Raw genomic sequence first — 114,725 nt, forward strand, 5'->3', positions numbered from 1 at the left:
CCTTCCTTTTATCGAGTGGCTCAAAGCGTGCCAGTAGCGACCTGAGCCGGGAACGCCGCGCGCCAGGCGTCAAACCCCCCATCAATACTGTATGCCGCGCTAAATCCCTGCCCCAGCAGGAACTGCGCCGCACCTTTGCTGCTGTTGCCGTGATAGCACATCACCAGCACCGGCAGGTCATGACTGGCCTGAGCGATAAAGTCTGCAAGGTTGTCATTAGACAGATGCTGCGCGCCTGCGGCATGGCCCAGGGCAAAGCTCTGCGGGTCGCGGATGTCCACCAGCTGCGCACCTTGTGCCAGATGCTCCTGAGCCTGTAGGACGTTAATACATTCGAAGGTTTCCATGGTGGTGTCTCTCATCGCTTCGTCACAATTGGCGCTTAGTTTACCCTGAGTTGCCAGCGCCATAACCTGACAAAGGGTGTGGCTTAGTGTTTTTTTTCGTGCCGGAATGTTAGCTATATCACGCAAAAATGTTTTTATTGGGTTAACCACTGGCATCAATGTTGGTTTCCGATTATTATTATGCTCGAAAACGAACATTTGAGAACTATTCCGAACATCGGAGGAGATGACGTGGAAACCAAAGACCTGATCGTTATCGGCGGCGGCATCAACGGTGCCGGCATTGCAGTGGACGCTGCAGGACGCGGACTGTCAGTGTTAATGCTGGAGGCGCGGGATTTGGCCTGTGCAACCTCCTCTGCCAGTTCTAAACTGATCCACGGCGGCCTGCGCTACCTGGAACACTACGAGTTTCGCCTGGTGGGCGAAGCGCTGGCGGAGCGTGAAGTGCTGCTGAAAATGGCACCGCACATTGCTTTCCCCATGCGTTTCCGTCTGCCGCACCGCCCGCATTTACGCCCGGCGTGGATGATCCGCATGGGCCTGTTTATGTACGACCATCTCGGCAAACGCACCAGCCTGCCGAGCAGTAAGGGCCTGCGTTTTGGCGCAGAATCGGCCCTCAAGCCTGAGATCACGCGCGGATTCGAATATTCAGATTGCTGGGTGGACGATGCGCGCATGGTAGTGCTCAACGCCCAGGAAGTGGTGAAACAGGGCGGCGAAGTGCGTACCCGCACCCGTGTCACCCGCGCCTGGCGCGAAGGCGGTTTGTGGATGGTGGAAGCCGAAGATATCGATACCGGCAAAACCTACACCTGGCGCGCCAAAGGCCTGGTCAATGCTGCCGGTCCGTGGGTAAAACAGTTCTTCGACGACGGCCTGAAGCTGAAATCACCGTACGGCATCCGCCTGATCAAAGGCAGCCACATCGTGGTGCCGCGCGTACATCGTGAAAAGCAGGCGTATATTCTGCAGAACGAAGATCATCGCATCGTGTTTGTTATTCCGTGGATGGATGAGTTTTCCATCATCGGCACCACCGACGTCGAATACAAAGGCGATCCGAAAGAGGTGAAAATCGATGATAACGAAATCAGCTACCTGCTGAAGGTGTACAACGCGCACTTCAAAAAACAGCTGACCAGCGAAGATATCGTCTGGACCTATTCCGGCGTACGCCCGCTGTGTGATGACGAGTCCGATTCACCGCAGGCCATCACGCGTGATTACACGCTGGATGTGCATGACGATAACGGCCAGGCGCCGCTGCTGTCGGTATTCGGCGGTAAGCTGACGACCTATCGCAAGCTGGCGGAACACGCGCTGGAGAAACTGGCGAAATACTATCCGAACGCAGGTCCGGCCTGGACCAAAACCGCGGTGCTGCCGGGCGGCAATATCGCCGGTTCGCGTGAAGATTATGCTGCCAGCCTGCGCCGTCGCTATCCGTTTATCAGCGAAGGTATGGCCCGCCATTTTGCCCGCACCTATGGCAGCAACACTGAAGTGCTGCTGGAAGGCGCGCAGAGCCTTGAAGATCTGGGTGAAAACTTCGGTCACGAGTTCTACGAAGCCGAGCTGCGTTACCTGGTGAAACACGAGTGGGTGTGCGAGCTGGACGATGCTATCTGGCGTCGTACCAAACAGGGTATGTGGCTGAACGATGCCGAGAAGGCCCGTATCAGCGAGTGGCTGGCAACCCACCGCCAGAAACCGACGCTGTCGCTGGCATCGTAAGGCGTTAAACCAGAGAAAAGGCCGTTAACCTGAATAAGGTAACGGCCTTTTTTATTTCACACGCGCCGCGACAAATTCATCGCGCCTGCCTGGCGTTACAGCCCGGTATTCTCACGAATATATTTACGGGCTTTCACCGCATACTCGAACGGGTTAGCCAGCGCCGGATCCTGTTCCGCTTCCACCACCATCCAGCCTTTGTAGCCGAAATCGTCGAGGATTTTGAACACCGGTTTGAAATCAATCACGCCGTCGCCCGGAACGGTGAAGGTGCCTTTCTTCACGCCGTCGAGGAACGACAGCGAGTTCGCACGCACCTCCGCCACCACGCTGTCGCGCACATCTTTCAGGTGTACGTGGAAAATACGCGGCAGGTATTTGGTCAGCACGTCCAGCATCGCCTGCTGTGAGCCTTCGGAATAGTAGATGTGGCCGGTGTCGTACAGCAGGCCGACATTCTCATTGGTTGATTCCATAAAGCGGTCGATCTCCGCCGGCGTCTGGATAGCGGTACCCATATGATGATGCAGGGAGACGCGCATACCTTTCTTCGCCGCGATTTCCGCCAGCTCGTTGTAACCTTCCACCGTCAGACGCCACTCTTCATCGCTGAAAATCGGCTTCTGCTCCAGCACCGGCAGCGTGGTGCCCTGGATGCTTTTGCTCTGCTCGGAACAGCCAATCACGCGCGCGCCCATGGCGTGCAGGAAGTTCATATGATTGGTGAATTCGTCGATGGTTTTCGCTTTGTCGCCGTTGGCGAAGAAGGTGCTGAACCAGGCGTTGCAGATCTGAATGCCGCGAATATCCAGCATCGGCTTCAGTACGGCCGGATCGCGCGGGTATTTGCTGCCCACTTCACTGCCGCTAAAGCCTGCCAGCGCCATTTCGCTCACGGTCTGCTGGAAGGTGTTTTCGCTGCCGAGTTCCGGCATGTCATCGTTGGTCCAGCCGATTGGCGCAATCGCCAGTTTTACATTGTCTTTGTTCATTGTCAGGTCCCTGATTTCAGTGCGGCAGGGCAATCTGCCGCCGTGGATTAATGCCGAACGTAGCGCACGCTCTCGGTTATTTGTTGTAGAAAGTCGGACGTGGCGGCATTTCCACCTGCTCGATGGCACCGCTGTTCTGCGCTTTCAGGCAGGCATCCGCCGCCACGGAGGCCGCAAAGCCATCCCACGCGGAAGGCCCGGTCAGCTGGCCCGCTTTCACATCATTGATAAACGCCTGCAACTCAACGTCGTACGCGTCGATAAAGCGATCTTTCCAGTCGGTGAGGATGGCGTTGCCAAGGCGGGCGTTTTTACGCATCTGAATCGCTGACGGTTCCGGCAGCTTCGCGATACCCTCTTCCCCCACCACTTCGCACTGGATGTCGTAGCCGTAGGCGCAGTTAACAAAGATTTCCACGTCGATGCGGATGCCTTTCCGGGTTTCGAACAGCACGATTTGCGGATCTTTCAGCTTCGCATGGGTTTTCGAGGTCACACGCGGGAACACAACCTGCACGGTTTTGTAGTCGTCTTCGGTCAGCCAGCGCAGCACATCCAGCTCGTGAATCAGGGTGTTGGTGATCGCCATATCGGTGGTGTAGTTTTCCCCGACGCTCTGGTTGCGGTGCGCGCAGTGCAGCATCAGCGGCTCGCCGATCTCACCGTCGGTGATCACTTTTTTCAGTGCGCGGTAACCGGCATCGTACGGGCGCATAAAACCGACCTGCACCAGACGCTTGCCCTGTTTGATCTCGGCGTCGACGATGCGACGGCAGCCTTCGGCGCTCAGCGCCAGCGGCTTCTCACAGAACACCGGCTTACCGGCGGCAATGGCAGCCAGGGTGAACTCTTCGTGTGTCGGGTCCCACGAGGTCACGAGTACGGCGTCAACCTCTGGCGAGTTGATAACCTGATGACCATCCTGATACACCTCGGCCGCAATATTCAGACGTTGCAGCGCAGCACGCGCCCCTTCAACGTTGATATCTGAGACCGCCACCACCTTCGCGCCCTGCAACACATTGTTGCAGCGACGAATATGTTCCTGACCAATTGCACCGGTACCAATAACACCGAGTTTGAGCGTCATAATTACACCTGTAGAGTCGGATAGGGGTAAAACAAGGCCGGAGAAATCCGGCCTGAAGGTTAGTACTTACGCGCTTGTTTGATGTGCGCGTTAAGGTCGTCGGCGATCTGCTGGGTGCGCTCGGAGGTAGAGGCCTGCGCCACACCTACGTGCCACCAGCTGAAGTATTTGTGCACCATCGTTTTTGGCAGCACTTTAATGTCGATCAGAGTGGAAACGGTCTGCTTCTGCGCGTCGATGAGCGCCGCTTTCAACTGCTCCAGCGTGGTGACGCGATAGGTTTTACAACCGTAGCCGCCCGCAATCGCCGCAAAATCCACCGGCACAAAGCCACCATCCAGCTTGCCACCTTCCGGGTTACGGAAGCGGAACTCGGTGGTGAAGCTGTCCATCCCGTGTTCCATTTGCAGGTTGTTGATACAGCCGTTGGTCATGTTATCCAGCAGGACGACGTTGATTTTCGCCCCTTCCTGAATCGAGGTAACCAGCTCGGAGTGCAGCATCATAAAGGAACCGTCACCCACCATCGCGTAAACTTCGCGCTGCGGTTGCGCCAGCTTCACACCCAGCGCCGCATTCACTTCATAACCCATGCAGGAGTATCCGTACTCAACGTGGTACGAGTTGTAATCTTTGGTGCGCCACACGCGTTGCAGGTCGCCCGGCAGGCTGCCCGCTGCCGCCACAATCACCGCATCCTTTGGGAGCTGCTCGTTTAAGGTGCCCAGCACGCTGCTCTGTGTCAGCACCGACTGCGTCAGGCGCTCGAACTCAGCAAACAGCGCTTCACGGTCGATGTGGTCAGCGATTTCCGGGATGAAATCGTCGGTGTTATAGGTCGCCGCATATACGCGCTGCGTCTCTTTCAGCAGCTTGCTCTGCGCCTGATCGATCTGGCCGCCCCAGTGGTTTTCAAAGCCCTGCAACCCATTTTCCAGCGCGGTCAAACCTTCGCGCGCATCCGCCAGCAGCTGCACCGCGTCCAGCTTGTAGCTGTCGAAGTTGTTGACGTTGATGTTGAGATAGCTGACATCCGGGTTCTGGAAAATCCATTTCGAGGCGGTGGTAAAGTCGGTGTAACGCGTGCCCACGCCAATCACCAGATCGGCCTCTTTCGCCAGCAGGTTCGCTGCCAGGCAGCCGGTTTCACCAACGCCGCCAACGTTCAGCGGATGATCCGAGACGATAGTGCCTTTACCGGCCTGCGTTTCCGCAAACGGGATGTTGAAACGTTCAGCGAATTTACGCAGCGCCTCACCCGCTTCGGAATATTTCACGCCGCCACCGCAGACAATCAGCGGTTTATGTTTGCGTGCAATCAGGGCCAGCGCATCTTCCAGCTGGGCCGTGGTCGGCAGACGACGATCCAGACGATGAACGCGTTTCTGGAAGAAATATTCCGGGAAGTCCCAGGCTTCCGCCTGCACATCCTGCGGCAGCGAAATGGTCACCGCACCGGTTTCCGCCGGGTCGGTCAGCACGCGCAGGGCGTTAATGCAGGCGGTCATCAGCTGTTCCGGACGGCTGACGCGGTCCCAGTATTTACTGACGGCGCGGAATGCATCGTTGGTGCTGATGCTGAGATCGTGGCTCTGCTCGATCTGTTGCAGCACCGGGTCCGGCTGGCGCGTGGCGAACACATCGCCCGGCAGCAGCAATAAAGGAATACGGTTGGCCGTCGCCGTGGCGGCGGCGGTGATCATATTGGCCGCGCCCGGTCCTACCGAGGAGGTACAGGCAATAATCTGACGGCGCAGTGACTGCTTGGCGAAGCCAATGGCCGCATGTGCCATGCCCTGCTCGTTACGACCCTGATGCACCACCAGATCGCCGCTGTCCTGCTCCAGCGCCTGTCCCAGCCCCAGCACGTTGCCGTGACCGAAAATGGCGAAAATACCTTTTACAAATTTGCTTTCAACGCCATCCACGTCCAGATACTGGTTATCGAGAAACTTCACCAGCGCCTGTGCCGTAGTCAATCTGATTGTGCCCATATGCTCATCCTTTACATGCTGGTACCTGTGGACCAGGTACAACGCGGTTAACGTTACGCGCCGGAAATGGCGACCGCGGATAAGTGAAACGTGAGGCGATTATAAACAAATATTTTTTCCATAAAATACGATTACAGAAGAAACATTTCATTTTGCGATGGAGATCAAATTCAGCGATGAAACGGACTAAGACGCAGGCCATCGGTGGGGCAAAGTGGAACAGCAGGTAAGTATCCAGGGGGTATAACGAAATTTCATTTCACTTCAGCAGCTTCCTTTATTTCTCAGGGATTTCCTGAGATCTGGCTCACAAGCCAGAGCATCCGCGAAACCCGGCGTTTCCTCCCCCATCAGATGCGGCATTCTCCAGAGTTTTACCTGGTTCACAAAATCGTGACGGATATTTCATTTCATATTGTATTTGGAATTTTTATTCCCCATACTCCGAACATAGCCAATCAGGCACCTTGAGAACCCGGAAGCATAGCGCCCGCAGTGTCTGCTTATCACAGAAGGAAACCATAGGTATGAGTACACAACAGAAGCGGCTTGATGTGATCTGTATTGGACGCATCGCCGTCGACCTCTACGGTCAGCAAATTGGATCACGACTGGAAGACATGAGTACCTTCGCCAAATATCTGGGCGGATCTTCCGGCAACGTGGCGTATGGCACGGCCATTCAGGGCCTGAAATCCGCCATGCTGGCGCGCGTAGGGGACGAACATAATGGTCGCTTTCTGCGTGAAGAGTTGCAGTGCGTCGGTTGCAGCACTGAAGGGCTGATTACCGATAAAGACCGTCTGACCGGCCTGGTGATCCTCGGTATTAAAGATGAAGAGACCTTCCCGCTGATTTTCTACCGCGACAACTGCGCCGATATGGGGCTGGTGCCGGAAGATATTAATGAAGACTTTATTACCTCTTCACGTGCCGTGGCGGTAACCGGTACGCATCTGTCGCACCCGGATACCCGTGCTGCGGTGCTGAAAGCGCTGGATATCGCCAAACGCAACGGCCTGCGCACCGCGTTGGATATCGATTATCGTCCGGTGCTGTGGGGCCTGACCTCACTCGGCGACGGTGAAACGCGTTTCATTGAGTCGACTCAGGTAACAAAACAGCTACAGGAAGTGGTTCACTATTTCGATCTTATCGTCGGAACAGAAGAAGAGTTTCATATTGCCGGTGGCAGCACTGACACCCTGACAGCGCTGAAAAATGTGCGTCAGGCCAGCCAGGCCACGCTGGTTTGTAAACGCGGCCCGCTGGGCTGCGTGGTGTTTGAAGGCGATATCCCGGATAGCTGGGAGCAGACCAAACTGCAAAGCGGCGTGCGCGTTGAAGTGCTCAACGTGCTGGGCGCAGGCGATGCCTTTATGTCTGGCCTGCTGCGCGGCTGGCTCAACGACGAAGGCTGGGAACAGGCTTGTCGCTATGCCAACGCCTGCGGCGCGCTGGTGGTGTCACGCCACGGTTGCGCACCGGCGATGCCGACCAAAGAGGAACTGGATGACTTCCTCAGCCGTGATAAAGCGGTGAAACGCCCGGATCGCGACACTCGCCTTAACCATCTGCATCGCGTCACCACGCGCAAACAGCAGTGGCCGGAACTGAACGTGTTCGCCTTTGACCACCGTAAGCAGCTCGCCGATATGGCGCGTGAAGCCGGAGTGGATGAGAGCCGCATTCCACAGCTCAAATTGCTGCTGCTGAAAGCGGCGGAAGAAGCCGCACAGCAGGCGGGTCTCGACGGTAAGAGCGGCATCCTGGCCGACACCACCTATGGCCAGAAAGCGCTCAACGCCATCACCGGTAAAGGCTGGTGGATTGGTCGCCCTATCGAGCTGCCGAGTTCACGCCCGCTGCGTCTGGAGCATGGCAACATCGGCTCTCAGCTGATCGACTGGCCGCAGGAGCATGTGGTGAAATGCCTGGTGTTCTACCATCCGCACGACAGCGCAGAATTGCGGAAAGAGCAGGACGATCTGATTCTGGACGTGTGGAAAGGGTGTAATAAGAGCGGGCACGAGCTGCTGCTGGAAGTGATTCTGCCGGAGAGCAATCCGGACCGCAATGAAGCCTACTACATTGAAATGCTGAGTCATTTCTACAGCCTCGGCATCCAGCCAGACTGGTGGAAACTGCCACCGCTGTCGGCGGAGAGCTGGCAGGCGATCAGCGCCCTGATCGAACAGCAGGACCCGCACTGCCGCGGCATTCTGCTGCTGGGCCTCGACGCGCCGGAAGAGAAACTGAAAGCCGGTTTCGCCGCCGCCGCTCAGGCTCCGTGGGTGAAAGGGTTTGCCGTGGGTCGCACCATCTTTGGCCAGCCTTCACGCCAGTGGTTGCAGGGCGAGCTGGATGACCAGGCGCTGATTGAAACGGTGAAAGGCAATTATCTGCGCCTGATTGAGTACTGGCGCGCAGCACGCGGTTGAGTTCTGCCGTGCGCCCATCAATGCGTCATCTGGGTTGGTGCGTTTGTTAACACGGTGCGCATAAATGCGCACCCTACAGGTGTAGGGTCGCCATTCATGGCGACCGAATGAAAAGACGCACCCGTAAGGTCGCCATGAATGGCGACCTTTTCATATTCTGCACCACCCTACCGCTCCCCTGCTTTTTGTGAGGCATTTCATAAACCGATGAAATAACCTTCACGATGCTGTCAAACAAATGAAATTTTCCATCCGTCTGGTACTATAGCGCTCATTATCCAGCCATAATTTTTTAACGGGCAGAAGTAATGACCAATAACCCCACCCAATTGACCTTGTTACAGGACGACATTCGTCGTCGTTATGAGACGCTGAGCAAACGCCTGAAACAGGTGGCGCGTTATATCCTTGATAACAGCAACAGCATTGCTTTTGATACCGTCGCTTCTATCGCCCAACAGGCCGATGTGCCGCCCTCCACGCTGATCCGTTTTGCCAACGCTTTTGGTTTCAGCGGTTTTAACGAAATGAAACAGGTTTTCCGTCAACACCTGATGGAAGAGACGGTGAACTACACCGAACGCGCACGTTTATTCCGCCAGACGGCAACAGACGACAGCGCCACCTCGCCGGAAAGCCCGGTTGAGATCCTTAACGTCTTCACCATGGTCAACAGCCAGGCGCTGCAACAGCTGGCGATGCAGGTCAATCCAGACCAGCTCAATAAAGCGGTGAAGCTGCTGAATGAAGCAGAAAACATCTACATCATCGGCCTGCGTCGTTCATTCAGCGTCGCCTCATATCTGGTGTATGCGCTGCGCCATCTGGAGCGTCGCGCCTTCCTGATCGATGGCCTCGGCGGCATGTTCACCGAGCAGCTCAGCATGGTGAACCCGAAAGATGTGGTGATTGCCATCAGCTACTCGCCGTATGCGCGTGAAGCGGTGGAGCTGGTTGAACTGGGAGCCAAACGTGGCGCGCACCAGATCGCCATCACCGACAGCCAGGTCAGCCCGCTGGCCGCATTCAGCGATGTCTGCTTTGTGGTGCGTGAAGCGCAGGTGGATGGCTTCCGCTCCCAGGTCGCCTCACTGTGCCTGGCGCAAACCCTCGCCGTTTCACTGGCGCTGAACAACGTCGAAAAAGCCTGACCCTCCCGCTGGCAGCGAGACGCTTGCCAGCCTTAATCGCGATGGTTAGTGTGTGAGGATCGCTGCCGCTGTGGCAGCACATTCTCCCCGCACCGAGGCAGGATTGATGCAGATCGAACCCTTACCGCCGCTCAACACGCTGATTGCCTTCGAGTGTGTAGCGCGCTATGGCAACATTTCCCGCGCCGCTGAAGAACTCAACCTGACGCAAAGTGCCACCAGCCGCCAGATTTTGCAGCTGGAGGAGATGCTGGGCTGCAAACTGTTTACCCGTACCCAGCGCCGCGTATTGCTGACGCCGCGCGGTGAAGCCTATGCCACCCAGGTACGTCAGCAGCTCTCCGCCCTGTCGCACGCCACGGCGGAGGTGATGGGCTGGAATGGCCTGCCGCAGGTGACTATCGCCTGCACCAGCGCCATGGGTTCCCTGTGGCTGGCCCCGCGCCTGTCGGCGCTGCATCGTGAATTGCCCGATCTGCAAATCCGCATGAAGATCTCCGACAGCTTCGGCGATCTGCGTTCGTCGGAATTCGATCTGGCGATCTTCTATCTGCGCGAAGCGCCGCCCGGTTTTCAGGCCAGCCCGCTGTTTGACGAAATCTGTTATCCGATGTGCGCCCCCGCTTTTATGCCGCGCCTTGAACCGGACGCCCCGGCCGAGTCGCTGCTGCAACATATGCTGCTGATTCAGGACGATCCACAGCGTGAATGGACTGGCTGGAGCGACTGGTTTGCCTCGCAGGGGGTGCTGGGTTTTGTCCCGCGTCAGACCTGGCGGGCGAATAATTATCCGTTTCTGGTGCAGGCGGCGTTGCGCGGCGACGGGATATTACTCGGCTGGGAGGGCCTGGTGCAGGATCATCTCAATCGTGGCGAACTGGTGGCTGCCCATGCGGGCAAACTGGCGGCCAATGGCAAATGCTTTTTGCTGACCCCGGAAGATCGCTACATCAAGCCGATTGTGCGCCATGTTATTAGCTGGCTACAGCACAACCATCAGACAGAAATTTTACCGAGATAAGAAAAAGGTGACGCAGCAGATTATTTGCCGCGCCACCCTTTAGTCGGAACATAAGCTATTTAATAGCTTGTCATAGGTTTTTCTTATATTTAAACACACGAAAAAAATAAAACCGGTGCGATGAAATCCCATTCTTTATTGCTGGGTATCCAAAGGTGGAAGTTTATTTTTTAATGTGCCACGACGACGATGTGAAGCATGCATACCAACCAGCGTAAAAATTAACCACATCGTTTGGGAAATCACCATCGCCAAATTAAAATCGTGGCTAAGTGAATAGAGTCCGCAAACGCCTCCCGCGATGTTTAGACAAGCATAAACATCTGAATCTATGACTAATTTACGCAGCTGAACCAGCGCGTACGCCAGTAAATAACAAAAAACACCGATTAGCCCAACTATCGTATGCAGTTCCACATGCCTTTTCCCTGGTGTTGCTCAGTGATCAGGAAATTATCTTTTTTGTGGGTGTTCTGCTGCGCGTTTTTCGCATAGTCTGATACGAAAATCTCATACATCAGGTTTTATTGGTTTTGATATAAATCAGGAATAACTGCGCTCAGGCTCAGGTGATAAGTAAAACAGGGTGAATAACAACGGAGAAAAATAAATGAAAGACGAGCATTCAGACATGACGAAATACCTTCAGGGCGCAAATTTGAGCCGCCGTTCATTTATCAATACTGCCGCGCTGATTGGTGCGGGTACGGCTTTATCGCTCTCGCCTTTCTCCGGCTTTGCAGCCGAAGCGACACCGAAAAAAGGTGGCGTACTGAAACTCGGCATGTCTGGCGGCAACACCAGCGATTCACTCGATCCCACGCTGTTTAGCGACTGGGTGCCGCTGAACCAGGCCTATATGCTGATGAACGGCCTGATCGAGATTGATGAGAACAACAAAGCCACGCCAGAGCTGCTGGAGAGCTGGACCGCCCAGCCAGGCGCGCAGGAGTGGACCTTTAAAGTGCGCCAGGGCGTCACCTTCCATAACGGTAAGACGCTGACGGTGGAAGATATTCTCTACTCCATCAACCTGCATCGTGGCGACCAGTCACGCAGCGCCATCAAAACCCAGCTGGCGAGCATCACTGAGCTGAAGAAAAGCGGCGATAACGAAATCACGCTCAAGCTGGACAGCGGCAACGCCGACCTGCCATACCTGCTGGCGGATTACCACCTGGTGGTCGTCCCGGATGGCTTTACCGACTGGAAACACCCGATTGGCACCGGCGGATTTATCTTCGACCAGTATCAGCCGGGCGTGCGTTCTTACTTCAAACGTAACCCCAACTACTGGAAACCGGACCGCGCTTTTGTGGATGCCGTCGAAGTGCTGGTGATCAACGATGCCACCGCACGCACCAACGCGCTGATCTCCGGCCAGGTGCACGCGATCAACCGTGTGGATTTCAAAACCGTCGACTTCCTGAAACGCAGCCCGGCGCTGAATATCGTGCGTTCGTCCGGCGGTCAGCACTTCACTTTCCTGATGGATTGCCGCGTCGCGCCCTTCAATAACAACGACGTCCGCATGGCGATCAAGTACGGTATCGATCGTGAAAAACTGCTCGCCACCGTGCTGCGTGGCTACGGCACGCTCGGCAATGACCATCCGATCCCGAAAACCGACCGCTTCTTCAACAAAGCCCTGCCGCAGCGTGCTTACGATGCTGATAAGGCCAAATTTTATCTGAAGAAAGCCGGACTCAGCACCCTGCCGGTTGAACTCTCCTCCTCGGATGCCGCCTTTGCCGGTGCGCTCGACGCTGCCGCGCTGTTCCAGGGCCAGGCCGCCGCGGCCGGGATTCAGGTCAGCATCAAACGTCAGCCCGCTGACAGCTACTGGGACGATGTGTGGATGAAAGCACCGTTCAGCATGGGCTACTGGGGTGGACGTCCGACTGCCGACCAGATGTTCTCCACCGCGTGGCAATCCACCGCCAAATGGAATGACACCCACTGGAAGAACGAGAAGTTCGACAGCCTGTTACTTCAGGCCCGTTCGCTGCTGGACGAGCAAAAACGCGCGGAGATCTATGGCGAATTGCAGCAGATTGCCAGCGATGATGGTGGCGCGATGATCCCGCTGTTTGGTGACTATCTTGATGCCACCAGCAAAAAACTGGGCGGCGTGAAACCTCATCCGATGTTCAACTTTATGGGTGGTCGCCTGGCGGAACGCGTCTGGCTGGAGTCGTAATGAAAAAGCAGATTCTTCATCGCCTGCTGCTGGGCCTGCTCACGCTGTGGCTGGTTTCGCTGCTGATTTTTGTCGGGACCGAATTGCTGCCTGGCGATGTCGCCAGCGCGATCCTCGGACAAAACGGCACGCCGGAAACCATCGCGGCGCTGCGCAGCCAGCTCGGGCTGGATCAGCCCGCCATCTGGCGCTACCTGCACTGGCTGGGTGGCGTGTTGCATGGCGATCTCGGCAACTCGCTGGCGAACAACCAGCCAATCAGCGCCGAGCTGTTGCCGCGGCTGGCCAACACGCTGTTCCTCGCCGGTTATGCCGCCATCATCGCCATTCCGCTGGCGGTGCTGCTCGGCATCGCCTCGGCGGTGTGGCGTGGTTCGTGGTTTGATCGCTTAGCCAACTCGCTGACGCTGCTGAGCATCTCGGTGCCGGAGTTCTTCGTCGGTTACGTGCTGGTGATCTTCTTCGCTATCCGTCTGGCATGGTTTCCCAGCCTGGCGCTGGTCGATCCTGATGCCGGTTTCTTCGCACGCTTATATGCCTGCACCCTGCCGATGCTGACGCTGGTGCTGGTGGTGCTGGCCCATATGCTTCGGATGACGCGTGCCTCGGTGGGCGCGGTGATGTCGAGCAGCTATATCGAAACCGCGCTGCTGAAAGGGTTGTCGCGCTGGCGTATCGTGCTGGGCCATGCGCTGCCGAATGCGCTGGCGCCGATCATCAACGTTATCGCCTTCAACCTGGCCTATCTGGTGGTTGGGGTGATTCTGGTCGAGGTGGTGTTTGTCTATCCCGGCATCGGGCAACTGATGGTGGATGCGGTCACCAAACGCGATCTGCCGGTGGTACAGGCCTGTGGGCTGCTGTTTGGCGGCACCTATATTCTGCTCAACACCGCCGCCGATCTGCTGGCGATCTGGTGTAACCCACGACTGCGCCATGCGAGGTAAGCCATGAAACGAGTAAAAATTCGCACGGTGCCGATCTCGGCCATGCTCGGCCTGGCGATCATTGCCATCAACCTGATCGCCGCGCTTTTCGCCCCGTGGCTGGCGCCGCACAGCGAAACCGCGCAGGTCGGCGATATCTGGATGCTGCCGTCTGGCGCGCTGCCGCTCGGCACCGATAGCCTGGGCCGCGATATGCTGTCGCGCATTCTGTTTGGCGCGCGTACCACCATCGCCATCGCGCTGGCCATCACCGCCATCTCCTTTGTGGTCGGCATTCTCACCGGTTTCACCGCAGCGATTTATGGCCGCTGGGTGGACGTGGTGCTGACGCGCATCGTCGATACCCTGATGTCGATTCCGGTGCTGATTCTGGCGCTGATTGTGCTGTCGGTGCTTGGCACCTCAATTCCGGTGCTGGTCGGCACCATCGCCCTGCTGGATGCCACCCGCGTGTTCCGTCTGGCGCGTCTGGTGGCGCAGGGGATTGTCTGTCAGGAGTATGTCGAAGCGGCGCGGCTGCGCGGCGAAGGGCTGGGCTGGATCGTGCGTAAGGAGATCCTGCCCAACGCCATTCCGCCGCTGCTGGCCGAGTTCGGTATGCGCTTCTGCTTCACCTTCCTGTTTATCGCTGGCCTGAGCTTCCTTGGGCTGGGTATCCAGCCACCCTGGGCCGACTGGGGCAGCATGGTGCGCGACAACGCGCAGGCGATTAACTTCGGCCAGCTGGCCCCGCTCTACCCGGCCGCCGCCATCGCCCTGCTGACCATTGGCGTCAACCTGGTGGTTGACTGGCTGCTGGTGCGTAACAATCTCTCGCTGGGGGAAGAAGGATGATCAAACCCATTCTTGACATGCGCGGCCTGCGCATTGAAACCGACCAGGGCATTCCGCTGGTGCAGAACATTTCGCTGAGCCTGAAGCCCGGCGAAGTGCTGGGACTGATTGGCGAATCCGGTGCCGGTAAATCCACCATCGGCCTGGCCGCCCTTGGCTACGCCCGCCCTGGCTGCCGCATCGCCGGGGGCGAAGTGCGTATCGCCGGGCAGGATATCGTGCCGCTCTCCAGTAAAGAGAAGCGCGAAATCCGTGGTAAACGCGTCGCCTATGTGGCGCAGAGCGCCGCCGCTGCCTTTAACCCGGCGCTGACCATCGGCAAACAGGTGTGCGAAGGCCCGATTCGTCATGGCCTGATGAATGCCGCAGAAGCCCAGGCGTGGGCAGTGACCCTGTTCCGCGCGCTGGACCTGCCTGAGCCGGATACCATCGGCCAGCGCTATCCGCATCAGCTCTCCGGCGGTCAGTTGCAGCGTGCGATGGCGGCGATGGCGATGTCCTGCAAACCGGATCTGCTGGTGATGGACGAACCGACCACCGCGCTGGATGTCACCACCCAGATTGAAGTGCTGGTGATGCTGCGCAAGCTGGTACGTGAGTTCAACACCGCCGCGCTCTATATCACCCACGATCTGGCAGTGGTGGCGCAAATTGCCGACCGCATTATGGTGCTGCGTCAGGGCAAAGAAGTGGAGTGCGGCAGCACCACGGATATCCTGCAAAACCCGCTGGAAGCCTACACCCAGCGGCTGGTATCGGAACGCGCTCATGCGCTGACGCCGGTGCACGCCGATAACCTGGCGCAGGGACAGCTGCTGACCATGCAAAATCTCGCCACCGGCTACAACGGCAAAACCGTGGTGCACGGCGTGTCGCTGAGCATCGCCAAAGGCGAGACGCTGGCGATTATCGGTGAGTCGGGCAGCGGCAAAAGTACCCTGGCGCGCGCCCTGTGCGGTTTGCTGGGCGATACCGCCGGTAACGTTACCTTTGCCGGTCAGACGCTGGCGAACCGCTATCAGCAGCGCGACAAAGAGACGCTGCGTCGCATTCAGATGATCTACCAACTGCCGGATGTGGCACTGAATCCGCGCCAGACCATTCTGGAAGCGATTGGCCGCCCCATCGCCTTCTATTTCGGGCTGGATAAACGCCAGGTACGCAGCCGGGTGGAAGAACTGCTGCGCCTCACCGAGCTGCCGCTCAACCTGATCGATCGCTATCCCGGCGCGCTGTCTGGCGGACAGAAGCAGCGTGTCTGCATCGCCCGTGCGCTGGCCGCCGAGCCAGAGCTGATTATTTGCGATGAAGCCACCTCGGCGCTCGATCCGCTGGTGGCGGAAGAGGTGCTCAATCTGCTGCGCCGTTTGCAGGAGCAGCTGGGTCTGTCGTACCTGTTTATCACCCACGACCTCAGCACGGTGAAACGCATCGCGCAGCAGGTGGCGGTGATGTATCAGGGCAACGTGGTGGCGCAGGGGCCAACCGAACAGGTGTTCAGCGCCCCGATGCACAGCTATACCGAGAAACTGCTGACTTCAGTGCCGGAGATGCGCACCTCCTGGCTGGATGAAGTGCTGGGTCAGCGTCAGTCAAATGCAATGGCAGGAGCCTCATGAAAACCCTCGTAACGCAATTTCCCCACAGCGTCAGCGTGACGGAGCATCTGTGGATCACCCTGAAAGACGGCACCCGACTGGCGGCACGCATGTGGCTGCCGCTCTCTGCCAGCCAGCAGCCGGCGCCCGCCATTCTCGAATATATTCCCTATCGCAAACGCGACGGGACACGTACGCGCGATGAGCCGATGCACGGCTATTTCGCCGGTCAGGGTTATGCGGTGCTGCGCGTGGATATGCGTGGCAGCGGCGAATCCGACGGCCTGCTGGCGGATGAATATCTGTTGCAGGAACAGGAAGATGCGCTGGAAGTGATCGACTGGATCAGCCAGCAGGCATGGTGCAACGGTGCCGTTGGCATGATGGGCAAATCCTGGGGCGGTTTTAACTGCCTGCAACTGGCGGCGCGTCGTCCACCGGCGCTGAAAGCCATCATCACCGTCTGCTCCACCGACGATCGCTACAACGATGATATTCACTACAAAGGCGGCTGCCTGCTGAATGACAACCTGTGGTGGGGCGGCATTATGCTGGCCTACCAGAGCCGTCCGCAGGACCCGCAGCTGGTGGGAGATGGCTGGTATCAGGACTGGCTGCACCGGCTGGAAAATATGCCCTTCTTCCCGGCGCTGTGGATGGAGCATCCGCTGAAGGATGCCTACTGGAAACACGGCTCGGTCGGTGAGAACTGGTCAGATATTCAATGTCCGGTCATGGCGGTGGGCGGCTGGGCCGACTCCTACAGCAACGCGGTATTTCGTCTGATGGATAACCTCGAGGTGCCACGCAAAGCGATTATCGGCCCCTGGGCGCATATCTATCCGCAGGACGGCACGCCGGAACCGGCTATCGGCTTCCTGCAAGAGGCGGTCAGCTGGTGGGATCGCTGGCTGAAGCAGCAGGATAATGACGTGCTGGAGGGACCGCGCGTGCAGGCGTGGCTGAACGACAGCCAGCGCCCGGATTCGCAGCGTCCAAAAGCCTTTGGCGAATGGATGGCCATCGACGGTGATACCGACGAGGCAACCACGCCGCAACGCTGGCATTTGCAGCCTGGCGTGCTGGCGACCAGCCCGCTGGCTGAAGCGAGCTGGCAGGCGATCTGTACGCAGCAAAACCACGGCCTGTTCGCTGGCGAGTGGATGGGTGCGGGCGTGCTGGGCGAAAGCCCAAGCGATCAGCGTATGGATGACGGGCTGGCGGAGAGCTTTGACAGCCTCCCGCTGAGCGAAAGTCTGAGCATTTACGGCTTCCCGCAGTTCAGCGTCAGACTCAGCAGCGACAAACCGGCGGCGATGCTGTACGTACGCCTGTCCGATGTCGCGCCGGATGGGGCATCAACCCGCGTCACCCACGGCTGGGTGAACCTGAGCCATTTGCAGGGGCAGGACAAAAACGTGCCGCTGACGCCGGGCGAAACGGTCGATGTCAACGTGCAGCTGGACGGCATTGCCTGGCGTTTTGCCGCCGGACATCGTCTGCGCATCTCGCTGGCAACCACCTTCTGGCCGATGATTTGGCCGATGGCGGAAGTGGCGACGCTGAACGTCAACCTCGCCAGCGCCACCCTCGATCTGCCGGTCTGCCGTCAGGTGGAACCGATTGCCGGACCGAACCCGCAGCCGGAAACGGCGGCCAATACGCCGCTGACGCTGCTGTCGCCGGGCCGGGTTGAACGCGAGCTGCGTTACGACGTGGTGCACGACAGCTGGGAAAGTGTCACCCACGGCGTCGGCGGAGTGTTTGGCGAAGGGGTGTATCGTTTCGACGATATCGATACCACCGTCGACCACAGCCTGCGCCGTCAGCTGACCGTGCATAACCAGGACCCGCTCTCGGCCCATTACCTGCTGACGCAAAGCATGAAGATTGGTCGCGAAGGCTGGTGGACGGAAACGGATATCGTGCTGGAGATGCGCAGCGATCTGACGCATTTCATTATTCGCGGCGAGATGAAGGTGCAGCACAACGGCGAAGCGGTGTTCGAACGGCAGTGGGATCGTCGTATCGCGCGGTGATAGTGCGGGGAAAGTGCGGTGTTCAGCCAGGTCGGCATAAATGCCGACCCTACACCGTAGGGTGCGCATTTATGCGCACCGTATTAACAGCCGCACAAGGGTTATCGCATTTATGCGCACCGTGTTAACGGCCGCACAAGGGTTATCGCATTTATGCGCACCGTATTGATTGATAGCCGCACCGCCAGACAAAAAGGGCGTTACTCCTCACGGAATAACGCCCTTTTTTATGCCGCAGGCGGACTTATTTGCTGCGCGGATACTTATCGCTGTTCACCCAGGCGTGATCTTTCTCCCAGGTAAATTTCCACAGACGTACCGGCCCGGCCATCACGTTCAGATAATAGTTGTCATAGCCCGCCAGCGTCGCCACCGGATGGTAGCCGCGCGGAACGGTGACCACGTCGCGGTTATACGGCGCCATGCACTCGTCGAGCGAACGGTCGTCGGTATACACGCGCTGCATGGCGAAACCTGGCTCCGGATCGAAACGGTGATAATAGGTCTCTTCCAGATAGGTCTCGTCGTTGCTCTCTTTCTGATCGTGCTTGTGGCTTGGGTAAGAACTGGTCGCGCCCTCGTCGGTGTAGACTTCCACCACCAGCAGGCTATCGGCCGGTTTGTTGTCCGGCAGAATGTTATGGACCAGACGCTGGTTGCGTCCCTTACCACGATGCTCAACGCCGACATCTTCCGGCGCAATCAGACGCGCCGGCAGGTTGCCCTGGCTGGGGGCGTTACACACCGCCAGCTCCAGATCGCTATCGGCGTAGACTTCCACCTCATCGTTATGCGGTACATACACCGAATACGGCGGAATACGCTCGAACGGCGACAGACGCTTGCCCAGATTCGGGAACTCGGCATGGCGGGTTTTCACCGAAGCAAAACCGGCAACCAATACCAGACACAGCTCTTTGTCTCCGCTACTCAGCTTCAGGGTTTGTCCTTTCTTCAGCAGATAAGCATCAAAGCCCACGTATCCCCAACCGGCGCTTTCCGGCGTCACATGCTGGATACGGCCGTTGCCATCTGGCTGCTGCGCTTTCGAAAGTAGTGACATCCCAATCCTCCTCTGTTCGCGAAATTAACCCAGGGTCGGCATACTGAATTCAGATACCGTCTGCTGACCGCTCGGCCAGCGCACAGTGGCGGTTTTCATCCGGGTGTAGAAGCGCACGCCGTCCGGACCGTGCACGTTCAGCGCACCAAATACGGAACGTTTCCAGCCGCCGAAGCTATGGAACGCCATCGGTACCGGCACCGGTACGTTGACGCCCACCATGCCCGCTTCAACATTCTGGACGAATTCACGCGCGGTGTGGCCGTTGCTGGTAAAGATGGCGCTGCCGTTGCCGAATTCGTGGCTGTTCACCAGTTGCAGCGCGCTGTCGAAATCGGAAGCGCGCATAATGCTCAGCACCGGTCCGAAGATCTCTTCACGCCAGATGGTCATATCTGAAGTCACGTTGTCGAACAGCGTGCCGCCCACGTAGTAACCTTCGGCATGGCCAGGCACCTGATAGTTACGACCATCAACCACCAGTTTCGCGCCTTCCTGCTCACCTTTGTCGATGTAGCCCAGCACTTTTTTCTGGTGCGCGGCAGATACCACCGGCCCCATTTCATTCTCTTCAGCACCCTTCTGGATGCCAGGACCCACGCGCAGCGCGTTGATCAGCGGGGTCAGACGTGCAATCAGTTTGTCAGCGGTGTCGTTACCGACCGCGACGACCACAGGCAGCGCCATGCAGCGCTCACCGGCAGAACCGAACGCACCGCCCATAATGGCGTTAACGGTGGCATCCAGATCGGCATCCGGCATCACGATAGCGTGGTTTTTCGCCGCACCAAACGCCTGAACACGTTTGCCATGCGCGCTGGCGGTTTTGTAGATATGCTCAGCCACGCCGGAAGAACCCACGAAGCTCACCGCAGAAACGCGCGGATCTTTATACAGCTGCTCAGCGTCTTCGTTAGACGAGTGAACTACGTTGAACACGCCATCCGGCAGACCGGCTTCTTTCAGCAGTTCAGCCATACGCACCGAGGCTGACGGGTCCAGCGCTGGCGGCTTCAGGATAAAGGTGTTGCCGCAGGCCAGCGCAATCGGGAACATCCACAACGGCACCATCGCCGGGAAGTTGAACGGGGTGATACCCGCCACCACGCCAACCGGCTGCATCAGCGAGTAGCTGTCAACGCCGGTACCGACGCTCGGTGAGTTTTCACCCTTCAGCAGATGCGGAATACCGCAGGCAAACTCAATCACTTCAATACCGCGTGTCAGCTCGCCCAGCGCATCTGACCACACTTTGCCGTGCTCAGACACAATCAGTGCCGCCAGCTCGTCACGGTGCTGTTCCATCAGCGCTTTGAAGTTGAACATCACGCGGGCACGACGCAGCGGCGAGGTTTTCGACCATTCCGGGAAGGCAGCGTGAGCGACTTCAATCGCTTTTTCGACTTCAGCCGCAGTGCTCTGCGTCAGCTCACGGACTACTTTGCCCGTCGCCGGGTCGTAGACCGGAATGGTTTCATTGCTGGCGCTGTGGGTGATCTGGCCGCCGATAAAGTTTCCTACGATGTTCATGTCGTTGCCTCTTTGATGTGTAAGTTCCCTGCAGGTGGTGGGGTTTATCACCGCAACGCGACCTGACCAGGCAATACTAAAAGCGTGCTATGAAGCTATTACAATGAAATAAATTTTTCAAATAAATCTTTTTAGAAAATTTCCTTTTAGCGGGCTGGATCGCATTTTTTCGCTCCACCCGCCAGACCAGAGAAAAACCAACGCCTGACCTTGATGGCGGGCGATGGTCACGGCCGCGCTTCACTCTGACTCCGCCAGAAAAAACCCCACACCAGGGATGAGAATCCTGTTACGCGAAACGAAATATGAAATTTTTGCGAAGCAGATCCAATATCTGATATTTCATAATTCACTAACAATGAAATAAATGTTCTCTTTAGCCCCATCTACCCGAACATGCTTACAGGAGCCGCCGCATGGCCATCGATCCAACCCGTTTCTGTATTAATCGTAAAATCGCGCCCGCGCTCTCGCTGGAAGCGTTCTTCCAGCTGGTGCAGCGCCTGGGGTTAAGCAAAGTCGAGCTGCGTAATGACATGGCCGGCGGCAAAGTCACCGATGGTCTGAGCGCTGCCGAGCTGCGTGCGCTGACGGACAAATATCACATCGAAATCGAAACCATTAACGCGCTCTACCCGTTCAACCGCGCTGACGATGCCCTGCTGGCGAAAGCCGAAACCCTGTTGCAGGAAGCGCAGCAGATTGGCGCGAAGGCGCTGGTGATGTGTCCGTTAAATGAAGGCATCGCCATCACCCCGGAACAGACGCTGGCCGCGCTGCAAACCCTCGCCCCGCGCTTTGCCCATTACGGCATCCAGGGGCTGGTGGAGCCGCTCGGCTTCCCGGTCAGCTCGCTGCGTTCGGCGGTGCAGACTCAGCAGCTGATCCGCGATGCGCAGGTCCCGTTCAAACTGCTGCTCGATACCTTCCATCATCACCTGTACGAGAATGCCGAACAGGAGTTTCCGCAGGAGATTGATGTGAATCAGATTGGTCTGGTGCACCTGTCTGGCGTGGAAGATACCCGCCCGACCGCGCAGCTCACCGATGAAGAACGCATCATGCTGAGCGACAAAGATGTGCTGAACAGCGTTGTGCAGGTGAAACGTCTGGAGATGCTCGGCTACAAAGGCATCTACGCGTTTGAACCCTTCTCTTCCGAACTGGAGAAATGGGGCGCGAAAGAGATCGAACATGCCATCCGCACCAGCATTGAATTGTTGCAAGCCTGACAGAATCCTGGGGGCTTCTGTCCGTCGCCCCCATCTGCCGTACCCTTATCTGTGTCAATGACACAACTTTGTTGTAATTGGCCTCGGTCGGAGGCCCTTTTTTTAATTCTCTTTGATCTCTATCGGCGGGCTGTCCGGCTGTCGCCTGTTCATCCGCAGCGTCCCCACCAGCGCCAGACACACCAGCAGCGCGGTGAGAAAATAGACCAGCGGCACCCCGGCGAAACTCATGATAAAACCGGCAATCGGCCCGGTGATCCCCAGCGACAAATCCATAAACGCGGTATAGGTGGCGAGCGCGCTGCCCTGATTCTGCTGCGGCACCATTTTCACCGCCACCACGCCAATCGCCGGGAACACCAGCGAGAAACCGGCGCCGGTCAGAAACGCGCCGAGCTTCGCCATCCAGGGATCGAAGGAAGCCGCCACCAGAAACAGGCCTGCGGCCTCCACCGCAAAACAGAGGCTGGCGACGCGCAAACCACCGAGACGGTTAATGGCGTTGGGAAACAGCAGACGCGTACCGACAAAGGCGGCACTGAATAGCGTCAGCGCGAAGGCCGCGCCATCCCAGCCTTTATCCTGATAGAACAGGGTGATAAAGGTGGCGATCACGCCAAATCCTGCCGACCCCAGCGCCAGAATCAGGCCGAAGCCGTAAATCTTGCCCAGCACATGACGGAACGGGATAGGTTTGGCTTTGCTGCCTTTCACCGGCGCACGCGGCAGCGCCAGCGCAATCGCCAGCACACAGATGGCGATAATGATAGCGGAGAGCAGCAGCAGCCCTCCGCTGCGGAAAATCACCACGCCGAGCGGCGCGCCAATCGCCATCGCGCCATAGGTGACGATACCGTTCCACGAGATCACCCGACCAATGTGCAGCGAGCCGACGCGTGCCACGCCCCACAGCGAGGTGCCGGTGCCGGAAAAACTTTGCCCGATGCCGAGGATCACACGGCCCAGGCACAGCAGCGCCAGGCTAAGCACCGACCAGCTCTCGGTCAGCGCCGAGAGCAGAATACATAGCCCGCTGAGAAAGCAGCCGCTCAGCCCGATCACCACCACTTTTTTCGGCCCCCACAGGTCGGCATAGCGTCCGGCATGGGGGCGGCTTAGCAGGGTGGCGAGATATTGCAGGCTGATCACCAGCCCGGCCCAGAAGGCGCTGTAGCCGAGTCCATCATGGACATACCCCGGCAGCACCGCCAGCGGCAGGCCGATGGTGAGATAGCTGGCAAAGTTGAACATCACGATGGAGAGGATCAATAGGTTAAGGCGGAAAGGCGTTAAAGCAGGTTCCGTGGCAGGCTGGTCAGGCATGAGTAATTGCGCTCGTGTTTGACGAATTTTTTATAACAGAAGCGTCATCATACGCTTTTTCGTCCGCCACGCATCATAACGTCTGATGATATTTGGTCATCATTTCGTCATATGGTCGCCGTAGACTCGCCGCCAGTGAAATCCCAAAGAGGATAACAATCTGATGACGCTCCTGATAAACCATCGGGTGCGCGTGGCGTGTCTCCACTCCCGGACGGGAGGTGGCCGATGACGCGTGTCGCGCAGCCTATCGAACTGAAAAATCTCAGCTGGTCGGTCAATAACCTGACCATTCTGCACGATCTCTCCCTGACCATTCCGGCCGGACAAACGCTGGCGCTGCTCGGCCCGTCCGGCTGTGGCAAAAGCACGCTGCTGAAACTGCTGGCGGGCCTGCTGCAACCCACCACCGGTGAAATCTGGATCGGCGAGCAGTGCGTGGCCTCGGCGCGCCACTGCGCCGCGCCGGAAGCCCGCAACCTCGGCATGGTGTTCCAGGATTACGCGCTGTGGCCGCATATGAGCGTGCTGCACAACGTCGCCTTTCCGCTGCGGATGCGCGGCATAAAGAAAGCGGCGGCGCATTCCCAGGCGGAGGCGGCGCTGGAGCAGGTAGGTCTGGCGGGGTTTGGCGATCGCAAACCGGCCATGCTGTCAGGCGGCCAGCAGCAGCGGGTGGCGTTAGCGCGCGCGCTGGTGGCGAAACCGGCGATTCTGCTGTTTGACGAACCTCTCTCCAACCTCGATCGCGAGCTGCGCGAGACCCTCGCGCACACCATGGCGCAGCTGCTGCGCGCCGCGGGCATCACCGCCGTTTACGTAACACATGACCGCGAGGAAGCCACCACGCTGGCCGACCGCATTATTCATCTGGCGCAGGGCCAGATTGTTTCAGTGACTGACCTCTCAGGGGAAACCAATGCCATCTCTCAAGTTAGTTAAAACAGGAGCCATCAGCGCGATGATTTTGACCTCCGCCATGATGATGAATGATGCCGAAGCACTGACGGTGTACACCGCCGGTCCTGGCTCACTGGCGAAAAGCCTCGCCGCCGGGTTTGAAAAGCAGACCGGCGTAAAAGTGAATATCTTCCAGGCCACCACCGGCAAAGTGATGGCGCGCCTGGAAGCCGAACAGGCCAATCCGCAGGCTGACGTGCTGATTTCCGCCTCCTGGGATACCGCCGAAGATCTGCAACAGCGCGGCTGGCTGCTGCCGTATCAAAGCGCCAACGCCGCCAGCGTACCGGCGGCGTTCAAAACCGATGCCTATGTCGCGCAGGGCATTTCCGCGCTCGGCATCGTGTGGAACACCAACAGCAACACGCCGGAACCGAAAACCTGGCAGGATCTCACCGGCCCGGCGTTTAAAGACAAAGTGACCACCCCCGATCCGGCGCTCTCTGGCGCCTCACTCGATCTGTTGATTGGGTTGCAGAACGGCGAAGGCGAAAAAGCCTGGCAGCTGTTTGATCAGCTGAAAGCCAACGGCATGGTGATCAGCGGTCCGAACGCCCAGGCGGTGACGCCGGTTTTGCAGGGGGCGAAAGCGGCGGTGTTTGGTGCGGTGGATTACGTGACCTACAACAACATCGCCCAGGGTGAAGCGGTGAAGGTGATTTTCCCGGAAAACGGCACCGTGGTCGCGCCGCGTCCGATGATGATCCTGAAAAGCAGCCAGCATACGGCTGATGCCAAAGCCTTTATTGATTACGTGCTGTCGGATGAGGGTCAGCAGCAGGTGGCGAAAGCCTGGCTGATGCCAGCCCGTACCGATATTAAAGCCCAGCGTCCGTTAATCACCGAGATCAAACTGTTGCCGATGAATCAGGATGGCAGCAGCGATCGCGCCGCGGTCCTGAAGCGATTTGCCACGCTGTTCGGGCAGTAAACCATGTCGCGCGCCCTGTTTAATGGATTGATCCTGCTGGCTTTGGTGGTGCTGGTGGCGCTGCCGCTGCTGTTTATCCTGTTGCAGGCGCTGTTTCCGCATCTGAGCGAAGGGGAATGGCACGGCGCCTTTAGTGCGTTACCGGCGCTGCTGGAGGACCCGCAGCTGGTGCCGATGTGGCTGGGCACGCTGAAAATTGGTGTCGGAGTGGCGATCGGCAGCCTGGTGATTGGCCTGCCGCTCGGCGCGCTGCGCGGGTTGTTTCGCCTGCCCGCTGCGGCGCTGTGGGATCTGCTGTTTCTCATCCCGTTCCTGACGCCACCTTATATCGTGGCGCTGGCGTGGACGCTGGCGTTGCAGCGCAATGGCTATGTCGAACAGCTGACCGGCCTCAATCTCGACAGCCTGCTGTTCAGCAGCAGCGGCATGATGCTGGTGATGACGCTGAATATTTTTCCGGTGGTCTATTTCGCGGTGTCGCGTTCGCTGATGGCGAGCGGCCAGCGTCTGGCCTGGGTGGCGCGGGTGCATGGCGCATCGGCGTGGCGCGCGTTTTGCCAGATCACCCTGCCGCTGACCTTACCGGCGCTGGCTGGTGGCGTGTTGCTGGCCTTTACGCTGGCGATTGAAGAGTACGGCGTTCCGGCGGCGCTGGGCGCGCGTGCCGGGTTAACGCTGATGACCGTCGGCATTGAGCAGAAACTGGCGGACTGGCCGATTGATCTGCCCGGCGCCGCTTCGCTGTCGCTGATGTTAAGCCTGGTGGCGCTGCTGGCGTGGTTTTGCCAGCGCAGGCTGACCGGCAGCAGCGATGTCACGGCGGTGAGCGGCAAACCGGTGGCGCAGGATGCCGCCCGCGCCGGTGTCTGGCAGCTGCCCATGATGCTGCTGTTTGTGGCTATCGCGCTGCTGGCGGTGGCGCTGCCATTGGCAGCGATGACGCTGAGCGGCCTGCTGAATACGCTGTCCGGCGGCATTCATGCCCACAACCTGACGCTGCGCCACTTCGCCGCGCTGTTTAGTCAGCAAGGCGATGCGCTGGCGGCCTTCTCCACCAGCATCGGTCTGGCGCTGGGGGCCGCGTTGCTCACCGGACTGCTCGGCTTTCTGATTGCCTGGCGCGTTGCCGAAGGCAAAACGCGCCTGCTGGCGCTGATGGATGGTCTGGCATTGCTGCCTGCGGCCATGCCTGGCGTGGTGATTGGCGTGGGGTTGATTTTGCTGTGGAACCGCGGCTTCTGGCCGGTTTCACCCTACAACACGCTGGCCATTTTACTGCTTTCATACAGCTGCCTGCTGCTGCCGTGGCCGGTGCGCTATGTCAGCAGCGCCCTGCGTCAGCTCGGTCCGACGCTGGAACCGGCGGCGCGGGTACATGGTGCTTCGCGCTTACAGGCGTTGCGACTGATTGTGCTGCCGCTGGTGGCGCCGAGCCTGCTGGCGGCAATGATGATGGTGTTTGCGGTCGCCTCGCGCGAACTGGTGACGTCGCTGATCCTCGCCCCGGCGGGTACGCAGACCGTGGCGATTTTTATCTGGCGGCAGTTTGAGCAGGGATCGGTCGGCCAGGGGATGGCGATGGCGACATTGACGCTGTTTGCCAGCCTCGGCCTGATGCTGGCGGCGCTGGCGCTGCTGCGCCGCCAGCCAGCTTAACTGTCTGGTTTTGCTTATGAAACAGTAGGTTATTTTTTCTTCAGCTACACTCTCCTGAGCCATTGATGATTCGGGAGAGGGAATGAACGACCTGCAACAGGAAAAAATTGGCCAGAATATTCTGGTGAAACTGGCGATGCTGGTGATTATTCTTGCCGGCATCCGTGCCGCCTCAGAAATTCTGGTGCCTTTCTTACTCGCCAGTTTTCTGGCCGTGGTACTCAACCCGCTGGTAACGATGCTGATGCGGCGGGGAATACGGCGCGGGATGGCGATCACGCTGGTCATAACCGTGATTTTCTGCGTACTCCTGCTGCTGGTGGCGGTACTCGCCAGCTCCGCCAGTGAACTCAGCCAGACCTATCCACAGATGCAAGCCCTGCTGGAGCAGAAGCTTAACGTGTTGCAGCATTTCGGCGCGCGCTTTCACCTCAACATCTCCACCACCGCGCTGGCCGAACGTTTCGATCCCAATGTGATGATGAATATGGCCACCACGGCGCTGGCGCAGTTCTCCGGAGCGATGACCAATATCGTGCTGCTGATCCTGACGGTGGTGTTTATGTTGCTTGAGGTCCACCATCTGCCCTACAAGATGCGCAACGCCATGGTGAATCCAAAGATTCGTATCGCGGGCCTGCACCGCGCGCTGAAAGGCGTCACCCACTACCTGGCGCTGAAAACCCTGGTCAGTTTGCTGACCGGTGTCGCCGTCTGGCTGGCGCTGCTGCTGCTCGACGTTAAGTTCGCGCTGTTCTGGGGCGTGGTGGCGTTTATCCTCAACTTCATCCCCAATATCGGGCCGATTATTGCCGGTATCCCGCCGTTTATTCAGGCGCTGGTGCTAAACGATATCTATATTGCAGCCATGGTGGCGGCGCTGTTTATCGCCATCCATATGCTGTTCGGCAACGTGCTTGAACCCAAACTGATGGGACGCCGACTGGGGATGTCGACGCTGGTGGTGTTCTTGTCATTAATTTTCTGGGGCTGGCTGCTGGGGCCGGTGGGGATGTTGTTGTCAGTGCCGTTGACCAGCGTGACCAAAATCCTGATGGAGACGACGCCAGGCGGCAGCCGCCTGGCAATAATGCTGGGAAATGGACGTCCGGGATCGCGTCCGCGCTGAAGCGACAAAAAACGCCACTCAACATTAACGCGCGGGTATTAATCCCGCGTTTTTTTTGTGACAATTATTGCGCGGGAAGGCCAGCCTGCGAGCGCTGTCAGCCAAAAAGTGCCAAAACAAGCAAATGGTTGTCAATAAATGCAAAGCCAGGTCGATAATTGATTCAGGTCAGAATTCTGGTCAATCAAAACGCTAACATGCACAGCCTGGGGAAAGTGGTATGCTGCTGAAGCCGCAGTATAGCCCCCTTCCCTGCGGCTTAAACCTACCGAGGGACGCCTGGTGCCACTGCAGAACCGAAAGCGAGATTTTGGCTGGCTGTTGATTGTTTGCGCCGGGCTTTTGCCTTTGGTGCTTGGCATCCTGTGCACGGCGATTGAAGCGCGACATACCGTGCGTCAGCAGCAAGTCACCGCCGCCAGCGCGTTACTTACCCAGGCAGAAAAAATGAGTGATATCGCCTGGGATATGATCACCGATCTGCGCCGCTTCCACTATCAACCCTGCACCGCCATTGAAGACCAGCTGCAACGCGTCGGCACGCTGAACGCCTATTTTCGCTCGGTTGGCAAACTGGATGGCGAGAACGTCACCTGCTCCTCGGCATTTGGCCTGAATCCTGGCACCCTGACCGAATTGATGCAGCGTAAACCGCCCATCACCGGCAGAGCCTGGTGGAGCATCTCGATCAAAGGGACCGCCGGGGTGCCGGATCGCCCGGCAGTGATTTTTGTCCGTCAGCTGCCTGACAGCCAGGGATTCTGGGCCGTGATTGATGGCCAGTATCTGATGGACTTTATGCATGCGATTGGCGAGTCGCGCGGCTATCGCATGACCATGCGTTTTAGCGACGGCGCGCCAATCAGCAGCGGTTCGAATGAGCCGCTACGGGAAACCTGGCTGAAAAGCGATCCCTATTCGGCGCAGTCCAGCCGCTATCCCATCAGCGTTGACGTGGTTGTGCCGCCCAGCGAATTGCTGAAAGCCTGGCATCAGGCGCTGTTTATTTTCCTGCCGATGTCAGCGATTTTTTCCATTCTGCTGATGATTCTGACCGCCAACTGGCTGCGCCGCCGCATTTCGTGGCGTGATGAAATCCGCCGGGCGATGCGCAATCGTCAATTCTCGGTCCATTATCAGCCGGTCTACAGCACCGAGTATCAGCGTTGTACCGGCGCGGAAGCGCTGCTGCGCTGGCAGCTGCCGAACGGCGACAGGGTCCGTCCCGACATATTTATCAGCGCGGCGGAAGAAGAAGGGATCATTGTGCCGCTGACGCGTCATCTGCTGGAGCTGATGGCGGAAGATATTCAGGGCTGGGATGTGGAACCGGGCTTCCATATTGGTTTCAATCTGGCAGCGGACCATCTGCAACACCCGGAATTCGTCGATGATATTCAGCTGTTCGCCGCGCGGATTAAAAATAAAAACCTACAGATTACGCTGGAACTGACCGAGCGCAGTTTGATCCACGACGGCGAAGATGTGGCGCGCAAGCTGCGGCTGTTGCAGGCGCAGGGCATGAAAGTGGCGATTGACGATTTCGGCACCGGCCACTGCTCGCTCAGTTATCTGCTCACTTTCCCGCTCGATTATCTGAAAATCGATCGCGGCTTTATCAACGCCATCGAACGGCTGGATGGCGAAACGCCGGTGCTGGATGCGATTATCAATCTCAGCCATAAATTGCAGCTGGAGGTGCTGGGGGAAGGTGTTGAAACCTCGTTACAATTCCAGTACCTGCAACAGCGTGGCGTGGTATTTATTCAGGGCTATTATTACGCCTACCCAATGGATAATGATCGGCTGCGTGCGTGGCTCAACGAGCAGGGGCGGCAGCCGTTACTCGCTGAGGAAACGCATGAGCCTGAACTGCACCATTCTTGATGATTACCAGAACGTTGCCCTGTCGCTTGCCGACTGGGCAACCCTCGAACCGCTGGTCCACACCACCGCAATCACCACCCATATCGCAGAGACGGAAACGCTGGTCAGCCAGATTCAGCACGCCGATATTCTGGTGGTGATGCGCGAACGCACCCCGCTGAGCGCTGAGCTGATTGGCCGTCTGCCCAACCTGAAACTGATCGTCACCTCCGGTATGCGCAATGCCTCGATAGATCTCGATGCCTGTCGCGAACGCTATATCGCGGTCTGCGGCACCGCCAGCAGCAGCGCGCCGCCGCTGGAGCTGAGCTGGGGATTGCTGCTCGGGCTGGCGCGCCATATGGTGGTAGAAAATCAGGCGCTGCGCAGCAACGGGCCGTGGCAGCAAACGCTGGGCATCGGCTTACAGGGCAAAACCCTGGGTCTGCTTGGATTGGGAAAAATCGGCGGGGAAATGGCAAAAGTGGCGCAGGCGTTTGGGATGCGGGTCTGTGCCTGGAGCCAGAACCTGACCGATGAACGCGCGGCAGCCTGTGGTGTGGAGAAGCAAGCGTCGCTGTATGACCTGTTGCAGGCGAGCGATGTGGTGTCGATTCATCTGGTGCTGAGCGATCGTACCCGCCATCTGCTCGACGCGGCGGCACTGGCGCGGATGAAACCGGGTGCGCTGCTGATTAACACCTCGCGCGCGGGCCTGGTCGATCAGGCGGCGATGATCGCGGCATTACAATCCGGGCAGCTGGCCGGTGCCGGTCTCGATGTGTTCGAACAGGAACCGCTGCCCGCCGATCATCCGTTACGGCAGCTGCCCAATGTGCTCGCTACCCCGCATCTGGGTTACGTGGCCGACAGCAACTACCGCACTTACTTCACTCAGGCGGTGGAAGATATTGCCGGCTGGGTAAAGGGCGCGCCGCTGCGTTCGTTACTCTGAACGCCGTTTTTTTGCGATGCGCAGCGCCACTTCGAGGCTGTCGTCAGCCAGCGCCGGTGGCGTGTTGTGCTGCGCATTCAGGCGCTGGTTAATCCGCTCCAGCGTCGGCGTCAGCTGCCCCACCAGCCGCTGGTACTCTTCAATTTGCGCCGCCGGATGTTTTTGCGTCACCGCGCTGTAATTCAGACGCTGGAGCTGACGCAGGCTCTCCATGCCCTGCTGGGTTAACCATCCCGCCTGGAACCAGCCGCTGGCGCATTGCAGCAGTTCATCGGGATGCTGCGCCAGTTGCTCAAGTAACGCATCCGCCCGCTCATTACAGTGAATCCACGCCACTTTTTCGGCAGGAAATGCCGCAGCCCGCTGCGCAGCGGGCGCACTATTGATAAGTTTTCTTTCTACACTGTCGATCATCGACAACCACGGATTATCAAACGACCGGGCGTTGTTCCTTGACATGAATACTCCACCAGAGCCAGGCGGCTGAGTATTACTGAATGTTTTATTGCTGGCAAGTGAAGGATATTAATAACGACAATGGTAAATATTTTTTATATTTAACCTTTTTTACATCGCAGCCTGAGATGGGCCGTTTTCCCTGCCAGAAATTTTTTTCTGCTGCATCGTTTTGCCGCCTCCCTTCAACAGTTTTAGCCAGAAAGTAGTCAGTTACTGGCGTAAACATGACAAATATCACTCAAAATCGGTATACTCTGTCGCGGGATGCAATAATTGCAAACGTAATTATTGCTGTGGCAAGGCCGGAGGAACTCTCGCTTTACGGCTATGCTTTAATTTTCTCAACGCCGCGGCCTGATGGTGTCAACTCGGTCCGCGCCGTTGAGGACTTTCTGATTCCAATACAGGGTAAATTCATGAAAATGCGTAGGAAGCGTGTAAAACCGATTGGGCTGGATGATGTCACTATTATCGACGATGCCCGTTTACGTAAGGCCATTACCGCGGCGTCTCTGGGTAACGCGATGGAGTGGTTCGATTTTGGTGTGTATGGCTTTGTCGCTTATGCACTGGGTAAAGTGTTTTTCCCGGATGCCACGCCCGGTATCCAGATGATCGCCGCGCTGGCGACCTTCTCCGTTCCCTTCCTGATCCGTCCGCTCGGTGGCCTGTTCTTCGGTATGCTGGGCGATAAATACGGTCGCCAGAAAATTCTCTCCATCACCATCGTCATCATGTCGCTCAGTACCTTCTGTATCGGCCTGATCCCCTCGTATGCCTCCATCGGCATCTGGGCGCCGGTGTTGCTGCTGTTGGCCAAAATGGCGCAGGGCTTCTCGGTGGGCGGTGAATATACCGGCGCGTCGATCTTCGTCGCGGAATACTCGCCTGACCGTAAGCGCGGCTTTATGGGCAGCTGGCTGGATTTCGGTTCTATCGCTGGCTTCGTGCTGGGTGCCGGTCTGGTGGTGCTCATCTCCACGATCATCGGGGAAGAACACTTCCTTGCGTGGGGCTGGCGTCTGCCGTTCTTCCTGGCGCTGCCGTTAGGCATTATTGGTCTGTATCTGCGCCATGCGCTGGAAGAGACTCCGGCGTTCCAGCAGCACGTTGAAAAGCTGGAACAGGGGGATCGCGAAGGTCTGCGTGACGGCCCGAAAGTGTCGTTCAAAGAGATCGCCAGTAAACACTGGAAAAGTCTGCTGGCCTGTATCGGTCTGGTGATTGCCACCAACGTGACCTACTACATGCTGCTGACCTATATGCCGAGCTACCTGTCTCACAACCTGCACTACTCGGAAGATCACGGCGTGCTGATTATCATCGCCATTATGATCGGTATGCTGTTTGTGCAGCCGGTGATGGGGATGCTGAGTGACCGCTTTGGCCGCCGCCCGTTTGTGATTATCGGCAGCATCGCGCTGCTGATCTGCGCCATCCCGGCGTTTACGCTGATCAACAGCGGCGTAATTGGGCTGATTTTTGCCGGTCTGCTGCTGCTGGCGGTGATTCTGAACGCCTTCACCGGCGTGATGGCTTCCTCGCTGCCAGCGATGTTCCCGACTCACATCCGCTACAGCGCGCTGGCCAGCGCCTTCAACATCTCGGTGCTGATTGCGGGTCTGACGCCGACCCTGGCCGCCTGGCTGGTGGAAGCCACCAATAACCTCTACATGCCCGCTTACTACCTGATGGTGATTGCGGTGATTGGTCTGGTTACCGGCCTGTACATGAAAGAGACGGCGAATAAACCGCTGAGCGGCGCTACCCCGGCGGCATCGGATATCGAAGAAGCGCGTGAAATCCTGCAAGAACATCACGACAACATCGAGCAGAAAATCGAAGATATCGACGCCGAGATTGCCAAACTGGAAGCGAAGCGTAAAAACCTGGTGCAGCAGCACCCGGATATCAACGAGTAATCCCCTCAACTCCCGCTTCGGCGGGAGTTTTCATTTCTCCCCTTCCGCACACAAACCTTCTTCGCCCGGCGCGAAAAGGAGTAAACTATCGCCACTTTTTTAACCTGCAAGTAAGAGTGAGCATGTCTGATTTCTCCCTTATCCAGCGTCCAAGAAGGCTGCGTAAAAGCGCCGCGATGCGTGAAATGTTCCAGGAAACCGGCCTGAGCCTCAGCGATCTGGCGTTGCCGATCTTTGTTGAAGAAGGCGTGGACGATTACAAACCGATCAACGCCATGCCGGGCGTGATGCGTATTCCGGAAAAGCGTCTGGCGTATGAAATCGAACGTATTGCCAAAGCGGGTATCCGTTCGGTGATGACCTTTGGTATTTCGCACCACACCGATGCCACCGGCAGCGATGCGTGGAACGAGAACGGCCTGGTGGCGCGTATGTCGCGCATCTGCAAAGAGACCGTGCCGGAGATGATCGTGATGTCCGACACCTGTTTCTGTGAATACACCAGCCACGGCCATTGCGGCGTGCTGTGCGATCACGGTGTCGATAATGATGCGACCCTGATTAACCTCGGCAAGCAGGCAGTGGTGGCTGCGCAGGCCGGTGCAGATTTTATTGCGCCATCGGCGGCGATGGATGGTCAGGTGAAGGCAATTCGTCAGGCGCTCGATGCTGCGGGCTTCACCGATACCGCGATCATGTCTTACTCCACCAAATTCGCCTCGTCGTTCTACGGCCCGTTCCGTGAAGCTGCCGGTACCGCGCTGAAAGGCGACCGCAAAACTTATCAGATGAATCCGATGAACCGTCGTGAAGCGATCCGTGAGTCGCTGATTGATGAAGCGGAAGGCGCTGATTCGCTGATGGTGAAACCGGCAGGTGCCTACCTCGATATCCTGCGTGATATCCGCGAGCGCACGACGCTGCCGCTGGCGGCGTATCAGGTGAGCGGTGAGTACGCGATGATTAAATTTGCCGCGCAGGCCGGTGCCATTGATGAGCGCAATGTGGTGCTGGAAAGCCTCGGCGCCATCAAACGCGCCGGTGCTGATTTGATTTTCAGTTATTTTGCCCTTGATCTCGCCGAGCAAAAAGTGCTCTGATCCTCGTTACGCTTATCAGCCGCGCCCGTCACGGCTGATAACTGCTTAACTGCCACCCTTGTGGCCCCAACACCAGTAGCAGCACCTGCACATACAAAAAGAGTAACGCGATGAAAGCACCAGCACTGCCCGCGGACGAGTCATATCGTCTGGCCCAGTTACGTGCGCTAAATATTCTGCATACCCCGGCAGAAGAGCGTTTTGATCGTCTGACCCGCCTTGCCCGCCGTTTGTTTGGCGTGCCAGTGGCGATTGTGAGCCTGCTGGAAGAAGATCATCAGTGGTTCAAATCGACGGTGGGTCACTCAGCCGAAACCGCACCGCGTAATACCTCCTTCTGCGGCCATGCCATTCTGCAGGATGATGTGATGGTGGTGGAGAATGCACTGGAAGATGAACGTTTCCACGACAATCCCTTAGTGACCTGCGAGGACCCCATCCGCTTTTATGCGGGCTGTCCGTTACGCACGCCAGCCGGGGCCAAAGTGGGCACCCTGTGCATCGTTGACCACACCGCCCGCGATTTCAATCTGGACGATCGTCACACGCTGCGCGATTTAGCGGCGATGGCTGAAGCCGAACTGGTGGCGTTCCAGATCGCCACTTCCGACGAGCTGACGCAAATCACCAACCGACGGGGTTTTATGACCCTCGGACAGCTGGCGCTGAATGAATGCCTGGTGAGGCAATTACCCGCCAGCCTGACCTTTCTCGACCTGGATCGTTTCAAAGAGATTAACGACACCCTCGGCCATCGGGAAGGCGATCGCGCATTGATGGATTTTGCCGATGCGATGAAGGTGAGCTTTCGCCAGGCCGATCTGTTTGCCCGACTCGGCGGTGATGAGTTTGTGGTGCTGTTCAATGGATTACAGCAGGCCGATGCCGATGGCATCCTGAACCGCTTCGAACAGCGGCTGCAAAAGCAGACGCAGGACCTTAATCGTCGTTACGCGCTGCATTTCTCCTGCGGCATCGTCGAATTTGACCCGCAGCAACCGCAATCGCTGGAGCAACTGCTGGAAGGCAGCGACGAGCGCATGTATGCAGCGAAGAAGTTGCGTAAGCAGGCGCGATAAATCGCGCCGCTGCGGAAGATGCGAAATGTGTCGCGGCGCGCTTTAGCGCGCGGTGTTGATCTTACCGCGCCAGTTCGTCAATTAACGTCTGATTAAACTTCTGCGGCTCCTCCATCTGCGGGGCGTGCCCCATGCCGGGGAACTCAATCAGCCGCGCGCCCGGAATCATCTTCGCCACCTGTTTACCCAGCACATTGTAATGACCAAGCTGCGCCTTCACCGCTGGCGGCGCGATATCGCTGCCAATGGCGGTGGTGTCGGAAGTGCCGATCATCAGCGTGGTCGGTACTTTCAGGTCTTTAAATTCGTAGTACACGGGCTGGGTGAAAATCATGTCGTAGATGAGCGCCGAGTTCCAGGCCACCTTGTTATGACCCGGCCCGCTGTTCAGCCCGGCCAGCATAGCGACCCATTTGTCATATTCCGGTTTCCACTGGCCGACATAATAGGTTTGCTGCTCATACTTCTTAATCCCCGCCGCATTCAGCTTCAGCTCACGCTGATACCACTGATCCACCGAACGCCAGGGCGCACCTTTCGCTTTCCAGTCTTCCAGGCCGATGGGGTTCACCAGCACCAGTTTTTGCGTCTGCTGCGGATACATCAGCGCATAACGCGTGGCCAGCATCCCGCCGGTTGAATGGCCGACAATCACCGCCTGATTGATGCCCAGCTGTTGCAGCAGCTGATGCGTGTTCTGCGCCAGCTGCTGGAAACTGTATTGGTAATTCGCCGGTTTGCTGGAACTACAGAAGCCGATTTGATCCGGTGCCACCACCCGATAACCCTGCTGGCTTAGCGCCTTGATGGTGTCTTCCCAGGTCGCCCCGCAAAAGTTTTTGCCGTGCAGCAGTACCACGGTCTGGCCGTTGGCATGTTGCGTCGGTTTGATATCCATATAGCCCATGCTGAGCGGCTGCTGCTGGGATGAGAAGTTAAAATGTTGCAGCGGATAGGGATACTGGAACCCCTCCAGCTGTTCGCCATAGACAGTGGTCGCTGAGGCCGACGCGCTGCTCATCAGAGCCGCGGCAGAGAGCACCAGCGCCAGTGAAAACTTCACGGGTAAACGTAACGCCATCAGGAGATCTCCTGGTCAGGGAAAAGGATCGAGTTTGGCATGTTACGCGTATCGGCGTATTGATGGGTCGTGCCATCAATAAACATCGCTGATAAATTAGCGAGCAAACGAAGTGCCTGTGGCGAATATCCCGAAGTTATTTTATTTACGTTAACTATTTCGGGTCTGTTTTCGACATTACAACAACAAATAAATAACAAATTACAGCCTATTCTCACGAATGCTCAGAATGTTCTTATAGCAGAAAGATTAAACCGGATATCATTATAAAACTTTACGTTACAGAAGCCCATCGAAGGATAAATTAAATTACACTGTACGCATTGAAATGGAGGGGCTTATGAAAGAGAGAAAGTACAATGAAAGTGTGATTGATTCAGTGACCGATTGGATTGTTGAAAATCTGGACCAGCGTCTGAGCATTGATGATATCGCTCAAAAATCCGGGTATTCAAAATGGTATTTACAGAAACTTTTTGCCCGATGCCATAATGAAACCCTGGCACGTTATATTCGTAAAAAGAAACTGGCCGCCTGTATTGTCGAGTTAAAAAATAGTGATGCGACGATTATCAGCCTGGCGGTAAAATATCATTTTGAAAGCCAGCAATCGTTCACCCGCTCTTTCAAACAGATGATGGGTTGTACGCCGCTTTATTGCCGCAAGCTGCAATTTACCGGTGAAAGAAAACAGAAACTGGCTACCACTGACGATCCCTGCGTACTGTGCCGTCAGGAGTGCCTTGCCACCCGCGTTTGCGAGAACGACGTACGGCCGCCGCCAGCCCATGCTGGCCGATTCCCGGCACGCATTGACTGTGTCATGCAATAACGAAAAAAGCGCGATTATCGCGCTTTTTTTTATGACCTGAAAAAGCCCCTTTCGGGGCTTTATTATTACTTGTAAACCTGGGCTACGGCGTCGAAATTATTGCCATGCTCACGCGCAGCTTCAACCACATAATATTTACCGCCTTTGGCATCTGCCATTTCCGATAGGCGCTCATGCAGCTCTGTCGGAGAACCGATCTCACCACCGGTTTCAGACACGCTAATATTACCCAGCGACTCAAGTTTGAAATGTTTTGCTTCCTGAGCAGAGATATTACTGGCGGCCAGTACCGGAACGCTGGCACCCAACAACAACGCAGACAGAATTAATTTTTTCATTCGCTCATCCTCATTAAGGGTCATCGTATTTTTTCCTGCAACCATTGTCTATTTTACCGTCATCAGACATTGATCTTTTTGAGCGTTAATCAGCAAAACTTAATACTTAGTTTTTACTTCATACTTTGCCGGGAAAGTTTTTTGCGATGGAAAGGAAGACGTGCAGGCGGTAATGAAAGCCACCGGCAACGAACTCACGTTGCCGGTGCAATGAGAAATTAATTATGCAGTTCCTCGCCCGGCAACAGTTTTGCCGACATCAGACGCAGGCAGGCGTTGCGATCCTGGTGCGCCTGCTGCTGCTGTTCCGGTGTCAGCTCCTGCCACACCGTTTGCAGATGCTCGCCCAGGCCACGCTGGAAGTGAATTTTCTGCAACGCGTAATCCGAATTGCTGCCTTCAATGATCTGCTGCATATCCTGCGGCGAGTTGCCACGCCCATCGTGTGTCAGGGTACAGAACATGGCGATGTAATAACCTTTGTCCTCATCGCTGTAGTGCGGCGTGAGCCACCAGACTAAGACGCTGATGATGATCAGCAACGGCAGGAGAAATTTGAGTTTTAACATGGGGCTGGTTACCAGATGGAAGAAAAACGCCGCGATCTTAACAGATGCGCGGCGTTTAGGATCAGCGCAGGATGCCACTCAGCCCGTGATACCCCATATAAATCGCCACCAGCGCGATCAGCGTGCCGGAAAACCACGGCGCGCGCCGGGCCAGCCTGTCCAGTCCCTGCCAGCGCTGGGTCGCCTTCTGCACGCTCAGCGCCGCAGCAACCCCCACGCCAACCAGCGTCAGCGCCAGCCCGATACTGAAGCACACCACCAGCACCGCCCCGAGGCTAAAGGCTTTCACCTGAATACACAGCAGCAGCACGGTGATGGCAGCCGGACAGGGGATCAGGCCGCCGGTTAAGCCGAACAGGATGATCTGTCCGTTGGTCACGTCACGGCTGGCAAACCGTTTTTTGATATCGCTGGCGTGCGCGCGTTCATGCGCATCCTGGAAACCCCCGTCGTTCTCGCCCGGCGCGCGCTGCACTTCGCCCTGCTGCCACGCCACATCGTAGTCATGTGAGTGACCGCGATGACCCAGTGACAGACGCGCATTGAAGGTATGCGGCTGCGGCACCGCCAGCGTGGATTGCAGCACGCCATCCTGCGCGGCGAAGGTGAAAATTTGCGAGAACCCCATTCCGCGCCGCGTCGCCACACTCACTTCATTAGCCTGCCAGGCGGCGCCGTCGAGGGTGCGCAGCTGCCAGCGCCCCTGATGCAACGCCAGCTCGATATGTCCATGACCGGTATCGATCACCTGCGCATCCGTCCGTGCGAAATGCTGATGCTGCTTCCGCTGCCGCTCGCTTTGCCAGGTACGCCAGATCATCCACAGCGCCGTAACCAGAATGATGATGGCGGAAATCAGCTGAAACCACGGCTCGGCGGTAGCGGCGGTAAGTTTCTGGCTGAGATACATCCCACTCAGCGCCACCAGCCAGACAACCAGCGTATGCGACAGCGTGGCAGCCAGACCCAGCATCACCGCCTGCTTCACCGTACCGCGAATTGCCACGATAAATGCCGCCATCATGGTTTTCGAGTGGCCCGGCTCCAGCCCATGGAGCGCGCCGAGCAGAATTGCGCTGGGAATGAACAGCCAGGCGCTGGAGGTGCTCTGGCTCAGCAATGCGGCAAAATCGGTCATCATTCTTCTCATTGAAATAAAAAACGGCAGCGCAGATGCAATTGCTGTGGAACGCAAATATACTATACCCCAGTATAGTAATGATCAATGGACGAAACGCGATGTCTCATACGCATACCGATCAAAAGAAACTGCTGGCGCGCGTGCGCCGCATCAAAGGCCAGACCGAGTCGCTGGAGAAAGCGCTGGTCTCAGGGGAAGAGTGCGTGAAGGTGTTGCAGCAGGTGGCGGCAGTGCGCGGAGCGATTAACGGGCTGATGAGCGAGTTACTGGAAGGCCATATTCGTGAACATCTGATGAACCCACAAGCCAGCGAGCAGGAACGTAACACGGATATGGAGCAGATTATTTCAGTTATCCGTAGTTATATGAAATAGCGGCCAGGGTCGGCATTAATGCCGGCCCAGGCATACACCGCTATACCCGCGTCTGAACATCGAAACGATCGAACCGATATGGCGTGGGATCGATCAGCGGCGCATGGTCGGAAACCAGATCGGCGGCCAGCTGCCCGGCCGCGGGCGACGTGCCGAAACCGTGACCGGAAAAACCGGTCGCCAGCGTCAGCCCCGGCAGCGATCCGACCCGACCGATCACCGGGTTGGAATCCGGCGTCACATCAATCACCCCGGCCCACGCCTGCGCCATTTCGGCTTGCTCAAACACCGGCCAGGCCGCACGCAGGTTGCGCATGGCATCCTGATTCAGCGCCGGATTGGCGGCGGGATCGAGGGTGCGGATGCGCTCGAACGGCGTGCGGCGGTCGCCACGCCAGCGTCGGGCCAGCGCCAGATCGTTGATAAAATATTTGCCGAGCGAGATACGCAGGTTGTCGCGCGCATGGCGCAGCTGCGGCAGAAAGCGCGTGCCAATCAGCAGATGATCGAGCGTCAGCGGCGCATCCAGCTTGCCTCGCTGGGTGATGATAAAACCGCCGTCCCGGTGTTTGCGGAACGAGAAGTCCGGCGCGCCCACGGCGATGTCAGTCGGGCCATCCAGCGGTTTGGTGCGCATTACCGAGCAAATCAGCGGCAGCGTCGGCAGCGCAATACCGAGATTGCCGAGAAAGCGTCGGGACCAGGCCCCGGCCGCCAGCAACACCTGATCGCAGCGGATTTCACCGCGTTCGGTGATCACGCCACTCACCCTGCCGTCACAGGTTTCCAGCGTCCGTACCGCGCACTGCTCCACAATGATCGCGCCTTTGGCGATTGCGGCTCTGGCAATGGCGCTGGCAGCCAGCGTGGGTTCCGCCCGGCCATCGGAGGCGGTGAAAATGCCGCCCGCCCAGTTGCCCTGCCCGCCCGGTACGCGCGCGGCGATCTCCGCTTTACTCAACAGCTTTGCATCCAGATCCAGCGGGGCAACCGCCTTCATCCAGCTCTCGTGCAGCGCCATTTGCGCCGCGTTACGGGCGATAAACATAATGCCCGCCTGCCGATACCCCACGTCGCTGCCAACGCGCGCCGCCATCCCCGCCCACAGGCGGTCGGCCGCCTGCGCCAGGGGAATGTCCTCGGCAGCGCGGCTGGTTTTGCGGATCCAGCCCAGATTGCGCGACGACTGCTCGCCCGCGATGCGGCCTTTTTCCAGCACCACCACCGGGATGTTGCGCTCCGCCAGCGTCAGCGCCGCGGTTAAACCGACAATGCCGCCGCCAATAATCACCACCGTGGTTTTATCAGGAAACCCGGTGGCGGTGTTTACAGGGGTAATTTCCGGTGCCATAACCCGCCTCCTGCTGCGCTTTACAGCGCAACGGTGATTTCCTGAACATCAGCCTGACCCGCCCCACGATACGCCGTGACTTCCAGCTCCACCTTGTAGACGGTGGAACCGAGCGGCGGGCAGGTTACGGTGGTGGCCGGGTTGATGCCGCGAAACTTGTCGCCGATGATCGCCATAACCGTCGCCACATCGTCCGGCTCCTGAATAAACACCCGCGAAAACACCACATCTTTCAGCGAAGCATCGATGGCGGCCAGCGCCGCTTCGATATTGGCGAACACCTGCAAGGTCTGTTCCGTCACATCGGCCGGAATCTCTTTGGTGTGCGGATTGCGCCCGGCGGTGTTGGAGACATAAATCCAGTTATCCAGCGCGACAATGCGTGAATAGCTGCCCATCTCTTCAAATTTCGAGCCGGTTTTGACTTTAATAATGTTGGTCATGAGGATTCCTTAATTAGCTGAGTACCGGGGTTTCCCACAGGTTTAATTTCACGCCGATGCCTTTTTCGATGGCATTGCGGTACAGCACCGTGCCCCAGGCAACATCTTCCACCGGCATCCCGCCCACCGACATGATGATGATCTCCTCATCATTGAGGCGGCCGGGAGCATCACCGGCGACGATTTTGCCAATGTCTTCCAGCTGCTCTGCCTGCAACGCGCCTTCGGCGAGCATGTCCATAAAACGCACGCCAATCACCGGAATGGTTTGGTGCGCAGGCTTCGGCACCTCTTCAAACCACGCGTGATAAAGGCCGGTGTTATCCAGCACTTTGCGCACGTCGCCCTGTTCCATCCCGGCGTCGATGTTGCAGGCCGCAGGCATGGCGAGGAAGGCGCCCGCTTTGACCCATTCACGTTTCACCAGCGGATAACTGTCCGGGTCACCCACTTCGCCGGAGCTGCAATAGGTGACGATATCTGCATCGCGCACCACCGCTTCCAGCGTGTCGACAATGTCGATGCGTTTGATTTGCGGGTACGTTTCCTGCACCCAGGTAATGAAGTTATCCAGGCTGCGCTGGCCGCGCGCTTTCACTTTGATGGTGTCGATCAGCGGGCAGACGGCGATAAACGCCGCCACGGCGGTTTTGCCCATCACGCCTGGCCCCAGCAGACCAATCACGCGGGAATCCTTACGGGCCAGATGGCGTGCGCCGACGCCAGGTACCGCGCCGGTGCGATAGGCCGACAGCAGGTTGGCCGACATATGCGCCAGCGGCGCGCCGGTATCGGCATCGTTAAGGGTGAACATCAGAATCGAGCGCGGCAGCCCTTTGTCGCGGTTAGCAATGTTCGAGCCGTACCACTTCACCCCGGCGGTGCCGAAGCGGCCGCCAAGGTAGGCGGGCATCGCCATTAAGCGGCGGTCGGCGGTCGGTTTCGGCATGGTGGGAAACGGCGAGTTTTCCGGGAAAGTCACCATCGCGCCGTGCGAATCGTTATTGGCTCCAGCCATGCGGTAGTCGCCCTGGTACAGCAGGCCGAACATCTCCTCCATGGTATTTACGCAGGCCAGCATGTCGGTGACGCCTGCGCGGATCATGTCCTGCTCCGACAGGTAGATAAAATCAATCCGGGTTGAATCAGTCATGGTTCATTACCTTCTCAGTCATGGTGCGTATTCCCGCCGATGTCCGGCGTGCAGGTGGATGCATGTAGAAATACGTGACTGCGATGGGGCTGTATTGAATATTTGCGACATGGGCGTGGCACAGGGTTTGCATGATTCGCTTATCCAGTTCAGCCGTAGCGGAGCGCGCGATGTCCGAAATTCCTGTTTATCGTCATGGCGGCAGCTTTCACCCGGAGCAGCCGTGGTTCGTGCTGAACGCGGCGCAGCATTACTCGGTGATCGCCTCAGAAAATCCGGCGATTTCACACTTTTACAGCTTCGACGTCGCGCAATCGGCGGGTATGACGCTGGCGGTGCCGGATGGCTGCGTCGATATCGTCTTTGATTGCGATCCGCTCAACCCAAAAGGACGCGTATGCGGTACCACGCTGGAAGCGCGCGGCGCGGATATGTTGCATAACCATCATTACTTCGGCGTGCGTTTCGCGCCGGGCGTCATTCCCGATTTTCTTGATGTGATGGCAGAGGAGATCCCCGACCATGAATTCAGCTTTCTTGATGTGGTACCTGATGCCCGACTGGCGTTTGAGCAAATTGTGCAAAGCACCAGCTTTTCACAGCAAATTTCGCTATTTAACGCCCACTTCACGCCACGGCTGGTGCGCAAAGCCTCATCGGTAACCGCCCTGATTATTCGCGCGATGGTGCAGCAGAAAGGCAATATCCGCGTCGATCAGCTGGAAGCGCTGACCGGCTACACCTGCCGCACCATTCAGCGTCAGTTTCGCCAGGACACCGGCCTGTCACCCAAGGCCTTTAGCCGCATTCTGCGCTGCCAGTCGGCGCTGAGTAGCATCCATGTGCAGGGCGCCATCTCTTTTAGCGATCTGGCGTTTGATCTCGGTTTTAGCGACCAGTCCCACTTTCTGCGCGAGTTTAAGAAGTTCGTCAGCACCACGCCCTGCGACTATCAGCGCCGCATTGCGCATGATGCGCTGTTCCATCGCCTGCGTTATCACTGAGCACCAAAACGGTGCAGCTCTGCACCCTGGTGCTGTCCGATTTTTTCTATCCGGCATCGCCGCCACTGAGAAATGATGCAGTGAAGTTACCTGCCTCAGGCAACGCAGATTGCCTGAGAAATTTCACTCTCTCCATAAAGGCGCTGGCGATGAACAACGATTCCGGTTTACGCAAAAATACGTTGGGCTTGTTTTCTCTGGTCTTTTTTGTGGTCGCCGCGGCATCGCCCTTAACCGGCGTGGTTGGCGGCCTGCCGGTGGCGATTATCTCCGGCAACGGCGGCGGCATTCCTGTGTTCTATATCCTGTCATGCATCATTTTGATGTTGTTTGCGGTGGGCTTTATCGCCATGAGCCGCCACGTCAATAATGCTGGCGCGTTTTACACCTATATCTCCACCGGGCTGGGCGAAAACTGGGGGGCATCCGCCTCGGTGCTGGCGCTGATGGCTTACTTCTCCATCCAGATTGCGATTGTCGCCATGCTCGGCTTTTTCTCCCAGCTGTTCTTTGAAGAGCATCTCGCCGTGCATATTCCCTGGTGGGCGCTCAGCATGTTGTTCGCGGTGATTGCCTGGGTGCTCGGCATTAAACGGGTGGAGGTGGGCGGCAAACTGCTGGGCGTACTGATGCTGGCTGAGGTCGGTATCGTGCTGCTGACCGATGTCATGCTGCTGGTGAAAAAGAGCGGCCCCTATACCTTCCAGTCGTTTGAACCGGCGGTGTTTATGCAGGGCAACCTCGGTATCGCCTTCATCTTTACCATCGCTGCGTTTATCGGCTTTGAATCCACGGCGATTTACGCTGAGGAGTGCCGTGACCCGCAGAAGACCGTGCCGCGCGCCACTATTTGCGCCCTGCTGCTGATTACCGCGTTTTTCTGCTTCACCAGCTGGTCATTGGTGCAGGCGTACGGCTTCGATGAGATTGTCGCCATCGCCAGCAAAGATCCGGGGAATTTTGTCTTCAACATTACCCGCCAGTATGTCGGCCAGTGGGCGGTGGATACCATGTCGGTGCTGCTGATCACCAGCCTGTTTGCCGCGACCCTGGCCTTCCACAACAACATCTCGCGCTACATCTTTAGCATCAGCCGTGATGGTTTGATCTGGAAAGAGTTGTGCAAAACCCATCCCACCAACGGCACGCCGCATAACGCCAGCCATGTGCACAGCGTAATCCTGCTGATGCTGCTGGCTGGCATGGGCAGCGCCGGGCTGGACCCGATGGTGCATATCTTTGCCATCGGCTCGGCGGTCGCCACCTTGTGTATCCTGATTCTGCAACTGGGGGTGTCCGCCGCAGTGGTGATGTTCTTCCGCCGCGTTGCCACCGACGATAGCCGCTTACAGGTGTTCTGGGCGCCGCTGCTGTCGATAGTCTGCATGTCCATCACCATCATTCTGGTGGTGAATAACCTGCAATCGCTGAGCGGCAGCGACTCCAGCGTGGTGAAGATGATTCCGTGGGTTATCGCCGCGTGCGCGCTGGGGGGTTATGGCATGTCGCTGAAGCGTGGGATGAAAATGGCAGCAGGGAAGTGACAAAGTCGCCGGGGATATTCCCCCCGTGATGTTCGGGGGGAAGCGCCGCAACGGTGAGATCAGCTATGCACAACCGGATTGCATATATATACCTTCACTTTTTCCTTCGCTAACGCATGTGAAAAATGCTCAGGCGGCAGGGCATCGGTAATCAGGGCATCAACACGCGGCCAGGCCGCGTAATTATAGGGAAACGCCAGTTCGAATTTAGAATGGTCAGCGACAACAACGGTTTTATTCGCTTGCTGGATCATCGCGTTATATACCGTTCCGCAATCAATTAGCGCCTCGCTGGGACCGGTAGTGGAGAGTCCACTGGCACCTAAAATAGCGTAATCAGCCGTAAACTGGCGCAGAAAAAGTAACGTCTGCGCCCCGGTCATCGCCCCTTCGGAAGCAAGGTATTCTCCGGGGGCGACAATCACCCGGATGGTCGGATTTAGCGATAACACTGTCGCGACACCAAAGGAATGGGTTACCACCGTAATATCGCGCAGGTCACTGGCGATACGTCGGGCGATATGCACGGTTGTCGCGCCTGAACCGATCATAAACAGCTTGCCATCCTGGATATGTTTCACCGTTTCACGCGCAATATGTTCGCGTTCTTCGGTGAAAAGCTGATGGCGCTCGGTTACGGTCGGCTCGGTATTCATGGCCCGTACCGCACCGCCATAAGTGCGGTTCAGCAACCCTTTTTCAGTCAGTTCATCGAGGTCGCGCCGGATAGTTTCTGTTGAAACCTGATGCGAGCGCGCCATGTCAGCGATGCGCAACGTTGGCAGCGCTTCCAGCTCTTGCAAAATTTTTTGCTGACGTAACTCTTTTCTTTTCGACATAACTGGCTGATCAACTCTTTATGAGACGTTCTGCTGAATGGGTCCGGTGGCCGGACCGGGAGTATATCACCAGACAACCGGATGCGGGTTTTCTTACCCACGCAAGCGGCGCAGCACCCTCATCAACTTGTCTAAGAAAAAATCGGCATCATCGGCACTAAAACATAATGGCGAACGAATTTTCAGGCAGTCGCCATAAGCCCCCGCCGCCCCAATTAAGACCCCTTCCTGCCTCAGTTCGTTAATGACACTGCGTGTCAGCTGGGTGGCGGGTTGTCCATTTTCCAGATCGGTAAATTCAACGGCATTAAATAATCCGGCACCACGGATGTCAGCCACCGCAGCAAACTCAGTGGCAATATTCCGTAATCCCTGCCGCAGATACTCACCGTTAATTCGGGCGTTATCTAATAGCGCCTCGTCTTTAATCACCTGTAAGACACTCATCCCCACGGCCGCCGCCACAGGATTGCCGCCAAAGGTATTGAAGTACTCCGCATCCTGGCTGAACCTTGCCAGTATGGCCGGGCGTGTGATGACCGCAGACATCGGATAACCGTTCCCCATCGGTTTGCCCAGGGTGACAATGTCCGGCTCAATACCGTGACGCTGGAAGCACCAGTAATCTGACCCCGTTCGGCCGAATCCCGGCTGCACCTCATCAGCGATAAACAGCCCTCCCTGCCGTTGAACAACCCCGACAGCGCCCGCAAGAAAACCAGTGGGATCGGCGTAGACGCCATCACTGGAAAATATGGTGTCCACCATCAGGGCAGCACAGCCAAAACCGGCTTCATCCAGTGACGAAACGGCCAGCCGGACGTCCTGGGTGAATTTGTCCGCTAACGTCTGCCCTGGCAGCAGGGAACGGACATCGGGTGCCGGTATCGTCCTGACATAAGGCGGAAGCCTCTGCTGCTTATGCCCGGAGGGTGAAACCTCCATCACCGCCGTCGTGTTGCCGTGGTAGGCATTCTCAGTGACGATAATCCCCTGTTTTCCGCTCACCATCCGCGCCATTCGCAAAGCAATGTCATTGCTTTCACTGCCTGTGCAGGTGAAGACCACGTTTGAGAGATAAGCAGGAAATGTCGCCAGTAAGGCTTCCGAATAATTCTCCAGTACCGAAAACAGATATCGCGTATTGGTATTTAAAGCCCCAGCCTGTTGCGCCATCGCCTCGACGACGCGCGGATGGCAGTGGCCGACGCTGGGAACGTTGTTGTACATATCGAGATAACGATTGCCATTCACATCGGTCATCCAGCAGCCGCGTGCGCTGACCATTTCAATCGGCTGCTGATAAAACAGCACCGAGGAGACGCCCTGGGTGTGCTGACGGCGCGCGATATGGGCCAGCAGCGGCTCATCCGTCTGCTGGCTGGCGTCAAACTCGAAACGGTTAAGGCCAAGAATCGGTTTTTTAGCGGTCATAGCAGGCGTCCTGTAAGTTCTCAACGTTAACCAGCTGGTTATTCAGGTATTTCTGCGCCAGCATCAGCGTCTTCTCGCCCCAGCCAGCCTTCAGTTGTTGTGCGGTGGGGGTTTCAGCATGACTGGCAATCCAGGCCGTCAGTTGCAGACGACGCAGCATCACCAGCACCGGCAGCATTTCTTCGTCGCCCGAGGAGAAATCACGCACCGTCCGGTAGCCTGCGACCCAGGCGCGACAGTAATCACTCAGGCGCGGGTCATCCTCGATAAAGCTCACTGCGGTGGCAAAATCCCAGCCAAACCAACAGATCCCGCAGTCATCAAAATCGATAACGGTCAGCTTATCGCCCTCAATCAACAGGTTGGCTAACCGCATGTCACAATGGACCAGGCCGTAGCGATCTGCGGCAGTGCCATAGGCTGCGAGCTTGTTGCTGATGTCCTCTTCAACCTGCGTCAGCAAGGCCATTTCACTGACCGTGAAAGGGTGTTGCGCACGCCAGCTGCCCCAAAAGCTCTGCGGGCCAATGATGGTATCGAAGCACCAGGTTTTACGGGTGAAACTCACGGGTCGACGCCATTCCTGACTATGTCGATGCAGATGGCCCGCCGTTTCTCCAAGCCGCTGATACCAGTGACGCAAATCCACCGCATTACCCGGCTCACAGCCTGCGACAAATTCAAACGCGACCACCCAGGTTGACGACTCCCCGTCTCGCAGCTCAGCAATATGTTCACCATTCAGCATGGGTACAGAGGCCGCAACGTTGATATCCCCCTGCTCTTTCACGGCATGGAGCCAGGCCAGCTCGGCGCTGATCTCCTGCGGCGTGCTGTAACCAGGTCGGTGCACACGCAGGATCAGCTGGCGTGCTGTAACCGCATCCTGCGCCATAAATGTGGCGTTCTCTGAGAACGTTAACAGCGTCAGCGCGGCGGTGTCCGTCATCCCCCATTGCGGAAGCAGCGGCATAAGACCCGCCTGAAGACGTTCCAGATAAGCATTGTTATAAACCATGACTTTCCCCATTTTGATGCAAGTACAACATTTTTATGTTGTGGTTTGTTTTTTTTCAAGCTCCTTTTGACGAAAACCGTAAATCGCCCATCAGGGAAGCCTGCGCAGAGGAAACCACAGCAAAAAAATTCACAACAAAACTAAATTAATCATACAGATAACTCACTTTCATAAACCGGATATGTTTTTACCTTCCCGGTCATGCACTTAAAAAGAGCATGATGCCGAGAGGCGGCTGACAGGCAGAAGATAAAATGCGGATAAATAAATTCAATACGATGAATTTATTATAAAAAAACACAGGCGAATCGCACCGGTTTGGTGCCCCATCGGTGAGCAATCAGAAAGCCACTGACTTTCCACATTTAAATGTTGAGTATGCAACATTTTTATGGCTATTCTTGAGTAACAGACCGGCCATGAATATGAATTCAGACAGGGGAGCTTATGTGCGATGAAGTGAATATTTTATTGCTGAATGCTTATGACCTTTCAGCAATGATTAAAAATAAACAAATTTCCTGCCGCAGGGTGATGGAGATTTATCTGGACCATATCGACAACACGAATCCCCTGGTCAACGCTATCGTCAGCCTGCGTGACAGAAATTCATTATTAAAAGAAGCAGATGAAAAAGATCAGCAATTGCTGAATGGCGAATATCAGGGCTGGTTACATGGATTTCCTTTTGCCATTAAAGATCTGGCGCTAACGAAAGGCATCACCACCACGCTCGGTTCTGCGGCTTTTGCCGATCATATTCCGGCAAAAGACTCGCTGATCGTCGAGAGAATCAAATCTCAGGGCGCCATTATTATTGGCAAAACTAACACGCCAGAATTCGGGCTGGGGTCGCAAACCTATAACAGCGTATTTGGCACCACCGCCAACGCCTGGAACCATACCCTGACGGCCGGTGGCAGCAGTGGCGGAACCGCATCTGCCCTCGCCATGTACATGCTGCCTGTTGCTGATGGCAGCGATATGATGGGGTCGTTGCGTAATCCCGCCGCATTTAACAATATTTATGGCTTTCGCCCCTCTCAGGGACGTGTCCCGCTGAGCGAAACCAGCGAACTTTTTTTCAATCAAATGGCGTGCGAAGGCCCCATGGGCCGCTGCGTGCAGGATGTCGCTCTGCTGCTCTCCACGCTGGCGGGCAGAGATAATCGCGCCCCGCTGTCAATGAATGGCGATGGGTCGGAATTTACTGCCGCACTGGAATCAGACTGCCGTGGCCTGAAAGTGGGCTGGCTCGGCGACCTTAATGGTCATTTACCGCTTGAAGCGGGCATCCTGCCGCTGTGCAGCCGCGCCCTGAGCGTCCTCTCTTCACTCGGATGCCATGTCACCAATGCCACGCTGGAGGCGGATTTGTCCGCCGTCTGGCAAGCCTGGTGCCATTTAAGACAAGCCTCGGTTGCCCATGCTTTATCTCCTCTTTATTCAGATAGCGAAAAGAGAAAATGGCTAAAGCCGGAAGCGATCTGGGAAATTGAAAACGGTCTGGCGCTTAGCGCCACGCAATTACTGCACGCCTCGTCGGTCAGAACCGGCTTTTACCGCGCCATGCTGGCTCTGTTCGACGAGTTTGACTACCTGGTTTTACCTGCAACCCAGGTGTTCCCCTTCGATAAATCCCTCCACTGGCCCAGCCAGATCGCGGGAAAAACCATGGATACCTACCATCGCTGGATGGAAGTCACTATCTACGGCAGCTTAACAGGCTGCCCGGTCGCCAGCGTGCCTGCTGGATTTAATGAAGCGGGGCTGCCTGCTGGCGTTCAGATAATTGGAAAACCTCAGTGCGATATGGATGTTCTCCGGCTTGCTTATGCATATGAAGGTGCATGGCAAGGAAAATTAAGCAAATTGCCGCCCACCATTCAATTCAGCGCGTGTGTCGGTTAATTCATTCAGATTATTAAGCAGGGGTTCAACATGGCTAATCGTAAAAAGATTATCGCCGGGACAATTGGCAACGTCCTGGAATGGTATGACTTCCTTATTTATGGTTTCTTTGCTGCCGTTATTGCACGCGAATTTTTTCCTTCCGCCAATGAATACAGCTCATTGATGATTTCCCTCGCCACCTTTGGCGTTGGCTTCTTTACCCGTCCAATTGGCGGGATCTTAATCGGTATGTTTGCAGACAAATATGGCCGTAAACAGGCGCTGCAATTAATTATCTGGATTATGTTCGCCGCAGTATTTATTTTCGTGGTAACGCCTTCTTATCAGCAGATAGGTATCGCCGCGCCGGTGCTTTTGATCATTGCCCGTTTGTTGCAGGGGTTTGCGACGGGCGGCGAATATGCCAGCTCTACCTCGTATCTGGTTGAAGGTTCAGACGAAAGCAAACGCACCTATTATGGCTCCTGGCAATTATTCGGACAGTGTTTTGCCGTTATTTTGGCGTCACTGATCTCCGGATTAATTTTCAAACTCCCTGAAGGCAGCGTTGATAGTTGGGGATGGCGCGTCGCGTTTGCAGTGGGACTGGTGATCTGCCCGGTGGGTATCTGGATCCGTAATAACCTGGTTGAATCGGAAGAATTTACCACGGTAAAAAAAGCAGAAACCAAACTTCCGGCTGCTCGCCGCTTTGACGTGAAGAATATCCTGAAAGGCTTCGGATTGGTGGTCAGCGGTACCGTCAGTTTTTACGTGCTGCTCATCAATATGCCTGGTTTTGCCAGTAAACAACTCGCAATGCCGATCGGCACCGTACTCAATATTCAGATTGCCGTGGTGGTGATGATGGCGGTTCTGATTCCGTTACTGGGCATGTTGGGCGACAAAATTGGCAGAAAACGCCTGTTTATTGCCTCAACCCTGGCGTATTTTGTGCTGGTTATGCCGCTGTTTAAATGGCTGGTGAGTAGCGCAGATCCCAGTAATCTGTTCGTGATGCAGCTGATTCTGGGGATTTGTCTGGCGGGTCAGTTCGCCACCATGCCTACCATGCTGACGCTGCTGTTTCCGGTGGAAAGCCGGGTTACCTCGCTCTCCATCAGCTACAACCTGGCAACCATGACTTTTGGTGGATTCTCGCCCTTTATCGTCACCTGGCTGTCGCACACATGGGGCGTTGTTGCGCCGGGATATTACATGTTCGCCGTGTCAGCAATCAGTCTGACGGCTGCCGTCTTTTTCCCAAGAGATCAAAAGAGTGTGAAAATGTCGGTATCGGGTCAGTTAGCCGATTAATATGCAGGCGGGTGATGGATATCGGGCTGGATCAGATATCCATCACTTTGCCTTTCGGCTGATGCAGGATCTTTTTAATCGCCGCCAGCAGTTCGGCGGGTTTGAGCAGTAGCGAGCTGATACGCACATTAATCACCCGACAGCCGTCAAAGCGGGCGAAATCGTCGATGGTAATATCGGAGGCGAGGATCGCCAGGTCAGCCAGCGCGAGATCTTTTTCGGTAATTTTATTTTTAATACCCAGTACCCCCTGGGTTTCGATTTTAATCGCCAGATGATGATCTTTGGCAATTCTTTCCAGCTGTTCGGCCGCCATATAGGTATGGGCAACTCCCGTGGCGCATGCAGTAACGGCTACGATAGTGATCTTATGTTCGGTTTTTACCTGTGACATAGCGCCTCCGTGAGAACCTGTTAAACCGGGTTAATTTCCTTATTTCTTCTTCTGTACTCAAGCGGAGTACAATCATTTATCTCCCTGAATACCTTGCAGAAATAGTTGGTGTCCGTAAAACCGCAACGCTCTGAAACTTCGTTAATTTTCAGCAAGGTACTGGTCAGCAGCGTACGGGAACGCGATATGCGGGTGGCTTTTAAATATTCGTTAAACTTCACTTCCGCATCTTTTGAAAACAGGCGAGATAAATATCCGGGGGAGATATTAAAAACGCTGGCAACGCTTTCCCGACTGATGTCCTTATGAAAGTTATGGCTAATATAAAGTTTAATTTCGTCAATCAACGTCACCTGACTTTTCTTCTCCCGTGAAACATCCGAGAGTTGATAAGCAATATCGCTGAGCAGAGCGTAGATAATATGGGAAAAGGTCTCGCCGGTTTTATCCTGCGCCCACGCCAGCGACTCCGCCAGTTCCAGCAGCGTATCGCGCACCGTGCTGCTGGTATTTTGCAGGGTAAATTTATCCACTTCTTTAAACTGGTTGCCGTCCCAGTTGATGATGCTAAACCCGATATCCTGCTTCCAGAACACAATCGATAGCGAAATAACCGGGGCGGACCACTGCGGGAAATTCCAGCCGTTGGCCGGAATGTAGGTAATGGTGCCTACCGGACGATCGAATTTCACGATACGTTCGTCGCCCTTCGGGATCAGCATACTAAACACACCTTTGACCGTCAGCTCGATGCGCGGCACATGCAGATGATACGCCATCGCCGGCGGCTGGGCGTTGCCGTTCGCCACCAGAACGGAATCAGCGCTGCTGCACAGGTTATTGAATTCGCTGAGTATCGACTGTATGAATGCACTCATTATTGGCCCGCATACGCATCAAAGAGGGACAGGATCGTAGCAACGTTATCCAGGCTAAACAATGCGTTACTCACCCCTTTCCGCGCCTTCCTGCTAAAGATGCTGGCTGAGCAGCGCTTCAAGGTTGTTCTGGTCTGCCGCGAACAGACGAATCCCCTCCGCCAGTTTCTCTACCGCCATCGCATCCTGATTGTGCGACCAGTAGAACCCGGCTTCACTCAGCGCTGCCGGTCGGGCCTGAACCGGGCCGTCGTAACGCAGCGCCGCCGGGATCGCGCCCTCGCTGTTTTTGAGCTTATCCAGCAGCTGCGGAGAAACCGTCAGGCGGTCGCAGCCGTTCAGTGCCAGCACCTGTTGCGTGGTACGGAAACTCGCGCCCATCACCACCGTCTGGTAATCGTGCATCTTATAAAACTGGTAAATCTTGCGTACCGACTCCACGCCAGGATCGTTGCTGGCGTCGTAAACGACGTCAGGATTTTTCTGGCGATACCAGTCATAAATGCGTCCGACAAACGGCGAAATCAGAAACACGCCCGCATCCGCGCAGGCGCGCGCCTGGGCAAAGGAGAACAGCAGCGTCAGGTTGCATTTAATCCCCTCGCGCTCCAGCACTTCCGCCGCGCGAATGCCCTGCCAGGTCGCAGCCAGTTTAATCAGCACCCGCTGTTTATCGACGCCCTTTTCCTGATAGAGCGCGATAATTTCCCGTGCTTTGGCAATGCTGGCCTCGCTATCAAATGACAGCCGCGCATCCACCTCGGTGGAAATACGCCCCGGAATCTGTTGCAGAATCAGCGCCCCGATGCTGACAGCCAGATAATCGGCGATCCCGCTCAGCAGTGTCTCCTGGTTACCCTGACGCGATTGCACCGCCGTGACGGCCTCCGCCACCAATGGTTGATATTGCGGCAATTGCGCCGCTTTATAAATCAGTGATGGATTGGTCGTCGCATCTTCAGGTTGATAAGCAATAATACTGTCGATATCGCCGCTATCGGCGACAATAGTGGTAGCCTGCTTTAATTGTTCAAGCTGGTTCATAAGATTACCTGTTAACTATCGGAACAGAATTAAAATAACAAGAAGGGGCCCGCTTCTGGTTATGGATTAATTTACACCAAGATTTTCCGCGATTTTCTGCATAATTTTATCTGCATGTCGGACCGCCGCATTGGCGCCTACACGCACGATTCTTTTACTGGAAAATCGGCTTTCATTTTTAATGGTGACATCATTGGTCAGAATAACCATATCGGCGTTATTAATATCGACCGCAGAGAGTTCATTTTCAACACCCGTCGCGCCCTGCGTTTCGACTTTAATTTCCCAACCTTTCTTTTTCGCGGCAATTAATAACGATTCCGCAGCCATATAAGTATGTGCCACGCCTGTCGGGCAGGCGGTTACTGCGACCAGAATAGTCATGATATTTAACCTTATGGCAAGATTATTTTGCGGCGGCAACGCGTGAAGTCAGTCCTGGCATATTAAAGCACTCGGCTTCATTCTGAATGCCGTCTTTAATTTTATTCACCACGTAACGCTCAGGTTCTACGCCGAATGATTTAAGATTGGCGAACATCTTTTGCATCTCTTTAACCACATCCGGTTTTTCGTAATTATAATGCCCGCTGAGTTCGAGAATTTCTTTTAGCAGCGCGGGGTCGCTAAAGATTTGCTCCTCAGATTTATTTTTGTGTTCATCCGTCATCCATTTTTCCCATTTATGGCTGATGACACATTCGCGGGTCAGAACATTTTTCAAATCGGAGGCTGATTTAATAAAGCCCTTCGCCGCCAGATCCTGCTCCACTTCACTCAGCTTCAGGTAAGCACGGGTTTCCCAGGTGCCGTAAGCCGGTGCCACGTTCATCGCGGTAATCCCCAGCCCCGGATGTTTCAGCAGAATCTCGTCCGGCAGGTAGTCGCCGTTGTGCTCCTTCAGACCAACGCCGTAGCGGGTGCTGATGGCGGACAGCTCGGCAGACTGGCTGTCATTAAAGTGGCCGACGTTACGGGTCAGGCGCGTCAGCGTACCGGTCTGACCAACGATAAACAGCGGCTGCGGCAGCCCCTCGTTACGCAGACGTTGACTCAGCTCGACGATAAAACCTTCATAGGCGCTGACATCCGTCAGGCCGCCGTTGGTCTCTTCCGTACCCACTTCGTAGAAGAACTCTTTCAGGTTGTGCTGCTTACGATAATCTTCGCAGAAGCGGATCAGTTCGACGGTGCGGCTCAGCACCAGTTCGATATCGATCACTTTACCCACCACGTACGGGTCTTTCGTCGGATCGATATGCAGCAGGTCAAAGCCGGCATCCATATCCACGGTATAGGAGCGACGCGCCAGCGCCATCGCTTCGGCTTCCGGGATATGATCTTTACGCTCTTTATCGCGCTGCCACGGGCCGCCGTGGTCACGGCAGAGGAAATAGTCGCCGTCGAAGCCCACTTTTTCCGCCATCGCTTTCAGGTCTGCCGCGAAGCGGAACTGATCCCAGTTATTCACATAACCCGCGCCAAATTCATCGGCATCCACCTGGTTGCGGCTGGCGATAAACATCAGCGGCAGATCTTTCTCTTTCCCCAGTTCAAAACAGGCCTGGATCAGCGCGGGCGACATGGGTCCGATACCCAGCATGGTTGATTTGCCGCCTTTGACGATGTAATCGACATATTGTTTCAGTGTGTTTTTCATACTAACTCCTGCGTTTTCAGTCAAAAGAGATGTCGAGGTCATCGCTGTCATGTTTCATCGAAGCCTTCGATTTCATTACCGTTTTCAGAACTTTTACTGCGACTGCGGTGGTGAGGGCGCCAGCGATAATGGCGATCACATAACCCACCGGATTACCGATAATCGGCAGTACAATCAGCCCGCCCCAGGGCGCCGCGTTGGTTGCGCCAAACCACAGGGAGACGATTGCAGCGACCGCGCCGCCGATCATGTTGGCCGGGATAACGCGCATCGGATCTGACGCGGCGAAAGGAATGGCGCCTTCGCTGATACCGATGCAGCCCATGATGAAAGCAGGTTTACCGGCCGCACGTTCTTCGTCATTGAAAATGCCTTTGAACAGGAAGGTAGCCAGCGCCATCCCCAGCGGTGGGGTACAGACCGGCGCCGCGACGGCAGCCATCAGCTGTGGGTTGGTGGTGATCAGCGCCACCGCGAAGAAGAAGGCGGTTTTGTTCATCGGGCCGCCCATATCAAAGGTGATCATGCAGCCCAGAATGGTGCCGAGCACGAGGAAGGATGCGCCCTGCATACCGGCCAGCCAGACGCTCAGCTCTTTCATCACCCATGCCACCGGATCGCCGATCACGTAGTAAATCGCCATCCCGGTAATAAAGGTGCCGACCAGCGGGATAATAAAGATGGGGAGAATCAGGCGCAGAAAATCGGGGATTTTCAGCTTAGCAATCAGTTGCAGCAGAGCATACACCACCAGACCGGCGATAATCCCGGCCAGCATCCCGCCGAGGAAACCCGCGCCCATCTGATTGGCGAGCAGACCACCGATGGCGCCCGGCGCGATACCGGGTTTTTCCACCATGGAATAGGCGATAAAACCGGCGAGGATCGGGATAAACAGCGTTAATCCGGCGATGCCGATCTGCGACATCGCTTTAAGAATACCGTGGTCTGGCAGCGCGGCTTTGCCGCTGAACATCACGGCGAGGGCCAGTAATACACCGCCCGCCACGACAAAAGGAATCATATAAGACACGCCCGTCATAAAGTGTCTTTTGGTATTTTTTAATAGTTTAAACATACGAACCTCAGCTTAAATGGAGGTGGCTGATATATTTATATTCAGACTTCTAGTGTTCTGACTATAAGGTTGTAGAGTGCATCGGAGGTGAATGCTTTCTTTATTTCATTTCTGAATTCCTCATTCATGAGTTTTCTGGCCAGCGTGGAGAAATACTTCATATGTTGGTTATCACCGGCTGATTTACTGATGGTTAACATAAATACCGTATCCACCTGTTGTTCGCCCCAGATGACCGGCGCAGCTAATTTCGCCACGCTGATGGTGGAGTAATTAATATGCTCGGATCGGGTATGGGGAATGGCGAAACCAAAACCAACCGCCGTGGGAAAGGAGTCTTCCCGCGCCCACAGGTCATCACATAATTTCTCACGACTATCGGTACGCTGCTGCAACCAGAGATTATCGGCGAGTTGTTTAATCACTTCGTTGCGATCGCTGGCCGCCAGATCGCACAACATAAATTCGCGACCTAAGATGGGTTTTGTGGCTATTTCTTTTACATCAGGATATTCAAGCTGCGCTTTTACCTGCGCCGGAGATTTAGCCGCCAGAATGGTATTCACCAGCCTCTGACATTTCGTGCGATCTAATTCCCGCAGGGCGTGTTTTACCAGCGGAACCGCGGCGTTACTCATACTTAATTCATCAAATCCCATGCCGACAAATAGCGGCAGGAAGTCTTTGCTGGCACCCAGCTCGCCGCAGATGCCAATCCATTTTCCGCTGCGATGGACTTCGTCAGCGGCGAATTTCATCGCGCGTAAAAAGGCCGGGGAATAATTGTCGTAGACGCTTTCCACCTGCGGATTACCACGGTCGGCGGCGAAGAAATATTGCGTCAGGTCGTTGCTGCCGACGCTGAAGAAATCGGCGTGTTCGGCAATTTCCGCCACGGCGAACAGCACCGACGGCACCTCCAGCATCACGCCCATCTCGATCCCGTGCCGGTACGGCTGCTGCTGCGCAGTCATCTCCTGCTGCACCTGCTGCACGATCTCCCGGCACCAGATCACCTCGTCAACACTGGCGATCATCGGAATCATAATGCGCGCGTCGCCCGCGGCAGAGGCGGTGAGAATGGCGCGCAGCTGCATTTTGAACAGCTCGAGATAGCGCGGATAGGTCCGCACGGCACGGTAGCCAAGGAACGGATTTTCCTCTTCGCCAATGCTGAGGTACTCCACCGGTTTATCACCGCCGATATCAAAGGTGCGGAAAATCACCGGCTTGCCGTCAGCGAGTCTGACAACCTCGGTATAAAGCGTGGCAAGCTCCGCCAGCGTTGGCGGCGTGGCGCGATCCATAAACGACATTTCGGTGCGAAACAGCCCCACCCCTTCTGCGCCGTTACGAAACGCCGCTTCGGCCTCCGCCAGGCTGGCGATATTTGCCGCGATGGCGATGGTCTGCCCGTCTGCCGTGGCCGCCGCGAGGCTGACATCGGCCAGCATCGTCTGCTGCATGGTCTGGCGCAGCTGGATTTCATTGCGGTAATAACGCAACGTGCTGGCATTCGGAGCGGGGATGATGATGCCGAGATCGCCGTCAATCACCATCTCCTCGCCGGATGGCAGCGCCAGCGCGGAAAAATCAATGTCGGTCAGCGTCGGAATGCCAAGCGAACGGGCAAGGATGGCGGTGTGCGAGGTTTTACCGGTCGCGCTCAGCACCAGACCGGCTAAATAATCCTTGTTGATGCCGAGAAATTTACTCGGCGTCAGGCTGCTGGCGAAGACAATCGCCGGTTCACGCAATTCCAGCGTGCTGCGCGGCAACACATCTTCGCCGTAAATATGGGTCAGCAGTTGAACGGTAATATCGAGCACATCGAGGGTGCGCTCTTTAATATATTTGCTGGAGGACTGGTTGAGGATGTCACAGAAATCCATCGCCGCCTGCACAATCGCGGTCCACGCGGTTTTATGCGCGCCAATGTATTCGGCGATATTTTCCTGGAAAGCGATATCGGTGATGATCGACAGATGCGCCTGGGTAATATCGTGCTCGACACCGGTGGTCAGTGCCAGTGCGCCTTCTTTTTCCCGTTTCAGGCTTTCCAGCCCATCAAGCAGTTGCGCTTTTTCCTGCGCCGCCGTGGTGACGCTGGCTGGACCGCGCGTCAATAGCTCGTCAAAACTCAGGCTTTGCACCACCACCGGACGGGCAATGGCGACCCCGCCGCTGATGCGTGTACCCGCCAGGCACTGCGGGCGGGTTTCGCGCAGGGAACGCGGCAAATAGCCCGTTGCCGTTGCGCTTGCTTCGGCCTGGATCGGCGTTTCAAAGCTGGGTAATTTGGCCAGTAAATCCGTTAGTTGCAATGAAGCGTCAAATTCATCATCACCGCTCAGCGTGATATGACATTCATCGTTCCACAGCGTATCGGTGGCGACAATCGACAACGCGCTTTTGGCATTGCCCTGTAAACCGGTCCTGGTGTTCTTCCACGTCACTTCCGACTGAAAAGTATTGCACAAGCGTTCAATATGCCCGGCGGGCCGTGCATGAATGCCTTCCTTCAGCTCACATTGATAAGTTATCAGTTCAGACATAGCCACTCCCGAAAGCCGAATCGTCTTTCTCATCCTATCCGGTGAGTCTGCTGAACAGCTCACCTTGCATGGTTAAATCCTTGCTGTTTCGGCGGGGAGTTAATATAGAAAAATTGTTACTTATGCTCGATAAAAAGAACCTGCCTTTATTTTTGTGACTTCTGTCATATTTTAACTTTCGGACAAAACAATATATATCTCATTGTTTTTTATCAATTAAATAAAGATATCTTTCACATTTCGCTAATGAGATCGAAATCACAATATTTATAATTAAAAAAACAACATCACAAAATAACTATATAAGCGACTTTATTACCATTTATCGCTATGCCCTGCCTGGGCTTAAAATGGCGCATTCTCTTTTCGCCATCACCCAGGGAACAAAATATGCAATGCCAGGGGTTATTATTCGACTTAGATGGGACATTGGTTAATTCGCTGAATTTCGTTGAAAAGTCATGGAAAAGATGGTCAGAAAGCCAGGGACTGGATAGCGAAGCCGTGCGGCGTTTTTTACATGGCAAACCGGCGATGGCGACGCTGCGTCACTTTCTGCCCGGCGCAACTGCGGAGGCGATTGTGCATGAATTTACCATGCTGGAAGAGTATGAAGCGCGCAACGTGGCGGATATTACGCCGGTTGCCGGTGCGGTGGCGCTGCTGCGTCAGCTGACGCGTCTGGCTGTTCCCTGGGGCATCGTCACATCCGGGTCGCTGAAGGTGGCGACCGCGCGTATCCGCCAGGCCGGTTTCCCCTCGCCGCCGATGCTGATCACCAGCGAAGATATTCAGCATGGCAAACCTCACCCGCAACCGTTTCTGCTCGGCGCGCAGCGGCTGTCCATCCCGCCCCAGGCGTGCATTGCCTTTGAAGATTCCCGCGCCGGGCTGGCGTCCGCTCAGGCTGCGGGTTGTTCGGTGGTGGAGATACTGACCAGCAAGTCAGAACCCCATCAGACCGCAGTTATGGCGACACTGACCGATTATCAACCGCTTTCCATCCGCGCCCTGGGCGGGGGTGATTTCCTTTTGCAGTTTTCACTGACGGAGTAACAACATGTTATCCAGAAAAACGCTGGCGAATGCCATTCGGTTCCTGAGTATTGATGCGGTGCAGCAGGCAAAATCCGGGCATCCAGGCGCGCCGATGGGGATGGCGGATATCGCGGAAGTGTTGTGGCGTGACAATCTGAACCACAATCCAGCCAATCCTGGCTGGGCGAACCGCGACCGTTTTGTTCTCTCCAACGGGCATGGTTCGATGCTGCTTTACAGCCTGCTGCACCTCTCCGGCTACGATTTACCGATGGCGGAATTACAGCGTTTTCGCCAGTTACATGCAAAAACCCCCGGCCATCCGGAAGTGGGTTATACGCCCGGCGTAGAGACCACCACCGGCCCGCTTGGGCAAGGCATTGCCAATGCCGTGGGGATGGCGATCGCGGAAAAAACCCTGGCGGCGCAGTTCAATCGCCCCGGCCACCCGATTGTCGATCATCATACTTACGTGTTTATGGGCGATGGCTGCATGATGGAGGGTATTTCGCATGAAGTTTGCTCTCTGGCAGGCACCCTAAAGCTCGGCAAGCTGATTGCGTTCTACGACGATAACGGTATTTCCATCGACGGTAACGTGGAAGGCTGGTTTACCGACGATACGGCTAAACGCTTTGAGGCCTATGGCTGGCAGGTGGTACGTAATGTTGATGGTCACGATGCCCACGCCATCCAGCAAGCCATTGATATGGCGCGTGCGGCCGGCGATCGCCCCTCGCTGCTGATGTGCAAAACGGTGATAGGTTTCGGTTCGCCCAACAAAGCGGGCAGCCACGACGTGCATGGCGCGCCGCTCGGCGAGGCAGAAGTGACGGCAACCCGCGAGGCGCTGGCGTGGCCTCATCCCCCCTTTGTGATCCCAGCCGGGATTTACGCCGCCTGGGATGCGCGTGAGGCCGGTCAGACAAAAGAGGCGGCATGGCAGGAAACCTTTGCCGCCTACGCCCGGCAGTTCCCGCAGGACGCCTGCGAATTTACCCGTCGTATGCAGGGCGAACTGCCGGACGATTTCACCGCCCAGGCGCAGGCGTTCGTTGAGCAATTGCAGGCCAATCCGGCCAATATCGCCAGCCGCAAGGCATCGCAGAATACCCTCGAAGCCTTCGGTCACTGGCTACCGGAATTTCTCGGCGGATCGGCAGATCTTGCGCCGAGTAACCTGACGTTATGGTCCGGTTCGCAGGCGATTAACGACGATGCGGCGGGCAACTACATCCACTATGGCGTGCGTGAATTTGGTATGACCGCCATCGCCAATGGCATTGCACTGCATGGCGGCTTCCTGCCCTACACCTCCACCTTCCTGATGTTTGTCGAGTATGCCCGCAACGCGGTGCGGATGGCGGCGCTGATGAAGCAACGTCAGGTGATGATTTATACCCATGATTCGATTGGCCTTGGCGAAGATGGTCCGACGCACCAGCCGGTGGAGCAGCTGGCGTCACTGCGCGTTACGCCGAATCTCAGTACCTGGCGGCCGTGCGATCAGGTGGAGTCTGCGGTGGCGTGGAAATATGGCGTGGAGCGCCACGACGGCCCGACGGCGCTGATTTTCTCGCGGCAAAATCTCGCCCAGCAGCCGCGTAACGCGCAGCAGGTGCAGGATATTGCGCGCGGCGGCTACGTTCTGCATAACTGCGCCGGGACACCACAGATCATCCTTATCGCCACCGGTTCTGAAGTGGCGCTGGCGGTCGCGGCCTGGCAACAGCTGTCGGCCGAGGGGGTGCAGGCGCGCGTGGTGTCGATGCCTTCCACCGACGTATTCGACCAACAGGACGCGGCATACCGTGAAGCGGTGTTGCCAAAAGCGGTGAAAGCCCGCCTGGCGATTGAAGCCGGGATCGTTGATTACTGGTTCAAATACGTCGGGCTGGATGGCGCGGTACTGGGGATGACCACCTTCGGCGAATCGGCCCCCGCGGAGCAGTTGTACGACACCTTCGGGATCACCACGGAAAACCTTCTGCGTCAGGCGCGGGGGCTGCTGCAATGACGAAAAAACCGTTTTATCCGGTTGATTTACATATGCATACCGTCGCCAGCACCCACGCCTACAGTACGGTGCACGACTACCTCGCCGCAGCGGTAAACCAGGGATTGAAGCTGATCGCCATTACCGATCACGGCCCGGAGATGGTTGATGCGCCGCACGCGTTTCATTTCTCCAATCTGCGTATTTTGCCGCGCCTGGTCTCAGGCGTCGGCATCCTGCGCGGTATCGAGGCCAATATCAAAGCCAATGGCGATACCGATTGCAGCGACAAAATGCGCGCCGCGCTGGATTTGATCATCGCCGGATTCCATAAACAGGTGTTCGCACCTGCCGCGAAAAGCGCCAACACCGATGCGATGATCGCCGCTATGGCGAGTGGCAAGGTGCATATCATCAGCCATCCCGGCAACCCGGAATATCCGGTCGATATCCCGGCGATCGCCGCCGCCGCTGCGCGCTATAACGTCGCTCTTGAGGTGAATAACGCCTCGTTCGTCCATTCCCGTCACGGCAGCGGACCAAACTGTCGGGCGATTGTTGCTGCGGTGCGTGAACATGGCGGCTGGATTTCTCTCGGCAGCGATTCCCATAGCGCGTTTACCCTCGGTGATTTCACGCAGTGCCAGAAAATACTCGATGACGTGGCATTTCCTGACGAGCGTGTACTGAATGTCTCGCCGCGCCGCGTACTGGATTTTCTTGCTGCGCGTGGAATGCCGCCGATTGAGGCGTTCGCTGATCTCTGACTCAGGTCCGCCTCCCCGGCGGACTTTCTCGCATCTCCGTCGCTCCTTCCCGCCAGGCTGCATTCACACCGCCGACAGTTTCGGAATCATCTCAATCAAAGCGTTAAGACTGTTAATTTATTGACATGAAGTCGTGATAAATTTTACTAATGTGTCAGGGTGTTTTATCACCAAACCGAAGCGCTATTTAGTACCAGTCAACGGAGAAGCAAGTGACGTCATTGGAAGGAAATAATGCGTAACCTGATTCAGAAGTGACACTTTTATGACAGAAATCCCTTTAAATTCATTGGCGCGACAATTCGCTGCGTCATTGTTGCGTAACAGACCGGGATAAAAATTCCACTCATCTCTCACGAAAAAACAATTGGGAATCAGGTAATGGCTATTGATATTTATTTGAAAGTTGATGGAACGACGGGTGAATCAAAGGACAGCAATCACACCGGATGGACCGATGTGCTCTCCTTTAACTGGGGCGCCTCGCAGCCCGGAAATATGTCAGTCGGCGGCGGCGGCGGTGCCGGGAAAGTCGCTTACCGTGATCTGAGCGTCAAGGCGCTGATTGATAAATCGACCCCCGCGATTCTGAAATATTGCTCCAGCGGCAAGCATGTCGACAAAGTGGAGCTGTCAATTTGTAAGGCGGGCGGCAGCCAGGTGGAATATTCAACGATCACCCTGGAGGATGTGCTGGTCACGCAAACGGATTTTAACGGCGTCGGCCAGAGCGACACCATCGTGGTGGATTACGCCTTCCAGGCCTCCAAAGTCTCCATGAGTTACTGGGAACAGAGCGAAAGCGGTACCAAAGGCGCGGAAAGCAAATCGGCCTGGGATATTAAACAAAATAAAGAAAGCTAAGCAGGCTCTGCGACCGGATAACCGAATAAGGCGATGGTGAAACAGCGATGGCGATAGATATTTTTTTAAAGATTGATGGCATCAATGGTGAGTCGGAAAATGCGAATCACAAAAACTGGATTGATGTCTATTCATTTAACTGGGGAGCCAGGCAGCCCGGCAATATGGCCGTGGGCGGCGGCGGCGGCGCCGGAAAAGTGAATTACCGCGATCTGACCGTGCAGGCGCTGATTGATAAGGCAACGCCGGCCATATTGAAATATTGCTCCAACGGCAAACACCTCGCCAAAGTGCAGCTGTCAGTCTGCAAAGCGGGTGGCCAGGAAGTGGAATATACCCTGATTACGCTGGAAGAGGTGCTGGTAACGCAAACCGAATATATCGGCGTGGCGCACGGCTCCACCCTCGGGATGGAATACTCTTTCCAGGCCAGCAAAGTGGCGATGGAATATTGGGAGCAGACGTCGCAGGGGAATAAAGGCGCCTCGACCCAGATGGGATGGGATATTAAGCAGAACAAAGAAAGTTAATCACGTTACGGAACGCAACGAGATGACGGGGGCGTTATGGCATTTCCTAAATCACATGAAGTCTTAGCACTGACATTACAACCCGAATTAAATAACCGCGTGTCAGCCAATTTTTTGACCCACGATATTATGAACGAGACGCTGATTTTTGTCAGAACCCTTTCGCCGGACGAGGTATATCGCCTGGCGAAAACGGAGACCAGCGTTATCGCGTATTCACTCGGCGATTACAAAGATCAGACCAACCGTCGACTGCGCTCCACCGATATCGAAACCGGACAACGGCCGGCGGGAAGAATTACCCATATGGATAACCGGGTCGTCGGCAATCGCTTACGCGTTCAGGATGTGGATAATTACACCAAAAGCGGGCTGGGTGCCGGTGCCATCGTGCTTACCGCCGGATTATGGGCCGGGCTGGGTTCCAGCCTCGGCAGTATCCTGGGCAGGAATGCGGTACCCTTAGGGGTCACTGCGATCACCGGTATGAGTTCACATTATCTCAGCAAGAAAACGCTATTCGTAAATCAGGTGGCGTCACATATCAAAACCCTGGCCGATTTATTCAATACCACGCACAACGCGTTTGGCGAATTCAGAAATGAAGTTTACGTCAAACGCGCGCAATATAAGCCGGATGAAGATAATCCGCTGCGTTTTGAACAAAATGTGACGGGCAAGAATGCTATTCCCGGCAACCATGCTGATGATATTCAGCAAATCCTGGGACGCTTTCTGGCTTATCCTTATCAGCGCGTGGATATTATCGGACAACCCGGCATGTTTATGAAAGTCTACTTTGAAGGCGTGGACCCGCTGGATATTTCGCGCATCCAGTATGATTATCTGATCAATTTAAAGTTGCCCTGATACGCCGAAAAAGCATCAACCCTTGCGTTGATGCTTAACCGGCTGCCTCATTCAGACATCCCCCGCTCAATTTCCCCTGCCCCCTCATAGCCGTTCATTTGTTATTCATTTAATCAATATCTGAACATATGTTCTTTTTCTCGCTATCCCCATGAGATATCGCTCACATTCTTCAGGATCGTTAACTTATCCGCCCACCAGTTGTGATCATCATCACAACCATCAAGGCAAAATTCAGCGATAAATACTAACAAATGCTCAACACATGTTCTTTTGTAACGATGCCGGTGACCGGAAATCGCTGCCGTCCTGGCGTAAGCCGTTGCTGGCAAGAGGCTGAATAGCGCCTCCCCATTCTCCTTCTCGAGGGAAACCCATGAAATCTAAAACCAGTACCCGGGTGCTGGCGCTGTTCTGCGCCCTGTCGTTTTTAATGTACGTTGACCGCGTTAACCTCTCTACCGCGGCTGGCCTGATCAAAACCGATCTTGGACTGAGTAATACCGATCTGGGTCTGATCTTCTCTGCCTTTGCCTATACCTACCTGGTGTTTCAGATTATCGGCGGCTGGTTTACCGACCGCTTTGGCGCACGCCTCACCATCATCCTGTGCGGCAGCATCTGGGTGGTTGCGACCATCTGCACCGGGTTCGCCGGTGGCTTTGTTTCGCTGTTTCTGTCGCGGCTGCTGCTGGGTGTGGGGGAAGGCGCCGCGCTGCCGTCGCAGGCGCGAGCCATTACCTTCTGGTTCCGCCGGGAAAAGCGCGGTTTTGTGCAGGGCATTACCCACTCCTTCTCCCGCCTCGGTAACGCCGTCGCCCCTTCGCTGGTTGCGGTGCTGGTAATGATGCACTCCTGGCGCTTCTCCTTTATCGCGCTGGGGGTGCTCACCGCGGTCTGGCTGGTGATGTGGGTCCGCGGTTTCCGCGATAACCCGCACGAGATTGCCACCCTGTCTGATGAGGAACGCGAGGCATTGCCGGAGCTGGGTGCCAGTATCGATGCCAAAGTACGCCAGCCCACGCCGTGGAAAGCGCTGCTGAAACGCATTGGGCCAACCATGGGCGTTTACTTCTGCTACGGCTGGACCGGCTGGCTGTTCTTCACCTGGCTGCCGACCTTCTTTATGAATGGCCGCGGCATGGATCTGAAATCGTCGGCGCTCTTTACCTCGGCGGTCTTCCTTTCCGGCGTGGTGGGCAACACCGTGGGCGGCATCGTCAGCGATAAAATCCTCAAAAGCAGCGGCAACGTGGTGGCCGCGCGCCGCAACGTGATCATCTTCAGCTTTCTCAGTGCGCTGCTGCTGCTGATTCCGGTGATCAATTCCACCGATATGACCACCATCACCATCTGCCTCGGCCTGGCGTTTTTCTGTCTGGAGCTGACCATCGGGCCGATCTGGGCAGTGCCGATGGACATTACGCCGAAATATGTCGGCGTGGCGAGTGGTCTGGTGAACGCCGGATCGGCGGTGGCGGGCATCATTTCGCCGATTCTGTTCGGCATCATTATCGATAAAACCGGCAACTGGAGCCTGCCCTTCTATGGTTCCGTGGGGCTGCTGCTGGTCGGCATTGTTCTGACCTTCTTTATGCGCCCCGATATCCCCCTGTCTGACGACCAGGCCCCGCGCGCGGACGCACCGTCAGGCAAAACCGCTTATCACTAAGGAAAACGATTATGACCAAAGCAACCATCTCTTTAGTCCTGGGCGATCCGGCTGGCATCGGTCCTGAGCTGGTCGCCAAAGTGCTCTCTCAGCCTGCTTATCGCGCACTGGCGAATATCATCATCATTGCCGATCGCGCCGAACTGGAGAAAGGGATCGCCATCGCTGGCGTCACCTTCCCCTATCGCGAGATCAGCAGCACCGACAATCTGACGTTCCGCGACGGCAAACCGGTGCTACTCAACCACGACTGGAGCCAGCGCACGCCGTTTGAGTACGGCCATGCCACGGAGCAGAGCGGCGTTTATATCCTCGAAACGCTGAAAAAAGCAGTGGAGCTGACGCAGCAGGGCATCACATCGGGAATCTGTTTTGCTCCGCTGAACAAGCAGGCGATGCATATGGGCGGGTTACAGCATCGCGACGAGCTGCACTGGTTTGCCGAGCTGCTGAATTTTAACGAGTTCTGCTGCGAAGTGAACGTGGTGGATGATCTGTGGGCAGGGCGCGCCACTTCGCATATCCCGTTCCGCGATATCGTCAGCAACCTGACCATCGACGGCATAGCCGCCACCATCACCCTGATGGACCGCACCCTGCGCCAGGCGGGGATCGCCCAACCGAAAATCGCCGTGCAGGCGCTGAATCCGCACGGTGGCGAGAATGGCCTGTTTGGCGATGAAGAACAGACAATTATCAAGCCTGCCATGGAGAAAGTGCGCGCGCAGGGAATTGATGTTTATGGCCCTTATCCCGGTGATACCACCTATAAGGCGATGGAAACGCTACAGCTGAACGCGGTGGTCTCGATGTACCACGACCAGTTCGCCACCGCGCTGAAGATGCTCGGCTTTGAGCGCGGCATTACGGTGCAGGGCGGCCTGCCCATTCCGATCGCCACCGCTAACCACGGCACGGCGTACAACCTTTATGGTCAGGGTTGCGCGACGCCGTCTGCGTTTGAGAACGCCTTCAAATTGCTGGTGCGGATGGCGGAAGGCGCGAAATAACCTTTCCGGGAGCGGCTGCGGTCGCTCCCAATCGGGCAGCTATTGCGCTTTCCGGTTGATTCTCAGGGACGATGAATTTCTGTCTTTGGATGCAGCGATTCTAAGGCGGCTGCCACTGCGGGGATCTGGCGGAAAACCAGATACCATACTGACCAAAAACCCACTTCAGCCTGGTCCATGACTTCATCAATGGTCAGTTGACCGGCAAGGCAATTGCGTTTTGCCACCTCAGCGCCGGTTACAACGCCTGCGCACACGCCCAGGCCGAACTCCAGGCCCACTGGAAGTTATAACCGCCGAGCCAGCCGGTAACATCTACCACTTCGCCGATAAAATACAAACCAGGCACATCACGCGCTTCCATGGTTTTTGACGACAGCTGCGTGGTGTCCACGCCCCCCAGGGTGACTTCAGCCGTGCGATAACCTTCCGTGCCGTTCGGCTGCACGCGCCACTGATGCAGCGTCTGCACCAGTTCGCTCTGCTGCTTGCTGTTGAGCTGCTTCAGCGTCACGTCCGGGATCTGATTTAGCGCCTGCAACACTTCCACCAGCCGTTTCGGCAGAATCTTCGCCAGGCTGTTTTTCAGGCTGAGGTTCGGATGCGCGTCGCGTTGCACATTGATGATGTCATCCAGCGGCGTGGCGGGAGATAAATCGACGGTGACGAACTCGCCCGGCTGCCAGTAGCTGGAAATCTGCAACACCGCCGGGCCGGACAGCCCGCGATGAGTGAACAGCATCGCTTCTTTAAACAGCGTGCCGTCCTGGGCGGTGATGGTGGTCGGTAAAGCGACGCCAGACAGCGTATTCAGCTGCTCCAGCAATGGCTTATGCAGGGTAAAGGGCACCAGCGCCGCACGCGTCGGGAACACCTTCAGACCAAACTGCTCCGCCACTTTGTAGCCGAACGGCGAAGCGCCCAGCCCCGGCATCGACAGACCGCCGCAGGCAATCACCAGCTTTTCAGCCTGCACGGTCGCGCCGTTCAGTTGCAGGGTGTAGCCCTGCTCGTCACGCTGTACGCTCAGCACTTCGCTACGCAACCGCAGCGTGACCTGCCCGGCCTCACACTCGGCCAGCAGCATATCGACAATCTGCTGCGCGGAGTCGTCACAGAACAGCTGGCCGAGCGTTTTCTCGTGATAAGCAATGCCGTGGCGATTCACCAGGTCGATAAAATCCCACTGGGTATAACGCGCCAGCGCCGATTTGCAGAAGTGCGGATTGTGCGAAAGGTAGGCAGCGGGTTCGGTGTACATATTGGTGAAGTTGCAGCGACCACCGCCCGACATCAGGATCTTGCGGCCCGCTTTTTTGCCGTTATCCAGCAGCAGCACGCGACGCCCACGCTGTCCGGCCTGCGCGGCGCAAAACATGCCAGCGGCACCGGCACCAATAACGATAACGTCGAACTTTTCCACTGCTTTAACCCGTTTCACCCGAAAGGCGCTGATTGTAGTGATCTGTACACTTTGATGCCAGCGTCAAAAAAATGCCGTAAATATGTCATATTGTAACTGACTCATATTTAGGCCTTTTTCCCTTGTTTTACCGTGCAGGTTACAACTTTAAGACAAAAAAAGACTATATTTCCCTTTCCCATACAGCATGTTGTCGCGGATAATGCGCCGCGTTCATGTCCTCCTAAATGGCGTAACGTTTATGCTACATCTGTTTGCTGGTCTTGACCTGAGTACCGGCCTGTTATTGGTTCTTGCCCTGCTGTTCGTATTGTTTTATGAAGCAATCAACGGTTTCCACGACACAGCCAACGCGGTCGCGACAGTTATCTACACCCGTGCGATGCGGGCGCAGCTGGCGGTTGTGATGGCAGGTGTTTTCAACTTTTTTGGTGTTTTGCTGGGTGGTTTGAGCGTGGCCTACGCCATCGTTCATATGCTGCCAACCGACCTGCTGCTGAATGTCGGTTCAGCTCACGGCCTCGCCATGGTGTTTTCCATGCTGCTGGCTGCGATCATCTGGAACCTCGGCACCTGGTATCTTGGTCTGCCGGCCTCCAGCTCCCATACCCTGATTGGTGCCATTATCGGTATCGGTCTCACCAATGCCATGATGACCGGAACCTCGGTGGTTGACGCGCTCAACCTGCCTAAAGTTCTCAATATCTTCCTTTCACTGATTCTGTCGCCGATTGTCGGTATGGTGATTGCGGGTAGCCTGATTTTCCTGCTGCGTCGTTACTGGAGCGGTACCACCAAACGCTCACGCATTCATATGACACCGGCCGATCGCGAGAAAATCGACGGCAAGAAAAAGCCGCCCTTCTGGACACGGATTGCCCTGATTGTCTCCGCCATTGGCGTGAGCTATTCACACGGTGCGAACGATGGTCAGAAAGGCATTGGCCTGATCATGCTGGTATTGATCGGCGTCGCTCCGGCTGGCTTTGTCGTCAATATGAATGCTTCCGGTTATGACATCACCCGCACGCGTGACGCGGTGAATCATCTGGAGCAGTACTACCAGCAGCACAGCGCAACGCTGACGCACATCGTGCAGATGGCGCCGCCTGCGGTGCCTGCGCCGGAAGAAACCACCAACGGCCCGCATGAGTTCCATTGCGACAGCGCCCGTGCGCTGCCCGCGATTCAGCGTGCGCAGGGTCTGCTCAACAACCTGCAAAGCTACGATCAGTTGACGGTTGACCAGCGCAGCCAGATGCGTCGCCTGCTGCTGTGTATCTCCGATACCGCTGATAAAGCCGCTAAGCTGCCGGAAACCAGCGCCGACGATCAGCGCTTCCTGAATAAGCTGAAAGGCGATCTGCTGGGTACCATTGAGTACGCGCCCGTGTGGATCATCATGGCCGTCGCGTTAGCGTTGGGCGTGGGTACCATGATTGGCTGGCGTCGTGTGGCGACCACCATCGGTGAGAAGATCGGTAAAAAAGGCATGACCTACGCACAGGGCATGTCGGCGCAGGTGACTGCGGCGGTTTCAATTGGTATCGCCAGCTACACCGGTATGCCGGTTTCCACGACGCACATCCTGTCGTCGTCGGTCGCCGGAACCATGCTGGTGGATGGCGGCGGCCTGCAAAGCCGTACCATCAAGAATATCGCTATGGCGTGGGTGTTCACCCTGCCGGTGTGTATTGTGCTGTCAGGTGCGCTGTACTGGATTTCACTCAAGCTGATTTAATCCCGCAGCAACTGACACACCAAAGGGCGACAGCAATGTCGCCCTTTTTTATTGCCAGATAGCCATCGCAATCAGACTGATAATGACCAGCCCACACAATCCGCTGGTCAGGACAAATTGTCCGCGCACCCGTTCGCAGCGACGAATAAACTCGTCGTCGTGATGATCGCGATAACGCCGATCCCAGATATAGCGCACCAGACGCACCTGTTTGCTGGGCTGGCCATGAGAGGTGAAAAAACCTGCACCATCAACATATTGATACAGCAACGGGTCGCAACCGCGCAGCACCGCCAGCAATGAGCGCAGAGAAGAGAAGTAGCGCGCCATATTCACCAGACAAACCACACACAGAGCCCAAAAAAGCGCGATAGTGCTGATCATGTTCCCCTCCCGGCTGGAGCCACGGAGACGCGCACAGCGGGGTAACGCTGAAAACGCCCCACGAGAAAGCCATCCACTGAATGATTCGAATTACGTTGTTTTTTTGCGAACTGAGGGTCAGTACCAGCAAAAGCGTGACCGTCATTTTCAGTGTAGGAGATCTGGTTAAAATTTTTCCAGCGATGATTTTCGTTCATGGCGAGAGAAAATAACGATAACCCTTGATCTTCCTCACAGGGGCATTGCACCTTGCAGCATTTGTTAACAACTCTGGCTATACTGAAAACATAACAACAAACCGCCTGCAGGGCATAAATCTCGATGGGTGGCGCTTACCGCCGTTATGCGCAAAGGATTTCGCCAGCCGTGACGTGGCAGGAATTCGGGTTGCCCCCAGAATCTTGTGAAAGGAGTTATATCATGGCTTATAAACACATCCTGATTGCAGTAGACCTTTCTCCGGAAAGCCAGTTGCTGGTCGCCAAAGCGGTCTCACTGGCACGTCCCTATGATGCGAAAATTTCGCTGATCCACGTTGATGTCAATTATTCCGACCTGTACACCGGGCTGATTGACGTTAACCTCGGCGACATGCAGAAACGAATTTCTGAAGAGACGCATACCGCGCTGAAAGAGCTTTCGACCAACGCCGGTTATCCGATCAGTGAAACTCTGAGCGGCAGCGGCGATCTGGGCCAGGTGCTGGTGGATGCGATTAAAAAATATGATGTGGATTTGGTGGTGTGTGGTCACCATCAGGACTTCTGGAGCAAGCTGATGTCGTCAGCGCGCCAGCTGATCAACACGGTGCATATCGATATGTTGATTGTGCCGCTGCGCGATGAAGAGGACGAGTAATCCTGCCTGGTCGGCATCAATGCCGACCCTACAAAAATGGTCCTGCCTGGTCGGCATTAATGCCGACCTTTTTTCATAACGGCGGATAGATATCAAACCGATGGCTTTTGGTCACCACCGCCGACTGCGTCACCACCCCGGCTAATGGCGGGGCGTAATCCGGGCGCTTCACCACGATACGTTTCTTCGCCAGGCGACGCGCCGGTTCCAGCAGCGCATCCGCATCGTCATCCGCGCCCACCAGCGACTGAAACACCCGCATCTCCTTCTTCACCATGGCGCTTTTCTGCCGATGTGGATACATCGGGTCGAGATACACCACGTCGGGCGCAGGTGTGATATCGCTCAGCGCCTGCTGACTCACCACATGCAACAGCGTCAGCCGCTCGCGCAGCCAGCCGCCAATCTCCGGGTCGTCGTAACCACGGCGCAAACCATCCTCCAGCAGCGCCGCCACAACCGGATGACGCTCCAGCATACGGACCCGACAGCCCAGCGCCGCCAGCACAAAGGCATCCCGTCCTAATCCGGCAGTGGCATCGACCACATCCGGCAGATAATCGCCCTTGATACCGACCGCTTTCGCCACCGCCTCACCACGGCCGCCGCCAAAACGACGGCGGTGCGCCATCGCGCCGGAGACGAAATCAACAAAAATGCCGCCCAGCTTTGGCTCATCGCGTTTACGCAGCTCAAGCTGGCTGGGCGTCAGCACCAGCGCCAGCGTGGCGTGCTCGTCCTGCTCCAGGCCCCAGCGCTGCGCCAAATGTAATAAGGCGCCGTCTCCGGCGCCTGTTTCATCAACTAAACCGATTTTCACAAGCAGGTTTATCCCTGAATCCCGTAATGTTCCAGCATCGCATCCAGCTGCGGTTCACGGCCACGGAAGCGTCTGAACAGCTCCATTGGCTCCTCAGAACCCCCGCGCGTCAGGATGTTGTCGAGGAACGACTGACCGGTTTCGCGGTTGAAAATCCCCTCTTCTTCGAAGCGCGAGTACGCGTCGGCAGCCAGCACATCGGCCCACAGATAGCTGTAGTAACCCGCGGCATAACCGCCTGCAAACACATGGCTGAAGGCGTGCGGGAAACGACCCCATTCCGGGCTGGGCACCACGGCAACCTGCTTCTTCACTTCGCGCAGGGTTTCGAGGATTTGCGCGCCCTGCGCCGGGTTGAACTCGGTATGCAGACGGAAATCGAACAGGCCGAACTCCAGCTGACGCAGGATAAACAGCGCCGCCTGGTAGTTTTTCGCCGCCAGCATTTTATCCAGCAGCGCTTTCGGCAGCGGCTCGCCGGTTTCATAGTGGCCGGAGATAAACGCCAGCGCTTCCGGCTCCCAGCACCAGTTTTCCATAAACTGGCTCGGCAGCTCGACCGCATCCCACGGCACACCGCTGATACCGGACACGCCCGGCGTTTCGATGCGGGTCAGCATATGATGCAGACCGTGGCCGAACTCATGGAACAGAGTGGTCACTTCATCGTGGGTGAACAGCGCGGGTTTCCCCTGCACCGGACGGTTAAAGTTACAGGTGAGATAGGCCACCGGCTTTTGCAGGCTGCCATCGGCTTTACGCATCTGGCCGACGCAATCGTCCATCCAGGCGCCGCCGCGTTTGTGCTCACGCGCGTAGAGATCGAGATAGAAGCTGCCGCGCAGCTCACCGCTTTCATCGAACAGATCGAAGAAACGCACATCCGGGTGATACACGTCCACATCGTGACGCTCTTTTGCGCTGATGCCGTAGATACGCTTCACCACTTCAAACAGGCCGCTCACCGCGCGTGCTTCCGGGAAGTACGGACGCAGCTGTTCATCGCTGATGGTGTACAGATGCTGCTTCTGTTTTTCGCCGTAGTAGCTGAGATCCCACGGATTCATCTCGTCCACGCCAAACTCTTTTTTGGCGAAGGCGCGCAGCTGGGCCAGCTCTTTTTCACCCTGCGGACGCGCGCGTTTGGCGAGGTCGGTCAGGAAGTCGATCACCTGCGACGGGCTTTCCGCCATTTTAGTCGCCAGTGATTTGTCGGCGAAGGAGTCAAAGCCCAGCAGCTGAGCCAGTTCGTGGCGCAGCGCCAGCTCTTCCGCCATCACCGGGCCGTTATCCCATTTGCCCGCGTTCGGGCCTTGATCGGAGGCACGCGTTGAATAGGCGCGATACATCTCTTCACGCAGCGCGGCGTTGTCGCAGTAGGTCATCACCGGCAGATAGCTCGGGATATCCAGCGTCAGCAGCCAGCCCTGCTGCTCTTTGGCTTCCGCCTGGGCTTTTGCTGCCGCCAGCGCGCTTTCCGGCATCCCGGCCAGCTCGGCTTCTTCGGTGATCAGCTTGCTCCAGCCCATGGTCGCGTCGAGTACGTTGTTGCTGTAAGTCGAACCCAGTTCAGACAGGCGCGCGGCGATTTCGCCGTAGCGTTTCTGTTTTTCTTTATCCAGGCCAATGCCGGACAGCTCAAAATCACGCAGGCTGTTATCCACCGCTTTCTTCTGAGCGATATCCAGCGCGGCGTAGTTGTCGCCCTCTTTCAGGTTGCGATAGGCCTGATACAGCCCTTCATGCTGACCGACCCAGGTGCTGTATTCTGACAGCAGCGGCAGCGTCTGCTCGTAGGCTTCACGCAGCTCCGGGCTGTTTTTTACCGAGTTCAGATGGCTGACCGGCGAGAAAATACGACCAAGACGATCGTCGACTTCAGCCAGCGGCTGCACCAGGTTTTCCCAGCTATAAGGCGCGCCCTGCGCCACGACACGTTCGACCGCCGCACGGCAGTCGTCCAGCGCTGCGGTGACAGCGGGAACCACATGTTCGGGTTTGATGGCGGAAAATGGCGGTAGCGTAAAAGGCGTGAGTAACGGATTGGTCATAAGCGCAGTCCTTTCTTAGGGTGTGGGGCGCGACAGGTCGCGCAACGCAATCTTATTAACATGCGGCCTGATCGCCGGAAAATCAATGCCGCCCCGAAACGTCAGCAATTTTTATCCAGCGCGGCTATAATCGCGCCACACACGAAGTTCTGAATTCTTTGACCCAACCGCGGACCCCTCTTTTTTTATGCTGAGTTATCGCCACAGTTTTCATGCCGGCAACCATGCCGACGTGCTCAAACATACCGTTGAGAGCCTGATCCTGACCGCCCTGATGGAGAAGGATAAACCTTTCCTCTATCTGGATACCCACGCCGGTGCCGGACGTTACCAGCTGAGCGGTGAGCACGCCGAGCGTACCGGTGAATATCTGGAAGGCATCGCGCGTATCTGGCAGCAGCCCGATGCACCGGAACTGCTGAAGCCGTATTTCTCGGCGATTCGTAACCTGAATCCCCACGGCAACCTGCGTTACTACCCAGGTTCACCGCTGATTGCGCGCTATCTGCTGCGTGAGGACGATAAAATGCAGCTTACCGAGCTGCATTCCAGCGATTATCCGCTGCTGCGCAACGAGTTCAGCAAAGACAGCCGCGCCCGCGTCGAACGTGCCGATGGTTATCAGCAGCTGAAAGCCAAACTGCCGCCGCCAACCCGTCGTGGCCTGATTCTGATCGACCCGCCGTATGAAATGAAAAGCGATTATCAGGCGGTGGTGAAGGGTATTCAGGAAGGCCACAAACGCTTCGGCACCGGCATTTACGCCTTGTGGTATCCGGTGGTGATGCGCCAGCAGATCAAGCATATGACCAAAGATCTGCAAGCGACCGGCATCCGTAATATTTTGCAGATTGAACTGGCGGTGCGCCCGGACAGCGATCAGCGCGGCATGACGGCCTCAGGCATGATTGTGATTAACCCGCCGTGGAAGCTGGAGCAGCAGATGAAAGAGCTGCTGCCGTGGCTGCATCAGAAACTGGTGCCAGCGGGCACCGGTCATACCCGCGTTGAATGGATTGTGCCGGAGTAAGGCGCGCTAAATCTCGAACACCGCAAAATCGTGTGCCAGCTCCGTCGCCGGAAAGATGGACTGGCACTCCGCCAGTAATCTCGCACGATCCTGGGACAAATAGCGTGAACTGAAATGGGTGGCGATCAGCCGTTTGGCGCCCGCCTGTTTTGCTACTTCTGCCGTTTGTTGCGTCGTTGAGTGGCCGCGCCCGTTAGCCTTCTCCGCCAGCGCTGCCTCCAGCGTGGTTTCATGCACCATCACATCGGCATTGGCCGCCAGCTGCAACGCAACGTCGGTGGGGCCGGTATCGCCAAAAATCGCCAGCACTTTGCCTTTGGTGGGCGCACCGAGATAATCCGCGCCGTTGATTTCGCGTCCGTCTTCCAGCTGGATACGTTCTCCCTGTTTCAGCTGCTGATACCAGGGACCACGCGGTACGCCTTCCGCTTTAAGGCGAGCGGCATCGAGAAAACCGGGCGTGTCGGATTGCTCAATCCGATAGCCATAACATTCAACGATATGATTCATCGGCCAGGCGGTGACGCGGAACTGGCCGTCGTCAAAGATCGGCCCGGCGCCAATTTCCACAATCTCCAGCGGGAAGCTGGTATAGGAACCGCTCAGGCTCAGCGTCGTCTCAATAAATTGCCGGATACCCGGTGGACCGTAAATGGTCAGCGGCTCCAGCAGCCCGGCCATCGAGCGACTGGTCAGCAATCCCGGCAGGCCAAAAATATGGTCGCCGTGCAGATGGGTAATAAAGATTTTTTCCAGCTTGCTCGGTTTCAACGCTGAACGCATATATTGATGCTGCGTCGCTTCACCGCAATCAAACAGCCAGGTTTCGCCTCGTTTCGATAACGTTAGCGCGATAGCCGTGACGTTACGTTGCAGACTTGGCGCGCCCGCGCCGGTGCCTAGAAAAGTCAGTTGCATGCTATGCTTCCCTGTAAATGGGTTCTGTTTTAGCCCTATTACAATCATAGGCGCAATCTTTGCGCCCTTTCCCCTCTCAGCGTTACACTCTAACCCAATTTTTCTGACCGGAATGGATACACACGATGACCAGACATTTTGACTACCTTGCCATTGGCGGCGGCAGCGGCGGTATCGCTTCGATTAACCGTGCGGCGATGCACGGCCAGAAATGCGCCCTGATTGAAGCTAAAGAGCTGGGCGGCACCTGTGTCAATGTGGGCTGCGTACCGAAAAAAGTGATGTGGCATGCGGCGCAGGTCGCTGAAGCCATTCATCTGTATGGCCCGGATTACGGCTTCGACACCACGGTCAACCGCTTCGACTGGTCACGACTGGTGCAAAACCGCAGCGCCTATATCGATCGCATCCACACCTCGTATGACAACGTGCTGGGTAAAAATAAAGTTGAGGTGATCAAGGGCTTCGCGCGCTTTGTCGATGCGCATACGGTTGAGGTGAACGGTGAAATCCTCACCGCCGACCATATTCTGATCGCCACCGGTGGTCGTCCGAGCCACCCGCAAGTGCCGGGTGCGGAATACGGCATCGATTCCGACGGTTTCTTTGAACTGGACGCCCTGCCGAAGCGGGTTGCGGTGGTCGGTGCCGGTTATATCGCCGTCGAATTGGCGGGCGTGGTTAACGCGCTGGGCGCCGAAACCCACCTGTTCGTGCGTAAACATGCGCCGCTGCGCAGCTTCGACCCGCTGATCACCGACACGCTGGTTGAAGTGATGCAGGCTGAAGGTCCGTCCCTGCATACCGAATCGATCCCGAAAGCAGTGATTAAAAACGCCGATGGCAGCCTGACGCTGCAACTGGAAAACGGTCACGAACAAACCGTGGATTGTCTGGTATGGGCGATTGGCCGTGAACCCGCCAACGACAACTTCAATCTGGCGGTTACGGGCGTGGCGCTGGATGAAAAAGGCTACATCAAGGTGGATAAGTTCCAGAACACCAGCGTGGCGGGCATCTACGCGGTGGGCGACAACACCGGCGCGGTGGAACTGACGCCGGTGGCGGTGGCTGCTGGTCGTCGCCTGTCGGAGCGTCTGTTTAACAACAAGCCGGACGAGCATCTGGATTACAGCAACATCCCCACCGTGGTGTTCAGCCACCCGCCGATCGGCACCGTGGGCTTGACCGAGCCGCAGGCACGCGAGCAGTACGGTGACGACCAGGTGAAGGTGTACAAATCCGCCTTTACCGCCATGTATACCGCCGTGACCCAGCACCGCCAGCCGTGCCGGATGAAGCTGGTATGCGTAGGGCCGGAAGAGAAAATCGTCGGTATCCACGGCATCGGTTTTGGCATGGATGAAATGCTTCAGGGCTTTGCCGTGGCGCTGAAAATGGGTGCCACCAAGAAAGATTTCGATAATACCGTGGCGATCCACCCGACGGCGGCGGAAGAGTTTGTGACCATGCGGTAATCCCCGCAGCGGAAAACTCAGGCCAGCAGGTGACTGCTGGCTTTTTTTATGCCTTTCGTCCTGCGGATTCCTGCAAGATAAAAACCATTTTCTTCACTACTCAATCTCACCCGACCGGGATAACATTTCCCCTTTGCTGATGCTAACGCGCTCATCGTGCTGGCATTTTTCTTGTTGGTTATCGGGCTGAGGGAGGCAGGCGTGAAGAGTCATTTTGCGCTGCGGTGGTTAAGTCGTAAGGATCAGGCATGAACATTATCGGCATCATTATGTCTGCGGGCAAAGCCTCAGTGGATGTCGCGTTGTACACGCTGATTCCTATCATGGTAGTTATGCTGTTTGTGATGAAGTATCTGGAGACCAAAGGGGTGCTGGATTTTATCGTGCGGCACACCACGCCATTATTAAAACCATTGGGGATTACCGGACTGGCGCTGTTTGCGCTGATTCAGCTTAATTTTGTCAGTTTCGCCGCCCCGCTCGCCGCCCTGGCGATTATGGAGAAGCGCGGCACCTCGGACCGGCATATGGCCGCCGCGCTCAGCATGTTATTTGCCATGGGCCAGGCGAACGCCTTCTATCCATTAATTCCCGCCGGATTGCACTGGGGCGCGGCGATTGTGATCTCCATTTGCGGCGGTTTACTTGCCGCCGCCGCCACCTATCATCTGTTTGGCCGCAGGTTATCCGATGTCGCTCTGCGTGATGAAGATGAAGGCGTTGCTCAGACGGAAGCGAAACCGGGCCTGATTGCGATTATCAATAACGCCGGTTCCGATGCCATTCGCCTGGCGCTCGGTTCGCTGCCGATGTTGATCCTCTCCCTGTCCGTGGTCGGCATCCTGAAAGAGGCGGGCGGTGTGGAGTTGCTGACCCGCCTGCTCTCCCCGCTACTGGACCGCCTGAATATCTCCGAGGTGTATATTCTGCCCGCGCTGACCAAATGTCTGGCGGGCGGCACGGCCTACTATGGCGTGGTGTCCGGCCTGATCGATAAAGGTTTGTATAGCGCGCATAACATCAATGCGTCGGCGGGCCTGCTGATTCAGACCTTTGATCTGCCCGGCATCGGGATTTTCCTCGGGCTGTCCAGCCGTTTTCCCCGCCTGTTTCGCTTTGCGGTGCCGGGCGTATTGCTGGGAATTGCCCTGCGCGCAGTGGCGCACGCTCTGATATTTTGATGTCGATACCGAACAGTCAACAATCTGTTCGGTATCTTTATTTTAAAATAACAACACAGTTTTCAGGCGTTATTTTTAATTAAGCCTATCTATTTCATCGTTATTTTCATCAGTTGCAACCCTGTTCTTTTTAGTATTATTATCCGAGTCAGTGTATATCCGGACAGCGTAATTAACCTCATCGTCAATGTGGCTTATTTATTTCTGATAAATAGCGGCGCTGATAATCCAGAGAAAATATCAGGTTAATTTCACAATCCCTTAATGTCATCGCAGGTAATATGCCTGTTCATCATTCTTGTACGCAGATAAGGCAGATCCATGAGCGGTAAAAAAATAACGTGGAATGGCGGTTTACAACACGAAGCCATCGAGATTCTGGCCAAAGAGGGCGGCATGATCGTCAGCCCGACCAAGGTCGGATACATCATTATGACCTCCGATAAAGCCGGCCTGGAGCGTAAGTTTGAGGCCAAAGAGCGCAAGCGCAACAAGCCAGGCGTGGTGCTGTGCGGCTCGCTGGAACAGCTGCGTTCGCTGGCTCAGCTCAACCCGGAAATCGACGAACTTTATCAACGTCACTGGGATCAGGACATTCTGCTCGGCTGCATTTTACCGTGGCGTGATGACGCGCTGTCGCGTATTCCTGACGACGGTTCCAAAGAGCTGATGATGGATGGCCGCCAGACCAGCTGCTTCGTGATTAAATTCGGCAAGCCGGGTGAAATTCTGGCAAAAGAGTTGTGGGAAACACACGGTAAATTCTCCTTTGCCAGCTCCGCTAATCCATCCGGTCAGGGTAATCGCGGCCTGGTTGAAGGTATTGGCGAACGTATTGAATCCCGTGCGGATTTAATTATTGCCGCCAATGATTACGTTAAATCCATTCAGCCTAACGACGAAAACAAAGTGCGTTATGAGCAGGGTGTGATGGTATCGATGGTTGATAGTGAAGGTCGTTTGATTCCGGAACAAAAAGGCGAGCGTAAAATAACACCCTGTCCGGTGCTGATCCGCAAAGGTCTTGATGTTGATAAGATCATGTCACTGTTGTCGGATATTTTCCCGTCCTGGGATTACCGCCACGGCGATTATTATTAAGCTCAACCCGCGCGATAAATCGCGTCGCTACAGCGTTTGCACTGTTTTGTAGCGGCGCGGTTCATCGCGCAATATCTCAGATCACCACTCCAGCGTAATCTTGCCAAAATGGCCGCCGCTCTGCTGATGCTGGAACGCCGCTGGCAGATCACCTAACGCACCGTAGCTGTCGCTGATCACCGGACGAATCCCGGTCTGCTCCATTGCGCGCACAAAATCCTGTTGCTGGCGGCGATGGCCGACAACCAGCCCCTGAATCCGCGCCTGTTTCCCCATCAGCTGCGCCGTTGGGATCACCCCTTCAAACCCGGTCAGCACGCCGATCAAGGCAATATGCCCACCTACGCTTACCGCCTCAATGGATTGCGCCAGCGTACCCGGACCGCCCAGCTCAATCACCACATCCGCGCCTTTGCCATCCGTCAGTTGCTGCACCGCTTTGCCCCACTCAGGTGTGCTGCGGTAGTTGATCACCTCATCCGCGCCCAGCTCGCGGGCGCGCGCCAGTTTTTCATCGGAGGAGGAGGTCACAATTACCCGTGCGCCCATGCTTTTGGCGATTTGCAGCGCGGTGATCGAGACGCCGCCGGTGCCCAGCGTCAGGATGGTGTCGCCCGCTTTAATCTGCGTATCGCCCACCAGCGCACGCCAGGCGGTCAGACCGGAGGTGGTGATGGTGGCCGCCTCGGCATGGCGCCAGCCCTGCGGCGCGAGGGTAAAGTGGCTGGCCGGACGCACCACCACCTCAGCCGCGAAGCCGTGAGCGCCATCGCCTGGCGTCAGGGCGAAACTACCGACCAACGCCGAGGGTAAACCATCCTGCCATTGCGGAAAGAAGCCGGAGACGACATGGTCACCCGCCTTAAATTCACTCACGCCAGCCCCGACGTCTTCAACCACGCCAGCGCCATCCGCCATCATAATGCGACCATCCGCCGTCGGGATCGATCCTTTCGCCACCAGCAGATCGTGGAAATTAAGGGACGTGGCATGAATCGCCACCCGGATCTCACCCGGACCGGGTTTGCCAGGATCCGGAAGATCCACCAATCGCAGATTCTCCAGCCCGCCGGGGCTGGTTAAGATCATTGCTTGCATTGTCAGTCATCCTCGTGAGCAAAAAAGTAAGTGTGGCAGCGATGCGTCCTCCCTGCCTTTTCCAATCATGCTCAATATGATGGTGTTAAGCCGTTCACCTGTAGCCTGCTTCCCGCCTTCAGGCATCGGCGCCATAGGCCAGCGCTTGCTGGGTGTGCAACTCCGCCAGACGCCGCTGCAATGCCTCGTCGATATGCTGATAAGCGATGCTGCCAAGCACCAGCCGCAGCGGCATTTGCGGCTGTTCGAGGGTGGCGAGCATCAATGTCACGCATTTCTCCGCATCGCCGCTGATGGCGAATTCACCCGACAGCAACCGGCGTCGCAGCTCGCCGGAGGCGTTAGTGCGATAGCAATCGAGCGCCGTTGCCACATCCAGACTGGCGCCGAAATTGGTGGCGGTCGGCCCCGGTTCTACCAGTAAAAAGTCGATACCAAAGCTGGCCACTTCCTGGCGTACCGCTTCGACAAAGCCTTCAATGCCCCATTTGGTGGCGTGGTACAGGCTGAAGTTAGGATAGGCGACCTGCCCGCCTTCCGACGACAGCTGCGCGATGCGTCCGCCGCCCTGCTGACGCAGCAACGGGATCACCGCGCGAATCAGCTGGATGGAGCCGGTGAGATTGGTGGCGATCTGACGTTCAATCTGCGCATCGCTCAGCTCCTCCGCCGCGCCAAACAGGCCGTAGGCGGCGTTGCTCACCACCACATCGATCCGTTCCGTCGCCGCAAATGCCTGCGCCATCGCCGGGGCAATGGCCGCCGTCTGCGCCAGATCCAGCGCGATCACCTGTAACTGTTCGCCGTAGCGTTGTTGCAGATCGTCCATCGCCGCAACACGACGCACGCAGGCGATAACACGGTCGCCGCGCGCCAGTAAACGTTCACTCATCAGACGGCCCAGCCCGCTGCTGGCGCCGGTAATTAACCAGGTTTTCATCGTTGTCTCCTTCTGTTGAAAACCTGATGGTAGATCGCTTTACTGGTGTCCATAATCTCCCTAATCGCGCATGACCTGGTGAGGAAAAGCCACCAATGAGACGACCTTCCTGGCACGAATTACAGGCGATCAAAACCCTGGCCGAACAGCGCAGCTTTCGCCGTGCCGCTGAGATGCTGGGGCTGAAACGCTCCTCGCTGAGCCATCTGGTCAAAGGGCTGGAGCACAATCTCGGGGTGCAGCTGTTTCAGCGCACCACGCGCAGCGTCGCGCTGACGGAAGCGGGTCAGCAGTTACTTACCCGGCTGGCACCGCTGCTGAATGAGATGGACGAGGTGCTGCACGACGTCAGCGCCCGACGCCAGCAGCAGTACGGCACGCTGCGTATCAGCGCCAGCGATGCGGCAATTGCGCTGCTGCTGAGCCGCGTCATCCCGGATTTCAGTGCACGTTATCCCGACATCGAGCTGGATCTCGCTGCGCAGGGAGCACTGGTGGATATCATTGCGGAGGGATTTGATGCCGGTATCCGGCTGCTTGAGGATGTGCCGCAGGATATGGTGGCGGTGCCCATTGGCGGTCCGTTGCAGTTTGTCACCGTGGCATCCCCGGCGTATCTGGCGGCGCACGCCCCCGTCCAGCATCCCCAGGATCTGCTTCAGCAGCAGTGCATCCGGCAGCGGCTGCCGGGCGGAAAACGTTATCGCTGGGAGTATGAGAAGCAGGGAGAAACGCGGGAGATAGAAGCGCCCGGCACGCTGACGCTCGACAGCAATGCGCTGATGGCCCAGGCGGCCATCGGCGGTTTAGGCATTGCGTATCTGCCCCGGTCGTATGTCAGCGAGGCGCTGCTCACCGGTCAGTTGGTGGAGCTGCTGACGGAGTGGCGCGTGCAGTCGGCGGGCATCGCTTTATGGTTTCCGCCCAACCGCCATCCATCGATGGCGCTGCGGCTGTTTATCGATGCATTGAAAGCCAGCCTGCCGCGCCATTCCTGAATCACGCCTGACGCTGCGGCGCTTTATGCACCATGGTATAAGCGTAATCAACGCCCATGCCGTAGGCACCGCTGTGCTCGCGCACCAGATCCATCACCGCATCGTAGGTCTCTTTGCGTGACCAGTCGCGCTGGTACTCCAGCAGCACCTGCTGCCAGGTCACTGGCACGGCGCCAGCCTGCACCATGCGCTGTACCGAACGTTCGTGGGCATCGACGCTGGTGCCACCGGAGGTATCCGTCACCACATAGACTTCGTAACCGGCTTTCAGCGCCATCAGCGCCGGGAAGGTCAGACACACTTCAGTCCACAGCGCCGAAATAATCAGTTTTTTGCGCCCGGTTTTTTCTACCGCTTCAACGAATTTGGCATCTTCCCATGAGTTCATGGAGGTACGCTCAATCGGCTTCGCTTCCGGGTGCACCGCCAGCAGTTCCGGCCAGATGTATCCGCTAAAACTTTCGGTTTCCACCGAGGTGTAAATCACCGGCACGTCGAAAATCTTGCCCGCTTTTGCCAGGGCAACGGTGTTATTTTTGAGCTGCTGGCGATCGATATTGGCCACGCCGAAAGCCATCTGCGGCTGGTGGTCGATGAAGATCAGGGTAGAGTTTTGCGGGTCGAGCAGGTCGAGTTTAGACATGGTTAATTCCTCTCAGCGGTATTGGTTTTGTGTGTTGTGTTTCGTTGAGAAGAACTTTAGAAAAAGTGGCGCAGAAGAGATAACGGAAAGAATTTTATAAGTTGTTCAAAGTGTTTTTAGAAGATTGATTTGAAAAGAGAAATCACCACCCCGACAGCAGATCTCTCCATAGAACGGCGCTGAAACGTCGTTGATAAGTCACTGAAGACAGGCGTACCCTGTGTTCACAAAATCAAAAACTCACCATCGCAAAAATGATTGTTCGTCCATACCAGCACTGGTTCCGTCGCTTATTTGACTGGCACGGTTCGGTGCTCACCAGCATTCTGTTTCGCCTGACGCTCAACCTGCTGATGTCGCTGATCGCCATCCTCGGTTTTCCCTGGTATGAAACCCTCGGCATTCATCTCACCACCGCGCCGTTCAGCCTGATTGGTGTGTCGATCGCTATCTTTCTCGGCTTTCGCAACAACGCCAGCTATGCGCGTTTCACCGAAGCGCGCACCCTGTGGGGCACGCTGCTGATTACCCAGCGTTCGCTGTTGCGGCAGGTGAAAAGCATCCGCGCCCTGAATCTGGCGCAGGCGCGCGAGTTTGCCAGCCTGCAAATGGCCTTTAACCTGAGCATGAAGCATCAGCTGCGCCATACCGATCCTGCCGCCGACTTACAACGCACCCTGCCTGAACGCTGGCGCGACAGCGTGCTGAACAACCCGCTGCCGACTACGCAGATCCTGATGTGTATGGGTGACTGGCTGGCGCAGCAGCGCGATGAAGGGCATATCTCGGATATGGTCTGGCACAGCATCGATGAGAACCTGAACCACCTCTCGACCGTGCTGGGCGGCTGCGACCGCATCGCCACCACGCCGATTCCGTTCGCCTACAGTCTGATACTGCATCGTACCGTCTACCTGTTCTGCACCCTGCTGCCGTTTGCGCTGGTCTCCGATCTGCATCTGATGACGCCGCTGGTGTCGGTATTTATCTCCTACACCTTTCTGTCGCTGGAATCGCTGGCGGAAGAACTGGAAGATCCGTTTGGCACCGCGCCTAACGACCTGCCGCTTGACGCCATCTGCGTGGCGATTGAACGCAACCTGAAAGCGATGAACGGCGATTTCCCGCTGCCGCCCCCGCCGAAGCCGGATAAGTATTTTAACCTGATCTGAGTTAACGCTTAGTTCTGATGGTCCAGCCAGCGTACATAGGCCTGATCCCACAAGGCCGCTGGCGTACCGGCCTGACCAAGACCAAAACCGTGGCCGCCTTTGGTGAGCTGGATCAGCTCCACCGGCACCCGCATACGGCGGCAGGTATCACGCATCAGCTGGGTGTTATGCGGATTTGAGGTGTGATCGTCGCCCGCCTGCGCCAGGAAGGTTGGCGGATAGTCATGCGTCACGAAATTCTGCACTGACCAGTTGGCCTCCTGGGCTGGCGTGGCGTTATCGCCCACCATCATCAAATGGGTGGTGGTGTGCTGATAAGGCGCTTCGAGAGTGATCACCGGATAGATCAGGCCGACGCTGTCGACCTTCGGCACCACCTGATCCAGCGGGTCCTGCGCCGGATAGGAGTCGAAATTGGGTCGGGCGGCCGCCATGCCGAGCAGATGCCCACCGGCAGAAAAGCCCAGCACATGCACTTTGCGCTCAAACGAACGCACCAGGCGAATCGCGCGCTGCGCATCCTGCAAAGGAGCGAGATGACCCGCCTGCCACTTCTCCTGCGGTAAACGGTAGCTCAGCACATACGCGGTGTAGCCGTTGGCATTCAGCCAGCGCGCCACCGGCCAGGCTTCACGCCCCATGCCAATCCATTTATAACCGCCGCCGGCAGCAATCAGCACCGCTTCGCCATTGGGATTTGCCGGGCGAAAACGCTGGATCGCCGGAGAGACAATATTAGACCAGGAGCCATTGGCACTGATACGCAGCGGGCCAGATGGACCACCGCCGCCGGGCGGATCGTCCGGCCAGAGAGGAATGATGTCATCACGGGCAAACAATTTGCCTGTGGTCATAGCCAGAACCGTAGCCCCGGTTGCCAGCAATAAGCGGCGACGCGTAATCATCATGCTATGTAAAGCCACTATCAGGAAAGGGACAGCCTGTGGGCTGCGTCTCGTTATGGTGATGCAAGTCCAGTGCCAAACGCTGGCGATTATGTACGCAAACTGTACAGAAAAGCTATAAAAAAAACGCGCCAATAAAGGCGCGTATTCTACCGATAAAAAGTTTTAATCTTCCTGCTGAAATTGCGTCATCACCGTCTGTTCACACTGCTGCTGGTTATGACGCAACTGATTGCGTTCATCGTCGCCCAGCTGCAACCAGCCGCTGATCACTTCCTGAGCCGTCTCTTCATCAAACTCCGGCTTACTGACGGCCGAAGGTGACTGGCTGGCCGCCATTTGCGCCTTCATTTTCGCCACGTAACCTTCCATCGTGTCAGTACTTTTTTCGCTACCGACCAGATGGCAGAGCTGGCTGGCATAAACATTTTGTTCCGCGTCAGAATTTGCATCATCCGCCAGCGCAGAGGCCGACAGCGACAGCCCCAAAAGGGCAAGCAACCAAACTTTCATAACAGGCTCCTGTTGTTTCCAGAAAATCGCATTCACTTATGTTGCGCGCGTGCCGCCTGACGGGCAGCACGCCTGTTCAGTAGCGGCGTCACCGTCACGCCGTGCAGCACGATGCTGCACACCACCAACGTCAACGCCATATCCACCATCTGTTCTGCCTGCGGGCCGTGCATTCCGTGTACCCAGGCGTAAGCAATATAATTGATACTGCCGATGCCGCGAATCCCCAGCCAGCCAATTAACAGACGCCGTGCCAGAGGTATGCCACAACCCAGCGTGGTGATCCACACCGCCAGCGGCCGGACCACCACAAACAGCAGCAGCGCGAGGCCGATGCCGGTGAGATTCCAGTGGTTCGCCAGCGTCACCCCCAGCACCACCATCATCCCTGCCGCCAGCAGCCGCTCGGTGGTATCGCCAAAAGAGAGCGCATCGCCAACCACCAGGCCCACCGATTTGACCATGCCGCTGTCGCCCTGTTCCAGACGCTGATTCGGATTAACGCGCGCTTCAGCGGGCAATAAATGCTCCTCTTCCGGAATGTCCTGCGGTGGAAAGCGCTGCACCACGCGCAGTTCCGCGCGCCGTAAGCCGACGCCCGCCGCGAAGGTGGCAAGAAAGCCGGAGGCATCCAGCGACTGCGCCGCCGCATAGCTTAAGGCGATCAGCGCCAGCGCGAGAAAATCATTCGGCGCCACATCCTGATGCGCGTGGCGCAGATGGGTGGCGAGCTGGCCGATTAAGCGGCCCAGCACATAACCAATCGCCAGCCCGCCGCCCATCGCCCAGAAAACATCTTTTATCGCCCACTGGCGAAATTCAGGCAGGGTTAACGACGGCGTATGCAGCAACAGCAGCGCCAGCATCAGTAGCGGCAGCGCGGAACCATCGTTCATACCGGCTTCACTGGAGAGCGCCACGCGCAGCGCGTCGTCGTCGCGGGCGTCGTTAACGGAGATCAAACTGGCGAGAACCGGATCGGTGGGGGCGACAATTGCCGCGAATGCCAGCGCCAGCGGCCAGTCAAACCCGGTCAGCCAGTGCACCAGCAGCGTCATCCCGCCAACGGTCAACAGCATCGCCGGAAACGCCAGCAGAACCCCGACGCGCCAGGCATGAGCGCGCAGCGGCAGGCGCAGCTTCAGACCGGTGATAAACAGCGAGGCGGCCATGGTGATTTCGGTGATGTGCGCGGCAAGGTCGGCGTGGCCGAGGATATCGATTTGCAGCAGATTGAGCATCCACGGGCCGCACAGGATGCCCGCGAACAGATAGAGACCAAAAGAGGTCACTGGCCCGCGGTGAATCCAGCCGGAAGCCAGTGACATCAGGAGCAGCAGACCACCGGTTGCTGCCGTCCAGGCAAGAAAATCCATAACGCTCCGTTTTTACAAAGGATCTTCTTTAAGCCTGGCACAGGATGGGGCGATCAGTTTTTCAGATGACGACTCGCCAGACGAATCAGCAGGCTAAGCGCGGCCGCCAGCGTCGCCAGCGCCACCACGCCGGTCCAGCCCCAGTGAGCCAGCGCCAGGCTACCCAGCGCCGCACCGGCCGCCATGCCGATAAACACCACGGTGAACATCAGCGCATTCAGGCGGCTGCGCGCTTCCGGCGCCAGGCTGAACACCAGCGTCTGATGCGCCACCAGCGTGGACTGTACCCCTAAATCAAAACCGATGGTGCTGATGATAATCAACCCGAGCTGCGCGGATACCGGCAGCAGCGGCAGCAGGAACATCAACGCAAAGGAGACCATCACCAGGCTGGCGCCATATTGGGTGACGCGCGCCGGACCGATGCGGTCGGCAAAGCTGCCCGCTAAAGGCGCCGCCAGCGCCCCGGCAGCGCCTGCCAGACCAAAAGCGCCCGCGACCGCGCTATCGAGGTGGAAACGATGGCTCAGCATTAGCGCCAGCGTTGACCAGAAGGCGCTAAAACTTACGGAGAGCAAACCCTGAGCCAGCGCGGCGCGGCGCAGCGTCTGATGATGCTGCCAGAGATGCGCCAGCGACAGCAGCAGGCGCGGATAGCTGACCGACGTGCCCGCTTTAAAACGCGGCAGCACCCGCCACAGCGTAAGGCTAATCAGCAGCACCGCGGCAGCGGCAATCAAATACATGGTGCGCCAGCCGAGATATTCCGCCACCACGCCGCTCACCACCCTGGAGAGCAGAATGCCGACCAGCAGCCCGGTCATCACCGTGCCGACGGTTTTACCGCGGCTCCGTTCCGGTGCCAGTGCCGCCGAGGCTGGCACAATATCCTGCGCCACCGTCGCGGTTAAGCCGGTCACGAAGCTGGCAATCAGCAGCGCGTTCAGCCCGCCAGAGAAGCCGCACAGCAGCAGCGCGGCCATCAGCAGCAAGCCTTTAATCAGGATGATGGTGCGGCGATCGTGGCGGTCGCCGAGCGGCGCCAGCAGCAGGATACCCAGCGCGTAACCGGCCTGAGTCAGCATCGGCACCATGCCGACGCTGCCGATGCTGGCGTTAAATTGTTTGCTGATGATATCCAGCATCGGCTGGCTGTAGTAAATCGACGCCACCGTCAGTCCGGCGCCCGCCGCCAGCGTGAAGATCAGCGGTGCTGGCAACGTTTCCGCGATCGTTTCAGATGATTGTGTCATGGCAGACATAATAGTTTTCCCCTGTGAAAGTGCACTTATTAAAGCGCACCACTGCCATACGCGGTAGAGTGATGAAAGGCAAAACCGTTATACGGGTGACGTATGAGCAATCTGAGCAGCAGCGATCGCATCGAATTGATGCAAACCTTTATCCGCATCGTGGAGAGTGGCTCGCTGTCGGCCGCCGCCACCCAGCTGGGCACCACGCAACCCACCATCAGCCGCCGTTTGCAGGCGCTGGAGCAGCGGCTGGGGCTGAAGCTGATCCTGCGCACCACCCATGCCCTGAAGCTCACCGATGATGGCGAACGCTGTTATCAGCAGGCGCGTCAGCTGGTGGCGACCTGGTATGCGCTGGAGGATGAGCTGACCGGCGCCAGCGACGATCCGGTGGGCACCCTGCGCGTGCGGGCGCCCCATGCGTTTGGCCAGGATCAACTGATCGCCCCGCTGGTGGATTATCTGCGCCGCTACCCGCGCCTGAATGTGGAGTGGATGCTGAACGACCGCACGCCCGATTTCGTAGCGGAGAACGTCGATTGCGCGATTCAGGTGGGCGCGCCGACCGATCCCTCGGTGGTCGCGATCCTGCTGGCGGAGGTACCGCGCTTTGTGGTGGCCGCACCGTCGCTGCTGGCGGCGCATCCGACAATCGAGCGGGTGGAGCAGTTGCCGGCGCTGCCCTGGCTGTCGCTCACCAGTTTTTATCACAGCGAAATCGCCCTGCAACGCACGAGCGACGGGCAACCGATCAATCTGGCGATCAGACCGCGCCTCGCCTCCGACAGCCTCTACGCAGTGCGCAAAGCGGCGCTGGCGGGAATGGGGGCGGCGGTGGTGTCATCCTGGGTGGTGCAGGAGGATTTGGCGAAAGGGGATTTGATTCAGCTGGTGCCGGAATGGCAAGCCCCGCCGCTGCCGGTATGGCTGACCTATCCGTGGGCCAGTTATTATCCGGCGCGATTGCAGAAGTTTTTTGCCATGATTCGGGAAGTGATGCCGCAGCTGATCGGGGCGCAACCGGCGGCCAGGTCGGCATAAATGCCGACCCTACAGCGTTGCCTTATTTTTTTTCGGTCTTCGACATATTGTCCAGATAACCCATCACAAACGCCGACAGCACAAACGTCAGGTGGATAATCACGAACCACATCAGTTTATCGTTGGGGACCGTGCGCGCTTCCATAAACACCCGTAACAGGTGAATCGACGAAATCGCCACAATAGACGCCGCCACTTTGTTCTTCAGCGAGCCGGAGTCCATTTTGCCGAGCCAGTTCAGCTTCTCTTTGTGTTCGGCAATATCCAACTTCGAGACAAAGTTCTCATAACCCGACAGCATCACCATCACCAGCAGGCCGCCGACCAGCGTCATATCGATCAGCGACAGCAGCAGCAGAATCAGATCGTTTTCCGCGATGCTGAAGATGTCAGGCAGCAGGTGAAAAATTTCCTGGAAGAATTTAATTGTGAGCGCCAGCAATCCCAGCGAAAGTCCAATGTAAACCGGAGCCAGCAACCAGCGCGATGCATACATCAGGTTTTCGGTAAAACGTTCCATAATTTCCCATTAATCAACCAACAAGCTGGCGATTATAACCGAACATATGTGAAGTTATTTCAGCCCGTCTTCAGAAATTTCAGGGGCGGGCGGCAGCGGCAGCGACAGACGAAAACGCGCGCCGCCTTCGGCCCGGTTCTCGGCCCAGATGCGCCCGCCGTGGGATTCAATGATGGTTTTGCAGATCGCCAGGCCCAGCCCGACGCCCGGCACCGCCGACTCCTTATCGCCACGCGCAAACTTGTCGAAGATGCGCGTCAGCGCATCTGGCGCGATACCCGGACCGCTGTCCCAGATGGCGATCTCCAGCCGGTCGTTTTCGCGCCAGGCATGGATACCGTGCTGCGCCGCGTTACCGGCGTATTTCAGGCTGTTTTCGATGATGTTGGTAAACACGCGCTCCAGCATACTGCTGTCACCTTTGATCAGCACCATATCGGCTGGCAGATCGAGGCTGAAGTCGTGTCCCTTCAGCGACGGCCCCATGCTGCTCAGCGCACCGCCAATCACCTCATCCAGCGCCACCCACTCCTCGCGCAGGTTCAGGCCGCCAGACTGAATACGCGCCATATCCAGCATGTTACTCACCAGCCGGATGGTGCTCAGCGTCTGTTCGCGAATCTGGTTGGCCTGGGCGACAAATTTCGACTCCTCGCTGGCGAGATCCAGCATCAGCATCTCCGCCTGACCAAATAACACCGTAAGCGGTGTGCGCAAATCATGCGACAACGCCGAAAGCAGCGCGTTGCGCAGCTGTTCGCGCTCCGCTGCCAGCCGCGAGGCCGCTTCGCTCTGCGACAACGCCATACGTTCCAGCGCGTTGGCAATCAGTACGGTGAAGGTCTCCACCAGTCGCTGCTGTTCGGGGATCATCAGCTGGCGCAGGTTCTCCGGTTCCACCACCAGCAGGCCCCGGCAGTGATTACCGCTTTTCAGCGGCAGGATCTGATAGGGCACCGCCGGTAAGGTATCGGTGCCCGCACCGGCTGGCTGGCCTTTGCTGTAGCTCCATTTGGCGATGGCGAGATCCGGCGGCGTGCCCATGCTGCTTTCACCCACCGGCTGCAATTCGCCCTGTTCATCCGGCAGCAGCAGCAGGCTGCGCGCCTGCAATGTCACCTCAATCACCCGCTGGCTGGTGCTGGCGATATCCTGCGGCGTCAGCGCGCTGCCGAGCGATTTCGCCATCTCGTACAAATGCCGCGCCCGCTGTTCGCGGTAGCGCGCCACCCGCGCCTGATAGCGCACGCCAGCAGTCAGATTGCCGACGATCACCCCCACCGCCAGCATCACCGCGAAGGTCACCAGATATTGCAGATCCGACACCGCCACGGTGCCGGTTGGCGCGACAAAAAACAGGTCAAAGGCGAGGATGTTGATCACCGTGGCAAACACCGACGGCCAGCGGCCAAAGCGCAGCGCCACAATCACCACCGCCAGCAGGTAAATCATCACCACGTTGGCGGGGTCAAATCTCACCAGCAGCCAGCGCCCTGCCGCCGTGACCAGAATACACAGCACCAGCGCCATCAGGCAGCCGCGCAGCTGCATCCGCCATTTTTCACCGCTGGCGCGCTGGCCATTCAGGGGATGCGGCGCATCGCGGATCGGCTCATCCAGCGCCACGACCAGCAAATCCAGATCCGGGCCGAGCTGGCCGAGGCGCTGGGCAAAGCTGTCGCGCCGCCAGCGACGCTGCGGCTGACGGCCGGTAACGATTTTGCCGAGGTTGTGCTCGCGGGCGTAGCGCAGCACCGCGCGGGCTTCGTCGGGATCGGACAGCGTGGCGGTTTCCGCCCCCAGCTCCTGCGCCAGCTGTAGCGTTTGCAAAATGGCGCGTCGCCGCGCTTCCGACAGACGATTCAGCCGCGGCGTTTCGACATACACCGCGTGCCATTCACTGCCGAGGCGCGCCGCCAGCCGGGCGGCGGTCCGCACCAGCTTTTCGCTGCCGGTGTCATCGCCAATGCACAACAAAATGGCATCCCGCGTGTGCCACACCTTGTCGCGTCCCTGCTGATCGCGCCAGGCGCGCATCTGGTCGTCGACCCGGTCGGCAGTGCGGCGCAGCGCCAGTTCACGCAGCGCAAACAGATTGCCTTTGCGGAAGAAGTTTTCGATAGCACGCTCAGCGCGATCGCCGACGTAAACTTTGCCCTCTTTCAGCCGCTGGCGCAGATCGTCAGGCGGCAGATCAACCAGCACCACTTCGTCCGCACCATCGAAAAAGGGATCGGGCACGGTTTCGCGCACCTGAATGCCGGTGACGCCGCCCACCACATCGTTCAGGCTTTCCAGATGCTGCACGTTAACGGTGGTGATGACGTCGATACCGGCCTCAAGCAGTTCTTCTATGTCCTGCCAGCGTTTGGGATGGCGCGAACCCTGCACGTTGGTGTGCGCCAGTTCGTCCATCAGGATCACCGCCGGATGGCGGGCCAGCGCCGCATCCAGATCAAATTCGGCATGACGCGACCGTCCGGTGGCCCGGCGCGGCAACACCGTCAGCCCGGTTAACAAGGCGGCGGTCTCGTCACGGCCATGGGTTTCGACGACACCGGCCAGCACATCCAGCCCCTGCGCGCGCAGGCGTTGCGCCTCCTGCAACATGGCAAAGGTTTTCCCGACGCCCGCACAGGCACCGAAGTAGATTTTGAGTTTGCCGCGATGGCTGTCGCTGTGGTTCAGCAGCAGCGCATCAGGGTCGGGACGGTGCAGTTCGTCGTTCATTTCGTTCCGTGAGTTTATTGGCTCAGGTCGGCATAAATGCCGCCATTAACCAGGTGCGGTCATTCACCAGGTCGGCATAAATGCCGACCCTACGGGGTGAATTTGTTGTAGGGTCGGCATGTATGCCGACCAGCCATCCATCAGCCTTTTAACGCATCCAGCGCCATATTCAGCCGCAGCACGTTCACCGTCTCTTCGCCGATAAACGGCAGCAGCGGGTGCTGGGTGTGGCTGGCGATCAGCGCCTGCACCGTCTGCAACGGCATCTGACGCGCCGTCGCAATACGGGGGGCCTGCCACAACGCCGCCTGCGGTGAAATTTCCGGATCGAGGCCGCTGGCCGAGGTGGTCACCAGCTCTACCGGTACGGCGGCAGAAGCCTGCGGATTGGCGGCGCGCAGCGCAGCAACGCGTTCAGCCACCGCTTTATCCAGCGCCGGGTTGCTGCCCGCCAGGTTGCTGCCGCCGGAGGCCAGCGGGTTCCAGCCGCTGTCGCCCGTTGCTGAAGGGCGGCCCCAAAAATAGCCGGGCTGGCTAAATCCCTGACCAATCAACGCCGAACCGCGCACCGCGCCATTCTGCTCCAGCAACGAACCATTGGCCTGCGCCGGAAACCACCACTGCGCCAGTCCGGTGGTCAGCAGCGGATAAAGCGCGCCAGTGAGCACCGTTAATAGCACTAACAATACAATAGCCGGACGTAACTGACTCATTTCTCTTCTCCTTATACCAGGCCAAACACGGTCAGCAACATATCGATGGCTTTAATGCCGATAAACGGCACCACCAGCCCACCCACGCCGTAGATCCACAGATTGCGGCGCAGCAGCGCGGCGGCGCTCAGCGGGCGATAACTCACGCCTTTCAGCGCCAGCGGGATCAGAAACACAATCACCAGCGCGTTAAAAATCACCGCCGACAAAATGGCGGAATTGGGCGAGTGCAGCGCCATCACGTTGAGCCGGTTCAGCTGCGGATAGGTCGCTGCAAACGCCGCCGGAATAATGGCGAAATACTTCGCCACGTCGTTGGCGATACTGAAGGTGGTCAGCGAGCCACGCGTCATCAGCATCTGTTTGCCGATATGCACCACTTCCAGCAGCTTGGTCGGGTTGGAGTCGAGATCGACCATGTTGCCCGCCTCTTTCGCCGCCTGCGTACCGGAGTTCATCGCCACCGCGACGTCAGCCTGCGCCAGCGCCGGGGCATCGTTGGTGCCGTCGCCGGTCATCGCCACTAAACGCCCTTCCGCCTGATACTGGCGAATCAGCGCCAGCTTGGCTTCCGGCGTTGCTTCCGACAGAAAATCATCCACGCCCGCTTCTGCGGCAATGGCGGCGGCGGTTAAGGGGTTATCACCGGTGATCATCACGGTTTTGATCCCCATCTTGCGCAGCTCGGCAAAGCGCTCTTTGATACCGCCTTTGACGATATCCTTCAACGCCACCACGCCCAGCACCTGCGCGCCTTCGGCGACCACCAGCGGCGTGCCGCCGCTGCGCGCGACCCCTTCCACGGCAGCGTTCACTTCTGGCGGGAAACGGCCATTGCTGGCTTCGATATGACGACGCACCGCATCCACCGCCCCTTTACGGATCAGGCGATTTTGCACGTTCACGCCGCTCATACGCGTCTGGGCCGAGAACGGGATAAAGCTGGCCCCCATGCTGCTGAGATCGCGTTCGCGCAGATTAAATTTCTGCTTCGCCAGCACCACGATGCTGCGTCCTTCCGGGGTTTCATCCGCCAGTGACGCCAGCTGGGCCGCATCGGCCAGCTGCTGCTCGCTGACGCCAGGCGCCGGCAGGAATTCGGTGGCATGGCGGTTGCCGAGGGTGATGGTGCCGGTTTTATCCAGCATCAGCACATCCACGTCGCCCGCCGCCTCCACCGCGCGGCCGCTGGTGGCAATCACATTCGCCCCCAGCATACGGCTCATACCGGCCACCCCGATGGCGGAGAGCAGACCACCGATGGTGGTTGGGATCAGACACACCAGCAGCGCTACCAGCACCGTGACGGTGACCGGCGTGCCGCCCCAGGCGGAGAACGGCCACAGCGTCACTGTCGCCAGCAGGAACACGATGGTGAGCGATACCAGCAGGATGGTCAGCGCAATTTCGTTCGGCGTTTTACGGCGTTTGGCCCCCTCGACCATGGCGATCATACGGTCGAGGAAGGTTTCCCCTGGGTTAACGCTGCACTGGATCACCAGCCAGTCGGACAGGATGCGGGTTCCCCCGGTCACGGAGGAGAAATCGCCGCCCGACTCGCGGATCACCGGGGCGGATTCACCGGTAATCGCGCTCTCGTCCACCGAAGCGCCCCCTTCCAGCACTTCGCCGTCGCACGGGATGATGTCGCCGGCTTCCACCAGCACCACATCGCCTTTACGCAGGCTATCGGCGGAAACGGTTTTCCACGTTGCGCCATAGCGCGGCTCGGCCAGCATTTTCGCATCGCTGGTCTTTTTCACCCCTTTCAGGCTATTGGCCTGCGCTTTGCTGCGCCCTTCCGCCAGCGCTTCGGCGAAGTTGGCGAACAGCACGGTAAACCACAGCCAGACGGAGACGGCGGCGGTGAAACCGGCACTGCCGCTCAGCTGGCCGAACGCCATACCGGCCGCCAGCACGGTGGTAAGCACGCTGCCGAGCCACACCAGAAACATCACCGGATTGCGAAACTGCACGCGCGGATCGAGTTTTTTCACGGCATCCAGTATGGCGGTGCGGGTCAGTGCCGCATCAAACAGGGCCAGTTGTTGACGACTCATGATTCCGTTATCCCTGAATTAGTTGCAGATGTTCCGCGACCGGGCCGAGCGCCAGTGCGGGGATGAAAGTCAGCGCGCCCACCAGCAGCACGGTGCCAATCAACAAGGCGATAAACAGCGGGCCGTGCGTCGGTAAGGTACCGTTGCCCACCGGCTGCACTTTTTTGACGGCCAGCGAACCGGCAATCGCCATCACCGGAATGATGATGCCGAAACGTCCGACAAACATGCATACCGCCAGCAACAGGTTCCAGAACGGCGTGTTGGCGCTCAATCCGGCAAAGGCGCTGCCGTTGTTATTGGCGGCGGAGGAGACGGCGTACAACACTTCGCTGAAACCGTGGGTGCCGGGGTTGGCCATCGCCGAGCGACCCGCGTCGGTCATCATCGCCAGCGCGGTACCCACCAGCACCAGCGTCGGCGTCACCAGAATCGCCAGCGCGGTCATCTTCATTTCCCACACATCGATTTTCTTACCGAGGAACTCCGGGGTACGCCCGATCATCAGGCCAGAAATAAACACCGCCAGCAGCACGAACAACAACATGCCGTACAGCCCGGCACCGACTCCGCCGAACACCACTTCGCCCAGCTGCATCAGCCACATCGGCACCATGCCGCCAAGCGCGGTGAAGGAGTCATGCATCGCATTTACCGCCCCGCACGAGGCCGCCGTGGTGATCACCGCAAACAGGCTGGAATTGAGGATGCCAAAGCGCGCCTCTTTCCCTTCCATATTGATGGCGCTGTCCGCGCCGAGGGTCAGGAAGTGCGGATTACCGCGCAGCTCCGCCCACATCACGGTGACGACCGCCAGCACAAACATCAGCGTCATCGCCCACAGCAGCATATGGCCCTGGCGGCGATCGCCGACCTGCTGACCAAAAGCGAAGCACAGCGCGGCCGGGATCAGGAAGATGCCCAGCATCTGCACAAAGTTAGTCAGCGCGGTGGGGTTTTCGAACGGATGTGCCGAGTTGGCGTTGAAGAAGCCGCCGCCGTTGGTGCCCAGCATTTTGATGGCTTCCTGCGAGGCCACCGGCCCCAGCGGCAGCGTCTGCTTCGCGCCTTCCAGCGTGGTGAGCACATGGTAGGGTTCAAAGGTCTGAATGCTGCCCTGGCTGACGAAAAACAGCGCCATCAGCAGGCTGATTGGCAGCAGCAGATAGACGGTGATGCGCGTCAGATCGCGCCAGGCGTTGCCGAGCGTCGCCAGCGAACGGTTGGCAAAACCGCGAATCAGCGCAAACGCCACGGCGATACCGGTGGCCGCCGACAGGAAGTTCTGGACCGTTAAGCCCGCCATCTGGCTGAAATAACTCAGGGTGCTTTCGCCACTGTACGCCTGCCAGTTGGTGTTGGTGACAAAGCTGATAGCGGTATTCAGCGCCAGATCCCAGCTCAGCCCCGGCAGATGCTGCGGGTTGAGCGGCAGCGCGCCCTGCGCCATCAGCATCACCAGCAGCAGCACAAAGCCCAGCGCGTTGAACAGCAGAATCGCCAGCAGATAGTGCGGCCAGCGCATCGCTTCGCCCTCTGCCCCGGCCAGCCGCCACAGCACACGTTCGGTACGCGGCAGCAGCGGCCTGTCGGCGACCATCACCGCCAGATAACGTCCCAGCGGTTGCGCCAGCACCATCAGCACCAGCAGATAGACCGCAATCAGCAGAAACCCGTTGGCAGCCATCAGAAGGCCTCCGCATTTAACAGGGCATAGAACAGATATCCCAGTAATAAAAACACCAGCACGATGCCGGTTATCACGCCCACACTCACAGCGACCTCCAGAGGATTTTGGTTGTGCTGCAAGCATGAGCTTAGCGGTATAAAGAAGGGGTAAAAAGGCGGGTTACGGGCGTAAAAAAAGTATAAAAATGGTCGAAAATCAGGCGCTTTCCAGTGCCCAGATACGATTAAGATCGACGTTTTGCCACAGGCCGCTATCTTCCGCGCCGGTGATGCTATCGGTACAAAAACTATCGCCAAGATCGAGCAGTTCCGGCCTGATTTCGCGTTGCGCGTGCAGCGACCAGAAGACGTGGACTTTCGGCTTGAGCAGGGACATTTCACCGGCCTGCACCACCAGCGCCACGCGCCCGGAGGCCAGCCGCACCAGCGTTCCCACCGGATAGATGCCGATCGTGCGCACAAAGGCGCTCAGCAGCCGACTATCGAAGTGGCCGCGCCAGCTCAACATGTTGTGCATCGCTTCGGTGGGACTCCAGCCTTTGCGGTAAGGGCGAACTGACGTCACGGCGTCGTACACGTCGCACACCGCCGCCATGCGCGAAAACAGCGAAATCTCCTCGCCCTTCAGCCCATGCGGATAGCCACTGCCATCGAATTTTTCATGATGATGCAGCGCGATATCCAGCAGATCGTCGCCCGCATTTGCTTCCATCAACATCTGCGCGCCGACAATCGGGTGCTGGCGCATCACGGTAAATTCTTCGTCGGTTAACCGATCGGGTTTATTCAGGATCGCCAGCGGTACCGCCGCTTTGCCCACGTCATGCAGCAAGCCACCCATACCGACCCGACGCTGCTGATGCTCATCCAGCCCCATTTTTTTACCCAGGGTGATCATCAGACCGCAGACCGCCATGGAGTGCAGATAGGTGTAATCATCATGATTTTTCAGCCGCGCCACGCTGAGCAGCGCAGTGGGTTCGCGGGTAATCGATCCGGCGATTTCATCCACCAGATTGAGGGTATAGCCAAGATCGAGGCTCTGCCCGAGGCGCGCCTCATTGAACATCGCCAGTACCTGCGGCTTGCCCTGGCTAAAAATCGCCTGCGCCTGGTCCAGCTCCTGGAAAAAAGGGGTTCTGGGAATCGCTTTTTTCGGTTCCGGCGGTTTTTGCGGCGCCTGTACCGATTTATCAAGATCGATCCACACGTCATTGATCCCTTCGTTACGGATCATGGCGATCTGGCGTTTATCAGTGATCAGCATCTGGTTGCGAATACGCTTGTCTTTGATCCACCACACTTCCAGTTTGTGGATAAACATCCCCGGGCGTAACTCGTCAACGTTTATCAGCTTTATCACGATATCTCTCCTTAATATCAGCGAGGGGTAGAGAGATATCGGCAGCTGTGCAAAATTTCTTCAGGCAGTTTTGTGCGATCTGTGGGCGCGCGCGCATAAATGTGCCATGACATGCGCGGTCATTTGCTGGTGTGCAGGGTCGTCATTAAGGGCGAATCGGGCAGGCTACGCCACCTGATGTTGTTGCGCGAGAAAAGTTTCCAGTGTGGTTACGCTGGTCGGTTTGCGCATCGCCTGTTTCATGGCAGGAATTTATTGCACCTATGCACCGTGCACAACTGCAACGCGTAACATCTCAGCGAATTGTCGAGGCGGATTCCTGATTTCCTTTCAACCCGCAGGCCAGCCGCTTAAATGGCGTTGATGCCATCTTCTTTCGCCGTGGTTTTACCGGAGGTTGCGGCCGTGTCTGACGCTTCGCCAACCCGTTCGATTGGACCCATTACCAGCAGGAACAGCAACGCCGCCACCACGCAGTGCGCGCCGACAAACACCAGCCCGATGCTGTAGCTGCCGGTCACGCCCACGATGATGCCAAACAGCAGCGGGGTGAGAAATCCGGCGATATTGCCGATGCCATTAAAGATCGCGCCTGCCAGCCCCACCGCCTCTTTCGGCGCGGTATCGCTGATTACCGTCCAGGTGCCTGCCCCTGCCGCCACGCCTTTACCAAAGAAGGCGAACGACATGATGGCGATAATGCCGACATTGCTCGGGATCGCTGCGGCCAGAATCAGCGTCGCCGCCATCAGCATACCGACGATATACGGCGTTTTCCGCGCCCAGGAGATGCTCCAGCCGCGCGCCAGCAGGGTATCTGAGATATAGCCGCCGCTGATGCCACCGACGAAGCCAAACAGCGCGGGCGCAATCGTGGCAAAGCCAGCATCGAGGATGTTCATGCCGCGCGCCTGCACCAGGTAAATGGGAAACCAGGTAATAAAAAAGTAGCTCAGCGCGATGATGCAGTACTGGCCCAGATAGGCGCACCACAACATACGATTGGTGAGCAGCTGTCTGAACATCGCTTTGCTCAGCGCCGGACGGGCCTTAAGCGTCTGGGCGGAATCGATATCCACCAGCGCACCGCCCCCGACAATGTGTTCCAGCTCCGCCTCGGATACCTGCGGATGCTGTTGCGGACTGCGCATATAAGCGACCCAGACAAACACCGCCAGCACGCCAACGCCGCCCAGCACGAAAAACGGCCACTCCCAGCCATAGCGGGAGACCAGCCAGCCGGAGAGCGGCGAAAAGATGGCCACCGCGAAGTATTGTGCCGAGCTAAACAGCGACGAGGCACGCCCACGCTCTGCGCCGGGGAACCACATAATCACCACGCGCGCATTGGCGGGGAAACTCGGCGCTTCAATCAGGCCGAGGGCGAAACGCAGGGCAAACATCAGCGTCAGCGCAGCGGTCATGCCGCTGGAAAACTCACCGACAAAGCCCATCGCAATGGTGGAGATGGACCATAGCGCCAGCGTCACGCCGTAAACTTTTTTCGTGCCGAAGCGATCGAGAAACAGGCCGCCTGGGATCTGGCCGATGACATAAGCCCAGCTAAAGGCGGAGAGGATCAGACCCAGCTGGATCGCCGATAGCCCAAACTCCTCTTTGATCGCCGAACCGGAGATCGACAGGATCGAACGGTCGGCATAGGCCACTACCGAGAGAAACAGGATCAGCATCAGGATCCAGATGCGTACGTGGCTGGTACGGTTAGGTTTTTTTGCTGATGGCATAGGGTGAATTCCTTACAGGGGAGCGTCCTGCCCCGAAACGTTGTTATTCAGGAATACCGCGTAATTTTCCCTGTTCAGCAAATATAGAGAGCCGCTTCGGCCACGGTCATTGTGCGGATGGTGGAATTGCACGACCAATTTCGCGCCCGATTTGGCGCATGACACAAGCGAGGGTGCGGCGCTGCACAGAACCCTGAATCCGTGCGCGACAAAGCGCAGGAGTGTGCGCCAGGTCGAGGAAAATCCTGCGCTGCGCGACTATGCGCGCCCGGCAAGTCGCGTCCCCGCGCGCGAAGTGTGCGCGCGGCAGCAGATTGTGCATTTACCTGTTGTCAGCGGATTAGCCGCCTCGTAGTCTGCAAATGGTTTCATTGAATCATTTTTTATCTCGATGAAATTTTCATTCTAATAACAACCCTACCCCTGGAGTCCGCGATGAAAACCCTTAAGGCGATAGTGTTAGTTGGCCTGCTGTGCAGCTCGGCCTCCGCGCTGGCGGCAAAAATTGGCGTGTCGATGGCCTATTTCGATCAAAACTTTCTGACCATCATTCGCCACGCGATTGATAAAGAAGCCAAAACGCGCGGACTTGGCGTGCAGTTTGAAGACGCACGCGGCGATGTTGGCCGCCAGACCGATCAGGTGCAGAACTTTATCAGCGCGGGTGTCGACGCCATCATCGTCGATCCGGTCGATTCCGCCAGCACCCCGGCGCTGACCAAAATGGCGCAACAGGCAAAGATTCCGCTGGTGTATGTCAACCGTTCGCCAGGGGATAAAACGCTGCCGCCGGGCGTGGTGTTTGTCGGTTCTGACGAACGTGAATCCGGCACGCTGCAAATGGAAGCCTTAGCCAAAATGGCGGACTACAAAGGTAAGGTGGCGATCATGATCGGCAACCTGACCGATGCGGGCGCGCTGCAACGTACCAAAGATGTCGAGCAGGTGGTGGCGAAGTATCCGGGCATGAAGGTGGTGCTGAAACAAACCGCCAACTACGCGCGTAACGAAGGCATGGACCTGATGCTTAACTGGCTGACCAACGGCGAAGAGATCGATATCGTCGCGGCTAATAACGACGAGATGGCGATTGGTGCCACCATGGCGCTGGCGCAGGCGAAAACCGGTAAAAAAATCCTCGTTGGCGGCATTGATGCCACGCCGGACGGACTGAAAGCGCTGGCGGCGGGTACCTTGCAGGTCACCGTCTTCCAGGACGCGATTGGCCAGGGGAAAAAATCGGTTGAGGTGGCGCAGCAGCTGATTAAAGGCGAGAAAGTGGATTCACACGTCTGGATCCCGTTCGAACTGGTCACCAAAGAGAATATGCAGAAATACGTTGAGAAAAGTGAGTAACCGCGATTAAAGCCGCGCCGCTACGATTCAGCGCGATCGGTAGCGGCGCAATCTATTGCCGGTTAACGCTGCCACTCTTCCCGCAGCACAGACATCACCACAATATCGTGGTACTCCCCGTTACGCAGGCAGGCTTTGCGCCTCACCCCTTCGTGCTCAAAGCCCAGCCGCTGATAGAGGCGCTGCGCGCGCTGGTTATCGTGAAACGCTTCCAGTTCAACGCGCTGCACCCCCAGCCAGTTAAAGGCGTAATCCAGACCGGTGCGAATTAACTTTTCACCGATGCCGCGCCCGCTAAAGGCGGGATCGACGCTGATACCGAAGCTGATGCCGTGACGCGTGCGCGGGCGATGCTCCACAAACAGCGTCAGTTCCCCCACCATGCTGCCGTCGATTTCCGCCACAAAGGCGATAAACCCCTCGCCATCCATTTTCTCGAACTTTTTCTCCCAGGTGGCAACGCTGGGATACGGCAGTTGGGTGGTCCATTGATAGACGTCAGGCTGGCTGTAGAGACGCTGGTACGCTGCGGCATCACGCGGTTCACGACCACGGATAAGCAATTCCATATCGGTATTCTCCTGAAAATTACACTAAGCTAAAGGACTCAATGAGACGGAAAGAGTGACGCTATGCTGTATCGCCGTTTTGAACGTTTTATCAATATTTTCCAGGATGCACCAACGGATTCCCCTCCTTCCACAGTCTGGCCGTTTTACCTCTACTATTTGCGTCAGGTGTGGCCGAGCTTTATCGCGCTGCTGATTGTCGGGCTGGCGCAGGCGCTGATTGAAGTGGCGCTGTTCAGCTACCTCAGTCGCATCATCGATCTGGTCAACCATTCAACGCCCGCCACGCTGTTTACCGATAACTGGCCGGTGTTGCTGTGGATGGCGGTGGTAGCGCTGATTCTGCGCCCCATCGTGATTGCCGTGCACGATTTGCTGGTGCATCAAAGCATCAACCCGAGCATGACCAGCATGATCCGCTGGCAGCATCACAACTATGTATTGCGCCAGAGCCTGAATTTCTTCCAGAACGATTTCGCCGGACGCATTGCGCAGCGCATCATGCAAACCGGCAACTCGCTGCGTGATTCGGCGGTGCAACTGGTGGATGCCATCTGGCACGTCGTGATTTACGCGGTCACCTCGCTGGTGCTGTTCGCCGAGGCCGACTGGCGCCTGATGCTTCCGCTGATTGTCTGGCTGATCGCTTATAGCCTGTCGCTGCGCTACTTCGTACCGCGAGTGAAGCAGCGTTCGGTGGTCTCGTCAGAAGCGCGCTCCAAACTGATGGGCACCATCGTCGATGGCTACACCAATATCGCGACCATCAAACTGTTCGCGCACAACGACCTGGAAAAACGTTATGCGCGCGAAGCGATTCAGGAGCAAACCGACAAAACCCAGCAGGCCAGCCGCATGGTTACCAGCATGGATATCACCCTGTCGAGCCTGAATGGCCTGCTGATCGTCAGTACCTCCGGGCTGGCGCTGTGGCTGTGGAGCCAGTCGCTGATCAGCGTCGGTGCCATTGCGCTGGCGACCGGCCTGGTGATCCGCCTGGTCAACATGTCGGGCTGGATTATGTGGGTGGTGAACGGCATTTTCGAAAATATCGGTATGGTGCAGGATGGCCTGAACACCATTTCCCAGCCGCTCAGCGTGCAGGATGCCCCGGCGGCGAAGAAACTACAGGTGACGCGTGGCCAGATTCGCTTCGAGGATGTGCGTTTTGATTACGGCGGCAGCCGCCAGGTGATTAACCGCCTTAACCTCAACATCAAGCCGGGCGAGAAGATCGGCCTGATTGGCCCGTCCGGTGCCGGTAAATCGACCATGGTCAATCTGCTGCTGCGCCTGTATGACCTTAACGGCGGCCGCATCCTGATTGACGATCAAAACATCGCCAATGTGACGCAGGAGAGCCTGCGCAGCCAGATTGGCATGATCACCCAGGATACCTCGCTGCTGCATCGTTCGATTCGCGAAAACCTGTTGTACGGACGCCCGGACGCCACCGAAACCGAGCTGGTGCAGGCGATTCAGCGCGCCCGCGCCGATGAATTTATTCCGCTGCTGTCCGATCCGCAGGGCCGTACCGGGCTGGATGCGCATGTGGGTGAGCGCGGCGTCAAGCTGTCGGGCGGCCAGCGTCAGCGTATCGCCATTGCCAGGGTGCTGCTGAAAGACGCGCCGATTCTGATTATGGATGAAGCCACTTCCGCGCTGGATTCCGAGGTGGAAGCGGCGATTCAGGAGAGTCTGGAAACGCTGATGCAGGGCAAAACGGTGATTGCCATCGCCCACCGCCTCTCGACCATCGCCAAAATGGATCGGCTGGTGGTGCTGGAGAACGGGCAAATCGTCGAGATGGGCAACCACCGCGAGCTGCTGTCACAAAACGGTTTGTATGCCCGTTTGTGGCAGCATCAGACCGGTGGTTTCGTCGGCGTGGATTAATCGCCGCGCCGATATGGCAGGGCGTCGCGCGCTTCAAGCGCCCAGGCGCGCATCCCTGCCCGTTCCTGTTGCAGAAAATCGTCAACCGCCTCGCGCAATCCCACATGGCTGAGATAGTGCCATGAATGGGTGATCTGCGGTTCAAAGCCGCGCACCAGCTTGTGCTCGCCCTGGGCGCCAGCGTCAAAACGTTGCAACCCCTGCGCGATGGCAAAATCCATCCCCTGATAAAAACAGGTTTCGAAATGCAGCCGATCAAACTCCGCCAGGCAGCCCCAGTAGCGACCATACAGGGTCTCGCCATCCACTAAGCAAAACGCCATCGCCGCCTGCTGCCCCTGCAACGCGGCGATGCAGACGCGGATGCTGTGCGGCATACGCTCCGCCAGCAGGCTGAAGAAATCGCGCGTCAGATAGGGTTGCTGGCCGCGCACCGCATAGGTGTTGGCGTAGCAGGTGTAGATAAAGTCCCACTGATCCTCGCGCAGTTCATCGCCGCGATACCAGTCGAAGGCAAAGCCGCTGCTCGCCACCTGCTCGCGCTCTTTGCGCAGCTGCTTACGTTTGCGCGACATCAGGGTATCGAGGAAATCCTGAAAATCCCGGTAGCCGCGATTGTGCCAGTGGTACTGAATGCCGAGGCGCGGCAGCCAGTCGGCGGCCTGTTCCATCACCGCGTTGGCGTGTGGCGTGGTGAAGTTGATATGAGCGCTGCTCAGCCCATGCTGGTGCAGGTAATCCGGCAGCGCAGCAATCAGTTCGGCGGCATCGCCCAGCAGACGCGCCCCGGTCACCGGACTGAACGGGATCGCGCCCAGCCATTTCGGGTAATAACGGATGCCCGCGCGCTGGCAGGCATCGGCCCACGCGTGGTCGAACACGTATTCCCCCCAGGAGTTGCGTTTGCGGTAGCCCGGCAGCGCCGCGCGCACCTGACCCTGCTCACGCCACACCAGGTGATCCGGCTGCCAGCCACTTTCCGGGCGAACGCTGCCGCTCTCCTCCAGCGTGAGCAGAAAAACGTGGCGTAAAAACGGTTGATCGTCAGGTAACAGTGCATCCCACGCGGCGGCGCTAATCTCCGTCAGCGATGACAGGTGAAGCAAAGACATCTGTGGCTCCCGGCCAGATAAAGGCGAATCTGTAGTCAAACAGGTTTTGCCGCCGGGGAAAAGGTGCAGCGCACCGAATGCGAAGCTATTGCTGCGGCAAATCCGTGCAGACTCTGGCCTGGTCGGTATCAATACCGACCCTACAATCCTTCTTAACTGACCCGCATCAGGCGCTATATACTCAGGCTTTGTTTGTTGCCAGGAAGCGCCATGGATCGTCTTGATTGTGACCGCATGTTTGTCGCCGTGCTGGAAGTCGGCAGTTTTGCCGGTGCCGCCGCGCGCCTCGGCACCAGCAGCGGCCAGGCTTCGAAGCTGGTCTCAAAGCTGGAGCAGGAACTGGGGGTGCAGCTGTTTAAGCGCAGCACGCGCGCGCTGTCGCCCACCGAAGTTGGTCGCGCCTATTACGAGCGGGTGAAAAGCCTGCTGGAAGCCTTCGACACCCTTGATGCCACGGTGCGCGAAAGCGCCACCACGCCCACCGGACGGCTGAAAATCAGTGCGCCCGGCACCTTTGGCACGGCGGTGCTGGCCAGCGTACTGGTGGAGTTTGCCCGCGCCTATCCGCTGATTGAACTGGATGTGAACTTCTCCGATCGTGCGGTGAATATCGTCGATGAAGGGTTCGATATGGCGATTCGGATCGGCAAGCTGGATGACAGCAGCCTGATTGCGCGCCGTCTCGGTGATGTGCCGGTACGGGTGGCGGCTGCGCCCGGTTATCTGCACCGGCACGGCACGCCGCAGCACTGGCGCGATCTGGCGGCCCATCAATGCATCAGCGACACCAATTTCCGCGATCCCTGGCACTGGCCGTTTGTGACGCCGTGCGGTGATAGCGTCAATATGCCGATTCGCGGACGCCTGTGCTTTTCCAATACCGAAGCCTGTTTGCAGGCAGCGCTGGCCGGGCTGGGAATCGCGCGTCTGCCCGGCTTTATCGCCGCCCCGGCGTTGCAACGCGGTGCGATCGTATCGCTGCTGGATGCCTTCGCCACGCCGCCGCTCGGCCTGTTTGCGCTTTATCCGCCCGCACGCCATCTGGCGCAAAAAACCCGTCTGCTGATCGACTTCCTCGCCGACCATTTCCAGCATCATCCGCCCGGCTGATTCCTTCCAATATGGAAGCAATGAAAGCCGTTTTCCCCGGATTATCACCCATCCGGCAGCAGGTTAAGCTAACCAACATCACCACAGAGGAGCAGAGCGATGTTGGTAAACGGTAAGTGGAGCGCAGAGTGGCATCCGGTTCAGGCCACCGATAAACAGGGCGGCTTTGTCCGTCAGACATCCAGTTTTCGCCATTGGGTCACCGCCGATGGCTCCAGCGAATTTGCCGCCGAGCCGGATCGCTATCACCTCTATGTCGCGCTGATTTGCCCGTGGGCCTCGCGCACCCTGATTGCCCGCAGCCTGAAAGGGCTGGAGCAGGTGATTAGCGTGTCGGTGGTGGAACCGCAGCTGGGCGACCAGGGCTGGCATTTCGGCGACTATCCGGGTGCCGATCGCGATACGCTGAACAACGCCGAATACCTGCACGAGCTGTATACCCGCGCCGCTGCCGATTTTACTGGCCGCGCCACCGTACCGGTGCTGTGGGATAAAAAGACGCAGACCATCGTCAACAACGAATCCGCCGATATCCTGCGGATGCTGAACAGCGGCTTTGGCGATCTGGCGGATAACCATATCGATCTCTATCCGGCACAGCTGCAAGCCGAGATTGATGCGCTGAACGAATCGATTTACCCGCGCCTGAATAACGGCGTCTACCGTACCGGCTTCGCCACCACGCAGATCAGTTATCAGCAGGCGTTTCACGACGTATTCAGCCAGCTGGATGAGCTGGAAGACCGGCTGAGCGATGGCCGCACCTTCCTGCTGGGCGAGCAGCTGACCGAAGCGGATATCCGTCTGTTTGTTACGCTGATCCGTTTTGACGTCGCCTATCATGGCCTGTTCAAATGCAACCTGCGCCGCCTGCGCGACTATCCGCTGCTCAATCGTTATCTGAAAAGTATGCTGGCGGTGTCGGGTGTGCGGCAGACGGTCAATATTGACCATATCAAACAGGGCTACTATTCAATCAAGGCGCTTAACCCGAATGGTATCGTGCCGGTTGGTCCGGATATGGCGGAATACGGTTTTTAAGGAGCGGTAAGATGACCAAAGCGTTAGTGATTTTTCTGCACGGTGTCGGTAGCAATGGCGACGATTTAGCGGTACTCGGCCAGCACTGGGCCAGCCTGCTACCGGACGTGGCCTTTGCCTCGCCGAACGCGCCGTATCCGTTTGAACACGGCATGGGTTATCAGTGGTTTAGCCTGAACGGCGTGACCACGGAAAATCGCCCGGCGCGGGTACGTGAAGCCCGCGCCGCCTTTGACGAAACCCTGCAACAGCTGATGGCGCAGCACGGGTTTGCGGATGCCTGGGACAAAGTGATTCTGGTGGGTTTCTCGCAGGGATCGATTATGGCGCTGGATGCGCTGGCCTCTGGCCGTTACCCGCTGGCGGGCGTGGTGGCGTTCTCCGGTCGACTGGCGTTTGACGGCGCGTTAACGCCGTTGCCGCATACGCCAGCGCTGCTGATCCACGGCCATGCGGATGGCGTGATACCGTGGACCGAAAGCGAAGCCGCCGCGCAGCGTCTGAAAAACGCAGGCGTCACGCTGGAAACCCGCTTCGAACCAGCTACCGGCCACACCATTTCATCGCAGGGCGCGATGCAGGCCGCCGCCTTTATCGGCCAATGTTTGCAGGATTAAGGCCAGTAGCGGTTTAACGCCGCCCAGGCCTGCTGCGCCGCCACTGCCGGTGGCTGCGCTTTTAACTTATCGTTGAACACTTCAATACCCACCGGGCCGCTGTAACCGGCACTTTTCAGCTTATCGACAAAACGTTCAACTTCGATGATGCCGTCACCGGGCAGTAGCCGCTGGTGACGCGCGATATCCATAATTGCCTGTTTGTCCTGCGGCGGCTGCGCCGCCATATCGCAGAGCTGCACTTCATAGATACGGTCGGCGGGAATGCCGTCCAGCTGCGAGGCGTCGCCGCCGAGGGCGCAGATATGAAACAGATCGACCACCAGTCCGATATTCGGCTGGTCTAGCCGTTGCAGACGCTCCCACGCCAGCGGCAGGGTGTTATCAACGCTGCACCACGCCATCGGCTCGTACATGATGCGCATCTTATGGCGCGCGGCCTCGGACGCCATCCAGCGCAGATCCTCATCAATGCGTTCCGCAATGCAATCTTCACTTGTGCTGGCCGGAGCCTGAATGGTGTCGCAGCCAAGCGCCTGGGCAATCTGAATAAACTGACGCAGTTCTTCGCGTTTTTGCAGCCTTTCCCGATCCGGCGCGCCGGTAAAATCGCGTAGTACCTGCAAATTGGTAAACTTAATCTGCAACTGAGCCGCCAGCTGCGTCAGCGCCAGTGTGCCCTGTGCGCTGGCCTGCACATCTTCACGCCAGATCTCAACCTGATCAAAGCCAGCGGCCCGCACTGCATGCAGCTTCTCTTCTGGCCCACCGTTTAACAACACCAGGTTAAGGAATTTGGGGTGACTACTCATCAACGTGCTCCTTAATCGTCCGGATAAATCGGTGACAAATTCCGCGCGTCACACGCGCAGAACTCGGATCAGTATCTACCTCTTAATGGTTATTTCAAGCGCGCTGTTTATCCGAGGAGATTGACCAGAGCGAAACCGGCAAAAGTCATCAGCACCGAACCGACAACATGCACCATCACGCTCGACATTGCCCACAGGTACTTTCCTGATTGTAGCATCACCATAATTTCCGCCGAGAAAGCGGAGAACGTCGTCAGGCCACCACAAAAGCCGGTGATGATAAGCAGCTTCCAGGCAGGATCGAGTTGGGGATTTTTCAGCAGCCACGCCATCGCGCCACCAATAATAAAACCGCCCACCAGATTGACCATTAATGTGCCCGGCGGCAGGTTAGGAAACAGGGCGTTAAAACGAACTGAGATCAACCAGCGCAGCGTACAGCCCACGGCACCACCCAGCACAACAGCCAGTAACGACTTCAACATACTTTGGAGCTCCTGAAATGAATTACGCGCAGGGCCGCGACAGGACAGAAAAACGCCTGACACACCGCCGTCTCCCGCGCAGGGATATGAGTGTTGTCAGGCGTCATCAGCCGTCTGTTGCCAGAACGGCGGTTGGGGAAGGTGGCACGCCATCACCTTAGGCGGTTGATAATACGCTGGCGGACAATCTGGTGCAAACCAGAGAGTTATCAGCACATAATCAATTTCCTGAAGAAATGGGTGCGGATTAACCCGCGATTCGAATTCATCTCATGCTCTGGCAATGATCGGTTTAGGGTCATTACCCCGGCAGCGGCAATGTCCTGAAGGCTTAATCGTACAGTTGGCAAATAGACGATACTGAAGTGCTCTTCCGTGTGCTGCATACTGTATCCAACCGCTGTTGCCGGGTCATCCCTTTCCCAGCCGCTTTATCTTCTTCAGACAAGGCCAGTAGCTTCAGCAATGCCAGCGTTTCATCTCTTTGCTGGCGCGCTTCTCAGGACTCAATAACGTAAGCAGGCGTACCATTTTGCGTGACCAGAATGGGTTCTGAAAGATCGCGAGCGGCTGCATTTTTTTGATGTAACTGATAGTTTCGCTTTTCATTTTCCCCTCCGCATTGGTCTAAATTCAGACTCTTTATATCCGCTTCGCAATCACTGACTTTTGCTTTACCTTGCCAGAAAATGAACAGGAGATTCCCTCATGCGCACCCTGATTTTTGATACCGATATCGGCGTGGATGACGCCTTTGCGCTGGCCTATGCCGCGCGCACCCAAACATTACTCGGCATCACCACGGTGTTCGGCAATGTCGCGGTGGGTCAGGCAGTAAAAAATGCCCGGCTGTTTTGCGAGAAAATGGCGATTGATGCGCCTGTCTATCGCGGCTGTTCGCGTCCGCTGGCGCTGGCGCCTTCCGCACCCGCGCGCCTGCACGGCGACGACGGCCTGGGTGATGCGTTCGACAATCCCCACAGCGATCAGGCGCCTGGCGCAGTGCAATTCATCATCGATAGCGTGCGCGCGCAGCCCCACGCCATCACCCTGGTGGCGATTGGTCCGCTGACCAACATCGCCAGCGCCATCAACCAGGCCCCGGACATTATTCCGCTGGTGAAAGAGCTGGTGATCATGGGCGGCGCATTTGGCACCGACGGCCACGCGGGCAACGTCACGCCGTTTGCTGAGTTCAATATCTGGAAAGACCCGCACGCTGCCGATCAGGTGCTGGCCTCGGCGCTGCCGGTGGTGGTGGTGCCGCTGGATGTCACCCATAAGGTGTTGATTACCGGCGATGAAGTGCGGCAGCTTAATCAGCCAGTGCTGAGCGCGATCTGCCGTCCGTATCTGGCTTACAGCCTGGAAAAAGAGGGATTTGATGGCATGGCGCTGCACGACACCCTGACCCTCTCCTGGCTGGCATTGCCGCAGGCCTTTCAGGTGACTGAAGCGCCGGTGCGCGTGGCAACCGAAGGTATCAGCCGGGGTCAGACGCTGCGTCGCCTCGGCGCACTCGCCTCACGCGACGATCCCTTCGCTGGCTTGCGCGCGCAGCGCCTGTGTCTGGGTGTCGATGCTGACGCCGTACGTCAGCATTTTTTCGCCACCTTGCAGGCTTAACGCGCGAAGTGGATAACGCCTTTGATCAACGCGCGATTGTTGATCACCTCGGGTTCAAACGTTTCCGCCAGGGTGGAGAAATCATAGTGGCGATTGAGCATCATGTCGGCACGTAGCTGACCGTTCGCCATCAGTTTGCGCACGTTAGCGAAATCTTCGCGCGTGGCGTTACGGCTGCCCATCAGCGTGGTTTCTTTTTTGTGGAACTCGGTATCCGGGATCACCAGATCGCCTTTGTGCAGGCCGACAAACACGATGGTGCCGCCGTGCCGCATCAGTTTCACCGTGCCGTTCATCGCCGCCGGGCTGCCGGTGGCGTCAATCACCTTCGCCGCCAGCCGTCCGCCGAACTGCGCGCGCAGCGTGGCGTCGAAATCCGCGTCCAGCGGGTTGACGGTGGCTAACCCCAGCTGCTGCGCGACGTGTGCGCGGCGCTGCTCGCTGGTATCCGCCACCACCACTTTTGCCCCCGCCGCCGCGGCAATCGCCGCCACACCGAGACCAATCGGCCCGGCACCCGCCACCAGTACATGCTCATCCGCCGCCACCGCCGCACGGCGCACCGCATGGGCGCTGATGGCGAAGGGTTCGATCAGCGCGGCCGCTTCCGGCGCGACATCGTCCACCGCCATCAGGTTGTCCTGCGGCACGCTGAGCAATTCACAGAAACCGCCATCCTGATGCACGCCAATCACCGAGATATTTTCACAGCAGTTGGTTTTGCCGCTCTGGCAGGCATCGCACTGCTGGCAGGAGACGTAAGGGATCAGCGCCACGCGCTGCCCGACGCGAAACCCGCTCGCCTGACTGCCCAGCGCCACCACTTCACCGCACAGCTCATGACCGAGCACGCGCGGATAGCTGAAGAACGGCTGATTGCCCGCCCAGGCGTGAATATCGGTGCCACAAATCCCGGCGGTAATCGGTTTAATCAGAACCTCGTGTACGGCGGGCGTAGGTGTAGCGCGTTGCTGCCACACCATGCGACGCGGTTCCGCAACCACCAGGGTTTTCATGCTTGTCATAGGTTTCTCCTGTGCTGATGTCACAGTTATGGCGAAATCCGATGTTAACGGGTTGTTGCACTGACAAAACTGTGAGGCATCCCGATTTTTTTGGGCTTTACGTGGTTTTTAATAAATAAAAAACCGGAGCCTGCCATGAGCCGAAGTCAAAACCTGCGCCAGAACGTGATAAACCAAATGCTGGAAGCCATCGCCCAGCGCCATATTCGTTCGCCGCTGCCACCGCAGGCGGCACTGGCGGAGATGTTCAATATCAGCCGCACCACGGTGCGCCATACGCTGCAATATCTGCATCAGCGCGGCGTGCTGGAAAAGGTGGATGAGACTTACGTTATCGTGCGCGACCCCAGCAACGAGGATGGTTTCAGCGCCCTCACCCCGCCGATTGAGCAGCAGGCGGCGCAGTTCGAGCTGGCGTTTTTCAATCTGATTAACCAGCGGCTGCTGATGCCCGGCGACACCTTTACCGAGCTGCAACTGGCGCAGCGCGTCAAGGTCAGCCCGGTGGTAGTACGCGAATTTCTGCTGCGTTTTATGCGTTATGACCTGCTGGAACCGGTAAAGCGCGGCCAGTGGCGGATGAAAAAGTTCGACCAGGATTACGCGGAGAAGCTATTTGAACTGCGGGAAATGCTGGAGACCCACGCGCTGAATCGCTTTCTTAACCTGGCATCCGACGATGAACGCTGGATTCAGGCGCGTGATTTGCTCGATCGCCACCGTTCGATGCGCGACACCATCGCCAGCAATTATCGCCACTTTGCCGCGCTGGATAAGGAGATGCATTCGCTGATCCTTTCGGCCGCCAACAACCCGTTTTTCAATCAGTCTCTGGAGATTATTTCAGTGATTTTTCACTCGCATTATCAATGGGATGAGAGCGATCTCAAACAACGTAATATCGTGGCGCTGGAGGAGCATATGGCAATCCTGACCGCGTTGATTAGCCGCCAGGATGTCGAGGCGCTGTGCGCCCTGCACGCCCATCTCGATACCGCCAAAACCTCCATGATCCGCTCAATTCGTCAGTACAATTAAAAACCGAT

At 57.2% G+C, this 114,725-nt stretch carries 101 protein-coding genes, 1 pseudogene and 1 riboswitch; of the genes and pseudogenes, 49 read left to right on the top strand and 53 right to left on the bottom strand.

Features of this window, described 5'->3' with window-relative positions:
- Positions 1 to 20: 20 nt before the first annotated feature.
- Positions 21 to 347 (bottom strand): thiosulfate sulfurtransferase GlpE, encoded by a 327-nt coding sequence (gene glpE / locus AC6I8V_RS18730; RefSeq protein ID WP_497845885.1) that lies wholly within the window; start codon positions 345 to 347, stop codon positions 21 to 23.
- A 231-nt stretch (positions 348 to 578) separates the two neighbouring features.
- Between glpE and glpD the strand changes: the two genes are divergently transcribed.
- On the top strand, positions 579 to 2,087 hold the full coding sequence (gene glpD / locus AC6I8V_RS18735) for a glycerol-3-phosphate dehydrogenase (protein ID WP_497843671.1): 1,509 nt from the start codon (positions 579 to 581) through the stop codon (positions 2,085 to 2,087).
- Positions 2,088 to 2,182: 95 nt separating this feature from the next.
- On the opposite strand, the gene iolE is transcribed toward glpD, so the two are convergent.
- From iolE to iolD, 3 genes are all read right to left on the bottom strand, one after another.
- Positions 2,183 to 3,079, bottom strand: coding sequence for a myo-inosose-2 dehydratase (gene iolE / locus AC6I8V_RS18740; RefSeq protein WP_497843672.1), 897 nt, complete (start codon positions 3,077 to 3,079; stop codon positions 2,183 to 2,185).
- A 76-nt stretch (positions 3,080 to 3,155) separates the two neighbouring features.
- Entirely contained in the window at positions 3,156 to 4,169 is a 1,014-nt protein-coding gene (gene iolG / locus AC6I8V_RS18745; protein WP_497843673.1) for a bifunctional inositol 2-dehydrogenase/D-chiro-inositol 1-dehydrogenase, read from the bottom strand.
- A gap of 59 nt (positions 4,170 to 4,228) precedes the next feature.
- Complete coding sequence (gene iolD, locus AC6I8V_RS18750; protein ID WP_497843674.1) at positions 4,229 to 6,163, bottom strand: 3D-(3,5/4)-trihydroxycyclohexane-1,2-dione acylhydrolase (decyclizing); 1,935 nt, start codon at positions 6,161 to 6,163, stop codon at positions 4,229 to 4,231.
- A 527-nt stretch (positions 6,164 to 6,690) separates the two neighbouring features.
- Here iolD and AC6I8V_RS18755 point away from each other — a divergent pair.
- From AC6I8V_RS18755 to AC6I8V_RS18765, 3 genes are all read left to right on the top strand, one after another.
- Entirely contained in the window at positions 6,691 to 8,604 is a 1,914-nt protein-coding gene (locus tag AC6I8V_RS18755) for a bifunctional 5-dehydro-2-deoxygluconokinase/5-dehydro-2-deoxyphosphogluconate aldolase (RefSeq protein ID WP_497843675.1), read from the top strand.
- Between the two features lie 308 nt (positions 8,605 to 8,912).
- A complete protein-coding gene (locus AC6I8V_RS18760) occupies positions 8,913 to 9,755 on the top strand; it encodes a MurR/RpiR family transcriptional regulator (RefSeq protein ID WP_497843676.1) in 843 nt (280 codons plus the stop codon).
- A 106-nt stretch (positions 9,756 to 9,861) separates the two neighbouring features.
- Positions 9,862 to 10,776, top strand: coding sequence for a LysR substrate-binding domain-containing protein (locus AC6I8V_RS18765; RefSeq protein WP_497845886.1), 915 nt, complete (start codon positions 9,862 to 9,864; stop codon positions 10,774 to 10,776).
- Between the two features lie 135 nt (positions 10,777 to 10,911).
- Here AC6I8V_RS18765 and AC6I8V_RS18770 read toward each other — a convergent pair whose 3' ends face one another.
- Complete coding sequence (locus AC6I8V_RS18770) at positions 10,912 to 11,193, bottom strand: CBU_0592 family membrane protein (protein WP_497843677.1); 282 nt, start codon at positions 11,191 to 11,193, stop codon at positions 10,912 to 10,914.
- A 193-nt stretch (positions 11,194 to 11,386) separates the two neighbouring features.
- Between AC6I8V_RS18770 and AC6I8V_RS18775 the strand changes: the two genes are divergently transcribed.
- Genes AC6I8V_RS18775 through AC6I8V_RS18795 form a run of 5 tightly spaced genes read left to right on the top strand, consistent with a single transcriptional unit; the run spans position 11,387 to position 18,394 of the window.
- Positions 11,387 to 12,976 (top strand): ABC transporter substrate-binding protein, encoded by a 1,590-nt coding sequence (locus tag AC6I8V_RS18775; RefSeq protein WP_497843678.1) that lies wholly within the window; start codon positions 11,387 to 11,389, stop codon positions 12,974 to 12,976.
- Complete coding sequence (locus AC6I8V_RS18780; protein WP_497843679.1) at positions 12,976 to 13,923, top strand: ABC transporter permease; 948 nt, start codon at positions 12,976 to 12,978, stop codon at positions 13,921 to 13,923. Before AC6I8V_RS18775 ends, AC6I8V_RS18780 begins: the two co-directional genes overlap by 1 nt.
- 3 nt (positions 13,924 to 13,926) lie before the next feature.
- Positions 13,927 to 14,757, top strand: a complete 831-nt coding sequence (locus AC6I8V_RS18785) for an ABC transporter permease (RefSeq protein ID WP_497843680.1) — start codon at positions 13,927 to 13,929, stop codon at positions 14,755 to 14,757.
- On the top strand, positions 14,754 to 16,376 hold the full coding sequence (locus tag AC6I8V_RS18790; RefSeq protein WP_497843681.1) for an ABC transporter ATP-binding protein: 1,623 nt from the start codon (positions 14,754 to 14,756) through the stop codon (positions 16,374 to 16,376). The genes AC6I8V_RS18785 and AC6I8V_RS18790 overlap by 4 nt, the downstream gene beginning before the upstream one ends.
- Complete coding sequence (locus AC6I8V_RS18795; RefSeq protein WP_497843682.1) at positions 16,373 to 18,394, top strand: CocE/NonD family hydrolase; 2,022 nt, start codon at positions 16,373 to 16,375, stop codon at positions 18,392 to 18,394. Before AC6I8V_RS18790 ends, AC6I8V_RS18795 begins: the two co-directional genes overlap by 4 nt.
- 244 nt (positions 18,395 to 18,638) lie before the next feature.
- On the opposite strand, the gene iolB is transcribed toward AC6I8V_RS18795, so the two are convergent.
- Together iolB and AC6I8V_RS18805 are read right to left on the bottom strand one after the other, a co-directional pair.
- Complete coding sequence (gene iolB / locus AC6I8V_RS18800; RefSeq protein ID WP_497843683.1) at positions 18,639 to 19,457, bottom strand: 5-deoxy-glucuronate isomerase; 819 nt, start codon at positions 19,455 to 19,457, stop codon at positions 18,639 to 18,641.
- Between the two features lie 24 nt (positions 19,458 to 19,481).
- Positions 19,482 to 20,987 (bottom strand): CoA-acylating methylmalonate-semialdehyde dehydrogenase, encoded by a 1,506-nt coding sequence (locus AC6I8V_RS18805; RefSeq protein ID WP_497843684.1) that lies wholly within the window; start codon positions 20,985 to 20,987, stop codon positions 19,482 to 19,484.
- A 416-nt stretch (positions 20,988 to 21,403) separates the two neighbouring features.
- Between AC6I8V_RS18805 and AC6I8V_RS18810 the strand changes: the two genes are divergently transcribed.
- Complete coding sequence (locus AC6I8V_RS18810) at positions 21,404 to 22,219, top strand: TIM barrel protein (protein WP_497843685.1); 816 nt, start codon at positions 21,404 to 21,406, stop codon at positions 22,217 to 22,219.
- A 102-nt stretch (positions 22,220 to 22,321) separates the two neighbouring features.
- Here the strand turns inward: AC6I8V_RS18810 and AC6I8V_RS18815 are convergent, their stop codons facing one another.
- Entirely contained in the window at positions 22,322 to 23,542 is a 1,221-nt protein-coding gene (locus AC6I8V_RS18815) for an MFS transporter (protein WP_497843686.1), read from the bottom strand.
- Between the two features lie 228 nt (positions 23,543 to 23,770).
- On the opposite strand from AC6I8V_RS18815, the gene AC6I8V_RS18820 reads away from it, so the two are divergent.
- The 6 genes from AC6I8V_RS18820 (at position 23,771) to AC6I8V_RS18845 (ending at position 31,039) form a co-directional block, all read left to right on the top strand.
- Positions 23,771 to 24,484: an ABC transporter ATP-binding protein gene (locus AC6I8V_RS18820; RefSeq protein ID WP_497843687.1), complete on the top strand. Its 714-nt coding sequence runs from the start codon at positions 23,771 to 23,773 to the stop codon at positions 24,482 to 24,484.
- Positions 24,462 to 25,433, top strand: a complete 972-nt coding sequence (locus AC6I8V_RS18825; protein WP_497843688.1) for an ABC transporter substrate-binding protein — start codon at positions 24,462 to 24,464, stop codon at positions 25,431 to 25,433. The genes AC6I8V_RS18820 and AC6I8V_RS18825 overlap by 23 nt, the downstream gene beginning before the upstream one ends.
- 3 nt (positions 25,434 to 25,436) lie before the next feature.
- A complete protein-coding gene (locus AC6I8V_RS18830) occupies positions 25,437 to 27,089 on the top strand; it encodes an ABC transporter permease (protein WP_497843689.1) in 1,653 nt (550 codons plus the stop codon).
- A gap of 82 nt (positions 27,090 to 27,171) precedes the next feature.
- On the top strand, positions 27,172 to 28,218 hold the full coding sequence (locus AC6I8V_RS18835) for an AI-2E family transporter (protein WP_497843690.1): 1,047 nt from the start codon (positions 27,172 to 27,174) through the stop codon (positions 28,216 to 28,218).
- Between the two features lie 282 nt (positions 28,219 to 28,500).
- Positions 28,501 to 30,105 carry an EAL domain-containing protein gene (locus AC6I8V_RS18840; RefSeq protein ID WP_497843691.1) on the top strand — a complete coding sequence of 535 codons (1,605 nt, stop codon included), beginning with the start codon at positions 28,501 to 28,503 and terminating at the stop codon, positions 30,103 to 30,105.
- The gene (locus AC6I8V_RS18845) at positions 30,080 to 31,039 is read left to right on the top strand and encodes a D-2-hydroxyacid dehydrogenase family protein (protein WP_497843692.1); all 960 of its coding nucleotides are present in this window, start codon (positions 30,080 to 30,082) and stop codon (positions 31,037 to 31,039) included. Before AC6I8V_RS18840 ends, AC6I8V_RS18845 begins: the two co-directional genes overlap by 26 nt.
- On the opposite strand, the gene AC6I8V_RS18850 is transcribed toward AC6I8V_RS18845, so the two are convergent.
- The gene (locus AC6I8V_RS18850) at positions 31,031 to 31,498 is read right to left on the bottom strand and encodes a hypothetical protein (protein ID WP_497843693.1); all 468 of its coding nucleotides are present in this window, start codon (positions 31,496 to 31,498) and stop codon (positions 31,031 to 31,033) included. The genes AC6I8V_RS18845 and AC6I8V_RS18850 overlap by 9 nt on opposite strands.
- Positions 31,499 to 31,914: 416 nt before the next feature.
- Between AC6I8V_RS18850 and proP the strand changes: the two genes are divergently transcribed.
- The 3 genes from proP (at position 31,915) to AC6I8V_RS18865 (ending at position 35,599) form a co-directional block, all read left to right on the top strand.
- Complete coding sequence (gene proP / locus AC6I8V_RS18855) at positions 31,915 to 33,420, top strand: glycine betaine/L-proline transporter ProP (protein ID WP_497843694.1); 1,506 nt, start codon at positions 31,915 to 31,917, stop codon at positions 33,418 to 33,420.
- Between the two features lie 122 nt (positions 33,421 to 33,542).
- Positions 33,543 to 34,520, top strand: a complete 978-nt coding sequence (gene hemB / locus AC6I8V_RS18860; RefSeq protein WP_497843695.1) for a porphobilinogen synthase — start codon at positions 33,543 to 33,545, stop codon at positions 34,518 to 34,520.
- A 110-nt stretch (positions 34,521 to 34,630) separates the two neighbouring features.
- A complete protein-coding gene (locus AC6I8V_RS18865; RefSeq protein ID WP_497843696.1) occupies positions 34,631 to 35,599 on the top strand; it encodes a GGDEF domain-containing protein in 969 nt (322 codons plus the stop codon).
- Positions 35,600 to 35,660: 61 nt separating this feature from the next.
- Here AC6I8V_RS18865 and AC6I8V_RS18870 read toward each other — a convergent pair whose 3' ends face one another.
- On the bottom strand, positions 35,661 to 36,680 hold the full coding sequence (locus AC6I8V_RS18870; RefSeq protein ID WP_497843697.1) for an alpha/beta fold hydrolase: 1,020 nt from the start codon (positions 36,678 to 36,680) through the stop codon (positions 35,661 to 35,663).
- 340 nt (positions 36,681 to 37,020) lie between these two features.
- Between AC6I8V_RS18870 and AC6I8V_RS18875 the strand changes: the two genes are divergently transcribed.
- Positions 37,021 to 37,512, top strand: coding sequence for a helix-turn-helix domain-containing protein (locus AC6I8V_RS18875; RefSeq protein ID WP_497843698.1), 492 nt, complete (start codon positions 37,021 to 37,023; stop codon positions 37,510 to 37,512).
- Between the two features lie 65 nt (positions 37,513 to 37,577).
- On the opposite strand, the gene AC6I8V_RS18880 is transcribed toward AC6I8V_RS18875, so the two are convergent.
- From AC6I8V_RS18880 to AC6I8V_RS18890, 3 genes are all read right to left on the bottom strand, one after another.
- On the bottom strand, positions 37,578 to 37,850 hold the full coding sequence (locus AC6I8V_RS18880) for a YdgH/BhsA/McbA family protein (RefSeq protein WP_497843699.1): 273 nt from the start codon (positions 37,848 to 37,850) through the stop codon (positions 37,578 to 37,580).
- Between the two features lie 218 nt (positions 37,851 to 38,068).
- Positions 38,069 to 38,419 carry a hypothetical protein gene (locus tag AC6I8V_RS18885; protein WP_497843700.1) on the bottom strand — a complete coding sequence of 117 codons (351 nt, stop codon included), beginning with the start codon at positions 38,417 to 38,419 and terminating at the stop codon, positions 38,069 to 38,071.
- A gap of 61 nt (positions 38,420 to 38,480) precedes the next feature.
- On the bottom strand, positions 38,481 to 39,557 hold the full coding sequence (locus AC6I8V_RS18890) for a nickel/cobalt efflux transporter (protein ID WP_497845887.1): 1,077 nt from the start codon (positions 39,555 to 39,557) through the stop codon (positions 38,481 to 38,483).
- A 101-nt stretch (positions 39,558 to 39,658) separates the two neighbouring features.
- Here AC6I8V_RS18890 and AC6I8V_RS18895 point away from each other — a divergent pair, with 101 nt between their 5' ends.
- Complete coding sequence (locus AC6I8V_RS18895; RefSeq protein WP_497843701.1) at positions 39,659 to 39,934, top strand: metal/formaldehyde-sensitive transcriptional repressor; 276 nt, start codon at positions 39,659 to 39,661, stop codon at positions 39,932 to 39,934.
- 40 nt (positions 39,935 to 39,974) lie between these two features.
- Here the strand turns inward: AC6I8V_RS18895 and AC6I8V_RS18900 are convergent, their stop codons facing one another.
- Genes AC6I8V_RS18900 through AC6I8V_RS18910 form a run of 3 tightly spaced genes read right to left on the bottom strand, consistent with a single transcriptional unit; the run spans position 39,975 to position 42,881 of the window.
- Positions 39,975 to 41,285 carry an NAD(P)/FAD-dependent oxidoreductase gene (locus AC6I8V_RS18900; RefSeq protein ID WP_497843702.1) on the bottom strand — a complete coding sequence of 437 codons (1,311 nt, stop codon included), beginning with the start codon at positions 41,283 to 41,285 and terminating at the stop codon, positions 39,975 to 39,977.
- 20 nt (positions 41,286 to 41,305) lie between these two features.
- Positions 41,306 to 41,728 carry a Rid family hydrolase gene (locus AC6I8V_RS18905; protein ID WP_497843703.1) on the bottom strand — a complete coding sequence of 141 codons (423 nt, stop codon included), beginning with the start codon at positions 41,726 to 41,728 and terminating at the stop codon, positions 41,306 to 41,308.
- A 13-nt stretch (positions 41,729 to 41,741) separates the two neighbouring features.
- Positions 41,742 to 42,881, bottom strand: a complete 1,140-nt coding sequence (locus AC6I8V_RS18910; RefSeq protein ID WP_497843704.1) for an ornithine cyclodeaminase family protein — start codon at positions 42,879 to 42,881, stop codon at positions 41,742 to 41,744.
- Between the two features lie 170 nt (positions 42,882 to 43,051).
- On the opposite strand from AC6I8V_RS18910, the gene AC6I8V_RS18915 reads away from it, so the two are divergent.
- Entirely contained in the window at positions 43,052 to 43,885 is an 834-nt protein-coding gene (locus AC6I8V_RS18915; RefSeq protein WP_497843705.1) for a helix-turn-helix domain-containing protein, read from the top strand.
- 149 nt (positions 43,886 to 44,034) lie between these two features.
- The gene (locus AC6I8V_RS18920) at positions 44,035 to 45,429 is read left to right on the top strand and encodes an APC family permease (protein ID WP_497843706.1); all 1,395 of its coding nucleotides are present in this window, start codon (positions 44,035 to 44,037) and stop codon (positions 45,427 to 45,429) included.
- 59 nt (positions 45,430 to 45,488) lie between these two features.
- Here AC6I8V_RS18920 and AC6I8V_RS18925 read toward each other — a convergent pair whose 3' ends face one another.
- The 3 genes from AC6I8V_RS18925 to AC6I8V_RS18935 form a co-directional block, all read right to left on the bottom strand.
- A complete protein-coding gene (locus tag AC6I8V_RS18925; protein ID WP_497843707.1) occupies positions 45,489 to 46,268 on the bottom strand; it encodes a DeoR/GlpR family DNA-binding transcription regulator in 780 nt (259 codons plus the stop codon).
- Positions 46,269 to 46,361: 93 nt separating this feature from the next.
- Positions 46,362 to 47,702, bottom strand: coding sequence for an aspartate aminotransferase family protein (locus tag AC6I8V_RS18930; protein WP_497843708.1), 1,341 nt, complete (start codon positions 47,700 to 47,702; stop codon positions 46,362 to 46,364).
- The gene (locus tag AC6I8V_RS18935; protein ID WP_497843709.1) at positions 47,692 to 48,720 is read right to left on the bottom strand and encodes a phosphotransferase enzyme family protein; all 1,029 of its coding nucleotides are present in this window, start codon (positions 48,718 to 48,720) and stop codon (positions 47,692 to 47,694) included. The genes AC6I8V_RS18930 and AC6I8V_RS18935 overlap by 11 nt, the downstream gene beginning before the upstream one ends.
- A gap of 447 nt (positions 48,721 to 49,167) precedes the next feature.
- Between AC6I8V_RS18935 and AC6I8V_RS18940 the strand changes: the two genes are divergently transcribed.
- Both AC6I8V_RS18940 and AC6I8V_RS18945 read left to right on the top strand, forming a co-directional pair.
- On the top strand, positions 49,168 to 50,631 hold the full coding sequence (locus AC6I8V_RS18940; protein ID WP_497843710.1) for an amidase: 1,464 nt from the start codon (positions 49,168 to 49,170) through the stop codon (positions 50,629 to 50,631).
- Between the two features lie 30 nt (positions 50,632 to 50,661).
- Entirely contained in the window at positions 50,662 to 51,930 is a 1,269-nt protein-coding gene (locus tag AC6I8V_RS18945) for an MFS transporter (protein ID WP_497843711.1), read from the top strand.
- Between the two features lie 31 nt (positions 51,931 to 51,961).
- On the opposite strand, the gene AC6I8V_RS18950 is transcribed toward AC6I8V_RS18945, so the two are convergent.
- The 7 genes from AC6I8V_RS18950 to ptsP all read right to left on the bottom strand — a co-directional run bounded on the left by AC6I8V_RS18950 (position 51,962) and on the right by ptsP (position 59,539).
- Positions 51,962 to 52,324, bottom strand: a complete 363-nt coding sequence (locus AC6I8V_RS18950) for a PTS fructose transporter subunit IIB (RefSeq protein ID WP_497843712.1) — start codon at positions 52,322 to 52,324, stop codon at positions 51,962 to 51,964.
- A 20-nt stretch (positions 52,325 to 52,344) separates the two neighbouring features.
- On the bottom strand, positions 52,345 to 53,202 hold the full coding sequence (locus tag AC6I8V_RS18955) for a helix-turn-helix transcriptional regulator (RefSeq protein WP_497843713.1): 858 nt from the start codon (positions 53,200 to 53,202) through the stop codon (positions 52,345 to 52,347).
- Between the two features lie 93 nt (positions 53,203 to 53,295).
- On the bottom strand, positions 53,296 to 54,246 hold the full coding sequence (gene tal, locus AC6I8V_RS18960) for a transaldolase (protein ID WP_497843714.1): 951 nt from the start codon (positions 54,244 to 54,246) through the stop codon (positions 53,296 to 53,298).
- Positions 54,247 to 54,312: 66 nt separating this feature from the next.
- On the bottom strand, positions 54,313 to 54,630 hold the full coding sequence (locus AC6I8V_RS18965; RefSeq protein WP_497843715.1) for a PTS fructose-like transporter subunit IIB: 318 nt from the start codon (positions 54,628 to 54,630) through the stop codon (positions 54,313 to 54,315).
- A 22-nt stretch (positions 54,631 to 54,652) separates the two neighbouring features.
- Complete coding sequence (locus AC6I8V_RS18970; protein WP_497843716.1) at positions 54,653 to 55,906, bottom strand: class II D-tagatose-bisphosphate aldolase non-catalytic subunit; 1,254 nt, start codon at positions 55,904 to 55,906, stop codon at positions 54,653 to 54,655.
- Positions 55,907 to 55,922: 16 nt separating this feature from the next.
- Entirely contained in the window at positions 55,923 to 56,984 is a 1,062-nt protein-coding gene (locus AC6I8V_RS18975; protein ID WP_497843717.1) for a PTS fructose transporter subunit IIC, read from the bottom strand.
- 41 nt (positions 56,985 to 57,025) lie between these two features.
- The gene (gene ptsP / locus AC6I8V_RS18980) at positions 57,026 to 59,539 is read right to left on the bottom strand and encodes a phosphoenolpyruvate--protein phosphotransferase (RefSeq protein WP_497843718.1); all 2,514 of its coding nucleotides are present in this window, start codon (positions 59,537 to 59,539) and stop codon (positions 57,026 to 57,028) included.
- 390 nt (positions 59,540 to 59,929) lie between these two features.
- Here ptsP and AC6I8V_RS18985 point away from each other — a divergent pair, with 390 nt between their 5' ends.
- The 8 genes from AC6I8V_RS18985 (at position 59,930) to AC6I8V_RS19020 (ending at position 68,286) form a co-directional block, all read left to right on the top strand.
- Positions 59,930 to 60,595, top strand: a complete 666-nt coding sequence (locus AC6I8V_RS18985; protein WP_497843719.1) for an HAD-IA family hydrolase — start codon at positions 59,930 to 59,932, stop codon at positions 60,593 to 60,595.
- Positions 60,596 to 60,599: 4 nt separating this feature from the next.
- A complete protein-coding gene (gene tkt / locus AC6I8V_RS18990; RefSeq protein ID WP_497843720.1) occupies positions 60,600 to 62,594 on the top strand; it encodes a transketolase in 1,995 nt (664 codons plus the stop codon).
- Positions 62,591 to 63,340, top strand: a complete 750-nt coding sequence (locus AC6I8V_RS18995) for a phosphatase (protein WP_497843721.1) — start codon at positions 62,591 to 62,593, stop codon at positions 63,338 to 63,340. Before tkt ends, AC6I8V_RS18995 begins: the two co-directional genes overlap by 4 nt.
- A 381-nt stretch (positions 63,341 to 63,721) precedes the next feature.
- Positions 63,722 to 64,204 carry an Hcp family type VI secretion system effector gene (locus AC6I8V_RS19000; RefSeq protein WP_497843722.1) on the top strand — a complete coding sequence of 161 codons (483 nt, stop codon included), beginning with the start codon at positions 63,722 to 63,724 and terminating at the stop codon, positions 64,202 to 64,204.
- Between the two features lie 47 nt (positions 64,205 to 64,251).
- Positions 64,252 to 64,734, top strand: coding sequence for an Hcp family type VI secretion system effector (locus AC6I8V_RS19005; RefSeq protein ID WP_497843723.1), 483 nt, complete (start codon positions 64,252 to 64,254; stop codon positions 64,732 to 64,734).
- A 129-nt stretch (positions 64,735 to 64,863) separates the two neighbouring features.
- Entirely contained in the window at positions 64,864 to 65,604 is a 741-nt protein-coding gene (locus AC6I8V_RS19010; RefSeq protein ID WP_497843724.1) for a hypothetical protein, read from the top strand.
- A gap of 376 nt (positions 65,605 to 65,980) precedes the next feature.
- Complete coding sequence (locus AC6I8V_RS19015) at positions 65,981 to 67,276, top strand: MFS transporter (RefSeq protein ID WP_497843725.1); 1,296 nt, start codon at positions 65,981 to 65,983, stop codon at positions 67,274 to 67,276.
- Positions 67,277 to 67,287: 11 nt separating this feature from the next.
- A complete protein-coding gene (locus AC6I8V_RS19020) occupies positions 67,288 to 68,286 on the top strand; it encodes a 4-hydroxythreonine-4-phosphate dehydrogenase PdxA (RefSeq protein WP_497843726.1) in 999 nt (332 codons plus the stop codon).
- 62 nt (positions 68,287 to 68,348) lie between these two features.
- Here AC6I8V_RS19020 and AC6I8V_RS19025 read toward each other — a convergent pair whose 3' ends face one another.
- Together AC6I8V_RS19025 and AC6I8V_RS19030 are read right to left on the bottom strand one after the other, a co-directional pair.
- Entirely contained in the window at positions 68,349 to 68,513 is a 165-nt protein-coding gene (locus tag AC6I8V_RS19025; protein ID WP_497843727.1) for a hypothetical protein, read from the bottom strand.
- An 11-nt stretch (positions 68,514 to 68,524) separates the two neighbouring features.
- The gene (locus AC6I8V_RS19030; protein WP_497843728.1) at positions 68,525 to 69,709 is read right to left on the bottom strand and encodes a BaiN/RdsA family NAD(P)/FAD-dependent oxidoreductase; all 1,185 of its coding nucleotides are present in this window, start codon (positions 69,707 to 69,709) and stop codon (positions 68,525 to 68,527) included.
- A 241-nt stretch (positions 69,710 to 69,950) separates the two neighbouring features.
- On the opposite strand from AC6I8V_RS19030, the gene pitA reads away from it, so the two are divergent.
- Positions 69,951 to 71,450: an inorganic phosphate transporter PitA gene (pitA, locus tag AC6I8V_RS19035; RefSeq protein WP_497843729.1), complete on the top strand. Its 1,500-nt coding sequence runs from the start codon at positions 69,951 to 69,953 to the stop codon at positions 71,448 to 71,450.
- A gap of 48 nt (positions 71,451 to 71,498) precedes the next feature.
- Here pitA and uspB read toward each other — a convergent pair whose 3' ends face one another.
- Positions 71,499 to 71,834: a universal stress protein UspB gene (gene uspB, locus AC6I8V_RS19040; RefSeq protein WP_497843730.1), complete on the bottom strand. Its 336-nt coding sequence runs from the start codon at positions 71,832 to 71,834 to the stop codon at positions 71,499 to 71,501.
- A gap of 420 nt (positions 71,835 to 72,254) precedes the next feature.
- Between uspB and uspA the strand changes: the two genes are divergently transcribed.
- Positions 72,255 to 72,692, top strand: coding sequence for a universal stress protein UspA (gene uspA / locus AC6I8V_RS19045; protein ID WP_497843731.1), 438 nt, complete (start codon positions 72,255 to 72,257; stop codon positions 72,690 to 72,692).
- Between the two features lie 73 nt (positions 72,693 to 72,765).
- On the opposite strand, the gene rsmJ is transcribed toward uspA, so the two are convergent.
- On the bottom strand, positions 72,766 to 73,512 hold the full coding sequence (gene rsmJ, locus AC6I8V_RS19050) for a 16S rRNA (guanine(1516)-N(2))-methyltransferase RsmJ (protein WP_497843732.1): 747 nt from the start codon (positions 73,510 to 73,512) through the stop codon (positions 72,766 to 72,768).
- 8 nt (positions 73,513 to 73,520) lie between these two features.
- Complete coding sequence (gene prlC, locus AC6I8V_RS19055) at positions 73,521 to 75,563, bottom strand: oligopeptidase A (RefSeq protein ID WP_497843733.1); 2,043 nt, start codon at positions 75,561 to 75,563, stop codon at positions 73,521 to 73,523.
- Between the two features lie 187 nt (positions 75,564 to 75,750).
- Here prlC and AC6I8V_RS19060 point away from each other — a divergent pair, with 187 nt between their 5' ends.
- Positions 75,751 to 76,593: a 23S rRNA (adenine(2030)-N(6))-methyltransferase RlmJ gene (locus tag AC6I8V_RS19060; RefSeq protein ID WP_497843734.1), complete on the top strand. Its 843-nt coding sequence runs from the start codon at positions 75,751 to 75,753 to the stop codon at positions 76,591 to 76,593.
- Between the two features lie 6 nt (positions 76,594 to 76,599).
- Here AC6I8V_RS19060 and rnz read toward each other — a convergent pair whose 3' ends face one another.
- The gene (rnz, locus tag AC6I8V_RS19065; protein ID WP_497843735.1) at positions 76,600 to 77,511 is read right to left on the bottom strand and encodes a ribonuclease Z; all 912 of its coding nucleotides are present in this window, start codon (positions 77,509 to 77,511) and stop codon (positions 76,600 to 76,602) included.
- A gap of 125 nt (positions 77,512 to 77,636) precedes the next feature.
- On the opposite strand from rnz, the gene gorA reads away from it, so the two are divergent.
- From gorA to AC6I8V_RS19080, 3 genes are all read left to right on the top strand, one after another.
- On the top strand, positions 77,637 to 78,989 hold the full coding sequence (gorA, locus tag AC6I8V_RS19070) for a glutathione-disulfide reductase (protein WP_497843736.1): 1,353 nt from the start codon (positions 77,637 to 77,639) through the stop codon (positions 78,987 to 78,989).
- Positions 78,990 to 79,237: 248 nt separating this feature from the next.
- Entirely contained in the window at positions 79,238 to 80,170 is a 933-nt protein-coding gene (locus AC6I8V_RS19075; protein ID WP_497843737.1) for a nucleoside recognition domain-containing protein, read from the top strand.
- Between the two features lie 321 nt (positions 80,171 to 80,491).
- Positions 80,492 to 81,271, top strand: coding sequence for an L-threonylcarbamoyladenylate synthase (locus tag AC6I8V_RS19080; protein WP_497843738.1), 780 nt, complete (start codon positions 80,492 to 80,494; stop codon positions 81,269 to 81,271).
- An 81-nt stretch (positions 81,272 to 81,352) separates the two neighbouring features.
- On the opposite strand, the gene AC6I8V_RS19085 is transcribed toward AC6I8V_RS19080, so the two are convergent.
- On the bottom strand, positions 81,353 to 82,369 hold the full coding sequence (locus AC6I8V_RS19085; protein WP_497843739.1) for a zinc-dependent alcohol dehydrogenase family protein: 1,017 nt from the start codon (positions 82,367 to 82,369) through the stop codon (positions 81,353 to 81,355).
- Between the two features lie 118 nt (positions 82,370 to 82,487).
- Entirely contained in the window at positions 82,488 to 83,309 is an 822-nt protein-coding gene (locus tag AC6I8V_RS19090; RefSeq protein ID WP_497843740.1) for an SDR family oxidoreductase, read from the bottom strand.
- Between the two features lie 95 nt (positions 83,310 to 83,404).
- Here AC6I8V_RS19090 and AC6I8V_RS19095 point away from each other — a divergent pair, with 95 nt between their 5' ends.
- Entirely contained in the window at positions 83,405 to 84,307 is a 903-nt protein-coding gene (locus AC6I8V_RS19095) for a LysR family transcriptional regulator (RefSeq protein WP_497843741.1), read from the top strand.
- A 1-nt stretch (position 84,308) separates the two neighbouring features.
- On the opposite strand, the gene AC6I8V_RS19100 is transcribed toward AC6I8V_RS19095, so the two are convergent.
- On the bottom strand, positions 84,309 to 84,950 hold the full coding sequence (locus tag AC6I8V_RS19100; RefSeq protein WP_084877665.1) for a hydrolase: 642 nt from the start codon (positions 84,948 to 84,950) through the stop codon (positions 84,309 to 84,311).
- 254 nt (positions 84,951 to 85,204) lie between these two features.
- Here AC6I8V_RS19100 and AC6I8V_RS19105 point away from each other — a divergent pair, with 254 nt between their 5' ends.
- Positions 85,205 to 86,122, top strand: a complete 918-nt coding sequence (locus tag AC6I8V_RS19105) for a bestrophin family protein (protein WP_497843742.1) — start codon at positions 85,205 to 85,207, stop codon at positions 86,120 to 86,122.
- An 8-nt stretch (positions 86,123 to 86,130) separates the two neighbouring features.
- On the opposite strand, the gene AC6I8V_RS19110 is transcribed toward AC6I8V_RS19105, so the two are convergent.
- From AC6I8V_RS19110 to AC6I8V_RS19125, 4 genes are all read right to left on the bottom strand, one after another.
- On the bottom strand, positions 86,131 to 87,027 hold the full coding sequence (locus AC6I8V_RS19110) for an alpha/beta hydrolase (RefSeq protein ID WP_497845888.1): 897 nt from the start codon (positions 87,025 to 87,027) through the stop codon (positions 86,131 to 86,133).
- A gap of 165 nt (positions 87,028 to 87,192) precedes the next feature.
- Positions 87,193 to 87,540: a hypothetical protein gene (locus tag AC6I8V_RS19115; RefSeq protein ID WP_497843743.1), complete on the bottom strand. Its 348-nt coding sequence runs from the start codon at positions 87,538 to 87,540 to the stop codon at positions 87,193 to 87,195.
- A 32-nt stretch (positions 87,541 to 87,572) separates the two neighbouring features.
- Complete coding sequence (locus AC6I8V_RS19120; protein WP_497843744.1) at positions 87,573 to 88,916, bottom strand: cation:proton antiporter; 1,344 nt, start codon at positions 88,914 to 88,916, stop codon at positions 87,573 to 87,575.
- A gap of 53 nt (positions 88,917 to 88,969) precedes the next feature.
- Positions 88,970 to 90,178, bottom strand: a complete 1,209-nt coding sequence (locus AC6I8V_RS19125) for an MFS transporter (RefSeq protein ID WP_497843745.1) — start codon at positions 90,176 to 90,178, stop codon at positions 88,970 to 88,972.
- A gap of 93 nt (positions 90,179 to 90,271) precedes the next feature.
- Between AC6I8V_RS19125 and AC6I8V_RS19130 the strand changes: the two genes are divergently transcribed.
- Positions 90,272 to 91,210 carry a LysR family transcriptional regulator gene (locus tag AC6I8V_RS19130; RefSeq protein ID WP_497843746.1) on the top strand — a complete coding sequence of 313 codons (939 nt, stop codon included), beginning with the start codon at positions 90,272 to 90,274 and terminating at the stop codon, positions 91,208 to 91,210.
- A gap of 22 nt (positions 91,211 to 91,232) precedes the next feature.
- Here the strand turns inward: AC6I8V_RS19130 and AC6I8V_RS19135 are convergent, their stop codons facing one another.
- The 8 genes from AC6I8V_RS19135 to AC6I8V_RS19170 form a co-directional block, all read right to left on the bottom strand.
- Positions 91,233 to 91,730: a TIGR00645 family protein gene (locus AC6I8V_RS19135; protein WP_497843747.1), complete on the bottom strand. Its 498-nt coding sequence runs from the start codon at positions 91,728 to 91,730 to the stop codon at positions 91,233 to 91,235.
- A 54-nt stretch (positions 91,731 to 91,784) separates the two neighbouring features.
- Complete coding sequence (kdpD, locus tag AC6I8V_RS19140; protein ID WP_497843748.1) at positions 91,785 to 94,460, bottom strand: two-component system sensor histidine kinase KdpD; 2,676 nt, start codon at positions 94,458 to 94,460, stop codon at positions 91,785 to 91,787.
- A 140-nt stretch (positions 94,461 to 94,600) separates the two neighbouring features.
- Positions 94,601 to 95,173 carry a potassium-transporting ATPase subunit KdpC gene (gene kdpC / locus AC6I8V_RS19145; protein WP_497843749.1) on the bottom strand — a complete coding sequence of 191 codons (573 nt, stop codon included), beginning with the start codon at positions 95,171 to 95,173 and terminating at the stop codon, positions 94,601 to 94,603.
- Between the two features lie 11 nt (positions 95,174 to 95,184).
- Complete coding sequence (gene kdpB, locus AC6I8V_RS19150; RefSeq protein WP_497843750.1) at positions 95,185 to 97,233, bottom strand: potassium-transporting ATPase subunit KdpB; 2,049 nt, start codon at positions 97,231 to 97,233, stop codon at positions 95,185 to 95,187.
- Between the two features lie 7 nt (positions 97,234 to 97,240).
- Positions 97,241 to 98,920: a potassium-transporting ATPase subunit KdpA gene (gene kdpA / locus AC6I8V_RS19155; RefSeq protein WP_497843751.1), complete on the bottom strand. Its 1,680-nt coding sequence runs from the start codon at positions 98,918 to 98,920 to the stop codon at positions 97,241 to 97,243.
- Positions 98,920 to 99,009: a K(+)-transporting ATPase subunit F gene (gene kdpF / locus AC6I8V_RS19160; RefSeq protein WP_071783594.1), complete on the bottom strand. Its 90-nt coding sequence runs from the start codon at positions 99,007 to 99,009 to the stop codon at positions 98,920 to 98,922. The genes kdpA and kdpF overlap by 1 nt, the downstream gene beginning before the upstream one ends.
- A gap of 109 nt (positions 99,010 to 99,118) precedes the next feature.
- A complete protein-coding gene (locus AC6I8V_RS19165; RefSeq protein WP_497843752.1) occupies positions 99,119 to 100,285 on the bottom strand; it encodes an HD-GYP domain-containing protein in 1,167 nt (388 codons plus the stop codon).
- Positions 100,286 to 100,635: 350 nt separating this feature from the next.
- Entirely contained in the window at positions 100,636 to 102,030 is a 1,395-nt protein-coding gene (locus tag AC6I8V_RS19170) for an MFS transporter (protein ID WP_497843753.1), read from the bottom strand.
- 435 nt (positions 102,031 to 102,465) lie between these two features.
- Between AC6I8V_RS19170 and AC6I8V_RS19175 the strand changes: the two genes are divergently transcribed.
- Positions 102,466 to 103,386 (top strand): sugar ABC transporter substrate-binding protein, encoded by a 921-nt coding sequence (locus AC6I8V_RS19175; protein ID WP_497843754.1) that lies wholly within the window; start codon positions 102,466 to 102,468, stop codon positions 103,384 to 103,386.
- Positions 103,387 to 103,448: 62 nt separating this feature from the next.
- Here AC6I8V_RS19175 and AC6I8V_RS19180 read toward each other — a convergent pair whose 3' ends face one another.
- Positions 103,449 to 103,955: a GNAT family N-acetyltransferase gene (locus tag AC6I8V_RS19180; RefSeq protein ID WP_497843755.1), complete on the bottom strand. Its 507-nt coding sequence runs from the start codon at positions 103,953 to 103,955 to the stop codon at positions 103,449 to 103,451.
- A 63-nt stretch (positions 103,956 to 104,018) separates the two neighbouring features.
- Between AC6I8V_RS19180 and AC6I8V_RS19185 the strand changes: the two genes are divergently transcribed.
- Positions 104,019 to 105,851, top strand: coding sequence for an ABC transporter ATP-binding protein (locus AC6I8V_RS19185; protein ID WP_497843756.1), 1,833 nt, complete (start codon positions 104,019 to 104,021; stop codon positions 105,849 to 105,851).
- Here the strand turns inward: AC6I8V_RS19185 and AC6I8V_RS19190 are convergent.
- Entirely contained in the window at positions 105,848 to 106,963 is a 1,116-nt protein-coding gene (locus AC6I8V_RS19190; protein ID WP_497843757.1) for a GNAT family N-acetyltransferase, read from the bottom strand. The genes AC6I8V_RS19185 and AC6I8V_RS19190 overlap by 4 nt on opposite strands.
- A gap of 210 nt (positions 106,964 to 107,173) precedes the next feature.
- Here AC6I8V_RS19190 and AC6I8V_RS19195 point away from each other — a divergent pair, with 210 nt between their 5' ends.
- From AC6I8V_RS19195 to AC6I8V_RS19205, 3 genes are all read left to right on the top strand, one after another.
- The gene (locus AC6I8V_RS19195) at positions 107,174 to 108,073 is read left to right on the top strand and encodes a LysR family transcriptional regulator (RefSeq protein ID WP_497843758.1); all 900 of its coding nucleotides are present in this window, start codon (positions 107,174 to 107,176) and stop codon (positions 108,071 to 108,073) included.
- Positions 108,074 to 108,172: 99 nt separating this feature from the next.
- Positions 108,173 to 109,114 (top strand): glutathione S-transferase family protein, encoded by a 942-nt coding sequence (locus tag AC6I8V_RS19200; protein WP_497843759.1) that lies wholly within the window; start codon positions 108,173 to 108,175, stop codon positions 109,112 to 109,114.
- Between the two features lie 11 nt (positions 109,115 to 109,125).
- Positions 109,126 to 109,731: an alpha/beta hydrolase gene (locus tag AC6I8V_RS19205; protein WP_497843760.1), complete on the top strand. Its 606-nt coding sequence runs from the start codon at positions 109,126 to 109,128 to the stop codon at positions 109,729 to 109,731.
- Here the strand turns inward: AC6I8V_RS19205 and AC6I8V_RS19210 are convergent.
- The 3 genes and pseudogenes from AC6I8V_RS19210 to AC6I8V_RS19220 form a co-directional block, all read right to left on the bottom strand.
- On the bottom strand, positions 109,728 to 110,543 hold the full coding sequence (locus AC6I8V_RS19210; protein WP_497843761.1) for a sugar phosphate isomerase/epimerase family protein: 816 nt from the start codon (positions 110,541 to 110,543) through the stop codon (positions 109,728 to 109,730). The genes AC6I8V_RS19205 and AC6I8V_RS19210 overlap by 4 nt on opposite strands.
- A gap of 107 nt (positions 110,544 to 110,650) precedes the next feature.
- Positions 110,651 to 111,028: a fluoride efflux transporter CrcB gene (gene crcB, locus AC6I8V_RS19215; RefSeq protein WP_497843762.1), complete on the bottom strand. Its 378-nt coding sequence runs from the start codon at positions 111,026 to 111,028 to the stop codon at positions 110,651 to 110,653.
- Positions 111,029 to 111,118: 90 nt separating this feature from the next.
- Positions 111,119 to 111,194: riboswitch (Fluoride riboswitch) on the bottom strand.
- Positions 111,195 to 111,359: 165 nt separating this feature from the next.
- Positions 111,360 to 111,637: pseudogene (locus AC6I8V_RS19220) on the bottom strand (type II toxin-antitoxin system Phd/YefM family antitoxin).
- Between the two features lie 99 nt (positions 111,638 to 111,736).
- Between AC6I8V_RS19220 and AC6I8V_RS19225 the strand changes: the two are divergent.
- Positions 111,737 to 112,654, top strand: a complete 918-nt coding sequence (locus AC6I8V_RS19225; RefSeq protein ID WP_497843763.1) for a nucleoside hydrolase — start codon at positions 111,737 to 111,739, stop codon at positions 112,652 to 112,654.
- On the opposite strand, the gene AC6I8V_RS19230 is transcribed toward AC6I8V_RS19225, so the two are convergent.
- A complete protein-coding gene (locus AC6I8V_RS19230; RefSeq protein WP_497843764.1) occupies positions 112,651 to 113,679 on the bottom strand; it encodes a zinc-binding alcohol dehydrogenase family protein in 1,029 nt (342 codons plus the stop codon). The genes AC6I8V_RS19225 and AC6I8V_RS19230 overlap by 4 nt on opposite strands.
- A gap of 135 nt (positions 113,680 to 113,814) precedes the next feature.
- On the opposite strand from AC6I8V_RS19230, the gene AC6I8V_RS19235 reads away from it, so the two are divergent.
- The gene (locus AC6I8V_RS19235) at positions 113,815 to 114,717 is read left to right on the top strand and encodes a GntR family transcriptional regulator (protein WP_497843765.1); all 903 of its coding nucleotides are present in this window, start codon (positions 113,815 to 113,817) and stop codon (positions 114,715 to 114,717) included.
- The last annotated feature ends 8 nt before the right edge of the window (positions 114,718 to 114,725 follow it).

This window comes from Pantoea sp. X-Soil-TKNS-1207 (genome assembly GCF_059730485.1).

What these genes read in the sequence shown, in the direction of transcription:
- AC6I8V_RS18835 (WP_497843690.1), top strand. Translation starts at nt 27,172, where the DNA reads ATGAACGACCTGCAACAGGAAAAAATTGGCCAGAATATTCTGGTGAAA.
- AC6I8V_RS18850 (WP_497843693.1), bottom strand. Translation starts at nt 31,498, where the DNA reads ATGTCAAGGAACAACGCCCGGTCGTTTGATAATCCGTGGTTGTCGATG.
- AC6I8V_RS18930 (WP_497843708.1), bottom strand. Translation starts at nt 47,702, where the DNA reads ATGACCGCTAAAAAACCGATTCTTGGCCTTAACCGTTTCGAGTTTGAC.
- AC6I8V_RS19190 (WP_497843757.1), bottom strand. Translation starts at nt 106,963, where the DNA reads ATGTCTTTGCTTCACCTGTCATCGCTGACGGAGATTAGCGCCGCCGCG.
- AC6I8V_RS18870 (WP_497843697.1), bottom strand. Translation starts at nt 36,680, where the DNA reads ATGGCGTTACGTTTACCCGTGAAGTTTTCACTGGCGCTGGTGCTCTCT.
- AC6I8V_RS19005 (WP_497843723.1), top strand. Translation starts at nt 64,252, where the DNA reads ATGGCGATAGATATTTTTTTAAAGATTGATGGCATCAATGGTGAGTCG.
- AC6I8V_RS19020 (WP_497843726.1), top strand. Translation starts at nt 67,288, where the DNA reads ATGACCAAAGCAACCATCTCTTTAGTCCTGGGCGATCCGGCTGGCATC.
- AC6I8V_RS18845 (WP_497843692.1), top strand. Translation starts at nt 30,080, where the DNA reads ATGAGCCTGAACTGCACCATTCTTGATGATTACCAGAACGTTGCCCTG.
- AC6I8V_RS18920 (WP_497843706.1), top strand. Translation starts at nt 44,035, where the DNA reads ATGAACAACGATTCCGGTTTACGCAAAAATACGTTGGGCTTGTTTTCT.
- iolD (WP_497843674.1), bottom strand. Translation starts at nt 6,163, where the DNA reads ATGGGCACAATCAGATTGACTACGGCACAGGCGCTGGTGAAGTTTCTC.
- kdpD (WP_497843748.1), bottom strand. Translation starts at nt 94,460, where the DNA reads ATGAACGACGAACTGCACCGTCCCGACCCTGATGCGCTGCTGCTGAAC.
- tal (WP_497843714.1), bottom strand. Translation starts at nt 54,246, where the DNA reads ATGAACCAGCTTGAACAATTAAAGCAGGCTACCACTATTGTCGCCGAT.
- AC6I8V_RS19060 (WP_497843734.1), top strand. Translation starts at nt 75,751, where the DNA reads ATGCTGAGTTATCGCCACAGTTTTCATGCCGGCAACCATGCCGACGTG.
- AC6I8V_RS19085 (WP_497843739.1), bottom strand. Translation starts at nt 82,369, where the DNA reads ATGCAAGCAATGATCTTAACCAGCCCCGGCGGGCTGGAGAATCTGCGA.
- AC6I8V_RS18795 (WP_497843682.1), top strand. Translation starts at nt 16,373, where the DNA reads ATGAAAACCCTCGTAACGCAATTTCCCCACAGCGTCAGCGTGACGGAG.
- AC6I8V_RS19180 (WP_497843755.1), bottom strand. Translation starts at nt 103,955, where the DNA reads ATGGAATTGCTTATCCGTGGTCGTGAACCGCGTGATGCCGCAGCGTAC.
- AC6I8V_RS18970 (WP_497843716.1), bottom strand. Translation starts at nt 55,906, where the DNA reads ATGAAAAACACACTGAAACAATATGTCGATTACATCGTCAAAGGCGGC.
- AC6I8V_RS18900 (WP_497843702.1), bottom strand. Translation starts at nt 41,285, where the DNA reads ATGGCACCGGAAATTACCCCTGTAAACACCGCCACCGGGTTTCCTGAT.
- AC6I8V_RS18885 (WP_497843700.1), bottom strand. Translation starts at nt 38,419, where the DNA reads ATGTTAAAACTCAAATTTCTCCTGCCGTTGCTGATCATCATCAGCGTC.
- AC6I8V_RS19230 (WP_497843764.1), bottom strand. Translation starts at nt 113,679, where the DNA reads ATGACAAGCATGAAAACCCTGGTGGTTGCGGAACCGCGTCGCATGGTG.
- uspB (WP_497843730.1), bottom strand. Translation starts at nt 71,834, where the DNA reads ATGATCAGCACTATCGCGCTTTTTTGGGCTCTGTGTGTGGTTTGTCTG.
- AC6I8V_RS19110 (WP_497845888.1), bottom strand. Translation starts at nt 87,027, where the DNA reads ATGATTACGCGTCGCCGCTTATTGCTGGCAACCGGGGCTACGGTTCTG.
- AC6I8V_RS19080 (WP_497843738.1), top strand. Translation starts at nt 80,492, where the DNA reads ATGAGCGGTAAAAAAATAACGTGGAATGGCGGTTTACAACACGAAGCC.
- tkt (WP_497843720.1), top strand. Translation starts at nt 60,600, where the DNA reads ATGTTATCCAGAAAAACGCTGGCGAATGCCATTCGGTTCCTGAGTATT.
- pitA (WP_497843729.1), top strand. Translation starts at nt 69,951, where the DNA reads ATGCTACATCTGTTTGCTGGTCTTGACCTGAGTACCGGCCTGTTATTG.
- AC6I8V_RS19225 (WP_497843763.1), top strand. Translation starts at nt 111,737, where the DNA reads ATGCGCACCCTGATTTTTGATACCGATATCGGCGTGGATGACGCCTTT.
- AC6I8V_RS19125 (WP_497843745.1), bottom strand. Translation starts at nt 90,178, where the DNA reads ATGTCTGCCATGACACAATCATCTGAAACGATCGCGGAAACGTTGCCA.
- AC6I8V_RS18775 (WP_497843678.1), top strand. Translation starts at nt 11,387, where the DNA reads ATGAAAGACGAGCATTCAGACATGACGAAATACCTTCAGGGCGCAAAT.
- AC6I8V_RS18865 (WP_497843696.1), top strand. Translation starts at nt 34,631, where the DNA reads ATGAAAGCACCAGCACTGCCCGCGGACGAGTCATATCGTCTGGCCCAG.
- AC6I8V_RS18880 (WP_497843699.1), bottom strand. Translation starts at nt 37,850, where the DNA reads ATGAAAAAATTAATTCTGTCTGCGTTGTTGTTGGGTGCCAGCGTTCCG.
- gorA (WP_497843736.1), top strand. Translation starts at nt 77,637, where the DNA reads ATGACCAGACATTTTGACTACCTTGCCATTGGCGGCGGCAGCGGCGGT.
- AC6I8V_RS18890 (WP_497845887.1), bottom strand. Translation starts at nt 39,557, where the DNA reads ATGACCGATTTTGCCGCATTGCTGAGCCAGAGCACCTCCAGCGCCTGG.
- AC6I8V_RS18875 (WP_497843698.1), top strand. Translation starts at nt 37,021, where the DNA reads ATGAAAGAGAGAAAGTACAATGAAAGTGTGATTGATTCAGTGACCGAT.
- AC6I8V_RS19100 (WP_084877665.1), bottom strand. Translation starts at nt 84,950, where the DNA reads ATGTCTAAACTCGACCTGCTCGACCCGCAAAACTCTACCCTGATCTTC.
- AC6I8V_RS18905 (WP_497843703.1), bottom strand. Translation starts at nt 41,728, where the DNA reads ATGACCAACATTATTAAAGTCAAAACCGGCTCGAAATTTGAAGAGATG.
- AC6I8V_RS18915 (WP_497843705.1), top strand. Translation starts at nt 43,052, where the DNA reads ATGTCCGAAATTCCTGTTTATCGTCATGGCGGCAGCTTTCACCCGGAG.
- AC6I8V_RS19200 (WP_497843759.1), top strand. Translation starts at nt 108,173, where the DNA reads ATGTTGGTAAACGGTAAGTGGAGCGCAGAGTGGCATCCGGTTCAGGCC.
- AC6I8V_RS19095 (WP_497843741.1), top strand. Translation starts at nt 83,405, where the DNA reads ATGAGACGACCTTCCTGGCACGAATTACAGGCGATCAAAACCCTGGCC.
- AC6I8V_RS18975 (WP_497843717.1), bottom strand. Translation starts at nt 56,984, where the DNA reads ATGTTTAAACTATTAAAAAATACCAAAAGACACTTTATGACGGGCGTG.
- AC6I8V_RS18825 (WP_497843688.1), top strand. Translation starts at nt 24,462, where the DNA reads ATGCCATCTCTCAAGTTAGTTAAAACAGGAGCCATCAGCGCGATGATT.
- rnz (WP_497843735.1), bottom strand. Translation starts at nt 77,511, where the DNA reads ATGCAACTGACTTTTCTAGGCACCGGCGCGGGCGCGCCAAGTCTGCAA.
- AC6I8V_RS18995 (WP_497843721.1), top strand. Translation starts at nt 62,591, where the DNA reads ATGACGAAAAAACCGTTTTATCCGGTTGATTTACATATGCATACCGTC.
- AC6I8V_RS18765 (WP_497845886.1), top strand. Translation starts at nt 9,862, where the DNA reads ATGCAGATCGAACCCTTACCGCCGCTCAACACGCTGATTGCCTTCGAG.
- AC6I8V_RS18950 (WP_497843712.1), bottom strand. Translation starts at nt 52,324, where the DNA reads ATGTCACAGGTAAAAACCGAACATAAGATCACTATCGTAGCCGTTACT.
- prlC (WP_497843733.1), bottom strand. Translation starts at nt 75,563, where the DNA reads ATGACCAATCCGTTACTCACGCCTTTTACGCTACCGCCATTTTCCGCC.
- AC6I8V_RS19105 (WP_497843742.1), top strand. Translation starts at nt 85,205, where the DNA reads ATGATTGTTCGTCCATACCAGCACTGGTTCCGTCGCTTATTTGACTGG.
- AC6I8V_RS19000 (WP_497843722.1), top strand. Translation starts at nt 63,722, where the DNA reads ATGGCTATTGATATTTATTTGAAAGTTGATGGAACGACGGGTGAATCA.
- AC6I8V_RS18940 (WP_497843710.1), top strand. Translation starts at nt 49,168, where the DNA reads ATGTGCGATGAAGTGAATATTTTATTGCTGAATGCTTATGACCTTTCA.
- AC6I8V_RS18820 (WP_497843687.1), top strand. Translation starts at nt 23,771, where the DNA reads ATGACGCGTGTCGCGCAGCCTATCGAACTGAAAAATCTCAGCTGGTCG.
- AC6I8V_RS18955 (WP_497843713.1), bottom strand. Translation starts at nt 53,202, where the DNA reads ATGAGTGCATTCATACAGTCGATACTCAGCGAATTCAATAACCTGTGC.
- AC6I8V_RS19195 (WP_497843758.1), top strand. Translation starts at nt 107,174, where the DNA reads ATGGATCGTCTTGATTGTGACCGCATGTTTGTCGCCGTGCTGGAAGTC.
- crcB (WP_497843762.1), bottom strand. Translation starts at nt 111,028, where the DNA reads ATGTTGAAGTCGTTACTGGCTGTTGTGCTGGGTGGTGCCGTGGGCTGT.
- AC6I8V_RS18935 (WP_497843709.1), bottom strand. Translation starts at nt 48,720, where the DNA reads ATGGTTTATAACAATGCTTATCTGGAACGTCTTCAGGCGGGTCTTATG.
- AC6I8V_RS19115 (WP_497843743.1), bottom strand. Translation starts at nt 87,540, where the DNA reads ATGAAAGTTTGGTTGCTTGCCCTTTTGGGGCTGTCGCTGTCGGCCTCT.
- AC6I8V_RS18785 (WP_497843680.1), top strand. Translation starts at nt 13,927, where the DNA reads ATGAAACGAGTAAAAATTCGCACGGTGCCGATCTCGGCCATGCTCGGC.
- AC6I8V_RS19185 (WP_497843756.1), top strand. Translation starts at nt 104,019, where the DNA reads ATGCTGTATCGCCGTTTTGAACGTTTTATCAATATTTTCCAGGATGCA.
- AC6I8V_RS18895 (WP_497843701.1), top strand. Translation starts at nt 39,659, where the DNA reads ATGTCTCATACGCATACCGATCAAAAGAAACTGCTGGCGCGCGTGCGC.
- kdpB (WP_497843750.1), bottom strand. Translation starts at nt 97,233, where the DNA reads ATGAGTCGTCAACAACTGGCCCTGTTTGATGCGGCACTGACCCGCACC.
- AC6I8V_RS18925 (WP_497843707.1), bottom strand. Translation starts at nt 46,268, where the DNA reads ATGTCGAAAAGAAAAGAGTTACGTCAGCAAAAAATTTTGCAAGAGCTG.
- glpE (WP_497845885.1), bottom strand. Translation starts at nt 347, where the DNA reads ATGGAAACCTTCGAATGTATTAACGTCCTACAGGCTCAGGAGCATCTG.
- AC6I8V_RS19210 (WP_497843761.1), bottom strand. Translation starts at nt 110,543, where the DNA reads ATGAGTAGTCACCCCAAATTCCTTAACCTGGTGTTGTTAAACGGTGGG.
- AC6I8V_RS18965 (WP_497843715.1), bottom strand. Translation starts at nt 54,630, where the DNA reads ATGACTATTCTGGTCGCAGTAACCGCCTGCCCGACAGGCGTGGCACAT.
- AC6I8V_RS19120 (WP_497843744.1), bottom strand. Translation starts at nt 88,916, where the DNA reads ATGGATTTTCTTGCCTGGACGGCAGCAACCGGTGGTCTGCTGCTCCTG.
- AC6I8V_RS19015 (WP_497843725.1), top strand. Translation starts at nt 65,981, where the DNA reads ATGAAATCTAAAACCAGTACCCGGGTGCTGGCGCTGTTCTGCGCCCTG.
- AC6I8V_RS18830 (WP_497843689.1), top strand. Translation starts at nt 25,437, where the DNA reads ATGTCGCGCGCCCTGTTTAATGGATTGATCCTGCTGGCTTTGGTGGTG.
- AC6I8V_RS19075 (WP_497843737.1), top strand. Translation starts at nt 79,238, where the DNA reads ATGAACATTATCGGCATCATTATGTCTGCGGGCAAAGCCTCAGTGGAT.
- AC6I8V_RS19175 (WP_497843754.1), top strand. Translation starts at nt 102,466, where the DNA reads ATGAAAACCCTTAAGGCGATAGTGTTAGTTGGCCTGCTGTGCAGCTCG.
- AC6I8V_RS19235 (WP_497843765.1), top strand. Translation starts at nt 113,815, where the DNA reads ATGAGCCGAAGTCAAAACCTGCGCCAGAACGTGATAAACCAAATGCTG.
- hemB (WP_497843695.1), top strand. Translation starts at nt 33,543, where the DNA reads ATGTCTGATTTCTCCCTTATCCAGCGTCCAAGAAGGCTGCGTAAAAGC.
- AC6I8V_RS19205 (WP_497843760.1), top strand. Translation starts at nt 109,126, where the DNA reads ATGACCAAAGCGTTAGTGATTTTTCTGCACGGTGTCGGTAGCAATGGC.
- AC6I8V_RS19010 (WP_497843724.1), top strand. Translation starts at nt 64,864, where the DNA reads ATGAACGAGACGCTGATTTTTGTCAGAACCCTTTCGCCGGACGAGGTA.
- AC6I8V_RS18810 (WP_497843685.1), top strand. Translation starts at nt 21,404, where the DNA reads ATGGCCATCGATCCAACCCGTTTCTGTATTAATCGTAAAATCGCGCCC.
- kdpC (WP_497843749.1), bottom strand. Translation starts at nt 95,173, where the DNA reads ATGAGTCAGTTACGTCCGGCTATTGTATTGTTAGTGCTATTAACGGTG.
- iolE (WP_497843672.1), bottom strand. Translation starts at nt 3,079, where the DNA reads ATGAACAAAGACAATGTAAAACTGGCGATTGCGCCAATCGGCTGGACC.
- iolG (WP_497843673.1), bottom strand. Translation starts at nt 4,169, where the DNA reads ATGACGCTCAAACTCGGTGTTATTGGTACCGGTGCAATTGGTCAGGAA.
- AC6I8V_RS19170 (WP_497843753.1), bottom strand. Translation starts at nt 102,030, where the DNA reads ATGCCATCAGCAAAAAAACCTAACCGTACCAGCCACGTACGCATCTGG.
- AC6I8V_RS18755 (WP_497843675.1), top strand. Translation starts at nt 6,691, where the DNA reads ATGAGTACACAACAGAAGCGGCTTGATGTGATCTGTATTGGACGCATC.
- proP (WP_497843694.1), top strand. Translation starts at nt 31,915, where the DNA reads ATGAAAATGCGTAGGAAGCGTGTAAAACCGATTGGGCTGGATGATGTC.
- AC6I8V_RS18790 (WP_497843681.1), top strand. Translation starts at nt 14,754, where the DNA reads ATGATCAAACCCATTCTTGACATGCGCGGCCTGCGCATTGAAACCGAC.
- AC6I8V_RS18805 (WP_497843684.1), bottom strand. Translation starts at nt 20,987, where the DNA reads ATGAACATCGTAGGAAACTTTATCGGCGGCCAGATCACCCACAGCGCC.
- kdpA (WP_497843751.1), bottom strand. Translation starts at nt 98,920, where the DNA reads ATGGCTGCCAACGGGTTTCTGCTGATTGCGGTCTATCTGCTGGTGCTG.
- iolB (WP_497843683.1), bottom strand. Translation starts at nt 19,457, where the DNA reads ATGTCACTACTTTCGAAAGCGCAGCAGCCAGATGGCAACGGCCGTATC.
- AC6I8V_RS18910 (WP_497843704.1), bottom strand. Translation starts at nt 42,881, where the DNA reads ATGACTGATTCAACCCGGATTGATTTTATCTACCTGTCGGAGCAGGAC.
- AC6I8V_RS18815 (WP_497843686.1), bottom strand. Translation starts at nt 23,542, where the DNA reads ATGCCTGACCAGCCTGCCACGGAACCTGCTTTAACGCCTTTCCGCCTT.
- uspA (WP_497843731.1), top strand. Translation starts at nt 72,255, where the DNA reads ATGGCTTATAAACACATCCTGATTGCAGTAGACCTTTCTCCGGAAAGC.
- AC6I8V_RS18760 (WP_497843676.1), top strand. Translation starts at nt 8,913, where the DNA reads ATGACCAATAACCCCACCCAATTGACCTTGTTACAGGACGACATTCGT.
- AC6I8V_RS18945 (WP_497843711.1), top strand. Translation starts at nt 50,662, where the DNA reads ATGGCTAATCGTAAAAAGATTATCGCCGGGACAATTGGCAACGTCCTG.
- AC6I8V_RS19130 (WP_497843746.1), top strand. Translation starts at nt 90,272, where the DNA reads ATGAGCAATCTGAGCAGCAGCGATCGCATCGAATTGATGCAAACCTTT.
- ptsP (WP_497843718.1), bottom strand. Translation starts at nt 59,539, where the DNA reads ATGTCTGAACTGATAACTTATCAATGTGAGCTGAAGGAAGGCATTCAT.
- AC6I8V_RS19090 (WP_497843740.1), bottom strand. Translation starts at nt 83,309, where the DNA reads ATGAAAACCTGGTTAATTACCGGCGCCAGCAGCGGGCTGGGCCGTCTG.
- AC6I8V_RS19135 (WP_497843747.1), bottom strand. Translation starts at nt 91,730, where the DNA reads ATGGAACGTTTTACCGAAAACCTGATGTATGCATCGCGCTGGTTGCTG.
- AC6I8V_RS18985 (WP_497843719.1), top strand. Translation starts at nt 59,930, where the DNA reads ATGCAATGCCAGGGGTTATTATTCGACTTAGATGGGACATTGGTTAAT.
- AC6I8V_RS18780 (WP_497843679.1), top strand. Translation starts at nt 12,976, where the DNA reads ATGAAAAAGCAGATTCTTCATCGCCTGCTGCTGGGCCTGCTCACGCTG.